The 115343-nt window shown below is 72.0% G+C and carries 93 protein-coding genes, 4 pseudogenes and 2 CRISPR repeat arrays (2 of these 99 running past the window's edge); of the genes and pseudogenes, 33 read left to right on the top strand and 64 right to left on the bottom strand.

Features of this window, described 5'->3' with window-relative positions:
* The 5 genes from B086_RS0138180 to pssA all read left to right on the top strand — a co-directional run.
* Positions 1 to 533: the 3' portion of an HpcH/HpaI aldolase/citrate lyase family protein gene (locus B086_RS0138180; RefSeq protein WP_018571715.1), read on the top strand. 442 nt of this gene lie to the left of the window's left edge; 533 of the gene's 975 nt are visible here — the last part of the coding sequence; its start codon lies beyond the left edge, outside the window; its stop codon occupies positions 531 to 533.
* Positions 534 to 538: 5 nt separating this feature from the next.
* Positions 539 to 1051: a MaoC family dehydratase gene (locus B086_RS0138175; protein ID WP_018571714.1), complete on the top strand. Its 513-nt coding sequence runs from the start codon at positions 539 to 541 to the stop codon at positions 1049 to 1051.
* A gap of 2 nt (positions 1052 to 1053) precedes the next feature.
* The gene (locus B086_RS0138170) at positions 1054 to 2259 is read left to right on the top strand and encodes an acyl-CoA dehydrogenase family protein (RefSeq protein ID WP_018571713.1); all 1206 of its coding nucleotides are present in this window, start codon (positions 1054 to 1056) and stop codon (positions 2257 to 2259) included.
* A gap of 170 nt (positions 2260 to 2429) precedes the next feature.
* Positions 2430 to 3086, top strand: coding sequence for a phosphatidylserine decarboxylase (locus B086_RS0138165; protein ID WP_026253206.1), 657 nt, complete (start codon positions 2430 to 2432; stop codon positions 3084 to 3086).
* A 22-nt stretch (positions 3087 to 3108) separates the two neighbouring features.
* Entirely contained in the window at positions 3109 to 3927 is an 819-nt protein-coding gene (pssA, locus tag B086_RS0138160; protein ID WP_018571711.1) for a CDP-diacylglycerol--serine O-phosphatidyltransferase, read from the top strand.
* A 76-nt stretch (positions 3928 to 4003) separates the two neighbouring features.
* On the opposite strand, the gene B086_RS0138155 is transcribed toward pssA, so the two are convergent.
* Positions 4004 to 5122: a glycerate kinase gene (locus B086_RS0138155; RefSeq protein WP_026253205.1), complete on the bottom strand. Its 1119-nt coding sequence runs from the start codon at positions 5120 to 5122 to the stop codon at positions 4004 to 4006.
* A gap of 218 nt (positions 5123 to 5340) precedes the next feature.
* Between B086_RS0138155 and B086_RS0138150 the strand changes: the two genes are divergently transcribed.
* Positions 5341 to 5841 carry an NUDIX domain-containing protein gene (locus B086_RS0138150; protein WP_018571709.1) on the top strand — a complete coding sequence of 167 codons (501 nt, stop codon included), beginning with the start codon at positions 5341 to 5343 and terminating at the stop codon, positions 5839 to 5841.
* Positions 5842 to 5914: 73 nt separating this feature from the next.
* Positions 5915 to 6658, top strand: coding sequence for an SIR2 family NAD-dependent protein deacylase (locus tag B086_RS0138145; protein WP_018571708.1), 744 nt, complete (start codon positions 5915 to 5917; stop codon positions 6656 to 6658).
* A 34-nt stretch (positions 6659 to 6692) separates the two neighbouring features.
* Here the strand turns inward: B086_RS0138145 and B086_RS0138140 are convergent, their stop codons facing one another.
* Together B086_RS0138140 and B086_RS0138135 are read right to left on the bottom strand one after the other, a co-directional pair.
* Positions 6693 to 7181, bottom strand: a complete 489-nt coding sequence (locus tag B086_RS0138140; protein WP_018571707.1) for a methylated-DNA--[protein]-cysteine S-methyltransferase — start codon at positions 7179 to 7181, stop codon at positions 6693 to 6695.
* A gap of 114 nt (positions 7182 to 7295) precedes the next feature.
* Entirely contained in the window at positions 7296 to 8792 is a 1497-nt protein-coding gene (locus B086_RS0138135; protein WP_018571706.1) for an AlkA N-terminal domain-containing protein, read from the bottom strand.
* A 253-nt stretch (positions 8793 to 9045) separates the two neighbouring features.
* Here B086_RS0138135 and B086_RS0138130 point away from each other — a divergent pair, with 253 nt between their 5' ends.
* Positions 9046 to 10107 (top strand): alpha/beta hydrolase, encoded by a 1062-nt coding sequence (locus tag B086_RS0138130; RefSeq protein ID WP_018571705.1) that lies wholly within the window; start codon positions 9046 to 9048, stop codon positions 10105 to 10107.
* A gap of 245 nt (positions 10108 to 10352) precedes the next feature.
* On the opposite strand, the gene B086_RS0138125 is transcribed toward B086_RS0138130, so the two are convergent.
* The 8 genes from B086_RS0138125 to B086_RS0138090 form a co-directional block, all read right to left on the bottom strand.
* Complete coding sequence (locus tag B086_RS0138125) at positions 10353 to 10895, bottom strand: O-acetyl-ADP-ribose deacetylase (protein WP_018571704.1); 543 nt, start codon at positions 10893 to 10895, stop codon at positions 10353 to 10355.
* A complete protein-coding gene (locus B086_RS0138120; RefSeq protein WP_018571703.1) occupies positions 10892 to 12301 on the bottom strand; it encodes a phytoene desaturase family protein in 1410 nt (469 codons plus the stop codon). Before B086_RS0138120 ends, B086_RS0138125 begins: the two co-directional genes overlap by 4 nt.
* A gap of 233 nt (positions 12302 to 12534) precedes the next feature.
* Positions 12535 to 13377, bottom strand: a complete 843-nt coding sequence (locus B086_RS0138115; RefSeq protein ID WP_018571702.1) for an inositol monophosphatase family protein — start codon at positions 13375 to 13377, stop codon at positions 12535 to 12537.
* Positions 13378 to 13526: 149 nt separating this feature from the next.
* Positions 13527 to 15356 (bottom strand): gamma-glutamyltransferase, encoded by a 1830-nt coding sequence (locus B086_RS0138110; RefSeq protein ID WP_018571701.1) that lies wholly within the window; start codon positions 15354 to 15356, stop codon positions 13527 to 13529.
* A gap of 66 nt (positions 15357 to 15422) precedes the next feature.
* A complete protein-coding gene (locus tag B086_RS0138105) occupies positions 15423 to 15983 on the bottom strand; it encodes a helix-turn-helix transcriptional regulator (RefSeq protein WP_018571700.1) in 561 nt (186 codons plus the stop codon).
* A gap of 28 nt (positions 15984 to 16011) precedes the next feature.
* The gene (locus B086_RS0138100) at positions 16012 to 16422 is read right to left on the bottom strand and encodes a VOC family protein (RefSeq protein ID WP_018571699.1); all 411 of its coding nucleotides are present in this window, start codon (positions 16420 to 16422) and stop codon (positions 16012 to 16014) included.
* A gap of 47 nt (positions 16423 to 16469) precedes the next feature.
* Positions 16470 to 18740 (bottom strand): ATP-binding protein, encoded by a 2271-nt coding sequence (locus B086_RS41745; RefSeq protein ID WP_051115995.1) that lies wholly within the window; start codon positions 18738 to 18740, stop codon positions 16470 to 16472.
* Between the two features lie 95 nt (positions 18741 to 18835).
* Entirely contained in the window at positions 18836 to 19801 is a 966-nt protein-coding gene (locus tag B086_RS0138090) for a DUF2477 domain-containing protein (RefSeq protein ID WP_018571698.1), read from the bottom strand.
* Between the two features lie 170 nt (positions 19802 to 19971).
* Between B086_RS0138090 and B086_RS44410 the strand changes: the two are divergent.
* Positions 19972 to 20150 (top strand): annotated as a pseudogene (locus B086_RS44410) (lipoate--protein ligase family protein); the annotation flags it as partial.
* A 156-nt stretch (positions 20151 to 20306) separates the two neighbouring features.
* A CRISPR array of direct repeats spans positions 20307 to 21256; the repeat unit is 30 nt; unit sequence GTTCCGAACCCTCCAGGGTTGATCACCGAC.
* 89 nt (positions 21257 to 21345) lie between these two features.
* Here the strand turns inward: B086_RS44410 and B086_RS0138080 are convergent.
* From B086_RS0138080 to B086_RS0138045, 9 genes are all read right to left on the bottom strand, one after another.
* Positions 21346 to 21594 (bottom strand): CRISPR-associated endonuclease Cas2, encoded by a 249-nt coding sequence (locus B086_RS0138080; RefSeq protein WP_234029448.1) that lies wholly within the window; start codon positions 21592 to 21594, stop codon positions 21346 to 21348.
* Between the two features lie 21 nt (positions 21595 to 21615).
* Positions 21616 to 21765: a hypothetical protein gene (locus tag B086_RS45855; protein WP_018571695.1), complete on the bottom strand. Its 150-nt coding sequence runs from the start codon at positions 21763 to 21765 to the stop codon at positions 21616 to 21618.
* Between the two features lie 81 nt (positions 21766 to 21846).
* Complete coding sequence (gene cas1, locus B086_RS41740; protein ID WP_018571694.1) at positions 21847 to 22596, bottom strand: CRISPR-associated endonuclease Cas1; 750 nt, start codon at positions 22594 to 22596, stop codon at positions 21847 to 21849.
* Positions 22597 to 23172, bottom strand: coding sequence for a CRISPR-associated protein Cas4 (locus B086_RS0138070; protein ID WP_018571693.1), 576 nt, complete (start codon positions 23170 to 23172; stop codon positions 22597 to 22599).
* Positions 23169 to 25604 carry a CRISPR-associated helicase Cas3' gene (gene cas3, locus B086_RS0138065; protein WP_267880904.1) on the bottom strand — a complete coding sequence of 812 codons (2436 nt, stop codon included), beginning with the start codon at positions 25602 to 25604 and terminating at the stop codon, positions 23169 to 23171. Before cas3 ends, B086_RS0138070 begins: the two co-directional genes overlap by 4 nt.
* Before the next feature lie 194 nt (positions 25605 to 25798).
* Positions 25799 to 26500 carry a CRISPR-associated protein Cas5 gene (gene cas5 / locus B086_RS41735; protein WP_199790815.1) on the bottom strand — a complete coding sequence of 234 codons (702 nt, stop codon included), beginning with the start codon at positions 26498 to 26500 and terminating at the stop codon, positions 25799 to 25801.
* A gap of 5 nt (positions 26501 to 26505) precedes the next feature.
* Positions 26506 to 27564, bottom strand: a complete 1059-nt coding sequence (gene cas7i, locus B086_RS0138055; RefSeq protein ID WP_018571690.1) for a type I-B CRISPR-associated protein Cas7/Cst2/DevR — start codon at positions 27562 to 27564, stop codon at positions 26506 to 26508.
* Positions 27564 to 29003: a hypothetical protein gene (locus tag B086_RS0138050; protein ID WP_420712619.1), complete on the bottom strand. Its 1440-nt coding sequence runs from the start codon at positions 29001 to 29003 to the stop codon at positions 27564 to 27566. Before B086_RS0138050 ends, cas7i begins: the two co-directional genes overlap by 1 nt.
* The gene (locus B086_RS0138045) at positions 29000 to 29686 is read right to left on the bottom strand and encodes a CRISPR-associated endoribonuclease Cas6 (RefSeq protein WP_234029439.1); all 687 of its coding nucleotides are present in this window, start codon (positions 29684 to 29686) and stop codon (positions 29000 to 29002) included. The genes B086_RS0138050 and B086_RS0138045 overlap by 4 nt, the downstream gene beginning before the upstream one ends.
* A gap of 274 nt (positions 29687 to 29960) precedes the next feature.
* A CRISPR array of direct repeats spans positions 29961 to 30915; the repeat unit is 30 nt; unit sequence GTTCCGAACCCTCCAGGGTTGATCAGCGAC.
* A gap of 271 nt (positions 30916 to 31186) precedes the next feature.
* On the opposite strand from B086_RS0138045, the pseudogene B086_RS41730 reads away from it, so the two are divergent.
* A pseudogene (locus tag B086_RS41730) lies at positions 31187 to 31717 on the top strand (lipoate--protein ligase family protein); the annotation flags it as partial.
* Between the two features lie 205 nt (positions 31718 to 31922).
* Complete coding sequence (locus tag B086_RS0138035; RefSeq protein WP_018571686.1) at positions 31923 to 32636, top strand: hypothetical protein; 714 nt, start codon at positions 31923 to 31925, stop codon at positions 32634 to 32636.
* Between the two features lie 29 nt (positions 32637 to 32665).
* On the opposite strand, the gene B086_RS41725 is transcribed toward B086_RS0138035, so the two are convergent.
* The 7 genes from B086_RS41725 to B086_RS0138000 all read right to left on the bottom strand — a co-directional run bounded on the left by B086_RS41725 (position 32666) and on the right by B086_RS0138000 (position 41414).
* Positions 32666 to 34231, bottom strand: coding sequence for an NCS1 family nucleobase:cation symporter-1 (locus B086_RS41725; protein ID WP_018571685.1), 1566 nt, complete (start codon positions 34229 to 34231; stop codon positions 32666 to 32668).
* A gap of 29 nt (positions 34232 to 34260) precedes the next feature.
* Positions 34261 to 35283, bottom strand: a complete 1023-nt coding sequence (locus B086_RS0138025; protein ID WP_018571684.1) for a TIGR03842 family LLM class F420-dependent oxidoreductase — start codon at positions 35281 to 35283, stop codon at positions 34261 to 34263.
* 11 nt (positions 35284 to 35294) lie between these two features.
* Entirely contained in the window at positions 35295 to 36695 is a 1401-nt protein-coding gene (hydA, locus tag B086_RS0138020; RefSeq protein WP_018571683.1) for a dihydropyrimidinase, read from the bottom strand.
* Between the two features lie 48 nt (positions 36696 to 36743).
* Positions 36744 to 37586, bottom strand: a complete 843-nt coding sequence (locus B086_RS0138015) for a nitrilase-related carbon-nitrogen hydrolase (protein ID WP_026253201.1) — start codon at positions 37584 to 37586, stop codon at positions 36744 to 36746.
* Between the two features lie 169 nt (positions 37587 to 37755).
* Positions 37756 to 39570 carry a PucR family transcriptional regulator gene (locus B086_RS0138010; protein WP_018571681.1) on the bottom strand — a complete coding sequence of 605 codons (1815 nt, stop codon included), beginning with the start codon at positions 39568 to 39570 and terminating at the stop codon, positions 37756 to 37758.
* 79 nt (positions 39571 to 39649) lie between these two features.
* Positions 39650 to 40933, bottom strand: a complete 1284-nt coding sequence (locus tag B086_RS0138005; RefSeq protein WP_018571680.1) for an aspartate aminotransferase family protein — start codon at positions 40931 to 40933, stop codon at positions 39650 to 39652.
* A gap of 229 nt (positions 40934 to 41162) precedes the next feature.
* Complete coding sequence (locus B086_RS0138000) at positions 41163 to 41414, bottom strand: helix-turn-helix domain-containing protein (RefSeq protein ID WP_018571679.1); 252 nt, start codon at positions 41412 to 41414, stop codon at positions 41163 to 41165.
* Positions 41415 to 41466: 52 nt separating this feature from the next.
* Between B086_RS0138000 and map the strand changes: the two genes are divergently transcribed.
* Together map and B086_RS0137990 are read left to right on the top strand one after the other, a co-directional pair.
* Positions 41467 to 42234, top strand: coding sequence for a type I methionyl aminopeptidase (gene map, locus B086_RS0137995; RefSeq protein ID WP_018571678.1), 768 nt, complete (start codon positions 41467 to 41469; stop codon positions 42232 to 42234).
* A 153-nt stretch (positions 42235 to 42387) separates the two neighbouring features.
* A complete protein-coding gene (locus tag B086_RS0137990; RefSeq protein ID WP_018571677.1) occupies positions 42388 to 44955 on the top strand; it encodes an ATP-dependent Clp protease ATP-binding subunit in 2568 nt (855 codons plus the stop codon).
* A gap of 108 nt (positions 44956 to 45063) precedes the next feature.
* Here the strand turns inward: B086_RS0137990 and ggt are convergent, their stop codons facing one another.
* Positions 45064 to 46878, bottom strand: a complete 1815-nt coding sequence (gene ggt / locus B086_RS0137985) for a gamma-glutamyltransferase (RefSeq protein ID WP_026253200.1) — start codon at positions 46876 to 46878, stop codon at positions 45064 to 45066.
* Between the two features lie 104 nt (positions 46879 to 46982).
* Between ggt and B086_RS0137980 the strand changes: the two genes are divergently transcribed.
* On the top strand, positions 46983 to 47750 hold the full coding sequence (locus tag B086_RS0137980) for a hypothetical protein (RefSeq protein WP_018571675.1): 768 nt from the start codon (positions 46983 to 46985) through the stop codon (positions 47748 to 47750).
* A 272-nt stretch (positions 47751 to 48022) separates the two neighbouring features.
* On the opposite strand, the gene B086_RS0137975 is transcribed toward B086_RS0137980, so the two are convergent.
* From B086_RS0137975 to B086_RS0137960, 4 genes are all read right to left on the bottom strand, one after another.
* Complete coding sequence (locus tag B086_RS0137975) at positions 48023 to 48469, bottom strand: DUF6278 family protein (RefSeq protein ID WP_018571674.1); 447 nt, start codon at positions 48467 to 48469, stop codon at positions 48023 to 48025.
* 134 nt (positions 48470 to 48603) lie between these two features.
* Positions 48604 to 49383, bottom strand: a complete 780-nt coding sequence (locus B086_RS0137970) for an exodeoxyribonuclease III (protein WP_018571673.1) — start codon at positions 49381 to 49383, stop codon at positions 48604 to 48606.
* Between the two features lie 46 nt (positions 49384 to 49429).
* Positions 49430 to 50065 (bottom strand): MBL fold metallo-hydrolase, encoded by a 636-nt coding sequence (locus B086_RS0137965; protein WP_018571672.1) that lies wholly within the window; start codon positions 50063 to 50065, stop codon positions 49430 to 49432.
* Positions 50066 to 50172: 107 nt separating this feature from the next.
* Positions 50173 to 51477: an alpha/beta fold hydrolase gene (locus B086_RS0137960; protein WP_026253199.1), complete on the bottom strand. Its 1305-nt coding sequence runs from the start codon at positions 51475 to 51477 to the stop codon at positions 50173 to 50175.
* A 188-nt stretch (positions 51478 to 51665) separates the two neighbouring features.
* Here B086_RS0137960 and B086_RS43505 point away from each other — a divergent pair.
* Together B086_RS43505 and B086_RS0137945 are read left to right on the top strand one after the other, a co-directional pair.
* A protein-coding gene (locus B086_RS43505; protein ID WP_234029447.1) for an IS5 family transposase occupies positions 51666 to 52573 on the top strand; the annotation gives its coding sequence in 2 pieces (ribosomal slippage) (positions 51666 to 51975 and positions 51975 to 52573; 909 coding nt in all).
* Between the two features lie 19 nt (positions 52574 to 52592).
* Positions 52593 to 52964 carry a hypothetical protein gene (locus tag B086_RS0137945; RefSeq protein WP_018571668.1) on the top strand — a complete coding sequence of 124 codons (372 nt, stop codon included), beginning with the start codon at positions 52593 to 52595 and terminating at the stop codon, positions 52962 to 52964.
* On the opposite strand, the pseudogene B086_RS46320 reads toward B086_RS0137945, so the two are convergent.
* The 14 genes and pseudogenes from B086_RS46320 to B086_RS0137870 form a co-directional block, all read right to left on the bottom strand.
* A pseudogene (locus tag B086_RS46320) lies at positions 52951 to 54058 on the bottom strand (IS630 family transposase). The gene B086_RS0137945 and the pseudogene B086_RS46320 overlap by 14 nt on opposite strands.
* Positions 54059 to 54122: 64 nt before the next feature.
* Positions 54123 to 54368, bottom strand: a pseudogene (locus B086_RS0137930) (helix-turn-helix domain-containing protein); the annotation flags it as partial.
* A gap of 60 nt (positions 54369 to 54428) precedes the next feature.
* A complete protein-coding gene (locus tag B086_RS0137925; protein WP_018571666.1) occupies positions 54429 to 54803 on the bottom strand; it encodes a hypothetical protein in 375 nt (124 codons plus the stop codon).
* Positions 54800 to 61813, bottom strand: coding sequence for a polymorphic toxin-type HINT domain-containing protein (locus B086_RS41705; RefSeq protein WP_078531325.1), 7014 nt, complete (start codon positions 61811 to 61813; stop codon positions 54800 to 54802). The genes B086_RS0137925 and B086_RS41705 overlap by 4 nt, the downstream gene beginning before the upstream one ends.
* Before the next feature lie 119 nt (positions 61814 to 61932).
* Entirely contained in the window at positions 61933 to 65556 is a 3624-nt protein-coding gene (locus tag B086_RS0137915) for a LamG domain-containing protein (protein ID WP_199790814.1), read from the bottom strand.
* A gap of 1132 nt (positions 65557 to 66688) precedes the next feature.
* Positions 66689 to 69655, bottom strand: coding sequence for an AfsR/SARP family transcriptional regulator (locus B086_RS41695; protein ID WP_063746850.1), 2967 nt, complete (start codon positions 69653 to 69655; stop codon positions 66689 to 66691).
* 178 nt (positions 69656 to 69833) lie between these two features.
* The gene (locus B086_RS41690) at positions 69834 to 71750 is read right to left on the bottom strand and encodes an SWIM zinc finger family protein (RefSeq protein ID WP_018571661.1); all 1917 of its coding nucleotides are present in this window, start codon (positions 71748 to 71750) and stop codon (positions 69834 to 69836) included.
* Between the two features lie 512 nt (positions 71751 to 72262).
* Positions 72263 to 75154, bottom strand: coding sequence for a DEAD/DEAH box helicase (locus B086_RS0137900; protein WP_037874675.1), 2892 nt, complete (start codon positions 75152 to 75154; stop codon positions 72263 to 72265).
* A gap of 239 nt (positions 75155 to 75393) precedes the next feature.
* Positions 75394 to 75978, bottom strand: coding sequence for a hypothetical protein (locus B086_RS0137895; RefSeq protein WP_018571659.1), 585 nt, complete (start codon positions 75976 to 75978; stop codon positions 75394 to 75396).
* A complete protein-coding gene (locus B086_RS0137890) occupies positions 75975 to 77123 on the bottom strand; it encodes an ROK family glucokinase (RefSeq protein ID WP_018571658.1) in 1149 nt (382 codons plus the stop codon). The genes B086_RS0137895 and B086_RS0137890 overlap by 4 nt, the downstream gene beginning before the upstream one ends.
* 116 nt (positions 77124 to 77239) lie before the next feature.
* Positions 77240 to 78037, bottom strand: coding sequence for an ATP-binding cassette domain-containing protein (locus B086_RS0137885; RefSeq protein WP_018571657.1), 798 nt, complete (start codon positions 78035 to 78037; stop codon positions 77240 to 77242).
* Positions 78034 to 79083 (bottom strand): ABC transporter permease, encoded by a 1050-nt coding sequence (locus B086_RS0137880; protein WP_018571656.1) that lies wholly within the window; start codon positions 79081 to 79083, stop codon positions 78034 to 78036. The genes B086_RS0137885 and B086_RS0137880 overlap by 4 nt, the downstream gene beginning before the upstream one ends.
* Positions 79080 to 80084 carry a sugar ABC transporter substrate-binding protein gene (locus B086_RS0137875; protein ID WP_026253195.1) on the bottom strand — a complete coding sequence of 335 codons (1005 nt, stop codon included), beginning with the start codon at positions 80082 to 80084 and terminating at the stop codon, positions 79080 to 79082. Before B086_RS0137875 ends, B086_RS0137880 begins: the two co-directional genes overlap by 4 nt.
* A 164-nt stretch (positions 80085 to 80248) precedes the next feature.
* On the bottom strand, positions 80249 to 80986 hold the full coding sequence (locus tag B086_RS0137870) for a GntR family transcriptional regulator (RefSeq protein ID WP_086024387.1): 738 nt from the start codon (positions 80984 to 80986) through the stop codon (positions 80249 to 80251).
* 129 nt (positions 80987 to 81115) lie between these two features.
* Here B086_RS0137870 and B086_RS0137865 point away from each other — a divergent pair, with 129 nt between their 5' ends.
* A complete protein-coding gene (locus tag B086_RS0137865) occupies positions 81116 to 82132 on the top strand; it encodes a Gfo/Idh/MocA family oxidoreductase (protein ID WP_018571653.1) in 1017 nt (338 codons plus the stop codon).
* Positions 82133 to 82204: 72 nt separating this feature from the next.
* Here B086_RS0137865 and B086_RS0137860 read toward each other — a convergent pair whose 3' ends face one another.
* The 3 genes from B086_RS0137860 to B086_RS0137850 form a co-directional block, all read right to left on the bottom strand.
* Positions 82205 to 83386, bottom strand: a complete 1182-nt coding sequence (locus tag B086_RS0137860; RefSeq protein WP_018571652.1) for a cytochrome P450 family protein — start codon at positions 83384 to 83386, stop codon at positions 82205 to 82207.
* A 109-nt stretch (positions 83387 to 83495) separates the two neighbouring features.
* Positions 83496 to 84167, bottom strand: a complete 672-nt coding sequence (locus B086_RS0137855; protein WP_026253194.1) for a response regulator — start codon at positions 84165 to 84167, stop codon at positions 83496 to 83498.
* A 115-nt stretch (positions 84168 to 84282) separates the two neighbouring features.
* Complete coding sequence (locus tag B086_RS0137850) at positions 84283 to 85539, bottom strand: sensor histidine kinase (RefSeq protein ID WP_078531324.1); 1257 nt, start codon at positions 85537 to 85539, stop codon at positions 84283 to 84285.
* A 171-nt stretch (positions 85540 to 85710) separates the two neighbouring features.
* On the opposite strand from B086_RS0137850, the gene B086_RS0137845 reads away from it, so the two are divergent.
* The gene (locus B086_RS0137845; protein ID WP_018571649.1) at positions 85711 to 85908 is read left to right on the top strand and encodes a hypothetical protein; all 198 of its coding nucleotides are present in this window, start codon (positions 85711 to 85713) and stop codon (positions 85906 to 85908) included.
* A 39-nt stretch (positions 85909 to 85947) separates the two neighbouring features.
* On the opposite strand, the gene B086_RS0137840 is transcribed toward B086_RS0137845, so the two are convergent.
* Positions 85948 to 86346, bottom strand: coding sequence for a ribonuclease domain-containing protein (locus B086_RS0137840; protein WP_026253193.1), 399 nt, complete (start codon positions 86344 to 86346; stop codon positions 85948 to 85950).
* Between the two features lie 362 nt (positions 86347 to 86708).
* Here B086_RS0137840 and B086_RS0137835 point away from each other — a divergent pair, with 362 nt between their 5' ends.
* Entirely contained in the window at positions 86709 to 87428 is a 720-nt protein-coding gene (locus tag B086_RS0137835; protein ID WP_018571647.1) for an SDR family oxidoreductase, read from the top strand.
* Between the two features lie 82 nt (positions 87429 to 87510).
* Here B086_RS0137835 and alc read toward each other — a convergent pair whose 3' ends face one another.
* Positions 87511 to 88626: an allantoicase gene (gene alc, locus B086_RS0137830; RefSeq protein WP_018571646.1), complete on the bottom strand. Its 1116-nt coding sequence runs from the start codon at positions 88624 to 88626 to the stop codon at positions 87511 to 87513.
* Positions 88627 to 88711: 85 nt separating this feature from the next.
* Positions 88712 to 90049 carry an allantoinase AllB gene (allB, locus tag B086_RS0137825; protein WP_018571645.1) on the bottom strand — a complete coding sequence of 446 codons (1338 nt, stop codon included), beginning with the start codon at positions 90047 to 90049 and terminating at the stop codon, positions 88712 to 88714.
* A 424-nt stretch (positions 90050 to 90473) separates the two neighbouring features.
* Here allB and B086_RS0137820 point away from each other — a divergent pair, with 424 nt between their 5' ends.
* On the top strand, positions 90474 to 91274 hold the full coding sequence (locus tag B086_RS0137820; RefSeq protein WP_018571644.1) for an IclR family transcriptional regulator: 801 nt from the start codon (positions 90474 to 90476) through the stop codon (positions 91272 to 91274).
* Positions 91275 to 91319: 45 nt separating this feature from the next.
* Here B086_RS0137820 and B086_RS0137815 read toward each other — a convergent pair whose 3' ends face one another.
* On the bottom strand, positions 91320 to 92000 hold the full coding sequence (locus B086_RS0137815; RefSeq protein WP_018571643.1) for an ABC transporter ATP-binding protein: 681 nt from the start codon (positions 91998 to 92000) through the stop codon (positions 91320 to 91322).
* Positions 91997 to 93067, bottom strand: a complete 1071-nt coding sequence (locus B086_RS0137810; RefSeq protein ID WP_018571642.1) for an ABC transporter permease — start codon at positions 93065 to 93067, stop codon at positions 91997 to 91999. The genes B086_RS0137815 and B086_RS0137810 overlap by 4 nt, the downstream gene beginning before the upstream one ends.
* A gap of 135 nt (positions 93068 to 93202) precedes the next feature.
* Between B086_RS0137810 and B086_RS0137805 the strand changes: the two genes are divergently transcribed.
* Complete coding sequence (locus tag B086_RS0137805; protein ID WP_018571641.1) at positions 93203 to 94453, top strand: sensor histidine kinase; 1251 nt, start codon at positions 93203 to 93205, stop codon at positions 94451 to 94453.
* Positions 94450 to 95088, top strand: coding sequence for a response regulator (locus B086_RS0137800; protein WP_018571640.1), 639 nt, complete (start codon positions 94450 to 94452; stop codon positions 95086 to 95088). The genes B086_RS0137805 and B086_RS0137800 overlap by 4 nt, the downstream gene beginning before the upstream one ends.
* A 159-nt stretch (positions 95089 to 95247) precedes the next feature.
* Here B086_RS0137800 and B086_RS0137795 read toward each other — a convergent pair whose 3' ends face one another.
* Complete coding sequence (locus B086_RS0137795) at positions 95248 to 95574, bottom strand: DUF5955 family protein (protein ID WP_037874622.1); 327 nt, start codon at positions 95572 to 95574, stop codon at positions 95248 to 95250.
* Positions 95575 to 95717: 143 nt separating this feature from the next.
* Between B086_RS0137795 and B086_RS0137790 the strand changes: the two genes are divergently transcribed.
* Together B086_RS0137790 and aceB are read left to right on the top strand one after the other, a co-directional pair.
* Positions 95718 to 96317, top strand: coding sequence for a nucleotidyltransferase family protein (locus B086_RS0137790; RefSeq protein ID WP_026253191.1), 600 nt, complete (start codon positions 95718 to 95720; stop codon positions 96315 to 96317).
* 184 nt (positions 96318 to 96501) lie between these two features.
* Entirely contained in the window at positions 96502 to 98127 is a 1626-nt protein-coding gene (gene aceB / locus B086_RS0137785) for a malate synthase A (RefSeq protein WP_018571637.1), read from the top strand.
* A gap of 82 nt (positions 98128 to 98209) precedes the next feature.
* Here aceB and B086_RS0137780 read toward each other — a convergent pair whose 3' ends face one another.
* Positions 98210 to 99133: a HipA family kinase gene (locus B086_RS0137780; protein ID WP_018571636.1), complete on the bottom strand. Its 924-nt coding sequence runs from the start codon at positions 99131 to 99133 to the stop codon at positions 98210 to 98212.
* A gap of 139 nt (positions 99134 to 99272) precedes the next feature.
* On the opposite strand from B086_RS0137780, the gene B086_RS0137775 reads away from it, so the two are divergent.
* Positions 99273 to 100232, top strand: coding sequence for a MerR family DNA-binding transcriptional regulator (locus tag B086_RS0137775; RefSeq protein ID WP_018571635.1), 960 nt, complete (start codon positions 99273 to 99275; stop codon positions 100230 to 100232).
* A gap of 110 nt (positions 100233 to 100342) precedes the next feature.
* Here B086_RS0137775 and B086_RS41685 read toward each other — a convergent pair whose 3' ends face one another.
* The 5 genes from B086_RS41685 to B086_RS0137750 form a co-directional block, all read right to left on the bottom strand.
* Positions 100343 to 100885 (bottom strand): signal peptidase II, encoded by a 543-nt coding sequence (locus B086_RS41685; protein ID WP_018571634.1) that lies wholly within the window; start codon positions 100883 to 100885, stop codon positions 100343 to 100345.
* A 62-nt stretch (positions 100886 to 100947) separates the two neighbouring features.
* Positions 100948 to 101850 (bottom strand): prolipoprotein diacylglyceryl transferase, encoded by a 903-nt coding sequence (gene lgt / locus B086_RS41680; RefSeq protein WP_051115991.1) that lies wholly within the window; start codon positions 101848 to 101850, stop codon positions 100948 to 100950.
* A 75-nt stretch (positions 101851 to 101925) separates the two neighbouring features.
* Positions 101926 to 102612: a hypothetical protein gene (locus B086_RS0137760; protein WP_018571632.1), complete on the bottom strand. Its 687-nt coding sequence runs from the start codon at positions 102610 to 102612 to the stop codon at positions 101926 to 101928.
* Positions 102609 to 103157, bottom strand: coding sequence for a TetR family transcriptional regulator (locus tag B086_RS0137755; protein ID WP_018571631.1), 549 nt, complete (start codon positions 103155 to 103157; stop codon positions 102609 to 102611). The genes B086_RS0137760 and B086_RS0137755 overlap by 4 nt, the downstream gene beginning before the upstream one ends.
* 171 nt (positions 103158 to 103328) lie before the next feature.
* Positions 103329 to 103952 carry a histidine phosphatase family protein gene (locus B086_RS0137750; protein ID WP_018571630.1) on the bottom strand — a complete coding sequence of 208 codons (624 nt, stop codon included), beginning with the start codon at positions 103950 to 103952 and terminating at the stop codon, positions 103329 to 103331.
* 160 nt (positions 103953 to 104112) lie between these two features.
* Between B086_RS0137750 and B086_RS0137745 the strand changes: the two genes are divergently transcribed.
* Together B086_RS0137745 and B086_RS41675 are read left to right on the top strand one after the other, a co-directional pair.
* The gene (locus tag B086_RS0137745; RefSeq protein WP_018571629.1) at positions 104113 to 104502 is read left to right on the top strand and encodes an antibiotic biosynthesis monooxygenase family protein; all 390 of its coding nucleotides are present in this window, start codon (positions 104113 to 104115) and stop codon (positions 104500 to 104502) included.
* A complete protein-coding gene (locus tag B086_RS41675; RefSeq protein ID WP_018571628.1) occupies positions 104499 to 104933 on the top strand; it encodes a hypothetical protein in 435 nt (144 codons plus the stop codon). The genes B086_RS0137745 and B086_RS41675 overlap by 4 nt, the downstream gene beginning before the upstream one ends.
* A gap of 33 nt (positions 104934 to 104966) precedes the next feature.
* Here B086_RS41675 and B086_RS0137735 read toward each other — a convergent pair whose 3' ends face one another.
* Positions 104967 to 106541, bottom strand: a complete 1575-nt coding sequence (locus B086_RS0137735; RefSeq protein WP_018571627.1) for an IucA/IucC family protein — start codon at positions 106539 to 106541, stop codon at positions 104967 to 104969.
* A 98-nt stretch (positions 106542 to 106639) separates the two neighbouring features.
* On the opposite strand from B086_RS0137735, the gene B086_RS0137730 reads away from it, so the two are divergent.
* The 5 genes from B086_RS0137730 to B086_RS0137710 all read left to right on the top strand — a co-directional run bounded on the left by B086_RS0137730 (position 106640) and on the right by B086_RS0137710 (position 112738).
* Entirely contained in the window at positions 106640 to 108163 is a 1524-nt protein-coding gene (locus tag B086_RS0137730; RefSeq protein WP_018571626.1) for an IucA/IucC family protein, read from the top strand.
* 118 nt (positions 108164 to 108281) lie between these two features.
* Entirely contained in the window at positions 108282 to 109820 is a 1539-nt protein-coding gene (locus B086_RS0137725) for a hypothetical protein (protein WP_018571625.1), read from the top strand.
* A gap of 41 nt (positions 109821 to 109861) precedes the next feature.
* On the top strand, positions 109862 to 110605 hold the full coding sequence (locus B086_RS0137720; protein ID WP_018571624.1) for an NUDIX hydrolase: 744 nt from the start codon (positions 109862 to 109864) through the stop codon (positions 110603 to 110605).
* A gap of 52 nt (positions 110606 to 110657) precedes the next feature.
* Complete coding sequence (locus B086_RS0137715) at positions 110658 to 111923, top strand: VWA domain-containing protein (RefSeq protein WP_018571623.1); 1266 nt, start codon at positions 110658 to 110660, stop codon at positions 111921 to 111923.
* On the top strand, positions 111923 to 112738 hold the full coding sequence (locus B086_RS0137710; RefSeq protein WP_018571622.1) for a hypothetical protein: 816 nt from the start codon (positions 111923 to 111925) through the stop codon (positions 112736 to 112738). Before B086_RS0137715 ends, B086_RS0137710 begins: the two co-directional genes overlap by 1 nt.
* A 100-nt stretch (positions 112739 to 112838) precedes the next feature.
* Here the strand turns inward: B086_RS0137710 and B086_RS0137705 are convergent, their stop codons facing one another.
* Positions 112839 to 113465 (bottom strand): winged helix-turn-helix transcriptional regulator, encoded by a 627-nt coding sequence (locus B086_RS0137705; RefSeq protein WP_018571621.1) that lies wholly within the window; start codon positions 113463 to 113465, stop codon positions 112839 to 112841.
* Positions 113466 to 113546: 81 nt separating this feature from the next.
* On the opposite strand from B086_RS0137705, the gene B086_RS0137700 reads away from it, so the two are divergent.
* Complete coding sequence (locus tag B086_RS0137700) at positions 113547 to 114755, top strand: pyridoxal phosphate-dependent aminotransferase (protein WP_018571620.1); 1209 nt, start codon at positions 113547 to 113549, stop codon at positions 114753 to 114755.
* Here B086_RS0137700 and B086_RS0137695 read toward each other — a convergent pair.
* Positions 114743 to 115343: the 3' portion of an AraC family transcriptional regulator gene (locus B086_RS0137695; protein WP_018571619.1), read on the bottom strand. It continues 398 nt past the right edge of the window; the window shows 601 of its 999 coding nt (coding positions 399-999); its start codon lies off the right edge, out of view — the gene reads right to left on this strand; its stop codon occupies positions 114743 to 114745. The two genes, B086_RS0137700 and B086_RS0137695, sit on opposite strands and share 13 nt — an antisense overlap.

Below are 115343 nucleotides of genomic sequence, written 5' to 3'. Positions count from 1 at the left end.
ACCACGTCAACGAGATCGCCGCGGCCTCCCCGCGCCTGGAGACGATCGTCTTCGGCCCGGCCGACTTCATGGCCTCCATCAACATGAAGACGCTGGTCGTGGGCGAGCAGCCGCCGGGCTACCCGGCGGACGCCTACCACTACATCCTGATGAAGATCCTGATGGCCGCCCGCGCCCACGACCTCCAGGCGATCGACGGCCCCTACCTCCAGATCCGCGACGTCGACGGCTTCCGCACGGTCGCGGGACGCGCCGCCGCGCTCGGCTTCGACGGCAAGTGGGTGCTGCACCCCGGCCAGGTCGAGGCCGCCAACGAGGTCTTCTCGCCCTCGCAGGAGGACTACGACCACGCCGAGCTGATCCTGGACGCGTACGCGTACTGCACGTCCGAGGCGGGCGGCAGGAAGGGCTCGGCGATGCTCGGCGACGAGATGATCGACGAGGCCAGCCGCAAGATGGCCCTGGTCGTGGCGGGCAAGGGCCGGGCGGCCGGGATGCGGCGCACGTCGAAGTTCGAGATCCCGGAGGGCTGAGCGCGATGCAGTTCGGACGCACCTACGAGGAGTTCGAGGTCGGCGCGGTCTACAAGCACTGGCCCGGCAAGACGGTCACCGAGTACGACGACCATCTGTTCTGTCTGCTCACCATGAACCACCACCCGCTCCACCTGGACGCGCACTACGCCGAGTCGACGACGGACTTCGGCAGGAACGTCGTCGTGGGCAACTACATCTACTCGCTGCTGCTCGGCATGTCCGTGCCGGACGTCTCGGGCAAGGCGATCGCCAACCTGGAGATCGAGTCGCTCCGGCACGTGGCGCCGACCTTCCACGGCGACACGCTCTACGGCGAGACGACGGTGCTGGACAAGTGGCCGTCGAAGTCGAAGGACGACCGCGGCATCGTGCACGTCGAGACCAGGGGCCACAAGCAGGACGGCACCCTCGTGTGCGTCTTCCGCCGCAAGGTGATGGTGCCGACCGAGACGTACATCAAGGAGCGGGGCGGCGAGCAGCCGGGCCGCCCGGAGCCGAAGGCACAGGAGAAGTAGAGATGAGCCGTCTCGCCCAGACCCACGGGCTCACCGACGTCCAGCAGGAGATCGTCTCCACCGTGCGGGACTTCGTCGACAAGGAGATCATCCCGGTCGCGACCGAGCTGGAGCACCGCGACGAGTACCCGCAGCAGATCGTGGACGGCCTCAAGGAGCTGGGGCTGTTCGGTCTGATGATCCCCGAGGAGTACGGGGGCCTGGGCGAGTCGCTGCTGACGTACGCGCTGTGCGTGGAGGAGATCGCGCGCGGCTGGATGTCGGTGTCCGGCATCATCAACACCCACTTCATCGTCGCGTACATGCTCAAGCAGCACGGCACGCGGGAGCAGAAGGACCACTTCCTGCCGAGGATGGCCCTCGGGGACGTCCGGGGCGCCTTCTCGATGTCGGAGCCGGCGCTCGGCTCGGACGTGTCGGCCATCACGTCCAAGGCGGTGCGCGACGGCGACGAGTACGTCCTGACCGGGCAGAAGATGTGGCTGACCAACGGCGGCACGTCCTCGCTGGTCGCGGTGCTGGTGCGCAGTGACGAGGGTCACCCCGAGGGGACGGCCCCGCACAGGTCGATGACGACCTTCCTGGTGGAGAAGGAGCCCGGCTTCGGCGAGGTCCGGCCCGGTCTGACCATCCCCGGGAAGATCGACAAGATGGGGTACAAGGGCGTCGACACCACCGAGCTGATCATGGACGGGCTGCGGGTCCCGGCCGACCGGGTGCTCGGCGGCACCACGGGCCGGGGCTTCTACCAGATGATGGACGGGGTCGAGGTCGGCCGGGTGAACGTGGCGGCCCGCGGCTGCGGGGTCGCCCGGCGCGCCTTCGAGCTGGGCGTGGGCTACGCCCAGCAGCGGCACACCTTCGGCAAGCCGATCGCCCGGCACCAGGCCATCCAGTTCAAGCTGGCGGAGATGGCCACCAAGGTCGAGGCGGCCCATGCGATGATGGTGAACGCGGCCCGGAAGAAGGATTCCGGACAGCGCAACGACCTGGAGGCGGGCATGGCGAAATACCTGGCCTCCGAGTACTGCAAGGAGGTCGTCGAGGACGCCTTCCGGATCCACGGCGGCTACGGCTTCTCCAAGGAGTACGAGATCGAGCGCCTGTACCGCGAGGCGCCGATGCTGCTCATCGGTGAAGGTACCGCCGAGATCCAGAAAATGATCATCGGCCGGCGACTGCTCGAAGAGTATCGAATCCAAGGCTGAATGTCCGCATATGGGGTGTTTTCACCGAGAAGAAGATCACACCCCGTCAGCGGTCTTCGGCCGCCGACTCGGCTTCCCGGCTTACCCAGTTGTGGCCCTTAACCGCTACGATCGCGGAAAGCCGCCGTCCCCCGTCGAGAGCGCGGCATCATCCGCTACGAAGGTCATCCATGCCCCACAGCCAAACCTCTGCACCTCGCGACAGCCTCGCCGGCGTACGCCTCGCGCGCGGAGCATCGCCGTGGCTTCTGCCGACCGTCGCCACCGCAGCCGTCAGCCTGGTCCGCGCCCGCCGCTCGGGCGTGGCCAAGGCCGTGGCCGTCCCCGCCACCGCGCTCGCGGCGGGGATGCTGTGGTTCTTCCGCGACCCCGAGCGCGAGATCGCCCAGGGCCGGGTCATCTCGCCCGCCGACGGTGTGGTGCAGAGCATCATGCCGTGGAAGGACGGCCGTACCCGCGTCGCCATCTTCATGAGCCCGCTGAACGTCCATGTGAACCGCGCCCCGCTCTCCGGCACGGTCACCTCGGTCGAACACGTCCCCGGCGGGTTCGTTCCGGCGTTCAACAAGGAGAGCGAGAACAACGAGCGGGTCGTCTGGCACTTCGACACCGAGCTCGGCGACATCGAGATGATCCAGATCGCCGGCGCGGTGGCCCGCCGCATCGTCCCCTACATCCCGTCCGGCACCAAGGTCGAGCAGGGCGAGCGGATCGGTCTGATCCGCTTCGGCTCCCGCGTCGACCTGTACCTGCCCGAGGGTGTGGAGGTCGCGGTCGAGGTCGGCCAGAAGACCGTGGCTGGGGTGACTCGCATTGACCGTGATTGATCCAGAGACCCAGGCCGGCTGGGTGCCCGAGGCCGATGAGCTGGACGACGAGGAGGAGATGCCTCTCTCGCTCCGCCTCTCGATAGCGGACACCCTCACCCTGGGCAACGCCACATGCGGCTTCATGGCCGTCTACTTCACCACCACCGGCATCCTGATCCCGCACCTCACCGGGAGCCAGGAGAACGGCATGGCCCGGCACAGCGCCGCCACGGCGGTCATCCTGATGCTGTGCGCGGCGGTCTTCGACCTGTTCGACGGCCTGGTGGCGCGCAAGCTGCGCTCCTCCCCCATGGGAGCGGAGCTGGACAACCTCTCCGACCTGATCAGCTTCGGCCTGGCCCCGGCGTACTTCGTCCTGGTCTACGGCATGGTCGCCGACGACGCCCACCAGCGGATGGCGGCGCTCGGCGCGATCGTGGTGCTTCTCGCGGTCGTCCTGCGCCTGGCCAGATTCTCCTGCGTGACCATGAAGGACGGCGTCTTCCAGGGCATGCCCTCGCCGTTCGGCGCGCTGACGGTGGTCTCCGTCGTCCTGCTGGAGCTGCCCTTCGTGGCGACGCTGCTGGCGATCGTGGGTACCGCGTGGCTGATGGTGAGCCGCGTGGAGTACCCGAAGCCGCGGGGCCGCCTCGCCGTGGCGATGCTCTCCTGGATCGTGCTGTCCATGGGCCTGCTGGCCGCCTGGGCCTTCGACGCCCCGAGCGGTCAGCTGCTGCTCCAGACCGGCTGTGCGCTCCAGCTGGTGATGGGCGCGGTCATCCCGCTGTTCGCCACGGCCCGCCGGGTGAACAACTTCCGCGACAACCGGCGCGAGGCACGCGCGGCCCAGCTGCCGTAGCCGCCGCGACACGCAGGGGAAGGGCCCCGGAACCGCACGGTTCCGGGGCCCTTCCCTCTGTCCGCGGCCGGTCAGGTCAGTTCAGGAAGTCCGCGCCGATGCGCTCGGCGACCTGCTCCAGGATGGGTCCGGCCTCCGCGATGCACCGGGCCACGTCCGGCTCGACGTCCGTCAGCGCGTACGCCCGGCGGATCCCCGCCCGGCCCAGCGCCTCCGGTGCCAGCGCCAGCCGCCCGCACACCGCGACGACCTCCTTGCCGGCCGCGCGCGCGGCCGCGGCGACCCCGGCCGGCGCCTTGCCGTGCAGGGTCTGCTCGTCCAGCGAACCCTCGCCGGTGATCACCAGGGACGCCCGCTCCAGCGCGGGCGCGAAGCCGAGCACATCGAGCATGACCTCGATCCCGGCGCGGAACCGGGCCCCGACGATCAGCGCGCCGTAGCCGATGCCGCCGGCCGCCCCGGCGCCGGGCGAGGCCGCGTACGCGGCGGCCCGGGGCCCGATCGCCTCCTCCAGCACCTTCGCGTAGTGCGCGAGGGCCGCGTCCAGGGCCGCCACGTCCTCGGGCGAGGCGCCCTTCTGCGGCCCGTAGACCGCCGGGGCGCCCTTCGGGCCGGTCAGCGGATTGTCGACGTCGCTGGCGAGCACGAACTCGGTCTCGGCGAGCCGCGGGTCCAGGTCCGACAGATCCGCGTGCGCGAGATCGGCGAGACCGCCGCCGCCGGGCGCGAGCGGCGAACCGTCGGCGCGCCGGAACCGGGCGCCCAGCGCGGACAGCATGCCCGCGCCGCCGTCCGTGGTCGCGCTGCCGCCGACACCGAAGACGAGGGTGCGCGCCCCCGCGTCGAGCGCGGCCCGCAGCAGTTCGCCCGAGCCGTACGTGGACGCGGTCAGCGGCGCGAACACTCCCTCCGGGAGCCGCTGCAACCCGCTGGCCTCGGCCATCTCCACGACGGCGGTGTCGCCGCGCAGCGCGAACGCCGCCGTCACCTCGTCGCCGAGGGGACCGGTGACCCGTACCTCACGGCGCTCGAAACCGGCCGCGACCGCCGCGTCCACGGTGCCGTCCCCGCCGTCGGCCACGGGCAGCGCCTCGACCTCCAGGTCCGGCACGACCCTGCGCAACCCGGCCGTCACCCGCTCGGCGACCTGTACGGCCGTCAGCGAGCCCTTGAACTTGTCCGCGGCAACCAGCACCCTGCGGGTGCCGTGCACTGGAGCGTCCGCCACCTTGCATTCCCCTTGCTCTCCGGGCCCCGCACGTCAGGGGGCCAGTCGCGCCGCTGCGACCATAACCGGCGACGCCCCCCGCCGTCATGCCCCGCCCGCCGACTGAGAACGGGCGGCGGTCCGGGAGCGGATCCGTCCGTGACCTCGGCGGCCCCGGCGGTGCCACCCCCGCTACCCTTCGTCGGATGACGACTCCTGACCTCCCCGACTACGCCACCTACATCGCCGGTCTCCCCCGCGTCCTGGCCGGTGCCGCCACCCTCTTCCGCGACGAGCGGGGCCGGGTGCTGCTCGTCGAGCCCAACTACCGCGACGGGTGGACGCTGCCGGGCGGCACCATCGAGTCGGACACCGGCGAGAGCCCCCGCCAGGGAGCCCGCCGCGAGACGCTGGAGGAGATCGGCCTGGACCGCGAACCGGGCCGGCTCCTCGCGGTCGACTGGGTGCCCGGCACCGCCCGCCCGCCGCTGGTCGCCTACGTCTACGACGGCGGGGTCCTGGCCGCGGAGGACCTGAAGGCGATCCGGCTCCAGGAGGAGGAACTGCTCTCCTGGCGCCTGGTGGCACGCGACGACCTCGCCGCCCATCTGCCGGGCTCCCTGGGCCGCCGTGTCCTGACCGCCCTCGACGTGCTCACCCGCGGCGGCGACACGGCGGAACTGGAGAACGGCCACCGCGTCGGCTGACCCGGCCCCGGCCGCCGGACCGCCCCCGGATATCCGTTCGCCCGGCCGCCCGGCCCGCCCTACCCTCGGTCGCATGACCAAGCCGCTCGTCGCCCTGCTCAGCGGGGCCGGGATCTCCACCGACTCCGGCATCCCGGACTACCGCGGCCCGAACGGCGTCTGGCGCAAGGATCCCGAGGCCGAGAAGCTCGTGACGTACGCGTACTACATGGGCGATCCCGAGATCCGGCGGCGGTCCTGGCGGCTGCGGCGCAAGAACCGCGCGCTGACGGCCGAGCCGAACGCGGCGCACCGGGCCGTGGCCGAGCTGGAGCGGGCCGGGGTACCGGTCCGGGTGATCACGCAGAACGTGGACGGGCTGCACCAGCTCGCCGGGATGCCCGCGCGCAAGGTGCTGGAACTGCACGGCAGCGTGCGCTCCGTCGTCTGCACACGGTGTCATGCGCGCGGCTCCATGGCGGACGCCCTCGCCCGGGTCGAGGCCGGCGAGGACGACCCGCCGTGCCGGGAGTGCGGGGGGATCCTGAAGTCGGCCACGGTGATGTTCGGCGAACGGCTCGATCCCCTCGTGCTGGGCGAGGCCGTCGCGATCACCAAGGCGTGCCAGGTGTTCATCGCCGTCGGCACCAGCCTCCAGGTGCAGCCGGCCGCCGGGCTGGCCGCGCTCGCCGCCGAGCACGGCGCCCGGCTCGTCATCGTCAACGCCGAGCCGACGCCGTACGACGGCATCGCCGACGAGGTGATCCGCGAGCCCATCGGGACGGCCCTGCCCGCGCTGCTGGCCGCTCTGCGCGACGGCGGCGCTCAAGGCGCCTGAGGGCGGGGCGGGGGCCGGCCGGGGCGGCGGGCCCTCAGAAGAGACCGGCGCCCTGTTCGAAGTCGAGCAGGCGGCGCTTGCGGGCCAGGCCGCCGCCGTAGCCGGTGAGGCTGCCGTTGGCACCGATGACGCGATGGCAGGGGACGATGATGCCGACGGGGTTCTTGCCGTTGGCGAGGCCGACCGCGCGGGAGGCCCCGGGGGCGCCGAGGACATGGGCGAGTTCGCCGTAGGTGCGGGTCTCGCCGTACGGGATCCGGCACAGCTGCTCCCAGACCCGGCGCTGGAAGGGCGTGCCGGCCAGCCGCAGGGGGAGGGTGAACTCCCGCAGGTGGCCGGAGAAGTAGGCGTCGAGCTGTTCCGCCGCGGCACCGAAGGGGCCGGTGCCGTCACCGGGTTCGCCGAAGGACTCCTGGGGCGGACGGTGGCGCTGGTCGGTCATGTACAGACCGCACAGGACCCCGTCGTCGGCGACGAGGGTGAGCGGGCCGTAGGGGCTGTCGATGACGGTGTGCTGCTTCATGGCGGTGCGTCCTCGCACGGGCGGATCGGACGGGCAAGTGGGACAGGCGGGTCGGACGGGCAGGTTCGGACCGGCGGTTCGGACCTGCGGGTTCGGACAGGCGGGACGGGCGGGTCAGACGGGCAGGAAGTTGATCGGGTGGTTGTCGGTGGCCCACAGGTACTGCACGGCGTAGGCCCGCCAGGGGCGCCAGGCGGCGGCGCGCGCGGTGAGGGCGGCCGGGGTGGAGGGCAGGCCCAGCTCCCGGGCGGCGCGGCGGATGCCGAGGTCGGTGGGGAGGAAGGCGTCCGGGTCGCCGAGGGCGCGCATGGCGATGACGTCGGCCGTCCAGGGGCCGAAGCCGGGCAGGGCCAGGAGCTGGGCGCGGGTCTCGGGCCAGTCGCTCTCCACGCCCAGGCGCAGGGTGCCGTCCGCGAGCCGGCCGACCAGGGTGGTGAAGGTGGTGCGCCGGGTGCGGGGCATGGCCAGTGACTCCGGGTCGAGGGCGGCCAGTGCCCCGGGGGCGGGGAAGAGATGGGTGAGGCCGCCCTCGGGGTCGTCGACGGGCTCGCCGTGCGCGGTGACCAGGCGGGCCGCGTGGGTGCGGGCGGCGGCCGTGGAGACCTGCTGGCCGAGCACGGCCCGGACGGCGAACTCGGCCTCGTCGACCGTGCGCGGCACGCGGCGGCCGGGAGCCTTGTCGACCAGGGGCGCGAGCACGGGGTCGGCGCGCAGTTGGTCGTCGACGGCGACCGGGTCGGCGTCGAGGTCCAGCATCCGGCGGCAGCGGCTGATGGCGACGGGCAGGTCCCGCAGATCGCTGAGGGTGAGCCGGCAGGCGATGTGGTCCGGGCGCGGGGTGAGCGCGGCGATGCCGTGGCCGTAGGGCAGGCGCAGCGTCCGGCGGAAGGCGCCGTCGCGCCACTCCTCGACACCGGGGACGGCGGTGGCCGCGAGATGGCCGAAGAGGTTGTCCGGGTTGAGCGGGGCGCGGAAGGGGAGGCGCAGGGTGAGCGCCCCCGGAGCGGCGGGCTGCGCCGCCCGGTCGGCGGGTGCCTTCGGTGCCCGCGCGCGCAGGTCGCTCGGGGTGAGCGCGAAGACCTCCCGCACGGTGTCGTTGAAGGAGCGGATCGAGGAGAAACCGGCGGCGAAGGCGATGTCCGCCATCGGCAGCGCGGTGGTCTCGATCAGCAGCCGGGCCGTCTGGGCGCGCTGGGCGCGGGCGAGCGCGAGCGGTCCCGCGCCGAGTTCGGCCAGGAGCTGGCGTTCGATCTGGCGGGTGCTGTAGCCGAGGCGGGTGGCGAGGCCCGGTACGCCGTCGCGGTCCACGACGCCGTCGGCGATGAGCCGCATGGCGCGCGCCACCAGGTCCGCGCGCCGGTTCCACTCCGGTGAGCCGGGGCTCGTGTCGGGGCGGCAGCGTTTGCAGGCGCGGAACCCGGCCTGCTGGCAGGAGGCCGCGCTCGGCAGGAAGGTCATGTTCTCCGGCTTGGGCGGCACGGCGGGACAGCTGGGCCGGCAGTAGATGCGGGTGGTCAGGACGGCGGTGAAGAACCAGCCGTCGAAGCGTGCGTCCTTGGACTGGACGGCGCGTACACAGCGCGTCCGGTCGGTGTGCATCCCCTTCTGCATGGCTCCAGGAAACAGCATCGGCACCTCGGGAGGCTGGCGAGAATCCGACATGGACCTTGCGTGCCCAGGACGGCTCCGGATCGCCTTGGTGAATCTTTCACCTTATTTCGGTGTGCGCATCAGCAACCCGCCTGTCCCTTTTTACATCCTGGTTGATGCCGGGTGTTCGCAGGGCCTGCCCGCCGACACACCGGCTCCTTGGTTTTCAGGACGGCGGCCGCGACGCGGCACGCCGCTACGGGAAGGTGGCCGCGTGGCGCTGACTGGTGCGACGTTCTTCTTCGTTCTCGCCGTCGCGACGGTCCTCGCGATGATCGGCACGGTCGCGATATGGGCCAAAGTACGCGGGCCGAGACCGGTGCGCTGGCTGGTGCACGGCGCGATGATCGCCGTGTGCCAGCTCACCGCGATCTCGGTGGTGGCGACCTGGATAAACAACAGCTACGGCCTGTACGCCTCGTGGGCGGACCTGCTGGGCACGACCAGCACCGCGAACGCCGACGCGATGCCCGGCCCGCCGGCGAACCGTGCCAAGTTCAACCACGGGACACGTGACGGCGTGCTCGACACGTACTTCCGCGGCAGCCGTTCCACGCTGTCGGGCCAGGTGCTGGTGTGGACGCCACCGCAGTACAAGGAGCCCGCGTACAGCAAGAAGCGGTTCCCGGTGCTGATCATGATGCACGGCGTCCCGGGCTCGCCGCAGTCCTGGCTGGAGCACGGCGGGATGCCCGGGGACTTCGAGAAGCTGATGAAACAGCGCAAGACCCACCCGTTCATCCTGGTGATGCCCGTGATCGACCCGGGCAGCGTGGACACCGACTGCAGCGACCTGCCCGACCGCAAGGTCGCGTCCTGGCTGGCGTACGACGTCCCCGAGCTGGTCCGGCACAAGTTCCGCACGATCAAGGGGCGCTCCGGCTGGGGTGTCATGGGGTACTCGACCGGCGGCTACTGCGCCGCGAAGCTGCCGCTCCAGTATCCGAAGATCTTCGGGGCGGGCGCCGCGATCGACCCCGATCCGCTGACCGGCGACACCTCGGTCATCCCGGACGCCGCCCTGCGCCGCGCCAACACCCCGACCGACCTCGTCGTCGGGTCCACGGCCCGGGTCAGCCTGTTCCTCGCCACCTCCCGCCAGGACCGGGTCAGCCCGCCCGCCTCCATCGAGAAGTTCCTCGCGGCGTCGGCGGCCTCCTCGGTACAGGTGCGCACGCAGTTGCTGGACAGCGGCGGGCACAACTACCACACGTTCGCGGCGTCGTACCCGCTCGCCTTCCACTGGCTGAGCGCCTGGCTCTCCGCGCCCAAGTAGCACAGCGCGGAGCGCCCTTCGGCCACCGGAGCCGCCGTCCGGACTCGGGCGGGCGCCTGGCCGCTGTCCTTCGGCTCGGTGCGGCGGGCGGGCGGCCCGGCGGCTGCCCCTGCCGCGCGCCCGGGTGGGTCCGGACGGATGTGGACGGGTGTGGACGGGTGAGGAGGGGCCGGAAGGTCAGGGAGTCCGAGGGGTCGGGGAGTCCGAGGCGTCGGGGCCCGGGTCCGTGTGCCCGGCCGGGCCGCTCAGTCGAGCTGGGCCGCGAACGCCTGGTACGCCGGTTCGTCGAAGAGGACGAACCTGACCTCCGCCACCGCGGTCCGCGCTCCGCGCACCGCCTCGACGGCGACGCGGGCGGCGTCGTCGAGCGGCCAGCGGTAGACGCCGGTGGAGATCGCGGGGAAGGCGACCGTACGGGCGCCCAGTTCGTCGGCGACGCGCAGGGACTCGCGGTAGCAGGAGGCGAGGAGCGCCGGATCGGTGCCCGGCCCCTGGTACACCGGGCCGACGGTGTGGATCACCCAGCGGGCGTCCAGCGCGCCCGCCGTGGTGGCGACGGCCTGTCCCGTGGGCAGCCCCCGGCCGTACCGGGAGGCTCGCAGGGCGCGGCACTCCTCCAGGACGGCGGGTCCGCCGCGGCGGTGGATGGCGCCGTCGACCCCGCCGCCGCCGAGCAGGGAGGAGTTGGCGGCGTTGACGAGGGCGTCGGCGCTCTGCCGGGTGATGTCGCCGAGGACGAGGACGAGGGCGGGAGCGGACGGGGGCACGGGCGTGGGGCCGGGGGTCATGTCTGGCGCAGCCTCCTCCACACGGCCTTGGCCGCGTTGTGCCCGGACATGCCGTGCACACCCGGACCCGGCGGGGTGGCCGAGGAGCAGATGAAGACGGCCGGGTGCGGGGTGTGGTACGGGAACAGGGTGAGCTTGGGCCGCAGCAGGATCTGGAGCCCGGAGACCGCGCCGGTGGCGATGTCGCCGCCGACGTAGTTGGCGTTGCGGATGGCGAGCTGGGCCGGGCCCGCGGTGGCGCGGGCGAGGACGCGGTCGCGGAAACCGGGGGCGAAGCGCTCCAGTTGGCGTTCGATGGCGTCGGTGAGGTCGCCGTCCCAGCCGGCCGGCACATGTCCGTACGCCCAGAAGACGTGTTTGCCCTCGGGGGCGCGGGTGGGGTCCACGACCGTGGGCTGGACGGTGATGAGGAAGGGTCTCTCGGGTGCGCGGCCCTCGCGCGAGGCGGCGCGCAGGGCGTTGCCGATCTCCTTGGTGTCCGCCCCGATCTGCACGGTCCCGGCGGTGCGGGCCTCCTCGGCGGTCCACGGGACGGGCCCGTCCAGCGCGTAGTCGATCTTGAAGACGCCGGGTCCGTACCGGTAGGAGTCGTAGTAGCGGCCGAGTCCGGCGATCCGGGCCAGCGCGGTGGGCGAGGTGTCGAAGACGTACGCGCGGGCGGGCGGCAGGTCGTCCAGGCGCTTGACCTCGTAGTCGGTGTGCACGGCGCCGCCGAGGTCCTTGAGGTACGCGGCGAGGGCGTCGGAGATCGACTGGGAGCCGCCGCGGGCCAGCGGCCAGCCGCGGGCGTGCGCGGCCAGGCAGAAGACCAGGCCGACGGCGCCGGTGGCGAACCCGCCGAGGGGGGCCATGACATGGGCGACGAGTCCGGCGAAGAGGGTCCTGGCCCGCTCGTCGCGGAAGCGGCGGCTCAGCCAGGTTGAGGGGGGCAGTCCGGCGAGTCCGAAGCGGGCGAGGGTGACCGGGTCGCGGGGCAGCGCGGTCAGCGGCAGGGACATGAAGTCCCGGGCCAGGGTGTCCCAGTGCGGCAGGAACGGCTGGACGAGCCTGCGGTACGCGCCCGCGTCGCGCGCGCCGAAGGAGGCCGCGGTCTCGGCGACGGAGCGGGCCAGGACGGCAGCGGTGCCGTCCGGGAAGGGGTGGGCCATGGGCAGCTCGGGGTGGAGCCACTCCAGCCCGTACCGCTCCAGGGGAAGGGCGCGGAACGCCGGTGAGTTGACGGCGAGCGGGTGGGCGGCCGAGCACGGGTCGTGCCGGAAGCCGGGAAGGGTCAGCTCCTCGGTGCGGGCGCCGCCGCCGACCGTGCCGCGGGCCTCGAACACAGCTGTGGAGAAGCCGCGGCGGGCCAGCTCCACGGCGGCGGTCAGGCCGTTCGGCCCCGCGCCCACCACCACGACATCGAGCATCGACGGCACCTTCGGACCCCTTCGTCAGCCGATGGCCACGCGGACCTGTCGTCGGGGCCAGGATATGCCGCCGCACCGACACACCCGACCTCAGGGCGTCGCCCCGGCCGGGGCGGCGGACCCGGGCGAGGCGGCGCTCGGGCGGAACCGGCCGATCCCTCCCGTCACGCGGCGGTGCGCGCCCGCCTCACCCACCGGTCCGCATCCTGCTCAGCCACCGGCCCGCGCCTGGCTCACCCGGCGGCCAGCGCCTCGATCACCCGGCGGGCGGTGGCGGCGTCCCGCGCGGCGGTGAACGGCAGGGCATTGCCCCCGGTGAGGCGGAACGGCTCGCCGGTGCGGGTCAGCTGGGTGCCGCCCGCCTCTTCGACCAGCAGCAGACCGGCCGCGTGGTCCCAGGCCGCCTCCCAGGTGAACGCGGTGGCGTCCAACGCGCCGCTCGCGACGGCGAGATACTCCAGCCCGGCCGAGCCGCAGGGGCGCGGCGCCAGGCCGTCGGTGTGCAGGCCGCGCAGGGCGCGCTTCTGCTCGTCGGTGGTGTAGTCCGGGTGCGAGTGCGCCACTTCGAGGGCGCGGCCGGGCTCGGGGCTGCCGGAGCGCAGCGGCCGGCCGTCGAGGCGGGCGCCCCGCCCGCGGACGGCGGTGGCGAGCCGGTCCTGGGCCGGGGCGTAGGTCCAGGAGGCCAGGACCGCGCCGCGCAGGGTGAGGGCGACCAGCGTGCAGAAGCCGGGGTCGCCGTGCACGAACTGCCGGGTGCCGTCGACCGGGTCCACGATCCAGACCGGGACGTCGGCGCCTATCGCGTCGTAGACCGCCGGGTCGGCGTGCACCGCTTCCTCGCCGACGACCAGGGAGCCGGGCAGCAGGTCGGCGAGTGTGTCGGTGAGATAGCGCTCGGCGAGCCGGTCGGCGTCCGTGACCAGGTCGTGCGGTCCGGACTTCTGGTCGACCTCGTGCTCGGCGAGCCGTCGGAAGCGGGGCATGATCTCGGCCGCGGCGGCCTTGCGGACCGCCTCCTCGACGTCGGACGAGCGCTCCGCGAGAAACTCTTCGATGGTTTCCGTCTCTTCGATCATGCCTCCATGAGAGCACAGCCCACTGACAACGCCCCCCGCACCGGTGTATTACAGGTGGAATCACCGTGAACTCCCGGCGCCGGCCACCCGAAGCCCGCTGCCCCACTTGCCCCACTCCGCCCCATTGCTCCCACTGCGTGTGACCCTCCTCAGCGGCCGACCGCGTAGCCCTGCATCCCTCGCGGGTTGGCCGCCGCCGACAGGATGCCGGTGCGCGGGTCCCGGGCGACCGCGCACAGCCGCCCCTCCGACCAGGCGCCGCCGACCGTGACGTCGTGGCCGCGACGGCGCAGCCCGGCGACGACCTCCGGGTCCGTACGGGACTCCACGGTGACGGAGCCGGGGCGCATGCCGCGCGGGTAGAAGGATCCGGGGAAGGAGTCGTTGTGCCAGTTCGGGGCGTCGACGGCGCCTTGCAGGTCGAGGCCGCCGCGGACGGCGGGGCGCAGCGCGAGGGACAGGAAGAAGTGCAGCTGCCACTGGTCCTGCTGGTCGCCGCCGGGCGTGCCGAAGGCCAGGACGGGCTCGCCGTCGCGCAGGGCGAGCGAGGGCGTGAGGGTGGTGCGCGGCCGGCGGCCGGGTGTCAGCGTGTTCGGCAGGCCCTCCTCCAGCCAGGTCATCTGGAGCCGGGTGCCGAGCGGGAAGCCGAGTTCGGGGACGACGGGGTTCGACTGGAGCCAGCCGCCGCTGGGCGTGGCGGCGACCATGTTGCCCCAGCGGTCGACGACGTCGAGGTGGCAGGTGTCGCCGCGGGTCGCGCCGTCCGCGCCGACCTCGGGTTCCCCGGGCACGGGCGAGGTGGAGGGCTTGGCGACGGTGGGCTCGCCCACCCCCAGGGCGTCGAACTCGCCGGGCTCGGCGGCGGCCCGGCAGGCGTGCGCGCTCAGCCGCGCCTCGCGCCCGTCCGGGCTGCCGGGGCGCAGCTCGTAGGAGGCCCGCTCCCCGACCAGGGCGCGCCGTCCGGCGTTGTACGCGGCGCCGAGCAGCGTGCCCAACGGCACGTCGGCGGCGTCCCCGTACCAGGCCTCCCGGTCGGCCATCGCGAGTTTGCAGTTCTCGATGAGCAGATGGACGTAGTCGGCCGAACCGTGCACCGGCGGTTCGGGCGGCAGCAGGGCGAGCTGCTGGAGGAAGGCGGGCCCCTGGCTCCAGGGTCCGGCCTTGCACAGGGTCCAGCCGTTCCAGTCGTACGTCACCGGGTCCTCGTACGTGGCGGACCAGCCCGCGAGGTCGGCGGCCGTGAGGGTGCCGGTGTGATGGGCGCCGCTGGTGTCCAGCGTGGGGCGGCGGGCCTGGCGGACCAGCGCCTCGGCGACGAAGCCGGAGCGCCACACCTCGCGCGCGGCGTCGATCCGCGCCTCCCGGTCCCCGGCTCCCGCCGTCTCGGCCAGCAGCCGCTTCCAGGTGGCGGCGAGGGCGGGGTTGCGCAGCGGTTCGCCGGGGCGGGGCGCCCGGCCGCCGGGCAGATAGACCTCGGCCGAGGACGTCCACTCGGCCTCGAACAGCTCCCGCACGGTCTCGACGGTCTCCCCCACGCGCTCCACCGGCGGGTGCCCGTGCTCGGCGTATCCGATGGCGTACGCCAGGACGTCGTCGAGCGGCTTGGTGCCGTGGTCGCGCAGGAGCAGCAGCCACGCGTCGAAGGCGCCCGGGACGGCGGCGGCGAGCGGCCCCGTGCCCGGCACCAGATCGAGTCCGAGCCCCCGGTAGTGCGCGGCGCTCGCCCCCGCCGGGGCGACCCCCTGCCCGCACAGCACCCGCACCGCACCGCCCGCCGGGGCGAGCAGGATCGGCACCTCCCCGGCCGGCCCGTTGAGATGCGGCTCCACCACATGCAGCACGAACGCCCCGGCCACGGCCGCGTCGAACGCGTTCCCACCGCCCTCCAGCACGGCCATCGCCGACTGCGAGGCCAGCCAGTGCGTGGAGGACACCATGCCGAAGGTGCCCTGGAGGGTGGGACGGGTGGTGAAGCGCACGCGGTTCGCCGCCTTCCGGCTGTGGGTGGACCTGCTACGGGGGGGGTGTCAGCTCATGCCGGTGTGTCAGCTCATGCCGGTGGCCGACCCGGGACCCTGGCCGGAGCCGTGGTCGGGACCATGCTCGGGGCCCGGGGCCGTCGTCGGGGTCTCGCGGTTGCGGAGCGGGCGCGTGACCTGTTTGGCGACGCAGGCCGGCATGCCCTCCACGGTGAGGGCGGGACGCGGTCCGGTGGACGCGGGGTCGGCCGGTGGGCGGGCCGCCAGGCGGCGGAAGGCGCCGGGCGGCATGCCGACCAGTTCGGTGAAACGGGTGGTGAAGGTGCCGAGCGAGGCGCAGCCGACGGTGAAGCACACCTCGGTGACGCTGAGTTCGCCGCGGCGCAGCAGGGCCGCCGCGCGCTCGATGCGGCGCGTCATCAGGTACGCGTACGGCGACTCGCCGTAGGCCGCCCGGAACTGCCGGCTGAGGTGTCCGGCCGAGATGTTCTCGCCGCGGGCGAGCGCCTCCACGTTAAGCGGCTGGGCGTACTCGCGGTCGATCCGGTCGCGGATGCGGCGCAGCCGGGCGAGGTCGGTCAGGCGCTGCGCCTCGACGCGGGCGCCGCGCCAGTCGGGCCGGCACATGGGCAACTCCCCTCTCGCCTGGGGCGGTTCAGCGCAGTTCCTGGATGCGGATCAGATTGCCCGCGGGGTCGCGGAAGGCGCAGTCGCGGATGCCGTACGGCTGCTCGGTCGGCTCCTGGACGACCTCGGTGTCACCGGCCTGCACCCTCTCGAAGGTACCGTCGAGGTCGGGGGTGGCCAGCAGGATCCAGCCGTAGGTGCCCTTGGCCATCATCTCGGCGATGGTGCGCCGTTCGTCCTCGGTGATGCCGGGGTCGGCGGCGGGCGGCGCCAGGAGGAGGGACGTGCCGGGCTGACCGGCCGGGCCGACCGTGATCCAGCGCATCCGGCCCTGCCCGACATCGCTGCGCACCTCGAAGCCGAGGACGTCACGGTAGAAGACGAGCGACGCGTCCGGGTCGTCGTGCGGCAGAACGGTCGTGTGAATGGTGATGTCCATGACGGCAGGCTAGGCGGCCGTCCCGCCCCGCGCTTCTCGATTCCTGATCACCGGCGGCCGTCGAGGGTCGCGCCGGTCCCGCGCAGCGGCAGTGTCTCGGCCTTGGCCCGCATCTCGGCGGCGCGGCGCACCCGCAGGGCGTCGAGGAGGTCCGCCGCCAGGGACCAGTTGGCCCGCGCCTGCTCGCGCCTGCCCTGCTCCAGCTGGGCGGAGGCGAGGTGGTCCAGGACGTCGGCGCGGTTGTAGTCGTCGTGCAGTTCCTCCCACAGGCGCAGCGACCTCTCGTACCCGGCGATCGCGGCGTCGAGGTCTCCCAGACCCTGCTGGGCGTAGCCGATGGCGTCCCAGGCGCCGGCCTGGAACTGGAGGTCGCCCACCGCACGCAGCAGGGGCAGCGCCTCCTCGCAGGTGGCGATGGCCTCCTCGTAGGCGCCGGTGTGGGCGAGGACCCAGCCGATGTTGCTGAGGGTGGACGCCACCCCTTCGCGGTTGCGCGCCACGCGGTACAGCTCCAGCGCCCGGCGCGGATGCTCCAGCGCCTCGGTGAAGCGGCCCTGGCGGATGCGGAAGAAGCCGATCTCGCACACGATGCGGGCGCGCAGCTCCAGCGGCACCCGGGGCAGTTCCCCGAGGATCACCTCGATCTGTTCGTCGACCTCGTCGGTGTGCCCGGTCTCCAGGAGCGCACGGGTCAGGTTGGAGCGGCTGCGCACGGTGGCGACCGGGTCGCCGAGCGCGAGTCCGGCCTCCAGGCCGATCCGTGCGGCGGGCATCTCCTCGGCCCAGCGGCCCACGATCACGTTGTAGGCGATCCACTCGCGCGCGCAGGCGCCGCGCGGGCGCAGCAGCCGCGGGTCCTCCAGGGACTGGAGGGCGGGCCCCACGGCCGGCTCCTCCTGGCGGAACCAGTCCAGTGCCTCTTCGCGGCTGTCGATCGCGACGTGGACGATGCCCTCCAGTGGCTCCTCGGCGGGCTCGGGCCCCAGCCAGGAGGAGTGGCGGTTGGCCAGGTGCGCGTTGTGCCGCAGATAGTCCAGCAGGCGTGCCTGGGCGCCGACGCGGTCGTCCTGCTCCGCGGCCGCGAGTTCGCTGCCGTAGTCCCGTACGAGGTCGTGCAGGACGTAGCGGCCGTCGGCGTCGCGGGCGAGCAGGCTCGCCGAGGTCAGCTCCCGCAGGCAGCGGCGGGCCGCCGGCATCTCCCTGCCCGCGAGCGAGGCGGCGGCCTCGGCGGTGGCGCTGGGGCCGGGGTGCAGGCACAGGTGACGGAAGAAGCGGGCCGTCTCGTCGGTGAGCGCCCGGTAGGACCAGGAGAAGACCGCGCGGACGTCGGCGCGCTGGTCGTCGGCGGCGAAGGCGTCCAGCCGGGGCCTGGACTCCTTCAGCTCGCGCGCCGCCAGCCTGAGCCGCATCCGGGGCGCGGCGCTGAGCTGGGCGCCGACCACGGCGACCGCGAGCGGCAGGAACCCGCACAGCTCGACCAGCTCGGCCGCCGCGGCGGGTTCCGCCCGGCAGCGCTCCTCGCCGATCCGGGCCGCGAGCGCCTCCAGCGCCTCCTGCGGCGTCCAGACGTCGAGGCTGATGACGAAGGCGCCCTCGGCGGCGACCAGGCCGGCCAGCCGGTTGCGCGAGGTGACGATGGTCAGGCAGCCCGCGGAAGCGGGCAGCAGCGGCCTCACCTGCTCGGCGTCGGCCGCGTTGTCCAGGACGGCGATCAGCTGCCGGGAGGCGGTCTTCTCCTTGAAGAGGTCGCTGCGCCGCTCGGTGCTCGCGGGGATGTCGCCGCTGGGCACGCCGAGGGCGCGCAGGAACCCGCCGAGGGCCTCGCCGGGGTCGAGGGGGCGTTCGGAGGCCTCGAAGCCGCGCAGGTTCACGTACAGCTGGCCGTCCGGGAAGCGGTCGGCGACCTGGTGCGCCCAGTGCACCGCGAGGGCCGTCTTGCCGACGCCGGCCATGCCGCCGATGGCGGAGACGACGAGGTGCCTGCCGTGGGGTGTGGCGGCGCCGGTGATGCCGCGGGCGGCCGCGACGGCGGACTCGCGGCTGCGGAACACCGCGAGGTCGGGCGGCAGTTGCCGGGGCACCGTGGCGTGGGCGGCGGGGCGGGTGACGGACTGGAGCAGCCGGCGCCGCTCGTCCTCGTCCAGTTCGAGGGCGTCCATCAGTTCGGTCAGCGTCGACTGGCGGGGCAGGCTGTGGCCGCGTTCGATGTCGCTGATGGCCCGCACGCTCACGCCGGACGCCTCGGCGAGGCCCTCCAGGGTCAGCAGGGAACGCCGCCGCGCCTCGCGCAGCAGCCCGCCGAACGCCTTCTTGTCCATCCTCACCCCACCGGATACCGCGCCGACGGACCGGCCGGGGCCGTGCCGGAGCTATAGGGAAGAGGAGGAACCTAACACAGTTGTGGATTGAACGTTCAGGGTGTTCCGCCGGCCAGGACGCGCCCGGCGGTGCGGACGGCGGCCCGCTCGCTGGCATGGTGCCGGTCCAGTTCGGCGCGGTGGCCGGCGATCAGGCGTTCCTGGGCGCGTGCGTCCAGGGCGCGCACCGTGCGGAGGTAGCCGGTGCGCTGTTTGCAGCGGGCGTCGGCGACGGCCGTGCGCTTCTCGGCCCCGGTGGGCAGGTCCGGGTCGCCGCGCTCGCCGGAGAGCCGCAGCCGCAGGTCCTCCTCCCGGCGGTCGTCGCCGCGCTGGGCGTCGGCGGGGGTGGCGTAGTGGTACCCGGCGCCGCGCATGCAGGCCGACCAGGTCCGGTCGGCCCGCTGCCAGGCCGGGTTCTGCTCGGCGCGGCGACGGCTCTCGCCCCGCAGGGCCGACACCGGGTCGGGTCCGGTGCGGGAGCCGGTGCCACGGATCCGCCGCTCGGCCTCGCCCAGGCAGCCCCCGTCCGGGACCGGCCGGCCGTGCGCGCGGGCGGGCCCGCCGTCCGCCGGACTGCCCGTGAGCGCCACGTACTCGGGCATCGTCCAGGTCTTCTCGCGGGCGTGGGCGCGGTACGCGGCGAGGGCGCCCCGGTAGCCGTGGGCGGCGGCGTCGGCGGGGTCCTGGACGCCGTAGCGGTGGGCGTCGTCGCTGACGGCCACCAGGGTGAGGACCGTCCGGAAGGCGTCGGCGGGGCGCTGCGGCGGGCCGGGCGGGTGGCGCGGGTCCACGTCGGCGAGGCTGTCGAAGCCGAGGCGGCGCATGCACTGCGCGGCGAGCGTCCAGCGGGCGGCGGTGACCGTGTCCTGCTCGGCGTCCGTCAGCTCGAAGGCGTCCAGCGGCTGGGTGTCCCGGCCGCCTGCCGTGGAGCCGCCCGGGGGCCAGGTCCCGGCCCGGTCGCCGCACAGGGTGAGGCCGAGGCCCGCGGCGAGGAGCAGGACGAGAGGGAGGGCTCTGCGCATCCGCCCAGCCGATCAGGGCGGCACGGCAGGGTGCTGTGACGGAAGCCATAGTTCCGGGTCACAGGGGCATCACAGCGGGCGGGAACACCGCGGCCGTGCCGGGCGTTGCTCCCTGCGGCAGCAAGGGAGGCCCGGGAAGTGCACGGTGAGTAGTGAGTACCAGGTGCCCGACCGCCGAGGTCGCGACCGGGCAGCGGCCCCCGACGCCGCGGGTGCGGGAATCGGGGCCCCTGCGGTGATCATCGGCAGCCTCCAGTCGCTGCGCAACGAGGGGGACGCCGGCGGCGCCGCGCGGCACGGCATCGAGGCGGTGCGACGGCGGACCTCCGGCGGCGGCGCGACGCTCGTCGCAACGCGAGGGCACTGCTGCCTCACGTATCAGTGACCCGAGTCGGAGATTCTCTTGCAGCGGGCGTCGACTCTGTCGAGGATCTCGTCGGCGGTTTTCGTTCAGATGAAGGGTCCAGGTCGTCGATCCAGTCGGCGCCCCATGCCCGATATCGCGTTCACGAACCCTCCAGGGTTGATCACCGACGTCACACCAGGGGCGTTGATCGCACCTCTATGTGGTTCCGAACCCTCCAGGGTTGATCACCGACCCAGGACGGTGGAGACCATGGTGACGTCGGGGTTGCGTTCCGAACCCTCCAGGGTTGATCACCGACTCGACCCGCTCCCTGTACCTCCTGACCGCCTGTTCGTGTTCCGAACCCTCCAGGGTTGATCACCGACACGATCACCGTGTCTACCGCGCAGGTCTACGCGGGCCCGTTCCGAACCCTCCAGGGTTGATCACCGACGTCTCCTCAGTCGTAGTGCGCGGGTCGCTCCGTAAGTGTTCCGAACCCTCCAGGGTTGATCACCGACGGGCATCGAGGGCGAGGCGCCTGCGGTGGACCGTGGTTCCGAACCCTCCAGGGTTGATCACCGACTGCCCAAGCTCGACGTCAAGATGGGGGACACAGGCGTGTTCCGAACCCTCCAGGGTTGATCACCGACCCGTCCGGCAGGGGCAGCAGCATGACCGCCGCGTTCCGAACCCTCCAGGGTTGATCACCGACGGTAGACCCTCTCGGCCCACTCCCGCCAGGCCGCGTTCCGAACCCTCCAGGGTTGATCACCGACTCGGCCGCGTCCTCGCCGCCCTGACGCACGCCATCCGGTTCCGAACCCTCCAGGGTTGATCACCGACAGGAAGACCACGACCGCGAGGTCGGCGACGGTGGCGCGTTCCGAACCCTCCAGGGTTGATCACCGACGAGCATCCGGAAGTTGCCGCCCGAGGCGCCGACCGCGTTCCGAACCCTCCAGGGTTGATCACCGACGCCCGCGATCCACATGCCGTCCTTGTCCCATGCTGTTCCGAACCCTCCAGGGTTGATCACCGACGGTGGCGTAGCCGTACTGCGCCCAGCCGTCAGCCATGTTCCGAACCCTCCAGGGTTGATCACCGACCCGACGGTAAAGCCACAGCTCACAGCAGCAAGACGGCAAGCTCTCGTCTTCCATTCTGCAGCGGTCCGACGGTAGTGCATGTGACCAGGTCAGAGGATGTCTCCTGGGCCTCCGAGATCGACGCCGAGCGTGTGGGAGTCGATCAGTTCCGGGGATCTCGCGGTGTACGTGACGATGCTGTCGTAGTCGGTGTCGATGACGGCGGTGAGAGCTGCCATGAGGGAGCGGTACTGGGCTGCGGAGAGTTGGCCCTGGAAGACGCTGCGTTGGGTCCAGTGAAGGTACTTGCGGCAGGTTTTGAGGACTTTCGGGTTCCGCTCAGCAGCGGTGTCGTACACAAGGATGACGAACACGGACGTTCACCACCACGGCCGGAAGGGCTTGTACGGCTTGTCTTCCAGGCACAGGCGGACGAGTTTGAGTGCTTCCAGATGGATGAGTTCCTCGTAGGAGACTTTCCGTTTGAGGGAGCGGTGGTGGACGCTGGCGGCGAGTTCTTCCTTGACCATGCCTGCCACCTTCTTGCGGCCGTCCCTGCTGAGGGAGGCACGGCCCACATCGGTCTCGAAATCACTGGGTTTGAGTGTCTTCTATGCCGCTGCGCGGCGCAGCAGGCGTTCGGTGAAAAGGGGTTTGAAAGGTTCGGCAAGGTCGAGGGCGAGGGTGTTGCGTCGCCGGTCGGTGTCGGCGTGGAGGAAGCCGATGGCAGGGTGGAGGGGGGTGCTGCGCAGCGCGGTGAGAACCCGTGCGTAGACAATGCTGTTGAGGTAGCTGACAAACGCGTTGCCTGCATTGGTGGGAGGACGCCGGGTACGCCCGTTGAGTCGGAGCCAAGCGGGAAGCTGTGTGTCGAGGACTGCCCAGGCAGTCCGGCGGAAGTTGCCTTCCTGCCCCATGACGGCGTCCGGATCGTCGCAGTCGGGCAGTTTGGTGCTCAGACTCTCCAAGGCCGGGTTCAGGAGATCGGTGTCGAGGGCCCAGCGGAGGTTTTGTGCCGTGGCGTGGACGAGGGCTCGTGCGATGGTCATGCGCCGGGTGTGATCAGCGGTGATCTCGACCTGTCGGCGGACGACCGCGGCGGAGGCCATGGATTCGGCCGGAGCGAAGTGTCCGGCGTGGTTGCCGTAATGGTCGAGAACATGAAGGGTGATGCCGCTGCGGCTGAGGAGGGACATGACCGAGGTGTTGATGTCCACGTGGTCGAAAATGACGAGGTCCTGGATGTCGGTCACCGGGATGCGGACCGGTGCTCCGTCGACTCGTTCGATGCGAATGCTGTTGTCTTCTCTGCGGATGCGGCAGGGTTCGGTGAGCCAGTAGGTGCGGGTGGCGGCGGGCACTCAGTCTCCCCAGCAGTAGTCGCGGTATGAACACCCCCGGCAGGCTGAGCGCGCGAGGCGATCCGGTGCCTCGCCGGCGGCGATGACGTGCCGGGCTCGGCCTTCTGAGGCGAGGGCCTCGGAGCGGGCTTCGGCATCCCAGGGGACGTCCGTGGTCCGTCGGATCAGGGGGTAATGGACGACTCCGCCGCGTACACCGATCCCTCGTCGTTCCAGGAGCAGGCAGTAGTGGCGGACCTGTGCGGCGTGCGCAGGAGAGCGGGTGCGGGAGGACTTCGTCTCATGGACGACGGCACCAGCGGTGACCCAGTCGATCTTGGCTTCGCCGAGGTCCACGTCCCGACGGCGGGTGAACGTCGTCGCGTCGACCGTCTCTCCGAAGGCGACCAGGTCACTGCGCTGTTCGGGCCGATAGCCGCGGGCGTAGAGCCAGAGTTGCCGGGGGCAGTGATGGAGGTACTTGATGTGGACTCCGCCGACGGGGCTGCTCTCTTCCGGGTTGTCGTTTCCGTGATCCGGACGAGCGCGTTCGGCGGTGGGAGTGCTGATCGATTCTTCGGGGTCGGCGTGAGTCACAGGACGGTCTCCGGAGCGGTAGGTCGGCGGAGGCCGAGGACACAGTCGTATTCGCCGTCGGTGATGTACAGGCTGAGGTCACGGTCGAAGGCGGCTTCGAATGGCTTGAGCTGGCGGTAGCGCAGAGGGACAAGGAGCCGCGCGGCGAGAAGCGGGTCTCCCTGGGGCCCTTTGATGAGGCGGCGATAGGTGTCTTCGTCGGGCCGCCACAGGACTTCGACCCCGTCGAACTGCTCGCTGAGCGCCTCTTCGTAGTCACTGCGGTCGTGGAAGGGGTCCTCGAAGGTGAGGAAGGACTGGGCAAAGGAGTCACGGCAGCGTCGTGCTTCGTCGGACCATGCAGCGCCCCACTCGGTGGCGTAGGCGAGTTGGAGGAGACGATCGATGTCCTGTTCACCGAAGGTGCTGGTGCCCTCCGTGACAAGGGTGGTCAGGGCGAGCCATGCGGCGTCGACCGCGCCTTGGTCGTAGGGCAGGTGGCTTTCAGTGCGGTGGACTCGGAACTCGACGGGTCCGTCCGGGTGGCGGCCTCGTCGGTTGACCCGTCCGGCGCGCTGGGCGACTGCTTCGATGGGCGCGTTCTCCACCGCACCGCGGTCGAAGTCGAGTTGGAGGGAAACCTCCACCGCCTGAGTGGCAACGACAAGTCCGCCGCGGCGGACGCTGTCGTCAGCCGTGCGTTCAGGATGACGTGCCAGCAACCGGTGTTCCAGTGTGTCGCGATCCTGGTGGCGGAAGCGGGAGTGGAGCAGCAGGGCGGCATCCGGGTCGCCCGGGCAGGCATCCCGTGCGTCGTCGGCGAGTTCTTCGAAGAGGGTGCGGGCTCGGTCGACGGTGTTGACGACGACGAGGACGCTGTGTCCTTCGTGCAGCCAGCTACGGATCCTGTCGAGAGAGGCGGGGGCGGAAAGAGGTTCGGGGTCCAGGGCCAGGCGGTGGCGGTCGGGGGCGGTACCGGGTGCGGCGCGTACGAGGGTCACGGGAGCGGTCAGGCTTTCCTGAACGAGGCGGAGCAAGGGTGGGGCGAGTGTGGCGGACAGGACGGCGATCCGGCTTCCCAGGGTTTCCCACAGGCGCATGGCGGCGCACACACGCCCGAAGGTCTGGGGATCGTAGGCGTGGAGTTCGTCCAGGACGAACAGGGAGTTCGCCTGTTCCAGCAGTACGGAGGAGTGGCTGGGGCCGGCGAGTGCGGCCGTGAGCAGCTGGTGGGGGGTGGCCACTCTCATGCGCTGTGTGAACAGGCGCATGGCGTTGACCCGTGCGCGGGCCTGTTTGGCCATAGTCCTGGTCGGGTCTGCCCGGCCCGACTGCTGTGTCCCCGGGGAGCCGACGTCGGAGGTTCCTGTGGGGCATTCGTCGTCGGTGGCTTCTCTCAGGAGGGTGTGGGCGGCGGTGCCGTGCAGGAGGCCGATGTCGGGCAGCTCCTCGCCAGGTGCGGCGGTCAGGTCACGGCGGAAGCGGTCGCGGGCAGCGTTCAGTGAGGCCCGGTAGGGCAGAGTCCACACGAGGCGTGGCAGGCCGGGCATGAAGCGGATCTGGTGTGCGGCCCAGCCCAGCGCGGCTTCGGTCTTGCCGCTTCCGGTGGGCGAGGTCAGTACGAGGTGCCCGTCGGCTTGGGCGGCGTACCTCTGGTGGGGGTACGGAGGACGGGGAGGGTGGGTGTCGTAATCGGCGGGCAACGGCAGGTGGGTCTGTAGGGCTACGTGGGCGGAGCCGGCGTGGTCGGCCAAGGTCAGGGCTCCCTGGCCGAGGGCCGCCAGCAGCCCGGTTCCGGTTCGGGCGGGACCGTGGTGCGCGCCTGTCACGTCGAGGAGCGGGGCTCCGTTCCAGTGGTCGAGAAGGTCCTTGAGGAGGCTTCTGGCCCGGTCGGCGAGAGTACGTCCGTCGGAGGGGGCGGGCGGGGGGTCGACGCCCAGCATGCCGGCGAGCCAGGCGACCAGTTCGTGGTGGACTCCAGAAGTGACCTGGGGGACGGTGGCGCCGTCCGGCGTCTGAATGCGGGTGAAGGCTTTCTCCCAGTCCGTGTGCTGACCGTAGTTCGAGGCCAGACCGGGGCGTCGGTTGTCGGTTCCGTGGAGCGGCCGGTGATGGGTGGCCACCAGCACAGCGATCATGAGCCGGTCGTCTGCGCTCCAGGAAGCGGCGCGTGCGAGGAGGTCCACGTAGGCGAGGGACAGCACTTCATGACGTTCGCCCCAGGGCGGACCGCCCGGGAGAACCTGCCGCTGGAATCCCTCCGCGATCTTTCCGGTGTCATGAAGCAGCGCGGCCGCGGATACCCGCGTCCAGAAGGCGGGCTCGCAGGCGATCACGCCGACGTCACCGATGCGGGCACGGATGTCGTGGACCGTCTCCATGACGGTACGGGAGTGAGCGGTCAGGCGTTCCGGATCGTGCGCCGGCTTCGACTTCGCCCGTACGTCCGTCAGGCGGCGTGCCTGCTTCCGGGCCCGCTGAGAGATACCACACCCGCCGTCAGGCCGCCTGCCCCCCGGAAGCGCCCTCTGCCTGTCCGTACCAGCACTTTCAGCAGCAGTGCCGGGCTGGGGTGCTACTTCTCCCGGTTCTTTTCTCGGTCCTTTTCTCGGTTCTATTCTCGGCTCTTCTCCGGAATCGCCGCCGTTCAGATGGTCAGCAACCATACGGCCTGTCCCTGATCGTCCGTCCAGGCGTTCCGGACGGCCCCTTCCCCGGTGGGCGCATCGCACCAGAGGTAGTCGTCCCATCGGGTGGTGAGACGGTCGAAGGAGATGTGCCTGGCGAGGCGGTGCACCGTGGCGAAGGGAATGGTGTGCCCGCCAGCCGGTGCGAGAGCGTGGTCGACGCTCGCCTTCCCAGCCGGTTCCAGCACGGTCCGCGTGCTCTCTTCGATGTGGACGAGGTCCTGTGAGCGGCCGAGCCGCAGTGGCCAGCGGGGCCTGCCCAAAGCCTCGGCGACCCGGCCTCCCGCCGCGCCGGGAAGCCAAAGGGTGAGGTGGAGGTGGGCGAGGAAGGGCCGGTCTCTGATGGTCATACCTCCCTTGACGGCCCGGACGCGTCCGGCGACAGCCGGGTTACGACCGTCCGCGGCGATCGGGTGGTAGGTCTCGGCATCCACACCACCGCCTTCGGCCCATGCCGCCATGCCGAAAGGCAGCGTCTCCTCACGCTCACCCGTGGCAGCCGCCAGCAGTCCGCGTACCGTGGACGGCGGCGGCAGAGGAAGCCCGTGTGCCATGCCGGGGAACAGCGGGTCCCGAAACGATGCCACTGGCGCCCAGAAGCGCACCCGGTGGGCAGTCACCGGTTCTTCGCGCTCACCGGACACCGACTCGGTCGTCGTCACGCCGCTCACCGTGCCGGGTCGTCGAACCAGCCGTCGTGCCGGCCTTCGCGTAGCTCGGTGGCCAACTCCAGCAGGAGCGTACGCGGATGATCGATCACGATCCGGCCGGCGGCGAGTTCCTCCGCGCATTCCTTCTCGAAAGCGAGTCGCTGCTCATCATGGAAGCCCGGCCGCCAGCCGATCCGCACCGGAGGCTCCCACTCCCCCTCCCACGCGCCCAGTTCCTGACGCAGCACATCACCACGTAGGCGCGCGCCGACCCCCGGCTCGCTGTCGATGCAGTGGGCGAACGGATTCACCCCTCCCTGGAAAGGCACCACGACGAGCAGCGCTGGAACCCGGTCGCCGTAATGCAGGGCCTGCTTGGCTCCTCCGCTGAGGTGCGCGAGGGCCTCCAGCAAGAGCGCAGCCCGGTCCCGGCGTTCTTCCAGCGGAAGCCGAACGGCCGGCTGGTGGCGGAAATTGACCGGCGCCGCTCCCGCGGCAACTGCCTCGGAGACAGCGAGCGCGGCTTCCTGGCTGAGGTAGTTCGGTCGGCCGACACCCTCGGTGTCGGGCACGGTGAACGTGCCGATCCTGGGGACGTCAAGAAGAAACGGTGCGGCCAGGTCCGCCGTATAGAACTCGTGGCCGTGCAGCACGGGTTCGACGACACCTCGGGACATCACCCCGAAGTCCTCGGTGACGCGAACCGGTTCCACCGACAGCAGGGTGCCCAGCATGAAGGGACTGTCGCGCAGGGTGGTGGCGGCGTCGTCCTTCTTCGCCCCGGCACGCATGTAGCCGAACAGGTCATCGTCCGCGTAACGGGTCGGATTCGCCGCGGTGTTCGCCTTCTGCGCCTTGCCCTGCGCCTTGCCCACCCGGGTCACGGGCGAAGGAACCGCTCCCAGCTCCACCATGCCGTCACGAATCCAGCGCCGTGCGGCTTGCGCGGACACGTACGGATAGGACTGGCCCCGGATGCGGGCGTACTTGACCCGGGCCTTGGTGTCCTCGCCCTTGCCGTTGTTGGGTGCTCCCGCCTCCACGGCGAGAACCATCTTCCCCGTGAGATACGCCATTACATCTCCCCCATCTCGTCGCCGAGATCCTCGTCGGCAGGCTCCAGAATGGGCTGCTCCACCAGGCGCTCGGTCTCGTCGTCGATGCTGCCCGCCGCGTCGCTCACCTTGACACCGCGCTCCTGGATGAGCTGGATGACCCGACTGGCCAGCAGCATGCGATGCTCCCAGGCACGCGGACGCCGCTCGATGAACTGTTGCCAGTCCTCCGGCCCGGTCGCCACCGGCCTTCCGTCGAGCGTGAGGCGGAACTGCGCTGTGCTCAGGAGTCTGCCGAGGTGATAGTCGTTCAACGCGGCCTGCCGGTACTCCGCCAGCCGACCCCGCGGGCTGCCGCTGCCGTGCTCGATCCAGTCCGCGACCAGCGTCGCCACCGCTTCCAGGCGCGATTTCATCCCCAGGGTCTCCTCGGCGTAAGTAAGGGCTAGCCGGGTCAGCGCGGTCCGGTCTCGTACGTTCCACGAGTCCCCTCGCGGATGGAGCAGTCGGTGGAGAGTCCAGAGGAGGGAACGGCTATGGCTGCCATCGGCTTCGAACAGCAGCCGTGCCGCTTCGTCCGGGCCGCTCGTCACCACCTTGCCGTCGGTTCCTCGCCTGGTCAGGGACAGTTCGAGCAGACGCCAACCGCGCCGTGGTTCGGCGTTGCTGTCCACGACTGCCAGGAAGTGCGCGAGGGACTGGCGTGTCCTGACCACCCGCAACCACGGTTCCTGGTTGTCGTTCTTGAACGTCCACAGCGTCGCGGCGGCCTGCACGTCGGAACGCAGCGCACGTAGCGCCCGCACAGCGTTCAGTTCCGGGCGGGCACCAACTCTGCGCGCACCGAACCCCAACTGCATGATCCGCCGAGCGTCACGAATGTTCCGGGCGGTGAACGCCCGCTCCACTCCCGCGGCTTCACAACCCAGCACCGTGACGGACCCCGCCGTCACCCACGCCCCGTACGGCAGTGACCACGCGGCGATGCGGCACCCCCGGCACACCGGCCAGCCCGGCACGTTGGGCGGCAACGTGTTCAACGCGGTGTTGGTGTCGAACATCGGCAGCGTCGACTTCGCCCACACCGCACCGGCTCGTGCACCGCAGAAAGTACATGGCCACTCGGCTGTCGACGGGCCCTCCGCATCAGCGGCAAAGAGGGGAGTCAGCGCTTCACGCAGCACGGCGGCATCGCGCGGCCGCTGGCTGTGGGTGGCTTTCGAATTCGGGTAGAGGGCGAAAAGGACCTTCCACCAGTCGTACTCAGCGGTGTTCTTCTCCGCCATCGCCGCTCGCACGGCATCTTCGACCACGACCGCGGCAACACGATCCAGATCGCCAGCAGTCACTTGCTCCGGATCGGCCCGCCGGGCAAGCACTGCCACCGCCCAGGCGCCCGCACGCTGTAGCGGATGCCCCGTCGCGGTCAGCACACCCGGCACGACCGCTGTGCCGCTCACCGAATCCATCCGAACCCCTGGACGGTATCCAGTCCCAGCCCCCACGACCTCAATGCGTCCAGAAACCGCGGATCTCCCACCAGACCGACCCGCACCTTCGCGCCGATTCGCGGCGCGCCTCGAACGGTGAACCGGCGCCGGGGCCCCGCCTCCAGTACTCGTACGTCCTGCGGCGCCGGCAGACGGAGCACATCCGCCTTGTGCACCAGGTTGTGCCGAAGACAGTCCAGGAACGGAGCGTCACTCGGCAGGACATACCGGTCCTCGTGCTTGAGCACCACCGGTGTACGGGTCTCCCACTCAACCGACGCGCCCGGACCCACCACTGCCGGTTCGGGAACATCCAGCGCAAAGCCCCGGACCCGCAGCCTCGCAGCCCCCCACACGAGGTCGGTCCGACCGGCCAGTGCCGCGATGAGTGCCGAGGCGATCTGCGGCACCGGCGACCCGAACCAGATCGCCCCGTCCCGCGACGTCGTATAGACGCCCTTCTTCCGCGGCGCTCCCCTGAATTGCGGACTCGTCATCCCCAACGGACGCAGCGAGTGTCCCTGCCACCCCTTGTCGTGCAAAGCACGAGCCAGTTGCGGATCCTGTTCTCCCAGCAACCCATACATGACAGCACGCGCCGGACCGTGCACATCCTTCCAGCCCAGAAAGGGCACGTCCGTCTCGACGTCCACCCTGATTCTCACGAGCTCTCCGCATCCATGCGTTCAACCCAAGGCCAGCTCCGCCGGGGAGCACCCGGCCTGCTGCCGCCATATCGCTTCGCACCGTACCGAGGGTTGTTTCTCAAACAGGAGGAGAACCTGATAATCCCAGTAATGAGCCAGGAAAGATGGTATAAGCGGCCCGATTGGGTTGGCCTCGAGTGAGCTCCATGAAGCCATGGCCAGACATTCCAGGGTTGCTCACCGACAGCATCGGAAGCTTCACCACCGGCACAAGGTGGCCGTTCCCAACCCTCCAGGGCTGATCAGCGACCCACGGCATCGTCGCGGTCTCCCGCACCGACATCACGTTCCGAACCCTCCAGGGTTAATCAGCGACGAGCTGGACGAGCTTGTTCGTCACTTGCTGCCCCCGCGTTCCGAACCCTCCAGGGTTGATCAGCGGCCAGACGAGCGTCGAGGACAGCGGCCTGGGCGCGGAGGGGTTCCGAACCCTCCAGGGTTGATCAGCGGCCGGGGGTGCTGCTCTCTGATCGTGATCTCCGCCGGGGTTCCGAACCCTCCAGGGTTGATCAGCGACCGGGGTCGGCGGTGACGTCGAGGGCGGCCCGATGGCGTTCCGAACCCTCCAGGGTTGATCAGCGACCGGCGCTGCTATCGTGGCTCGGCGCGGACTCGCTGTTCCGAACCCTCCAGGGTTGATCAGCGACCCGTCGTCATCACCCACCTCGCGGAGGTGCCGGAGGTGTTCCGAACCCTCCAGGGTTGATCAGCGACTCCCGACCGGCTTCCCGGTCTCCGTGGTGAGGAGCGGTTCCGAACCCTCCAGGGTTGATCAGCGACGCAAGAATCTGCGACGCTGCCGGATCGGTCTCGGGTTCCGAACCCTCCAGGGTTGATCAGCGACTCCGCGCGGATGGGCACAAGATCGTGTGGGCGTGCACGTTCCGAACCCTCCAGGGTTGATCAGCGACCTCCCGGTTCGACACCTTCGCCAGCGCGGCGACCATGTTCCGAACCCTCCAGGGTTGATCAGCGACGAGCCGTTCGCCCGGATCGTCACCGACGCGATCACGGTTCCGAACCCTCCAGGGTTGATCAGCGACCTCCGAGCATGTTGGAGATCCACGCGCGGGAGCGTCGTTCCGAACCCTCCAGGGTTGATCAGCGACGCGCCGTCTCGTCCGTGAGGCGACCACGTACACCGTGTTCCGAACCCTCCAGGGTTGATCAGCGACCCGAGGGTAAAGCCGCAGGTCGCGTCTGCTCTCGCAAAACTCTCGGCAAGGAAGACTGCAGCAACCGGCCGGTAGTGCAACTGTGCAGGTCGAAGCGCTCCCTCACTATATCGTCAGCCGGTTCCGCTTGAGTCTTCTCTTTCCTGGTTTCCTACCAGCAACCGCTACTGCTTGCTCGCCCCGGTGCAGGTCCCACATCAGCCGCGGAGGCGAAGAGCTCGCGGCCACTGTCGGCCCCGTTCAGGGATCGTAGTGTCCTCCCCGGCCGCCCTTCGTCGAGCCCGGCAACACCATCACCTACTCCCTCTCGGTGCCCGAGGCGCTGGTGCAGGGGCTGTCCTTCCAGGACAGCTATGCCTACCTGGACGACTGGGTGCTCGGCGCCCTCGGTGACATGGGCATCCGCGCCTGGTACCAGCCGTTGAACGACATCGCCACCGACCAGGGCAAGATCGCGGGGGCGGCGCAGAAGCGGGTCGTCGGGCCGGACGGCGGCCCCGGTGCCGTGCTGCACCACGTGACCATGTCGTACGACATCGACGCCGACAAGATGCTCGAAGTGCTGCGCATCGGGCGGGAGAAGCTGTCCGACAAGGGCACGCGGAGCGCGAAGAAGCGGGTGGATCCGCTGCGTCGGCAGACCGGTCTGGCGCGCGAGGCCGTCATCCGGCGGATGATCGAGTCCTTCGACGGCCGGTACGGCCTGACGGCGGGCAAGGTGACCGGCGAGGAGCTGGCCCGCGCCCAGGAGCTGGCGCGCACGAAGTTCGGCGGGCCCGAGTGGACGGCGCGCGTGCCGTGACACGCACGGCGCGCGTGCCGTGACACGCTGACCGGAGGGCCCGTCCCGGTTGCCCTCCGGGAGGCCGCCGGTGCCGGGCTCCGTGACCGGGCGGGCACGGAGCGAGTTGGCACTTCCGCCGCACAGGCGGGCGTGTGACACTGTCGTCCCGTCCACCATCCGGACGGCCCCCGCATCGTCCGTCCCCCCACACGAGAAGTGTGCCGTGCGTGAACTCCCCCTGCCGCTCGCGCTGTCCGCGCGACTGGCCCCGGTCGTCGTCCTCGCCTGTGCCGGCTGGGCGCTGACGTCCGGCCCGCTGGCTTCCCCGTCCGACGACGGGCCCGAGGCGGGCGGAGCGGGGGCCGGCGCGACCGGCACCCGGTCGGCCTCCTCGTCCGGTGCGCCCGGACCCTCCTCCGCGCCGTCCTCGTCCGCCGGTGCCGCCGTCTACACGACGGCTCCCGCGCCGTGCACCGCCGTCTCGGCGAAGACCGTCGGGGCCCTGGTGCCGGGGGCGAAGACGGCGGGCAAGGAGATCGCCTCGACAGACAGGAACGTCCGCCGCACCTGCTCCTGGAACGCGCTCAAGGGCTACGACTACCGCTGGCTGGACGTGTCCTTCGAGGTGATGCGGTCCCAGGAGGCGGCGACCACCGCCTATCAGCAGCGGACCGGTGAGAAGAGCGGCGGCGGCGCGGTGCCCGGTCTCGGCGACGCCGCGTACTCCGTCGTGAACCTCACCACCGAGGACAAGCAGCAGACCCGGGAGGGCGTGGTCCTGGTGCGGGCCGCCAACGCGCTGGTGGTCGTGACGTACAACGGCAGCGACTTCGAGTCGAAGAAGGCCCCCGACACCGACGTGATCAACAAGGGCGCCATCAAGGCGGCCAAGGAGGCGGTGGCCGCACTGCTGGGCAGCCGGTCCCAGGGGAACTGAGGACCGACCGCCCGGCCGCACGCCGTCTCTCACCCGGCCTCCCGCGCCTCCCGCACCTCCTGCGCCTCCTGTCCCGCGGTCCGGCGGCGCAGTCCGGGCAGGGTCAGCAGCAGGTACAGCGCGGCCGAGGTGCCCAGGCCCACCGCCCAGCCGTAGTCGGCCAGCGGCCGCAGCGCCGGGACCGGCCGCCCGTCGACGAGCGGATGGAAGTCGGCGCCGCCGACGGCCAGCACCCCGCCCACCGCGAAGGCGGTGACCGCCCGCCAGTTCCAGCCGCCCGCGTACCAGTAGCGCCCGCCCGCGCGGTACAGGTCGGCCAGCGCCAGGCGGCAGCGGCGCACCACCCAGTAGTCGGCGACGAGGATGCCCGCCACCGTGCCGAGCAGCCCGCCCACCAGACCCAGCCAGGTGAAGATGTAGCCCTGCGGGTCGGCGTACAGCTTCCACGGGCAGATCACCACCGCGAGCACCGCCGTGATCAGGGCGCCGGTACGGAAACTCACCTTGCGCGGCGCCACGTTGGAGAAGTCGAACGCCGGGGAGACCAGGTTGGCGGCGATGTTCACCGAGAGCGTCGCCACCAGCACGGTCACCAGCGCGTACAGCAGTCCGGCCACGTTGTCCGTCTTCGCCGCCAACTGCACCGGGTCCCAGACCGGTTCGCCGTACACCGCCTGCGAACCGGAGGTGACCAGCACCGACAGGAACGCGAACAGCGTCATGGTGGTGGGCAGTCCGAGGGCCTGTCCCCAGGTCTGCGCCCGCTGGCTCCTGCCGTAGCGGGTGAAGTCCGGGATGTTCAGGGACAGCGTCGACCAGAAGCCGATCATGCCCATCAGGGAGGGGGCGAACAGCTTCCAGAAGTCCGCTCCCCAGCCCAGCTTGGAGGGCTGGTCGAAGAGCGGGCCGAAGCCGCCGGCCTCGACGCTCATCCACCACAGCATCACGAACGCGCCGACCAGGACGAACGGCGCAGCCCAGTTCTCGAACCGGCGGATGGTGTCCATACCCCGGTGGATGATCGCCACCTGGATCGCCCAGAACACCGCGAACGACAGCCACATCGTCCAGGCGTACCCGCCCACGCGGGAGGCGTCCGTCCAGCCGTCGCCGATCAGCTTCCCGGCCAGCAGATAGATCGCCTCGCCGCCGATCCAGGTCTGGATGCCGAACCAGCCGCACGCCACCAACGCCCGTACCACGGCGGGCAGGTTGGCGCCGCGCACACCGAAGGAGGCACGCGCGAACACCGGGAACGGGATGCCGTAGCGCGGTCCGGCGTGGCCGGTGAGCAGCATCGGCACCAGCACGATCAGATTGGCCGCGGCGATGGTGAACACCGCCTGCTTCCAGTCCATGCCGACGGCGATCAGCCCGGAGGCGAGGGTCCAGGAGGCCGTGTTGTGGGCCATGCCGACCCACAGGGCGGAGAAGTTGTAGGTGGTCCAGGTGCGCCCCGCCACCGGGACCGGGAGCAGGTCGGCGTTGGCGTAACGGCCGGTGGGCGGCGCGGTGCCGGGGGCGAGTTCCACCCGCCCGTCGGGCAGGGTGACCTGGGTGGACGGCGGTATGCCCGGGGATGCGGTGTCGGTCATGGGGTGCTCCCGGTCGGCAGGAGTGCGGGCTATCTGGGGTCGACGGCGGGGATGACCTCGCGGCCGTACGCGTCGATCACGGCTTCGCGCGCGTCGTGCATGGCGTACAGGGCGAACTGGTCGACGCCCAGGTCGCGCAGTGCGTTCAGCTTCTCGATGTGCCGTTCGGCCGGGCCGATGACGCAGAACCGGTCGACGATCTCGTCGGGCACGAACTCGGTGTCCGGGTTGCCGCTGCGCCCGTGGTGGGCGTAGTCGTAGCCCTGGCGGGCCTTGATGTAGTCGGTGAGCGCCGCGGGCACGGCGGCGGAGTGCTCGCCGTAGCGGGAGACCAGGTCGGCGACGTGGTTGCCGACCATCCCGCCGAACCACCGGCACTGGTCGCGGGCGTGGGCGAGCGCGGCGGGCGAGTCGTCGTCGGTGACGTAGGCGGGGGCGGCCACGCAGATCCGCACCTCGGCCGGGTCGCGTCCGGCGGCGGCCGCGGCGTCCTTGACCGCCTTGACCATGTACTCGGTGAGATAGAGGTCGGAGAGCTGGAGGATGAAGCCGTCGGCCTCCTCACCGGTCATCTTCAGGGCCTTGGGCCCGTACGCCGCCATCCAGACGGGCACCTCGGCGCCCGGACGGATCCAGGGGAACCGGACGACCGTGCCGCCGAGGTCGGCCTCCTCTCCCCTGCCGAGCGCCCGGATGACCTTCATGGCCTCGCTGATCCGGGCCAGGGTGTTGGGCTTGCGGCCGGCCACGCGCATCGCGGAGTCGCCGCGTCCGATGCCGCAGACCGTGCGGTTGCCGAACATGTCGTTGAGGGTGGCGAAGGTGGAGGCGGTCACCTCCCAGGTGCGGGTGGAGGGGTTGGTGACCATCGGGCCGACGGTCAGGTGCCGGGTCCGCGCCAGGATCTGGCTGTAGATGACGAACGGTTCCTGCCAGAGCACGGCGGAGTCGAAGGTCCAGCCGTAGCGGAAACCGTTCTCCTCGGCGCGCCGCATCAGGTCGATGACACGGGAGGCCGGCGGGTCGGTCTGGAGGACGAGTCCGAAGTCCATGGGCACCGCTCCTAGTCGAGGTACTGGCAGGTGGAGCGCGGGGTGTAGACGCCGTGTCCGGCGTGTCCGGTGTACGCGCGCTCGGTGATGACGGGCTCGCCGCGCGACAGGACGGTCTCCACCCGGCCGGTGACGCGCCGGCCCTCGTACGCCGAGTAGTCGACGTTCATGTGGTGGGTGCGCGCGGAGATGACCTGTTCGGCGTGCGGGTCGTAGATGACGACGTCGGCGTCGGCGCCGGGCGCGAGGGTGCCCTTCTTCGGGTACAGGCCGAACATCCGGGCCGGGGCGGCGCAGGCGATGTCGATCCAGCGGCGGCGCGTGAGATGGCCGTCGACGACGGCCTGGTGGAGCAGGTCCATGCGGTTCTCCACGCCCGGCAGCCCGTTGGGGATCCTGGAGAAGTCGCCGCGGCCCAGCTCCTTCTGGCCGCTGAAGCAGAACGGGCAGTGGTCGGTGGAGACCACCTGGAGGTCGTCGGAGCGCAGCCCGCGCCACAGGGCGGCCTGGTGGTCCCGGGGCCGCAGCGGGGTGCTGCACACGTACTTGGCGCCCTCGAAGTCCGGCTCGGCGAGGTTGTCGGTGGACAGGAACAGGTACTGCGGGCAGGTCTCTCCGAAGACGGGCAGCCCCTCGTCGCGGGCCCGGGTCAGCTCGGCGACCGCCTCGCGCGCCGAGACGTGCACGACGTACAGCGGCGCGCCCGCCACCTGCGCCAGCCGGATCGCGCGGTGGGTGGCCTCGGCCTCCAGCAGGGCCTTGCGGACCTCGCCGTGGAAGCGCGGGTCGCTCTCGCCACGGGCGAGGGCCTGTTCGACCAGGACGTCGATGGCGATGCCGTTCTCGGCGTGCATCATGATCAGCCCGCCGTTGTCGGCGGCCCGCTGCATGGCGCGCAGGATCTGCCCGTCGTCGCTGTAGAAGACGCCGGGGTAGGCCATGAACTGCTTGAAGGAGGTCACCCCCTCCTCCACCAGCAGGTCCATCTCCTTGAGCGTCTCCTCGCGCACATCGGAGACGATCATGTGGAAGCCGTAGTCGATGGCGCAGTTGCCCTCGGCCTTGGCGTGCCAGGCGTCCAGTCCCTCGCGCAGGGTGCCGCCCTTGGTCTGGATCGCGAAGTCCACGACGGTGGTCGTGCCGCCCCAGGCGGCGGCGCGGGTGCCGGTCTCGAAGGTGTCGGAGGCGTAGGTGCCGCCGAAGGGCATCTCCATGTGGGTGTGGCCGTCGACGCCGCCCGGGATGACGTACTTGCCGGTGGCGTCGAGGGTCCGTTCGGCGGTGAACGCCTCGGCGGCCGGGGTGCCGGTGGCGGCGAGCGCGGCGATGCGGCCGTCCTCGATCAGGACGTCGGCGTGGATCTCGTCGGCGGCGGTGACGACGAGGCCGCCGCGGATGACGGTACGGCTCATGCTCCCTCTCCTTCCGGTCGTGCGGGCACGGCGGGTCCGGGGCGCCGGTCAGGGCGCGGTCAGCGGCGTGTACGCGCCCGGCGCCCGGTCGCGGTAGAACTGCCAGCGGTCGCGGACCTCGCGCAGCTTGGCCAGGTCCAGGTCGCGCACGAGGAGTTCGGACTCCTTGTCGCTCGCCACCTCGCCGACGAACTGGGCCTCGGGGTCGACGAAGTAGGAGGTGCCGTAGAAGTCGTCGTCGCCCAGTTCCTCGATGCCGACCCTGTTGATCGCGCCGACGAAGTACTCGTTGGCGACGGCGGCGGCGGGCTGCTCCAGCTGCCACAGGTAGCCGGACAGGCCGCGGGAGGTGGCCGAGGGGTTGAAGACGATCTCGGCGCCGGACAGGCCCAGCGCCCGCCAGCCCTCGGGGAAGTGCCGGTCGTAGCAGATGTAGACGCCGACCTTGCCGACGGCGGTGTCGAAGACGGGCCAGCCGCTGTTGCCGGGGCGGAAGTAGAACTTCTCCCAGAAGCCGTGCACCTGCGGGATGTGGGTCTTGCGGTACTTGCCGAGGTAGCTGCCGTCGGCGTCGAGCACGGCCGCGGTGTTGTAGAGGACGCCGGGCTGCTCCTCCTCGTACATCGGCAGGACGAGGACCAGGTTCAGTTCGCGGGCGAGTTCCTGGAAGCGCCGGACGGTGGGGCCGTCGGGGATCCGCTCGGCGTACTCGTAGAACGCGGGATCCTGCACCTGGCAGAAGTACGGGCCGTAGAACAGCTCCTGGAAGCACAGGATCTGGGCGCCCTGGGCGGCCGCGTCGCGGGCCGCCTGTTCGTGCGCCCTGATCATGGACTCCTTGTCGCCGGTCCAGGCGGCCTGGAAGAGGGCGGCACGGATCACTCGGCTCATCGGGACCTCCGCTGCTCGGTCGGTGTGGGGTGAGCGTAGGGAGGCGGCGGGCCCGGTTTTGAGGTGCACGGTGTCACGTCCGCGCGGGCGGGGCGTGCCACGGTGTCACCCCGGCGCCGTCCCATGTCCCACCGCCGTTTCCCCTGGTCGTCACGGGATGCGCTGCCGTTCAGCGCTGCTGCGCATCATGCGCGAGGAGCGCGATGTGCACGGACGCGGCCTGCTCGAAGTCGTCGAGGTCCACCCCGAGGCGGGCCTGTATGGCTTCCAGACGGCGGTACAGGGCGGGCCGCGAGACGTGGTGCAGGCGGGCGGTGCGGGACTTGTTGCGGCCGGTGGCGAGGTAGGTGCGCAGGACGTCCAGCAGGTCGTGGGCGGTGCCTGTGGCGGTGGCCGCGCACAGGAGTCCGTCCAGTTCCCGTTCGGCGAAGGACTGGACCCGCGGGTCGTCGCGCAGCAGCCGCATCAGGCCGCGCAGATGGACGTCGCCGAGCCGGACGACGGGCGGCAGGTCGCGCGCCGTGGCGGAGTCCGCCACCGCGTCCGCCACGTGCCGGGCTTCGCGCAGTCCGGCGGGCACCTCGTCCCAGTCGGTCCGGGCGTCCGCCGCGGCGACCACGGCCCGCACCCGGCCCGACGCCCCGCCCGCCCGCGGCGCCCGCGCCGCGCCGGGATCCGGCTCGTGGCCCGGCGGCAGCGGTGCGCCGCCGTCCGGTCCGGCCACCGGTCCCGGCCCGGCCGCCTCCCGGTGCAGACGGGCCGCGAAGTGGGCGGTGAGGGCGTCGGCGTCCTGGTCGCGGGGCAGGCTGAGGAGGATCGCGGTGAGGCCGTCGGACAGCTCGGCGACGAGTCCGGGCAGGCCCAGCAGGCGCAGCAGCCGGTCGAGGCCGGCCGGTTCGGCGCCGCGCGCCACCAGGGGCACGAAGGTGCGCCGGTTGACGGGCAGTCCGGCCGCCCGCGCCCGGGGCAGCAGCTGCCGTGCCGGTACGGCCTCGCCGACCAGGTCGGTCAGCAGGCTCTGCGCGGACTGCTCCTCCCAGGTGCCGCCGCCGTGGCCGCCGAGCATGCGGTGCAGGACCAGGGCCTCGGCCGCGCGGTCGGCCAGCAGCCGCCCGGTGGCGGCCTCGCCGCGGTGGCCGCAGAGCACCAGCCGGCCCCAGATCTCCCCGCGCCCGCCGAGCCCGGCGCGGATCCAGCCGTCGCCCTCGCTGCCGCCGGCCTGCCGGGCGATCCGCTCCCAGTCGCGCAGCACATCGTCGACCGCCGAGCGCTCCCCGGCCGTGGCGAGCACCCGGTGGGCGAGGTTGGTGACGACGACGGGGCAGGCGCTGTGCTGGGCGATCTCGTCGAGCAGCGCCTGGAGCGGGGCGCCCGCGGTGATCAGCGCGGTGAGCGCGGTGCGCACCGCCTCCGAGAGGCTGACCGAGGCGAACTTCTGCCGCACCAGCCGGGACTGCACCTCCTCGGTCAGCTCGGCGAACGGGAAGGGCCGGTGCAGGACGACCAGCGGCAGCCCGCACCGCTCGGCGGCGCGGCGCATCACGTCGGGCGGCGCGGGGAAGGCCCGGCCGAGGCCGAGGACCACGGCGGCGGCGTCCGCCCGGTGCAGCGAGCGGATGTACTCGGCCTGCTTCTCCTCGTCCCCGGCGAGCAGCACCCCGGTGGTGAGGACCATCTCGCCGCCGCTGAGCATCACGCCGACGTCCGCCGCCTCGGCGACATGCACCCAGCGCACCGGCCGGTCGAGCCGGTCCGCGCCCGCCACCACCTCCGGCTCCCCGGCGAGGACCCGTTCCAGGGTGAGCACCTGGCGCACGGACAGGGCGGCCTCCGGCGCCGTCCGGGGGGCCGGGCCGGGGCGGTCGGGGGCCGTCGGGGAGCGATCGGGGGCGGTCGGGGATCGGCCGGGGGCGGCCAAGGGCCCGCCGGGGGCGGCCAAGGATCCGCCGGGGGCGGTCAGGGGTCCGTCGGGGGCGGTGGTCATGGGCGACACTCCCCTCTTTCTCGTCCTTCCCGCGGCGCTCCTCCCCCGGCCGGGTCCCGGCCGGAGGCCGCGGGTGCGTTCAGTACGCCGCGCGCAGCGCGTCCTCCAGCAGGGCGGCGCCCTCCTCGGCCTCCGCGACGGTCAGCGACAGCGGCGGGGCGATGCGCAGGGCGCTGGTGGCGTGGCCGCCGCCCTTGCCGATGAGCAGGCCGCGTTCGCGGGCCGCCTCCAGCACGGCGGCGGCCGCCCGCGGGTCGGCCTCGTCGGTGCCGGGTCTGACCAGTTCGACGCCGATCATGAGTCCCCGGCCGCGCACCTCGCGTACGCCGGGCAGCCGGGCGGCGACGGCCCGCAGCCGTTCGATGAGCAGGCCGCCGACCCGGCGCGCGTTGCCCTGGAGGTCGTGATCGAGCAGGTGGTCGAGGTTGGCGAGGCCCGCGGCCATGGTGATCTGGGTGCCGCCGAAGGTGGAGATGCTGTGGGCGTCCAGGCAGTTCATGATCTCGGCGCGGGCGATCACCCCGCCGATGGACATGCCGTTGCCGATGCCCTTGGCGAAGGTGACGATGTCCGGCGGTCCGCTGCGGCCGTGCGCCTGCCAGCCCCAGAAGTGGTCGCCGGTGCGGCCCCAGCCGGTCTGCACCTCGTCGGCGATCCACAGGACGCCGTGCTCCGCGAGGACCTCGCGGAAGGCCGCGTACAGGCCGTCGGGCGGGGAGGTGAAGCCGCCGACACCCTGGATCGGTTCGGCGATCAGCACGGCGGGCGGCCGGGTGTGGCCGAGGAGGTCCCTGAGGTCCTCGACGCAGGCCGCGACGAACCCGGCGTCGTCCAGGTGGGCGAAGGGGCCGCGGGTGCGGACGCCGCCGTGGACGTAGAGCGTCTGGAGCGGGGAGAGGGAGCTGGGCGACCAGGAGCGGTTGCCGGTGATGCCGATCGCGCTGAAGGAGCGGCCGTGGTAGCTGTTGCGCATGGCCAGGACCGTGTTGCTGCGCCGGTGGGCGGTGGCCAGCAGCAGCGCGGTGTCGTTGGCCTCGGTGCCGGAGGTGGTGAAGAACACCCGGGCGTCCGGGATGCCGCTCAACTGGGCGATGCGTTCGGCCAGTTCGACCATGGGCCGGTTGAGGTAGAGGGTCGAGGAGTGCACGATCCTGGCGGCCTGCTCACTCACCGCCTTGGTGACCTCGGGCAGCGCGTGGGCGGTCATGGTGGTCAGGATCCCGCCGAAGAAGTCCAGGTAGCGGCGGCCCGCCGCGTCCCAGACGTACCGGCCCTCGCCGTGGGTGATCTCCAGCGGGTCCTCGTAGTAGAGGGAGAGCCAGTCGGGCAGGACGGCCCGGTGACGGTCGTAGAGGTCGTTCACGGCGTCCCTCCTCGTACGCCCGGCCCGCGGGGCCGGGGAGGCGATCGGGTCACTGCGCGGCGGACGTGGCGCGGGAGAGTCCTCTACGCCCGTAGAACAGGCCCGGGGGCACGAACGTAAGCCTCCTGGCGCCCCTTGCCAAGACCATCGCCGTGAACCGGCGGAGTCGATCGTGTTTCACACTCCGCCGGGTGAGTCCGCGGCGCCCGCCGGGCCCGGCGGGGTGCGCTCACACCTGGGCGGGCACGCACCGGCCCACCAGTTCGTCCATGGACAGGCCCAGGGCGTGCGCCAGGGCGGCGACCGTGAAGAACGCCGGGGTCGGCGCCCGGCCGGTCTCGATCTTGCGCAGGGTCTCGGCCGAGATGCCCGCGCTCGCCGCGACCTCGGCCATGCTGCGGCTGCCGCGCGCCTCGCGCAGCAGCCGCCCGAGACGCTCGCCGCGCTCGTGCTCTTCCGGAGTGAGAGGGGTGCGCACCATGACGCCATCCTAGCGCGTCGACCGGTATTGAAATACCGGTATAGTAATTGGCATGGTGGAACTGAAGACAGACACATCGATCGACGCCATGCACGAGACCGGCCAGGTCGTCGCGCGCGGACTCACCGCCGCCCGCCAGGCAGCCGCGGTGGGGGTCTCCCTGCTGGAGCTGAACGAGGTCGCGCACGACGTGCTGCGCGAGGCCGGGGCGGCCTCGCCCTTCCTCGGCTACCGGCCCTCCTTCGCCCCGACCCCCTTCCCCGCGGTCCTCTGCGTCTCGGTGAACGACGCGATCGTGCACGGCGTCCCGACCCGCTACCGGCTGCGCGACGGCGACCTGGTCTCCCTGGACTTCGGCGCCCACCTGGGCGGCTGGGCGGGCGACTCCGCGCTCAGCTTCACCGTCGGCCGGGCGCGTCCCGCCGACACCCGGCTGATCGAGACCGCCGAGCGGGCCCTGGCCGCCGGTATCGGCGCGGCCGTCGTCGGCAACCGCATCGGCGACATCGCCCACGCCATCGGCACCGTGTGCCGTGCGGCGGGCTACGGCATCCCGCAGGACTTCGGCGGCCACGGCGTGGGCCGCCACATGCACGAGGACCCCGGCGTCCCCAACGAGGGCCGCCCCGGACGCGGCATGCCGCTGCGCCACGGCATGGTCCTCGCCATCGAGCCCATGCTGATCGGCGGCGGCACCGACGGCTACCACCCGGCCCCCGACGGCTGGACCCTGTGCACGGACGACGGCTCCCGCGCTGCCCACGTCGAGCACACGGTCGCGATCACCGGCAGCGGCCCGCGCGTCCTCACCCAGCGGTAGCCCGGCGCCCCGGGAGCCGCGCCCGCCACGCGCCCGCCACGCGCCCGCTCCGCGCTCGACGTGCCCGGACAAATGGGACGTGTCATCGTGGCATGACCGCATCCCATCCGGTTACCCGGCGAAAGCCACCCGTCAGCGAAGGAACGGAAAGCGATGACCAGCGGCTTCGTCGGCCCGGAGGGCGAGGACGACCCCTTCGGCGAATTCTTCGCCCGGTTCTTCGGCGGCACCCGCCCCGGGCCCCGGCACGTCGACATCGGCAGGCTCCTCAGCCGGCCGGCCCGGGAACTCGTCAAGGGCGCGGCCCAGTACGCCGCCGACCACGGCAGCCGGGACCTGGACACCGAGCACCTGCTGCGCGCGGCGCTCGCCACCGAACCCACCCGCTCCCTGCTCAGCAGGTCGGGCGCGGACCCGGACTCGCTCGCCACCCAGATCGACGAGCGGTCCGGGCCCGTGCAGAACCCACCGGGCGACGCCTCCCCGCCCCCCGCGCTGTCCCTCACCCCGGCCGTCAAACGGGCCCTGCTGGACGCCCACGACATGGCACGGGCCGGCGGCGCGGGCTACATCGGCCCGGAGCACGTGCTCAGCGCGCTGGCCGCCAATCCCGACTCGGCGGCCGGGCACATCCTGAACGCGGCCCGCTTCGCCGCCTCGGGCCTGCCGCCCGAGCAGCCGGACACCGCGGCGGCGCCGGGAGCGGAACGGCAGCGGCCCACCGGCACGCCCACCCTGGACAAGTACGGCCGCGACCTCACCGAGCTGGCCCGGCAGGGCCGGGTCGACCCGGTGATCGGACGGGACCAGGAGATCGAGCAGACCGTCGAGGTGCTGTCCCGGCGCGGGAAGAACAACCCCGTGCTGATCGGGGACGCGGGCGTCGGCAAGACGGCCATCGTCGAGGGGCTCGCCCAGCGCATCGCCGACGGCGACGTGCCCGACATCCTGCTCGGCCGCCGGGTGGTGGCCCTGGACCTGACGGGCGTGGTAGCCGGCACCCGCTACCGCGGCGACTTCGAGGAGCGTCTGAACACCATCGTCACCGAGATCCGCACCCACTCCGACCAGCTGATCGTCTTCATCGACGAACTGCACACCGTGGTCGGCGCGGGCGGCGGCGGCGAGGGCGGCTCGCTGGACGCGGGCAACATCCTCAAGCCCGCCCTGGCCCGCGGCGAGCTGCACATCGTGGGCGCCACCACCCTGGAGGAGTACCGGCGCATCGAGAAGGACGCGGCGCTGGCCCGCCGCTTCCAGCCCATCCTGGTCCCCGAGCCGACCCCGGCGGACGCCATCGAGATCCTGCGCGGGCTCCGCGACCGCTACGAGGCCCACCACCAGGTCCGCTACACCGACGAGGCCCTGGTGGCGGCCGTGGAGCTGTCCGACCGCTATCTGACCGACCGGCGGCTGCCGGACAAGGCCATCGACCTGATCGACCAGGCGGGCGCGCGGGTACGGCTGCGGGCCCGCACCAAGGGCACGGACGTACGGGCCCTGGAGCGCGAGGCGGAACAGCTCGCCTGCGACAAGGACCAGGCCGTCGCGGACGAGCAGTACGAGCGGGCCACCGAGCTGCGCGACCGCATCGGGGAGCTGAAGCGGCGCATCGCCGAGGCGGGCGGCGGCGAGGAGGCCGACGAGGGCCAGCACCTGGAGGTGACCGCCGAGGCCGTCGCCGAGGTGGTGTCCCGGCAGACCGGCATCCCGGTCAGCAGCCTCACCCAGGAGGAGAAGGAGCGCCTGCTCGGCCTGGAGGAGCATCTGCACCGGCGGGTGGTCGGCCAGGACGAGGCGGTCGCCGTGGTCTCCGAGGCCGTACTGCGCTCCCGTGCCGGGCTCGCCAGCCCCGACCGGCCGATCGGCAGCTTCCTGTTCCTCGGCCCGACCGGAGTCGGCAAGACCGAGCTGGCCCGCGCGCTGGCCGAGGCGCTGTTCGGCAGCGAGGACCGCATGGTCCGCCTCGACATGAGCGAGTACCAGGAACGGCACGCCGTCAGCCGCCTGGTGGGCGCCCCGCCCGGCTACGTCGGCCACGAGGAGGCCGGGCAGCTCACCGAGGTGGTGCGCCGTCACCCGTACTCGCTGCTGCTGCTCGACGAGGTGGAGAAGGCGCACCCGGACGTCTTCAACATCCTGCTCCAGGTGCTCGACGACGGGCGGCTGACCGACTCCCAGGGCCGCACGGTGGACTTCACCAACACCGTCATCGTGATGACCAGCAACCTCGGTTCGGAGGCCATCACCCGGCGCGGTGCGGGGATCGGGTTCGGCGCGGGCGGGGCGGAGGCCGACGAGGAGGCGCGGCGCGAGCAGATCCTGCGCCCGCTGCGCGAGCACTTCCGGCCCGAGTTCCTGAACCGCATCGACGAGATCGTCGTCTTCCGGCAGCTCAGCGCCGAGCAGTTGCGGCAGATCACCGATCTGCTGCTGGAGCGCACCCGGCGGCTGCTGCACGCCCAGGGCGTGGCCGTGGAGTTCACGGACGGGGCCGTCGAGTGGCTGGCGCGGCGCGGCCATCAGCCGGAGTACGGGGCGCGACCGCTGCGCCGGACCATCCAGCGCGAGGTCGACAACCGGCTGTCCCGGCTGCTGCTGGACGGGCGGCTCGGCGAGGGCGGCCGGGTCACGGTGGACGTCGAGGACGACCGCCTCGCCTTCCGCACCGAGAACGGGGAAGCCGGGGACCGGGAAGCGGCCCCCGCCCCCGCCGAGTGACGGAGCCGGCACGCACGCAGGGGCCCCGGACGGTGAACCGCCGTCCGGGGCCCCTGCGTCGGGTGTGTTCCGGTGGCCTGCCGGTCCGGGTGGTCGGCGGCCTCCGGCCTACCGGTCCGGGTGGACGACCATCGCCGAGCCGCCGCCCCTGCGCACCTTCTCCGCCGCCGCCAGCCATCTGCCGTCCGGCAGGCGCTGCACCCCGGTGGCCGCGCCGATCTCCGGGTTGAGCTTGAAGGAGTGGCCGATCGCCTCCAACTGCTTCCTCAACGGGCTGTCGTAGAGGGCGGGTTCGAGTTCGGTCTGCGCCGCGTTGCGCTGGCTGGCGCGGGGCGCGGCGATCGCGTCGACCAGCGGCAGATGCCGGTCGAGGAACCCGGTGAGGGTCTGGAGCACGGTGGTGATGATGGTCGCGCCGCCGGGCGAACCCACCGCCGCCACCGGTCGGTTGGCGCCGTCGAGCACGATCGTCGGCGCGATGGAGGAGCGCGGCCGCTTGCCGGGGCCGGGCAGGTTCGGGTCGTGCACCGCCGGATTGGCGGGCGCGAAGGAGAAGTCGGTCAGCTCGTTGTTGAGCAGGAAGCCGCGGCCGGGGACGGTGATGCCGCTGCCGCCGGTCTGCTCGATGGTGAGGGTGTAGGAGACCACGTTGCCCCACCGGTCGGCGGTGGTCAGATGGGTGGTGTTCTCGCCCTCGTAGGTGGTGGGCGCGGCGGTGCCGCCGGTGCCGCAGGCGGCGGGCCGGCTCGGGTCGCCGGGCGCGAGCGGGCTGGTGAGGACGGCGTCGTCCTTGATCAGGCAGGCCCGGGAGTCGGCGAACCGCTGGGAGAGCAGCCCGGCGGTGGGGACCTTCTCGAAGGAAGGGTCGCCGACCCAGCGTCCACGGTCGGCGAAGGCGATCCGGCTCGCCTCGATGAAGTGGTGCAGGTACTGGACCTCGCTCGCCCGGGACAGCTTCGTGTTCTCCAGGATGTTCAGCGCCTCGCCGACGGTGGTGCCGCCGGAGGAGGAGGGCGCGATGGAGTACACGTTCAGGCCGCGGTAGGACGTACGCGTCGGGGCCTGGAGCTTGGCGCGGTAGACCGCGAGGTCCTTCTCGGTGAGCTTGCCGGGCCGCGCGTTCCAGCCCGAGGCGGGGTCGACGGGCGGGTGCTCGACCGTGTCGACGATCTCGTCGGCGAGGGCGCCGTGGTAGAGCGCGCCGACGCCCTTGCGGGCCAGTTCCGCGTAGGTGCGGGCGAGGTCGGGATTCTTCAGGACCGAGCCGACGGCCGGGAGTTCGCCCTTCGGCAGGAACAGCTTCGCGGTGTCCGGGAAGGCCCGGAAACGGGTCTCGTTGGCGGCCGTCTGCGAGCGGAAGGTGTCGTCGACGGTGAAGCCGTCGCGGGCCAGCCGCTCGGCGGGCCCGAGCACCGTACCGAGCCGCTTGCTGCCCCACTCGTCCAGGGCCTTCTGCCAGGTGGCGGCCGTGCCGGGGGTGCCGACACTCAGCCCGCTGGTGACGGCGTCGTCGAAGGAGAGCGGCTTGCCGTTCTCCTTGAACAGGTCCTCGTCGGCGCTGAGCGGCGCGGTCTCGCGGCCGTCGATCGTGTGCACCGTGCGGGTCCTGGCGTCGTAGTAGACGAAGTAGCCGCCTCCGCCGATGCCGGACGAGTAGGGCTCGGTGACGCCGAGGGCGGCGGCGGTCGCCACGGCCGCGTCGACCGCGTTGCCGCCCTTCTTCAGCACCTCGATGCCGGCCGCGGTGGCGTCGGCGTCGACGCTGGCCACGGCGCCGCCGCGGCCGACGGCGACGGGCACCTTCTTCCCGGCCGGTGCCGGGCCCGAGTCCGGGTGCGCGGCGGGCGGCGCCGCCGCCCCCACCGACACCACGGCCGCACAGACCGCGAGAACCGACAGCTTCCGTGTTCCTGGGCGACGCATCCGCACCTCCAGTCAGAGACCGTCCGTGCAGCCTATGGCATTGCCATGATCGCGTCAGGACCGTCTCGAACACAGTACCGTCCGAGCCGCTAGCATGCGCGGCCATGAACGACGACGTGCGCAACATCGTCCTGGGCGTGGTCGCGGCGGGCGTCAGCGCCGCGCTCGGCTGGCTGGCCCGTACGTTCCTGTGGCGGCGCGGGCTCCGCCGCAAGCAGGCGTTCTTCGGGCTGCCCGACAACTCCGAGTCGCTGCTGGTCGTCAACCGCGACCCGGCCGCCGGCGAACCGGCCGTCCACCGCTTCGACGTCTTCGCGCTGCTCGAACTCTCCGCGCTGATCAAGGAGTGCGGCGCGCACCTCCAGGTGGTCACCCAGGACGCGGTCCATCAGGGGGTGGGCGAGCGCACGGAGTTCTGCGTGGGCGGGCCCGCCTCCAATCGCCGGATGCTGGCTCACATGGCGGCCATGCTCCCCGGGGTCCGGGTCAACATCGACCCGGAACCGGGCCCGGACCGGGGCGCCTTCCAGATCGGCACCGAGCGCTACCGGATGGATCCGGGCGTCACGGAGCATGTGCTGCTGGCCAGGCTCGTCCCGGGCGAGCGCCGCGAGGCACGGCCCGTGTTCCTCTTCTGCGGCCAGCGCGCCATCGACAACCAGGCCGCGACCCGCTACCTGGCCCGCCACCACGAACGGCTCGCCCGCAAGTACGGCACGCGCCCCTTCGTGCTGCTGCTGAAGGTGGTCAGCTCCCAGTCCTACGGCCCCGATGTGGTCGAGCTCGTCGCGGACGTGACCCGCGCGGCCCAGGCGCCGCTGCCGGCCCCGGCCGATCCCGCCGCGAGCACAACCCGCCCGGCGGCCAGCTGACCTTCTTCTCGCCTGCGGACGGTGCGGAGTGGCTGTCCGTACCGCCGCGCGAGCAGTGATCTCCGGCTGCCGCCGGCCGGGTATGGCTCTGTGGACCGCTGCCCCCTGAGACGGTCGCGAACGCCATATCGTAGTCGAGGTTCGGCGCGATGGGCCCGCCGACGTGGAGGAAGGGCCCCGGGCGGCGGCGCCGGGGCGGCCCGGATCCGGCTTTGCGACGGTTGCAGCAATCGCCGTCCGGCGCCCGGTTCCGCCCGCTCGGCTGCCCGGTCTCAGCCCTCCGCCACCTCCGCGTACAGCTGGGACAGTTCCGGTACGCCCTCCTCGGCCCAGGTGTGCCCGGCCTCCACCACGACGATCTCCCGGCCGGAGGCCAGCCGTACGACGGGGTGGCCGCTCGGCCACAACTCCCAGACGGCGCCGGGCACGGTGCGCACGATGACCGTGCCCAGATAGAGCCCGGCGTCGATGCCCAGCCACGACACCGTCTCGGCGTCGTCCCGCCAGCGCGGCAGCAGCTGGTCCAGCGCCTCCAGGGAGGCGGGCGACTCGTCGAGCCGGACACCGGACGCGGCCACCAGGGCGCGCAACTGTTCGCAGGTGGAAAAGAGAGCGGCGAGATCCTCCGGGGCCGGGGGTCCCTCCCCGGCCGTGACCACCGTGACGCCGACGGCCGGCGCGTGCCGCTTGTGCCAGTTGCCCGTGAAGCGGAAACCCATGCACCCAGCGTGGCACCGCGGCCACCGTCCGCGCCACAGGCCGGCACGGACGGCGCGTCCCGGGTGCCGCCGGTCCGCTGCGGCGCCGGGTCCGCGGCCGTGCCTCCGCCCCCGCGCGACGCCTCGGTCCGGGGCTACACGTCCAGGTCGACCACCACGGGCGCGTGGTCCGAGGCACCCTTGCCCTTGCGCTCCTCACGGTCGACGTAGGAGTCGGTGACCGCCTTGGCGAAGGGCTCGTTGCCGTAGACCAGGTCGATGCGCATGCCGCGGTTCTTCGGGAAGCAGAGCTGGCGGTAGTCCCAGTACGTGTACGGGTGGTCGTACTTCAGGGGCCGGGGCACCACGTCGGACAGGCCCGCCTCGCGCAGGGAGGCGAGGGCGGCCCGCTCGGCGGGGGTGACGTGGGTGGCGCCCTCGAAGGCCGCGCGGTCGTAGACGTCGTCGTCGGTGGGCGCGACGTTGTAGTCGCCGAGGACGGCGAAGGGGCGGCTGCCGGCGGCGTCGCCCGCGACGGCCGCCCGCAGCGCCTCGAACCACTGGAGCTTGTAGGCGTAGTGCGGGTGGTCCACCTCGCGGCCGTTGGGCACATACACCGACCAGACGCGCAGCGGGCCGCAGGTCGCGGAGACGGCGCGGGGCTCCTGGACACCGTCGTAGCCCGGGTCTCCGGGCAGGCCCTTGACCACGTCGTCGAGGCCGACGCGGGAGAGCACCGCCACGCCGTTCCACCGGCCGGTGGCGTGGACCGCCGCCTCGTAGCCCAGCTCGCGCAGGGGGCCGAACGGGAACTGGTCCTCGGCGATCTTGGCCTCCTGGAGGCAGAGCACGTCGGTGCCGCTGCTCTCCAGCCAGGCGAGCAGCCTGGGGAGGCGGGCGGTGATCGAGTTCACGTTCCAGGTCGCGATGCGCATGCCTCACAACCTACCCGCCACCACTGACAAGCCCGCCCGCGTCCGCTCACACGTCGGCGGAGTCCCCCGGCGTCAGCCGCAGGTGCTCGGCGCCGCCCAGGCTGCCGATCTGGTGGTCGTAGATCGGGCGGGCCAGGTCGGTCAGGAGGGCGTCGTGGATGTCGTAGGCCCGCCGCGGCTTGACCTCGCGGACGTACTCGATCACCTCGGCGATCTTGTTCCAGGGGGCCATCACGGGCAGCATCAGGGTCTCGACCGGCTGGTCGGGCACGGTCAGCGCGTCGCCCGGGTGGAAGACCTTGCCGCCGTCGATCAGATAGCCGACGTTGGTGATGCGCGGGATGTCCGGGTGGATCACGGCGTGCAGCTCGCCGTGCACCTGCACGTCGAACCCGGCCGCGGTGAAGGTGTCCCCGTGGCCCACGGTGTGCACCCGGCCCGGGAAGGCCGCCGAGATCTGCTCCGCCACCGACCGCAGCGTCCAGATCTCGGCGCCCGGGTTCGCCTCCAGACCGGCCCGCAGCCGGTCCTCGTCGAAGTGGTCCAGGTGCTCGTGCGTGACCAGGATCGCGTCGGCGCCGACCGCGGCGTCCTCCTCGCTGAAGGTGCCCGGGTCGATGACGAGCGTCCGCCCGTCCTTCTCCAGGCGGACACAGGCGTGCGACTTCTTCGTGAGCTTCATGGCTCCCATCCTGCCGCGCGGGCGGGACGGACGGCACGTGCAAGCTGGTGCTCCTGGTGCCCGGCTGGACGATCACCGTGCTCCCCCGCCTGCCCGAGGGTCCGGGGTCACTCCGTGGGGGTGGTCTCCTCCTGTATGACCTGCTGGGCCACCCGGAAGGCGCTGCCCGCGGCGGGCATCCCGCAGTAGACCGCCGTCTGGAGCAGCACCTCCTTGATCTCGTCGGGGGTGAGGCCGTTGCGCAGCGCGGCCCGGGTGTGGGCGGCCAGGTCGTCGAGATGGCCGCCGGCGACCAGGGCGGTGAGCGCGACACAGCTGCGGGTGCGCCGGTCGAGCCCCGGGCGGTCCCAGACACCGCCCCAGGTACTGCGGGTCAGGAACTCCTGGAAGTCCCCGCCGAACTCGTCGGCCCGCGCCAGCTCCCGGTCGACGTGCGCGTCGCCCAGCACCTCGCGCCGGATCTTGAGCCCGGTGTCGTACGCGTCCGGCCCGCCGGCGGGCTGCGGCGGCACCGCCGCCGGGGCGATCTCGGCGATCGGCGCGCTCTGCGGGGCCTGCGCGGGGGCGGCCAGTACGGGCCTCGGCGGGGCCGCGACGATCGCCATCTGGCCGGTGCTCGACTCGAAGGCGGGCTGCCACGCCGTGGAGAAGTGCCGTACCAGCAGGTCGGTCACGGCGGCGGGCTGCTCGACCGGCACCAGATGGGAGGCGCCCGGTACGACGGCGAGCCGCGCGTCCCTGATCCCGGCGACCAGCGTGCGGGCCTCGGCGGGACCGGTCACCTGGTCCTCGGAGCCGACCAGCACCAGCGTCGGCACGCCCACCCGGCCGAGTTCGGCGCGGACGTCGAAGGAGGCCAGCGCCTCGCAGGCGGCGATGTAGCAGCCGGGGTCGGTGGTGCGCACCATCTGCACGGCCCAGTCGGTGATCGCGGGCTGGGCGGCGGCGAACCCGGTGGTGAACCAGCGGTCCGGGGAACTGCGGGCGATGGGGTCGAGCCCGTTGGTCCGGACGATCACCCCGCGCTGGCGGAACTCGTCCGCCGTGCCGAACCGGGGCGAGGCCGCGATCAGGGCGAGCGAGGCGAGCCGCTCCGGGTGCCGCAGCGCCAGCTCCACGCCGACCGCGCCGCCGAGGGCGCAGCCGGCGTAGCCGAAGCGCTGCACCCCGAGCCCTTCGAGGGTCGCCAGCAGCCGGTCGGTCAGATCCCCCACCGACCCGGCCGGATGCGCGGGCGCGCCCCCGTGCCCCGGCAGATCGAACCGGAAGACCCGCCACTGCTGCGTCAGCTCGGGCACCTGCCGGTCCCACATGTGCCAGGTGGTACCCAGTGAGGGACCGAGGATCAGGACGGGAGCCTCTTCCGGCCCGTCAAAGCGGTATTGCAGGGTGTTCGACGGTGTCTCACTCACGCCGTAGACCCTCTCATGTCTTGCGAGATCTCACTCGGGCGGGGGAAGCCGGCTGGCTCGATGCATGTGCGGCTCGACTTGTCGAGCACTGCCCGACAGCCTCACCGATCGAGACTGAGCCTCTCAGCGTGTACACACGCCCCTGCCACAGCGTGTCCTGCTTGGCCGTGTTTTGAAAGTCGGCTCTGATCCTCGTCCCGCACCGTGATGATCTCGGTGCGGGACGGGGGGATCTTTCTGATGAGCAGTGGGCTGTGCTGGAGCCGTTGTTGCCGGTTGCAGTGCTGGGCCGGCCGTCGTCAGGTCGGCGGAGGCTGATCGACGGGATCCGGAGGCGGGTGCGGACCGGTGCTCCGTGGCGGGATCTGCCGCAGGAGTGCGGGCCGCGGCAGACGGTCTACGGACTCTTCCGCCGCCGGCAGCGTGACGGCACCTGGCCCGAACTGCTGACCCAACTGCTGGCCCGGGCGGACGCGGACGGGCTGATCACGTCGGAGGCAACGTCGACTCCATGATCTGCCGGGCCCATCAGCATGCCGCAGGTGCCCGCCGCGACGGCCAGGCTCAGAAAGAACCGCCGGGCGGGGCCCGCGCCGAGCCCGAGGATCACGGCCTGGGTCGGTCCCGGGGAGGCTTCACCACCAAGATCCATCTGGCCTGCGAGCAAGGCCAGCGGCTGCTGTCTTTACTGGTCACCGCAGGTCAGCGCGGTGACAGCCCGCAGTTCACTGCCGTCCTGGAAGGCATTCGGGTGCCCCGCACCGGACCTGGTCGTCCCCGTGTCCGGCCGCTGCGGGTGCGCGGCGACAAGGCGTATTCGTCCCGGGCCAACCGGGCCTACCTGCGAAGGCACGGGATCCGGTGCACGATCCCGGAGCCTGCTGACCCGGCCGCACACCGCAAACGGCGGGGGAAGGCCGGCGGGCGGCCTCCTGTCTTCGGTCGCGAGGACTACAAGGCCCGGCACGCGGTCGAGTGCGGGATCAACCGGCTCAAGCCCAACCGGGCGGTCGCCACCCGCTTAGACAAACTCGCCCTCCGCTTCGAAGCGACCGTCCTGATCGCCGCGATCGGCGAATGGCTGTGCCCGGCCTGAGCTGTCGGATCCGCATGCCATGCTGAGCGCGATCAGGGTCGACAGCGAGGAGAAGGCAGCGATGGGGGCTCAGTACTACGGCGCCGACAGCGAGAACGGCGACCGCATCGACGACCCCTCCGAGGACGCGCTGTTCATGATGATCAGCGACCTCAACGACACCGACAACACCTTCGTGGTCCTCCAGCCCGACGAGGACAACCCCGCCTGGTTCGCCTCCGTGGCCGTCCTGGACGAAGGCGGCTACGAGATCGTCCGCCGCGACACCACCCGCAACGAGAACGACGTCACTACAGCGACCAGCATCAACGACATCGCCCGCGACCTCACCATCTGGATGGCCGCCCGAAACTTCCCCGGTCCGCCCACCAGGCAAGTCAGCGACTTCTAAAACACGGCCTACTGACCTTGAATGCGTGATGTCGTGATGGTGGCTGGTGCCGGAGGCCGGTGCCGGTGAGGCAGCCGTCGAGAACGTCCTGGCGGTACTGGAGCCGGCGTAGGCCGCGCCGGACGGCGGTGATCAGGTCGTCGGGGTCAGCGAAGGCACGGTTGGCTGTGGTGGTGCGTCGCAGAACGGACCAGATACCGTCGACCGGGTTGAGGCCGGGCACGTAGGGCGGGAGTTGGTAGACGGTGAGCCAGTCGCGGTCGGTGATGCAGCGGCGCATGCCGGCCGTCGGATGGGTGTTCACATTGTCCCGAACCAGCACCATCGGGCCGCCGAGCTGCTGGTGGGCGGTCTGGATCAGGTCTCGGTAGTCCTTCCAGGAGAAGCTCTTGCGTCCGTCGAGGCGGCCGTCCGGGCAGGGCCGGTGGATCAGCCACGGGGGTTCGCTGGCCTTGTAGCAGGTCAGGGCGGCCACCGACAGGCGGCGGGAACGGCCCCGGACGCGGATCACGGGGGTGCGGCCGCGGCGGGACCAGGTGCGTGCGGTCGGCGGCGGCGGCGGGAATCCGGCTTCGTCCTCGAGGACGAGCCAGGCGTCGAGCGCCGCCACGGTTCTTCCACGCTTGGCCAGGTCTCCTTCACCCAGCCGGCCACCGCGGTCCCGTCCTTCTCGGTCGCCCGCCGGGCGGGGACCTGGCAGCTCCAGCCGTCCCGCTTGAGCAGGACGGCCACCCCTTGCACGGTGTAGCTCTCGTGGAAGCGGCGCCCCGTCAGCGTCTTGATCCGCGGCAGCGTCCAGGTCTGGCCCGGCCAGCCGTGTGCCACCGGCCCCTTGGCCAGCTCCCCCTCGAGCACGGCGAACAGTTCGTCACTGAGCAGCGGCAGTGATGCCGGGCCCTTGGAGGCCAGGGCCCGGGGCCCGTTCTGCGACCAGCCGCTGCGCCAGCGCTGAACCGATCGGACGCTGACCCGCAGGTCGTGCGCGATGGCCGGGTTCTCGTCGCCTTGGGCAAACCGCTCGGCCGCCTCCATCCTCAACTTCTCGCGGAAGGTACGCCGTTCACCGGTCAGTCCGCTCCTTGCGCATACCTCATACGGTCGGCATACCGCAGGGATCGTGAGGCGTCAGCCCCTACGACACCACGCTTTGAATGTCAGTAACTGCGCGAACTGCTTGTCACTCAGGCGCGGCAGCGACGCAGGTCCCTGCGACCGCAGAGCCCGCGGACCGCCCTCGTCCCACATCCGCCGCCATCGCTGCACGGAGCGGACGCTGACCCGCAGGTCCTTGGCGATCACCGAGCTCGCCTCGCCCTGGGCGAACCTCTCGGCCGCCTTCAGCCGTAACTCCTCGCGGAACTGCTGCCGTTCGGCGGTCAGCCCGCCCCCCTGTGGATACCGCATGCCTCGGTGATACCGCACGAGCGACGAGCCGTCAGCCCCCATGACTCCACGAGTTCAACCTCAGTAATCGCCGGCTTCCTGGCTCCAGGACTGATCCAGACCCGACTTTGCCACCCTCGACGCCGCCCGCACCTCTTCCCATTCAGCGGCCTCTTTAAGTGCGCCTTCGGTCCAAATCTCCTCAGGGCCCGCGCTTACAGAATTGACACTTTCATTGACCGACTGAAGCAAGAGATAATCTTCGTCATTCAACGAACCGTCAGCTACTCTGGCGCGAGCCACGTGCAGCACGTCATCGAATTGAAGCAATACTTCATCTGGCCCCACGCCCGACGCCCGCAAGTACTCCACTTGCCTTTCAGGCCCCGCGCTGAGCAGGCCCAGCACGGCGAGGGTCCACCGCCGAAAGTCCGTCAACTTCCGATCGCCGGTCATCGAATGATTCCTCCCAGATCCCCTTCAGGACCCACGACTCTCCAGTAAGCGCCCTCACCATGATGGCCGCCTCCAGGATTCCACCTGAGCATCCTACCGGTCGGGTCTCCGCGACCCGTATATTCACGAATTACCCAACCGCCGCCAGCGTTTTTCCCTCTGCCTAGGCCCTCTTCGACCCATCCCTTCCGGCCTGCAAAGAATGGGCGAACCTGGTCCGGTGTGACACCACCACTAAGGGCAGAGGGGGTGTCGAAGATGTCATCCGCCGAACGAATCCCTGGAAGCTGGCCAGCCTCCCCGGCAAGCTGCCTGCGCAAACGTTCACCATCAGCGGCACTTGTGGGGCAACTGGAATTGTGTACGAGAACCGGCGTCTCCCCCGCCAGCACATAGTACGTGTGAAGGTCTGCGACAGTGAAGTTGTAAGTGCGGGCATGCTGGGTGAAGGCCGTGTTCGCAGTGACCGTTACGGTAGTACCGTCTTCGGTGAGCAGGTCCATGCCGGCGACGAGCGACCCCGCGGTGACCCAGTCACGCCTGGACGGGGACCAGAAAGGGTGTTCATGTGTCGCCGTGAGATGCCGGATTCCACCCTTAGTGGCGATAGAGAGCCTATTGAAGTACTTGTCCCCGTCGGTGACGATGACACGCGTCACCTTCTTGGGGTTGGTTCTTCCGGTCTCCGGGTCAGTGGCCAACACGCTGTCACCGATTTTGACTTTCTCGACACTCTTCGCTGTTCGATCAGCCATGAGCACGGGGGTGCCAGCCGGGAAACATTTACAATTCTTCCCTCCCTTCATTCCCGGCCATGCCTCGAATACTCTTTCGGCAAGTTTGAGCTTGGTCTGAAATGCTACGTCTTTCGCAAGGTCCAGGCAAGCGATATAGTCGCCATTTTTACAGTCCTCAAAACTACTTATCCCGAGGACATCTTTCGCAAATCCCTGAATCTGTCCCACGGCCTGACCCACGGCCGGGGTCGTCGTGGCGATTTTGCACAGCACCATTTCGTGCTGACACCACTGTCCGGGATTGTCACGTATTTCGCAGCCCGCAAGAAAATTGCACCGATACTGTTCTGCAGCGGTGGGCGTTGTAGATTTCGTACTGCCGCCACTCGACCCAGAATTACTGCCGCCGTTACCATGCGTCCCACCACCGCTTGGGGGACAGCTGTAGTAACAACCGCCGGTGTGGACGCCTCCCCGGGGCTTCCCTGCCTTGTCGGGGTTCCGCGTCCCCCCGGCTCCGCCATCTTGGCGGGGTTCGCTGTGGCCGGTGCCGTCGTCGAGCCAGGCTCCGGTGGGGTCGCTGTGGGTGACGGGGCTGTTGTCGGCGTAGCTGTAGCCGTTGAGGGACTGGGCGTCGGTGGTGTCGAGGATGGGGTCGACGCTGAGGAACTGGCCGATGGACGGGTCGTATTCGCGGGCGCCTATGTGAGTGAGGCCGGTGTTGGTGTCGCGGGTTTTGCCGAGGAAGCCCTTGTCGTCGGGCCAGGGGCCGTACTGGGGTTTGCCGCGGTCTTCGCCGAACGGGGTGGTGTAGCGCTTGGTGAAGGCTTGGGTGTCCCAGGTGATGGAGAGGGTGGAGGTGCCTTGGTGGTCGCCGGTGAGGTAGGTGAGCTTGCTGGTACCTGATTCGTTGGTGCGGAGGGCTGCTGTGATGCCGCCGGCGGAGTAGTAGCGCTGGGCCCAGGTGGTGCCGTTGGCGCGGAGGTGGAGTTCGGTGGTGCCGGCGTAGAGGATACGTTCGCCGTTGTCCGCGGAGCGGATCAGGAGGTTGCCGTCGGCGTCGTAGAGGTAGTTCGTGGAGGTGCCGGCTTCGGTCAGCTTGGCGAGTTTGCCCTCCGGGGACCAGAGGAGATCCTGCGTGCCCGAGGTGCCGGGGCGCTTGATGGTGTTGCCCGTCGCGTCGTAGGTGTAGGAGCGCTCGGGGGTTGTGCAGTCGGTCTTGGTGGTGGTTCCGGTCAGGGTGTGGGGCTGGTTCTGCTTGGTGTAGCAGTAGGTGGTCTTCACGTCACCGGCGGTCTTGTGGTCCGTGGCGGTGAGGCGCTGGCCTGCGGCGTTGTAGGTGTAGCTGTTCCAGTACGGGGCCGGACCGGACAGCGCGGACGCACTGCGGGTGTCCGCGCACTTCTGCGACGCGGGCGTCCACGCTTCGGTCAGTCTTTGGTGGCCGTCATAGGCGAAGCACTGGGTTTCGGCGGAGCTTGTTTTGCCGAGGTCTGTCGGGTCGCTGATCGCGGTGATGTTGCCGGCTTCGTCATAGCTGTAGTCGAGCGCCTGCAGCATGTACGGGTGTGTCTGGTCGGTGACGTGGCTGTACGTCAGGCGCCCGGTGCCGGCTTCGTACTTGCTGGTGACGTAGATGTTCTTGTTGCCGGTGCCGCCGGTGCCCAGGGTGAGCTGTTCCGGCTGGGTGAGGGCTGAGTAGGAGACGTCGCGCAGGTATCCGGTGGCGCCGCCGAAGCTCTTCAGGTTGCCGAGCGGGTCGTATCCGTAGTCCGTGCCTTCGGAGGGCAGCCCACCGAGGGCCGGCTCGGTGGTCACGTTCACTGTGCCGTCGATGTTGTAGTACGTCTCGAACGGCAGGGTGGACGGCTGGCCCGCCTTGACGAACGGGTCACCAGCGGGCAGCTCCAGTTGGGACGCTTTCGCCCGGCCGAGGTCGTCGAAGGCGGTGACCCTCTTGGTGTAGGCCAGTCCTGTCTTGCCACCCACATAGCGGGTGGAGGACGTGGGAAGGCCCTTGAGGACGCTGTCGTAGGTGTAGCCGGTGAGCTGGTTGGCGTCCGTCTTGGAGTCAGCCCAGGTACCGGTCACCCGGCCGAGCACGTCGTAGTCGGTCACCACCGTGTGGAGCGGGTCCGTCGTCTTGACGACCTGGTCGAGCGCGTCGTAAGCGCTGGTCGTCGTACCGCGGTCGGGGTCCGTGGCGCTGGTCTGGCGGCCGAAGAGGTCGTAGCGGTAGGTCCACGTGGACTTGTCCGGGCCGGTGACGTTGTTCTGCTTGCCGTCCAGCGCGTACGTGAACTTCGTGGACGTATAGGAGGCGCCAGGACCGGTGCCGAAGTCGCTGTCGGCCGGGCTCTTGTCCGCGTATTCGCGTGTTTCGGTGGTCTGGCCGCGGGCGTCGGTGATGGTGCGCTGGGCCGATCCGCCCTGGAGTGCGGTCGACGCTACTGAGTCACCTGTGTAGCTGGCGCTGGTGGTCCACTTCTTGACCCCGAAGACGGACAGGGTGCTGGTAGTGGGGCGGCCGGCGCCGTCGAAGACGGTTTCGGTCTGGTTGGGGGCCTGTCCGTATTCAGCGCGGGTGTACGTGCTGTTGGGGGTGCTGTCCTTGTCGAAGATGTTCGCGTACGTCTGGTACGCCAGCCCGCGGGTGTCGTAGCGGGTGTCGGTCAGCAGGCGTCCGCCCTGCGGGGTGGGCGACTGGGTCTGCAGCGGGCGCAGCAGGGCGTCGTAGAGCGTGTAGGTGGTGTTGTAGGTCTGGCCGTCCTTCTTGAGAGTCGAGGTCGAGACCCAGGACGGTTTGGTGGGGTCGAGGTGGTATTCGTAGGTGGTGTTGGCCGCTTGGCTGCCGCGGATTCGGTTCGGCAGCCATACGTCGGTCAGCCGGCCGAGCGCGTCGTAGTTCAGCTCGGTCTTTTTCAGGTTGGCGTCATAGGTGCGCAGCGCCTGGCCGCGCCGGGGGTCGAGGAAGCTGACCGTCTTGTACTTCACGGGGTCGGTGATGACGGTTTTGGTCAGGGGTCCGGCGTCTGCCGGGGTGTATTCGGTGCTGGTGGTGTTCTTGGCCGCGTCTGTGACGCTCGAGGGGCGGCCGAGGGTGTCGTATGTGGTGGTCCAGACGGTCTGCCAGCCGGTGGCCGGGCGGTCGCCGCTGGTGTCGGCAGTGGCCGCGTAGCCGGTGGCGCGGCCGGTCCATGTGGCGTCGCCCTGCGTGGGCTTCTGGGTCGGCGACCAGGAGGTGGCGGCGGGGGTGTCGTAGACGATCGCGGTGTCGGCCAGTACGTCGCCGCGGGTGGTGGTGTTTGCCGGGAGGGAGAGGTCGTCGTCCTTGGTGGAGCAGCTGCGGCCGACGGTGCGGGTGCGGGAGGCGAGGCTGGTGAGGCCGGTTGCGTCGTTGCGGGCGTACCAGGTGCGGGTGCAGGTTTCGTCGCCGCTGACGGCTGCGTCGCCGGAGTCGGTGGTGGTGACCGGCATGCCGTAGCTGTCGTAGCTGGTACTGGTCTGGCGGGCGCGCCAGGCCTTGGGGACGGTCAGGTAGGTGTAGGACTTGCTGGTGGCGGTGCGTACGTAACGTGCGATCAGGTCGCCGGCGTCGGGCTGGCTCTGCCGTGCGGTCTCCTTGGACCAGGGGTCGTTGGAGGTCGCCGTGATCGGGGTGGAGCCGTTGTAGGTGACCTGTTCGCGCAGTTGTCCGGCGTACTGGTTGCTGTCGGTGAAGGCGGGCAGGGCGAGGTCGGGCGTGGTGAGGGGCGGGACGGAGACGGACTTGGTGGTGGTGCCCTTGGTCTTGTCGCCGTCCATGCCCTGCAGGTAGAGCGAGACGGTGCGGGAGCGGGTCACGCTTGTCGCGCCGGTCCATGCGGTGACCTGGCGGTAGCCGCGCCAGTCCGACCAGGTGCGCTCGTCCTTCGGTGTGAAGGGGTCGTCGCTGTAGTGCCAGGCGGGACCGCTGTAGTCGTAGGCGTACTCGATGTCCTGGTTACCCGAGGCAGGGTCGGAGACGTCCACGGCCAGGACCCGGTATTTGTGGAACCAGTCGACGGCCGCGTTCTCGGCGCCGTTGATGTGCCAGTACTGCGGGTAGCAGGAGCGGGTGTTGGTGTCCTGCGGGGCGCTCAGTACCTCGCTGCGTTTGCACTCGGGCCCGGACAGGGTGACGGTGGTGATCGCTCCGGTCTCGGCGGTGATCGTGGAGATGCGCGGGCGGGTCATCGGAAGGATGTCGTCCGTCGCGTCGACCCGGTTGGGCCGCATCTGGTAGGTGAATGTGATCGGGTCGAGGTGGAGGTACGTGTCGGCGGTCTTGCCCCAGCGGACGATGGACTTGAGGGTCAGGACCTGGTCGCTGCTGTCGCCGATGTCTCCGCCGTCCAGGTAGCCCTGCTGGAGCACCCAGGCGTCGACCTTGTCGTAGGCGCTGGTGGTGGCGTTGTAGGAGTAGGTGTAGATGTCGGTGAGGCGTTTGCGGGTGAAGAAGGAAGGGCCGGCCGCGTTGCAGTCGGAGTCGTCCTTGGAGCAGATCGCGTCGAAGGGGACGTCGGGCCAGTTGTCGGCCGTGTCCTTGGTCAGGCTGCCGCAGTCCGATACGGTGCAGCGCTCGGCGTAGCCGAAGGTGACCTTCGCGTCGGCCGGGTCGGTGAACAGGGCATCCTTGCGCAGGCCGTACTCGATCCGATTGAGATAGCCGCCCCGGATGTAGGAGGTGTCGGCCGTCTTCGCCTTGTTCTTCTTGTAGTAGTTCGACTCCGTCGTGTACCAGAAGGTGGAGGCGTTGCCGTGGGTGTCCTCGACATAGTCCAGGTTCCAGCGCCAGGCCTGGTTCAGGGAGCGGTCGGCGAAAGTGTCCCCGCCGGTGTAGCCGGGTTCACCGGAGTCGTCGCCGAATACCGGAACGGTCCATACGGAGTTGGTGCGCTGGGTGCCGGCGCCGTCCAGCTTGTCCTTGCCGAAGACGTACTTGGTACCGTCGCCCGTGGTGACGGTCCAGTACTCGCCGTCGTTGTCGCCATTGTCGGCGCCGGTGGACCGCGTCACCTTGGACGCGTCGTCGTTCTCCAGCCGCCAGTCGCCAGTGTCCTTGTCCTTGACCAGGCTGCTGGACCTGCCGTTCAGGACGAGGCGAGCGTTGTCGTGCTTCCAGCACTGGTCGAAGACATCGTCGTGGCCGTCGTCGTCACACGAGTTGTAGATGCGCTCAACGTAGGACTCGGTGAGGGTGAATCCCTCGCCGACCAGTGTGCCCTGGTTGTTGGTGGTCGCGGTGCGCCCGTCGATGCTGCCGGAGTCGTAGGACAGCCCGAGAGGCGGGACCGGTCCGGCTGCCGCCGGTGGCAGCGTGAAGTCGTAGGACCAGGTGAAGGAGCCGGAGCTGCCGCCTGCCTGCCAGGACGAGGACGGGGCCAGCGGCGTGGCCGCGTAATTGCCCGTGCTGGAGGATGTCTGGGCCGAGCCGGTGGCAACGGCTGTGACGGCGAGGAGCGTCGCCGGTGGGTTTGCGCCGCCGGCCGCTGCTGGGGGTGCAGCTGGCGCCAGGTCCACGGTCGCGGAGACGCTCCGGTGGGCGACGTCATTGTGCGAGGGCAACGGCTGCTGTGTGCGGCACTGCTGCCGTTGCGGAGTCGTCAGCGCGCAGGCGGGGAGCTCGACGAGGCGAAGCCGCTGGGCCCAGCCGCCACCGATCGCCGAGGCGAAACCGCCGTAGTCGACACTGACTTGCGCACTGCCAGCACTGTCCGCCTGTGCTGTCAGCAGGACTCCGGTGACGCCCGCCTTCTGTGCCGCTTTCTGGTCGAGCACGGTGATGCGGGCCTTGCCCGCCGCCTCGTGCTTCGCGGCGGCGACTGAGCGGCCGTGTCCGTTCTTGGCGGGCGAGGTGCTGGTATGCGGGCTCACTGTGACCGCGAGGCCGCCTGTCTCTGCGGTGGTCTTGTGGCCGCGGGTGAGCGGCAGTGTGGCTTGGCCGTGCGTGGGCCAGCTTGCTTTGCGGTCGGTGCCCGCTCGCTGGGCCTGCGCCGCGTTGGCCTGTTTGTCGCGGGCGACCTTCTGGCGTGCCTTCTTGGCGCCGGGACTATGAAACTCCTGGACCTTGCTGGCCCTGGTGAGGGGCACGTCGGGCCGCCCCAGGCCGCCTGGCTCTGCCGCTTGGGCGACCTGTGCCAGGCCCATGGGGACGATGAGTGCCAGAGCCAGCGACTGTCCGAGCAGTCGGCCGCCGCGGCGGCGAGCCGCGGAACGGCGCCGCCATTTTGAGGTGCCTATGCCAAAGGCCATCGGTTTTGCTCCACCCGGTGCGTAAGGAGAAGTTTCAGCAGGACGCCCGCAGACCGCTGTGTGGGCGGGGCGCGTAGGTGAGGACGGCAGCATCGATGGCCGTCCTCACCCTGGGTCCGTCAGTCGCCCACGGTCTCGCCGACCTGTTCGTAGCCGACCATCGCGCCTGCCCACAGGCGTACCTCGGAGACCTGGCCGGGCAGGTAGTGCTGCCAGGCCCCGCCCGTGAAGCCCTTGCCAACAGCGAAGTCGCCCGAGCCCGCCTTCGCGGTGAACGCCAACGCGTCACCGTTCGCGACAGCGCCCAAATAGAGGCTGAGCGTGCCGTCCTGTGCATCGAAGACGCCGGTCAGTCGGGTCGCGCCGTCGACCAGGGCTTCTTCGTCCGAGGAGACTGCGGTGAACGTACCGTCGGCATTGAAGCGACCGAACCGCCAGAAGCCGACAGGAACGGTTTTCTCCTCAAGGGTGTCTTCGTCCAGGACCGTCTTCTTGTCTGTCAGCTCGTACCAGAGCCCCCACGATGATCCGTCTGCCGTACGTTGCCCCAGGATTTGCGCCTTGTAGCCGACATTCTTGGAGACGAGCTTGTCACCGTCCAGGGAGGCCAACGTGGTTAGCGTGAAGGACCCGGTGTCGTCCAGTACCGGTCCCGCCGTGGTGGCCGCGTCATCCACGCCGTCCAGCGTGATCGACTGGCCGTCCAGTGTTGCCCCTCCGGTCAGGGCCAGGGACCTGCCGTAGCCGGAGGTGGTGTCCTGGATGCTGCTGCCGCTGCCCTGGTCGGCCGACCATGCGGCGACCAGTTCCACACCGGTGTGCTGGTCAGAGGTCATCAGCCGTGCGTCGTCGGTGACCTGCTCTGGTGTCAGGGCGTTCTGCCACACCGAGACCTCGTCCACGGAGCCCTGCAGGTAGTCGGTGAAGGCATCGGCCCAGATCGCCCGGCCGATCTGCAACGGCCCGTTCGCTGCCCATGGTGTCCCGGCGTCGGCCGTGCTCTGCAGCCGTCCGTTGACGTAAAGGCGCAGCTTCTTGGCAGCGGCGTCGAACACCCCCGTCACATGGGTCCACGCCCCGCGGGGTGTGGCCTGCTGCGCGGCGGCGGTGTGGACGGTGCCGTCGCTGGCCCGCATGCTCAGGCTCCAGGTGTCGCCTCCTGCGGCCGCGTAGGACAGTCCGAAGGGCGTGTACTTCTTCGGGAATGGGCCGGCGTTGTCGGGTGCCTGGCCCACGGCGGTCATCACGTGCGACGCCTTCGCGTCCACGCGTACCCACGCGGCCACGGTGAAGGAGGCCCGGGTGTCGAGCACTGTTGTCGAGGTGGCCGCGTAGCCGGTGCTGCCGTTCAAGCTCAGTCCCTTGTCGGTGACTGGCTCCGGCAGCTGTGTGCCGGAGGCGTCATGGGTCAGCAGGCCGCGCCGCCCGCGGTCATCGCGTGTGGCGCCGCTGGACAAGGTGGCGTCGTGATGTGCTGCCTGCGGCACGGTGGTGGAGTCCAGGGCGGGACCGCTTGCCTCGTTGAAGTGCCAGCGTCCGATCGGGTCGTCACCGACTGTGGAGACGACGAAGTCGATCTGCGCGATGTCGCCTGCCCTGCCGGTGCCGACGTTGTCGCGTCCCCGGACCTGCAAGGTGTAGGTGCCTGATCGCGGTGGAATGAACGTGGCCGTGGCGTTCTTCGTCGAGGACCAGGCACTCGCGGAGGACAGTTTGTACTCGTACGACACGACGTTCGTGTCGGCCGCGTCGGGCTTGAAAGCGAAGGTGGCGGGCACGCCCGCGCCGCCCTTGGGCACACAGTCATTGGGCACGCACTCGCTGTACGGGGCCTTGAGGGTGATCGTCGGTGCGCGGGGCGCTGTCGCATCGACCCGGAAGTAGCAGTCGGGGGCTGACATCCGGCTGCTCAGATGGGCAGAGCCATTGTTGTAGTAGGACCAGGTCCAGGCGTGATACCGGTACAGCTTGCCGTCTGTCAGTTTGGACCACTTCAGCGTCACAGCCGCGTTGTCACCGTAGTATCCCGTCGAGGGACGGAGTTCGCCGTTGCCCGGTGTGACGTCCGACCAGCCGGTGCCGTTTTGGACATCGAGGTCGAAAAAGACACGCAGTTGAGCGTTCTTCTCACCGCCGCCCTCGGTCTGCGCCGTCGCTTTGAGGGTCGGCTCCGGGTCGGAGACGATCGCCGGGTCACTCGAGCTGTGCTCACACACAGGCGTTGCGCTGCTCCCCCCGCCTACCAGGCCGACCGAGGTGGGCCGGGCCGGCAGCCCGACGAAGTCGACCGCCAGGACCGCGTCGTTCCTGAACCGCTTCCAGGCCGATGCGTCCGACTCGTCATGCGCCCGGATCTCCAGGGTGAGCCGTGAGAACTTGCCCGCCGCGAAGTCGCGGACCGTCGGGGTCAGGTTCTCGTTCGGTTCATCCGGGTTGTCATGGAACTCGATCGGTGCCTTCGGCGAATCCGGGTCACACAGTGATCCGCGGCCGGCCGAGACATTGCGGTCGCCCATCCAGTCCAGTTCCCTGGGCCGCGACGACCAGGTCGTGGACGAGGAGATGTTGTTCGTGCGCACCAGGTCGACCCAGCGCGGTGAACACTGAAACGCCCACGGCTCGGTCACCCGGAACGTGGCGTCCAGGACCTTCTTTCCCTTGAGGTCGGCCGGCGAGAACTCGAAATACAGCTTCTGCACGTATCCCGGACCGCAGTAGTAGCCGCTCCAGGTACCGCACTTGCCCGCACCCTTGCCCTGGTCGTCGTCGCCGTTGCCCCAGGCGTAGGACTCGTAGCCGTCACTGCGCAGAAGGGTTCGCTCGGACTCGCCCCAGGTGATGGTGGGGTCGATGAAGACGGGGAACGCCGATGCGGGGGTCTGGTTCAGCATGTCCGCGTCCGGCACGACCGACAGCGAGGTCGCGGTGACGTCGACATCCATGTGAGCGACCGTGTCGCCCTGGCCCGGCTCCAGACCGGTACCCGACGGTGCGGCCTCGGCCGGGTCCGACGGCTTCACCTCGCCCGCAGCCGCGATCCTGGCCGACTTGAGTGACGTCTGCGTCGCCGTGCCTCCGGCCGAGTCCCACATCCGGGCAGGGGGCGCCTTGAAAACAGTGCGGCCGTCGGCATCCACTGCCGCCAGGTTGCCGCCCGCACCCTCCCGGACGTCCAGCCCATGGGACTTCAGGCTGAAGGTGAGCTTCTTCAGCTCATCACTCGCCGCAGCCTCAGGCGTCTTGACGACGAACACCGGCTGGAAACTCTCCGACGTCGCCGTCACCTTCAAGTCGACGCCGGGCAGAACATCCGCGTACAGGGCACTGGGACCCTCCAGACGCGGCACCGGCAGCTTGCCCGGCCAACCGAGTTCCAGAGACTTCCCCGGCTCAGCCACCCGAGCAAGCGGTGTCGAGTCACCGCCTCCCGAGAAGGACATCCGCACGGAAGCGGCCTTCGGCCCCACCGAACCATCGGACCGCTTCTCCAGCGTCGCGTCCGGCGCCTGCCAGCCACCACCCGGCTTCTCCACACGCACCGGAACAGCCGACTCCTCCAGCGTGAACGTCGACCCGTCAGGGTTGGCATAAACGGTGGACCGCTCGGTGCGCTCCCCCGTCACCTCCACCCGCTCACCGGACTGCTGCGCCTGGGCCAGCGCCTGTTGGCCTTCAGAAACAGACGCCGGATCCGTCTCCGCTCCCGCGGCCGCCCGCGCCGCCGAGCCCGGCAGGACCACCACGGCTGCCAACGTTGCCACAGCCGCAGCGGCCGCGCCGGCTCTCCCTCGCCGACTGCGCCCACGGCGCGCCGCGGCACCCCGTCCGCCCCACCCCACTCGCACGAAACCCCGCCCCCACCATCACAAGATCTTCAAAGGTAAGCGGGATTTAAAGCCCAGCCTTACTTTCTGTCAAGATCTGAACACAGGGAGCAAAGCACCCACCATGCACCCCAATCACACCAAAAGGGAATGCTTCTTTTCAGTCAACAGCGCACTTCCTAAGCGCCATCAGCATCTACTATGCCCAGGCTCTCCCACTCGCCAGATGCAGAACCGGCCGAACCACGCACGAACGAACCACCAACTCCTCGTACAGATAAACCCATTCAGTGCGACCCCTGCCCCCTGCGGCCTTGCCGGCTACCCCACCTCGGCCTGGCCGCCCGCACAGACTGCCGACGCGAGGAGCAGTTGCACCATCCTGAACACCTACTTGAACCAGCCAAAACCGAAGCTGCCATGTACTTCTCCCACATGACAGGACCGGCAACCCCCTGGACCAGCCCCACCAGCCCTCCATCCCGCCTCTTCCGGAAACACAGGCCCGCAGGCGTTGAGCCGCCAGCAGGAGTGACAGGTCACCAGCGCCAGCACCTCCGGCAATACCCCGGCACCACGGGACGCGGATTTTCATCCCGCCCACTCGATGACCCAAGAGAGACGGCCGAGTTGCCTTGTCTGCTCCTTCCAGAGCTTCGCCGGGTCGCTGGCCAACTTGCTCCCCTCGCACGGTGGGATTGGCATGGCCGGGCTGGGCCTCGGCGTTTCACTCGCCCATCACAGACGCTCTCGCACCTCTGTCACCAACTACGCAGACTCCCCCGAACCGCGATGCCCTGACCTGCTATTCCGCACCCGCCCTGGACTGACGTGGACGCCAAAGACGGTCTCTACAACCTGTGCCACGTGGTACCCAGTGAGGGACCGAGGATCAGGACGGGAGCCTCTTCCGGCCCGTCAAAGCGGTATTGCAGGGTGTTCGACGATGTCTCACTCACGCCGTAGGCCCTCTCACGGCTCACGGGCGTCTCTCCAAGGGGGGCAGACGCGGTCGGTGGGAGGGGGCGGTCCGGTGGGGGGTGTGGGCGGCTTACGGTGACGACGGGCGGGGCGGGGTGTTCGTCTCGTTGATGTCGCCGATCGTCTGCCACAGGCGCAGGGCGCGGCCTCGGTGCCGGTGGGCCAGGTGGGGGGCGCCGGCGAGGGCGTCCAGGTCGCCGATCAGCTGCCAGCAGGCGGCCTCGTCCTGGCGGTCGCCGTGGCGGTGGAAGAGGGCCGCCGCGCGTTCCAGTGCGGGGGCCGCGTGGGCGCGGTCGTGTCGGCCGGCGTGGACGCGGCCGACCTCCAGCAGGGTGTACGCGGCGCAGCGTTCGTCGGCCAGGTTCTCGAAGGTGGCCAGCGCCTGTCCCAGGCAGCGCAGTGCCTCGTCGGGGTCGCCGCGCCGGTCGTGCAGGCGGCTGAAGCGCCGTAGCACCACGGCCACACGATGCGCGTCGCCCAGTGTGCGGGCCTGGCGCAAGGCGGTGGCGAACCATGGCTCCGCCTCGTCGAGCTTGTCCTGCATGAGCTTCATCACGGCCACGGAGCAGGAGAGCTGCGCTTCCAGGTGAAGGTCGCCCTCGCCGACCGCGATGGCCAGCGCGTGCTCGACCCGTTCGAGGGCTTCGTCGTCTCGGCCCTGCACCCGGCTGACCGTGCCCAGCATGGCGATGGTCAGGGCCTCCCCGCGTCGGTCACCGGCCTTCCTGCACAGCGTGAGGGAGGATTCCAGGGACCGGGTGGCCCGGTCGAACTCATCCTGGTAGATGTGGAGTTGGCCCAGGCCGCGCAGCAGGACCGACGCGCCGCGCGCGTTGCCCGCGGCCTCGGCCGCGTCCAGCGCGAGGCGGTGCCCGTGCTGCCAGTCCTGGTAGAGGCACCGGTGGTCGTAATAGGTCGACGCACCGGCCGCCAGTTCCCAGGCCAGCTCGTCCAGGCCCCGGTCGGCGGCCAGCTTCACCGCGCCGAGCAGGTTGTCGCGTTCCGCGTCGAACCAGCCGACCGGGTCGGACATCAACCGGTCCACGACCGCGCGGGGCAGCGCGCGGCGCGGTGCGGAACCGGGCGCGGCCGTCAGCAGCCCGGCCGCCGGGAGCAGATCGGTGCCGCGCCCGATCAGCTCCAGCCAGACGGACAGCACCCGGACGACCGCGTCCCGCTTCTCCTTTGCGGACAGGGAGGCGGCCAGCTCCACGGCGCAGGTCCTGATCAGGTCGTGCAGCCGGTAACGCGGCTCGCCGAGGGCGTCGGTGGCGACCAGCCGCACCAGGCTGGCGTCGACGAGGATGTCCAGCACCTCTTCGCCGTCCGGGCGGTCCAGCAGCGGGCCGACCACCCAGCCGGGCAGGGTGTGGGGGCCGAGCAGACCCAGCAGGCTCAGCGCGCGCACCGCGTCGTCCGGCAGCAGCCGCAGGCTCAGTTCGACGCTGGCCCGCACACTGAGGTCGCCGATCCTCAGCTCGGCCAGCCGCCGTGACTCGTCCTCGATGCGTTCCCGCAGCACCCGCAGCGACCAGGCCGGACGGCCCGTGAGCTTGCCGCTGGCGATCCGGATGGCCAGCGGCAGGTTTCCGCAGCAGTCGAGGATCGCGTCGGCCTCCCCCGGTTCCCCCTCGACCCGGCGCCGTCCGATGATTCCGGTGAACAACTCCCGCGCCTCCGCCGGGCTCAGCACGTCCAGGTCGATGTGCCGGGCGCCGGGAAGCTGCGTCAGCAGCGTGCGGCTGGTGATCAGCACGGCGCAGCCGTCGGCGCCGGGCAGCAGCGGCAGCACCTGATCCGCGTGACCGGCGTCGTCCAGCACCACCAGCATGCGCCGGTCCACCAGCAGCGACCGGTAGAGCGCGGCCCGCTCGGACAGGCTGTTCGGGATGGCGCTGCCCGCGACCGAGAGCGCGCGCAGCGCCTCGGCCAGCATCATCGCCGGGTCCCGTGGCTCGTCCGATGTCGCCGCGAGGTCGAGGTAGAGCTGACCGTCGGGGAAGCCGGCGCTCGCCCGTCGCGCGGCGTGCGTCACCAGGCAGGACTTGCCGACGCCGGGACCGCCCACGACGACGGCGACCGGGGCCCGGTTCGGGGCCGACGCGTCGAGCAGCCCGGCGATCTCGGCCAGGGCGTCGGCCCGGCCCACGAAGTCGGGTACGTCGAGAGGGAGCTGACGCACCGGCATCGCCATGTCCGGCCCGGTGACCGCCGGGGCGGGGCTCTTCGGCGGCGTCACCGAGGGGCCAGCCGCCGAGGGGCCCGCCGCCGAGGGGCCCGCCGCCGAGGGCGTGGCTGTCAGGGCGGGGTCCGCGGTCAGGATGCGCTGATGCAGTTCCCGCAGTGGTGGGGCGGGGTCGACGCCGAGTTCGTCGGCCAGGGTGCGGCGCAGCCGCTCGTACACCCGCAGTGCCTCGCCCTGGCGTCGGCACCGGTAGAGGGCGAGCATCAGGTGTTCGGCGACCTGTTCGTCGAAGGGATGTGTGTGCAGCAGGGCGGTCAGTTCATCGATGACCTCCCGGTGGCGCCCCAGGCCGAGTTCGATGGCGAGGCACTCCTTGTGCGTCGCCGCGCGGCGCTCGTTCAGCCGTGCCGCGTCGATCTCCAGGGCTCGGCCGGGGACGTCGGCCAGGGCGTTCCCGCGCCAGCGGGCGAGCGCCCGCCGCAGCGCGGCCGCCGTCTCGGACGGGGTCGTGTGCTGTTCGGCGAGGTGCCGCTCGTGGTCGAACTCCAGGAGGTCGAGCCGGTCTTGGGCCAGGTGGATCTCGTAGCCGCCGCGCCGCGTGCCGATCAGGGAGCCGGGCGCTCCGCGGGCGACGAGGTTGCGGCGCAGTCCGGAGACGGCGTCCTGGATCTGGCGGACCGCGGTGGCGGGCGGCCGCGCGTCCCACATCACGGCGACGAGCCGTTCCATGGGGACGGTGGTGTTGGCGTCGAGCAGGAGTGCCGCCAGCATCTTGGCCTGCCGCGGGCCGTTCAACGGGACCGCACGTCCGGCGATCCGGGCTTGCAACGGCCCCAGTAAGCCGAATTCCATGCTCCCCCTGGTACCTCACGGTCAGCGCCGGTCCCCCTGGCCGACCGTGCGCTGAGACGAATTTACGGCGGTCGGCGGAGCGGTGTCCATAGCGTCTCCAGCAGCGCTTTCGGCGTCTTCGCGGCAGCCGTCGCGCCCTCCTTGAGAGCGAAGGTTTCTTCACGTCGGCCGTTCCCGGTCACGCCTCCGGGACGGCCTCCAGGCCGCTCAGCGCGTCGACCGGGTCCGGGGCCGGGGTGCCGCGCGGCCACCAGTCGTCGCGGTCGGGTTCGGACTCGTACGCGTACCAGAGGTGGTCCCGGCCCAGGCGGAGCTGGAGTCGGCCGACCGGGTGGGTGAGGCGGTTGCGGTGGGGGCGGAAAGGCGGCAGGCCGGCGGCGAGGAGCAGGGGGCGGGCCCGGTCGAAGCGGCCGGCCGGGGGGTCCCACGGGTCCTCCAGGACAGCGAGCCCCTCGGCGGCGCCCTGGCGCCAGGCGGCCACCGCGCGGGCCAGCTCCGCCGTGGTGCGGCCGGTGGCCGAGGCGAGCGAGGCGTAGAGGGAGCGGGTGGCGGCGGTCAGTCCGGAGCCGGGCCGGGCCGCGGCCAGGCGCACCGCGTCCTGCCAGAGCGTCAGCCCGCCGACCGGATCGCGGCCGGTGGTGAGCAGGGCGTGGGCGCGGGCCGCCGCGTCGGTCGCCAACTGGTCGAGGGCGAACGGGTCCGGGCCGCCCGGTGCCGACGCATACGCCGGGGGCTGCCCGGGGTGCGGCGGGGGCGGCAGCGGGGCGGGCAGCGGCAGCGGGCGGCGCGCGAGGGCCTCGGTGGCCCGCTCCCCCGGCAGCGGCTCCGGATCCCGGTCCTGCGCGTCGCGTGCGGCGCGGGCCGCGCTGCGCCGGGACAGGGCGTCCAGCAGCTCCCGCTCGCCCCGGCCGCGGAGCAGCAGCAGGACGAAGGGGTCGGCGTCCAGCAGCCGCGCCGTCTGGTAGCACAGGGCCGCCGCGTGCTTGCAGGGGTGGCCGCGGTCGGGGCAGGAGCAGTGCGGTTCGAGGTCGTACGGGCCGGGGAGCAGCGGGACACCGCAGTCGGCCAGAGACTGCGGCATCTCCTTGTCCAGGAGTGCGGCGATATGACCGGGCCGCTCGGCGGCGGCGTCCAGGAACCGGTCCCACTCGACGTCGTCCAGGGTGCGCATCCGCACCTGGACGCGGTACGGACGCGGACGGCTGCCCTGTACGTACGCGAGGACCAGGCCGGGGGTCACGGTGATGGCGTCCACATGGCCGGTGCGTGCGTAGTCACGGCCCCGGGCCAGCCGGGCCGTGTCCAGCGCGCCGTCCTCCAGGGCGGTCGTCCATGCCTCGCCCCACCAGGTCTGTGCGAAGCCGGGTTCCGTCCGGCCTTCCGGGGCGGTGGCGGGCGGCGCGGGGAGCGCCGGGAAGGTGCGGCGGAGTTCGCCGTCGCGGCGGGGGGAGGCCATGCCACCGGGGGCGCGCACAGCGGGGTGGGACGCGGTGGGCTGGGGACTCGTGGGCCGGGGCGGGGCGGGGTCGCCTTCGGGGGCGGCCGTCGTGGTGCCGGTCCCCGTGCCAGGGGGTGCGTCCTCGGTGCTGTCGTCCGGTTCGTGGTCCGTCTCCGCTGCCGGGGGCATCCGGAAGGCGTGCGCGAGGAGTTCCGTCACGGCGCGGACGGGGGCGGAGGTGCCGGGGCCGGGGCCGGGGCCAGTGCCCGGGGTCCCGTCGCCCGATCCGGCGTCGCCCTCTGTTCGGCCACCGGTTCGAGGCAGGCGGGCGCGGGCCGGGCCGGACTGTGCGGCCGTACGGCGGGACGGGCGGCCCTCGCGGGCGGTACGCGCGCGAGGGGCGGTGGCCGACCGGGGCCGCGCCCCTCCCTCGTCCGGCGCGGACGGCTGCTCCTCCTCCGGTCCGCCACGGGCGCGCGCCGCGCGCAGGGCCTCGCGTGCGATGTCGGCGGGGCGGGCGGCGGTGGTCTTCGCCGGTGCGGGGCGATCCGGTACGGGGGTGTCCGGCGCGGTGGGCGTGGCCGGTTCGGCGTGCTGCGGGGTCGGGGACTGTGCCGAGGACGGGGCCGGGGGCAGGGACGGGGACGGCTGTGCCATCCGTCGCAGGGCCGCGCGCGCCGCGTCGCCCGGCCGCGACGGCTGCTGCGACGGGCGTGGCTGCGGCGACGGCTGTTCCGGGGAGGGCTCGGTGGTCGATTCCGGTCGCCCCTCGGGCCTCGGCTCCTCGGTCTCGTCCGGTGTGAAAGCGGTGGGGCTGACCGGCGGCGGCGTCGGTGTGCCGGGCGGCTGCGGCCGGTGCCGTCGCGCCGCTCTCAGCGCCTCACGCGCCACGTCGGCGGGGCGTGGCGGCTGAGGCTCCGCGGGCGTGCGCAACCCAGGGGCGTCGGAGGTGCCGGAGTCAGCAGAGCCTTCGGCCCGCGCGGGCTCGGGTCCGCCGACCGCGTCCGGCCGCCCGGCACGCCCGCTCTGTTCGGCCGGTTCGGCCCGTTCGGTCTGTTCAGCCTGTTCGGCCCGTTCAGTCTGTTCGGCCCGTTCAGTCTGTTCGGCCCGTTCAGTCTGTTCGGCCCGTTCAGTCTGTTCAGCCTGTTCGGCCCGTTCAGTCGTGTGCATCAGGCCCCCCTCCGCAGCGACACCAGGTCGGACAGCTCCCGGTCGGACAGCTCGGTGAGGGCGGACTCGCCGGTGCCGAGGACGGCCTCGGCCAGGGCGCGCTTCGCGGCGAGCATCTCGGCGATGCGGTCCTCGACGGTGCCCTCGGTGATGAGGCGGTGGACCTGGACGGGCTGGGTCTGGCCGATGCGGTAGGCGCGGTCGGTGGCCTGCTCCTCGACGGCCGGGTTCCACCAGCGGTCGAAGTGGACCACATGGCCCGCGCGGGTGAGGTTCAGGCCGGTGCCGGCCGCCTTCAGGGAGAGCACGAGGACGGGGGTGGCGCCCTCCTGGAAGCGGTCCACCATGCGTTCGCGCTCGGGGACCGGGGTGCCGCCGTGGAGCAGGTCGACGGGGACCGCGCGGGCGGCGAGATGGGAGGTGATCAGCCGGGCCATGCCCACGTACTGGGTGAAGACGAGGGCGGAGCCGTCCTCGGCGAGCAGGGTGTCCAGCAGTTCGTCGAGCAGGGCGAGCTTGCCCGAGCGGGCCGCCGCCCGGTCGGCGCCGGGCATGTCCCCGTCCTTCAGATAGAGGGCCGGGTGGTCGCAGATCTGCTTGAGCGAGGTGAGCAGCTTGAGGACCAGGCCGCGGCGGGCCATGCCCTGCGCGGTCTCGATGGCCAGCATCGATTCCCGTACCACCGCCTCGTACAGCGCGGCCTGTTCGCGGGTGAGCGGGACCGGATGGTCGGTCTCGGTCTTGGGCGGCAGCTCGGGGACGATGCCCGGGTCGGACTTCCTGCGGCGCAGCAGGAAGGGCCGCACCAGCCGGGCCAGCCGCCGGGCGGCCTCCTCGTCCTCGCCGTTCTCCACGGCGCGCGCGTGGCGGGCGCGGAAGGAGGTGAGGGGGCCGAGGAGGCCGGGGGTGGTCCAGTCGAGGAGGGCCCACAGTTCGGAGAGGTTGTTCTCCACGGGGGTGCCGGTCAGGGCGACGCGGGCGGGCGACGGGATCGTGCGCAGGGCCTTCGCGGTCGCCGAGTGGGGGTTCTTGACGTGCTGTGCCTCGTCCGCGACGACCAGGCCCCAGGGCTGCTCGGCGAGCAGGGGCGCGGTCGAGCGCATGGTGCCGTACGTGGTGAGGACGAAGCCGCCGTCGAGGCCGTCCAGGGTGCGGTCCGGGCCGTGGAAGCGGCGGACGGGGACGCCGGGCGCGAACCGGGTGATCTCCCGCTGCCAGTTGCCCAGCAGGGAGGCCGGGCAGACCACCAGGGTGGGTTCGCTGCGGGCCCGCTTCAGATGCAGGGCGATGAGGGTGACGGTCTTGCCGAGGCCCATGTCGTCGGCGAGGCAGCCGCCGAGGCCGAGGGAGGTCATGAGGTCGAGCCAGCCGAGTCCGCGCAGCTGGTAGTCGCGCAGGGTGGCGCGCAGGCCGGGGGGCGGTTCGGCCGGGTGTACGCCCGCGGTGATGCGGTCGCGCAGGGCGGCGAGGGCACCGACCGGCACGGCCTCGACCGTCTCGCCGTCGACCTCGGTGGTGCCGGTGAGGGCGGCGGAGAGCGCGTCGACCGGGTCGAGCAGGCCCAGGTCGCGGCGGCGGGCCTTGCGGACCAGGGCGGGATCGACCAGGACCCAGCGGTCCCGGAGCCGGACGACCGGGCGGTGGGCCTCGGCGAGGGCGTCCATCTCGGCTTCGGTGAGCGGGTCGCCGCCGAGCGCCAGCTGCCAGGAGAAGCGCAGCAGTTCCTCGCTCTCGAAGAAGCCGGTGCCGTCGGTCGCGGAGCCGGGAGCGGACCGCACCACCGCGGCCGCGGCGAGGTCGTCGGCCAGGTCGCGCGGCCAGTGCACGGCGACGCCGGCCGCCGCGAGCCGGGTCGCGGCCACGCCGAGCAGTTCGCCCGCCTCCTCCTCGGACAGGGCGAGCACGTCGGGCACGTCCTGCTCGGCGAGCCGGTCCAGCGGCGGCCAGATCCGGGCCGCGCGGCGTACGGCCAGGGCGGCGTCCACGCGCGCGCGGGGGCCGAACGCCGCGTCGGCCTCGCCCGCCCACAGGGACGTCGCGTCGGCGACGAGGGTGGGGTCGGCGAGGCTGTGCACCTGGACGATCGCGGTGCCCGACCTGCGCGTCGGCCGCCCGCCGACGCCGCCCGCCGGGTCCGCGTCGAAGAGGTCGTACGCCGACAGGTCCAGGCGCAGGGAGATCCGGACTCCGGCGTCCGTGCCCGCGGCGACCTGGGCCGCCCAGTCCTGGGCGGCCGGGAGGTGCTGGGGTGCGCGGTGGGCGAAGGGGCGGCCCGCGGTGTGGGGGGCGGCGGGGGTGCGGGGCAGGGTGTCGGCGACGGCGTCGAGGAAGGCGCGCAGCAGTGCTTCCGGTTCCGGCAGCCGGAGCGGGCCGGTGCCGGGCAGTGGCACGGCGTGTCCTTCGGGGGGCAGGGCCGCGGCGACGGCCCGCAGATGGGCGATGTCGTCGGGGTCGAGCGGCCCGGCCCGCCAGGCGTCGTGTCCGGTGGCGGTCAGGCCCGGCAGGAGGCGGCCCCGCGCGCTCAGCCGCAGCGCGTGCAGGGCGGCGGCGCCCCAGCAGGCCGTGGCGGGGTGGGCTGCGGGGTCGTGGCGGGCGCGCACCAGGTGGGGCAGGGCCGCGTCGATCGGCAGGGACAGGGCGGCGACGGTCCTGCGGCGGAGGACCGCGCCGTGCGGCCGCACCACCGTGAGGGTCGTGGGGACGGGCGGGGCGCCGGCGGCGGGGCGGGCGGGGGCGGACAGCGCGTCGGAGGCCGGCGCGTCCGGGTCCCACAGGACGATGCGGCCCTCGCGCGGCAGCGGCGCGGGCACGAAGACGGCGGGGAGGCGGACGGACACGGCGGGTCCGGCCGCGGGCAGTGCCGGACCGGGGCTTCTGGCCGCGCCGGGCATCCCCTGCGAGACCGGCATCCCGTGCGAGACCGGCGTCCCCGGCGAGACCGGCATCCCCGGGGAGCCGGGTGTCCCGGCCGCCCCGGGCTGTTCCGCCCCGGGCACGCCCGGCCCGGGGACGGTCCCGGTCGTCTCCGTCACGGCCATGTCGCTCATACGTCCTGTCACCTCCCGCTCGCCGGTCGAGTCAGTCGTCTTTGACTCTACGGGCGGGGTCTGACAATCGGCTCCGGGCCGGGTCAGGGGACCGTCTGGGAGACCACGTAGACCATGGGCAGCGCCGGGTCGGAGAAGTTCACCATGATGTCCTGGCTGGGCGCGGGGTTCTCCTGGTCGTGGCTGAGGCCGTACCAGGATCCGGGGCCCTTGAAGTTCCAGCCGGTGATGTCGCGGTCCCGGTGGCCGAAGCTGATCTCGCCCTTCCTGAGATCGCCGCGGTTGACGCCCATGGCCTCCAGGAAGGTGTCGAGTCCGGGCTGGGTGGTGCGGAACCGGACGTAGAGGCGGCTGGTCTTCCAGTTGTTCGTCTCGTAGGAGGCGACCTGGTCGGCGGGGTGCGGGATGGGGACCTCGTAGAGCCGGCGCTGCACCTTGGCCGGGTAGGTGGGGGTGAGGCCGGTCGCCGCGTACTTGGCCTCCTTGTCCTTGCCGCTGTCGCGGCTCTGGGCGGCGGAGAGCACCAGATAACCGGCCGGGACGCCGATGAGCAGCACGATGATCAGCAGGGTGAGGGCCCGGCGGCGGTTGCGGTGGCGGCGGTCCTCGGCGGGCCGGGACGGCGGTTCGTCGGGCGGCGCGGCCTGGCGGGGCACGGACATCGTCACAGTGCCTCCCGGGCGTCGCGGCGGAACTGCGTGTAGCGCTCGTAGCGCTCGTGGCGCTCCACCCGGCGGCGCTTGGCGCGGCGGAAGCGGCGGGCGACCAGCCGGGCGAGGTCGGCGGCGCCGACCATGCCGGCCTCGGGTCCGAGCTGGGCGCGCACGATGCGGGCCTCGGGGCGGTAGCCGCGGCCGGTGAGGTGGCGTTTGAAGGCGTCCCGGGCGGGGCCGATGAGCAGGTCGTCGGCCGCGGAGACACCGCCGCCGACGACGAAGCAGGACGGGTCGAGGGCGGCGGCGAGGTTGGCGATGCCGACGCCGAGCCACTGGCCGATGTCCTGGAGGAGCTCGACGCACATGGCGTCGCCCTCCCGGGCCAGCTCGGTGATCATCGGGCCGGTGATGTCGGGGATGCTGCCCTTGACGTGCTCGATGAGGCCGTAGGCGACCGGGGAGTCGGCCGCGGCCAGCTCACGGGCCTCGCGCACCAGGGCGTTGCCGGAGCTGTACTGCTCCCAGCAGCCGCGGTTGCCGCACGGGCAGCGGTGGCCGCCGGGCACCACCTGCATGTGCCCGAACTCGCCGGCCACGCCGTACTTGCCCCGCTTGACCTGGCCGTCCTCCAGGATCGCGCCGCCGATGCCGGTGCCCAGCGTGATCATGACGAGGTGGTCCTCGCCGCGGCCGGCGCCGAAGCGCCACTCGGCCCAGGCGGCTGCGTTGGCGTCGTTGTCGACCAGGACCGGCACCGACAGGCGCTCGGAGAGGCGGTCGCGCAGCGGTTCGTTGCGCCAGGACAGGTGGGGGGCGAAGAGCACGCGGTTGCGGTCGGCGTCGACCCAGCCGGCCGCGCCGATGCCGACGGCGTGCACGTCGTGCCGATCGGAGAGGTCCAGGACCAGTTCGGCGATGGTGTCCTCGACGACCTTCGGGCTCTTGGACTTGTCGGGGGTCTCCGTGCGCAGCCGCTCCAGGATGTTGCCGTCGGCGTCGACGACGCCCGCCATCACCTTGGTGCCGCCGATGTCGATGCCGACCGTGGGGACCCGGGGCGCCGTCAGGTGGGAACGGCGCTCCCTGGTGCCCACGGTGCGCAGGACCGTGGCCCGGCGGGAGCCGATGGGGGCGGTGAGGTCGCGGTAGGTGCTCATCGGCCCCGATTCTGCCGCACGCGCGGTAAGCGTGTCGTACGGGGCGCCGGGGGCCGGTGCCCCGGGCGGGCTCCACGCGCGCGCGTGGAGACGTGGCCGCCGCTCGCCCGCTCCCCTCAGGGAGTGCTTTTCTCCAGCTCGTGCCGGAGGTCGTCGAGTTCGCTGCCGCCCGCCATCTGCCGGGTCAGTTCGTCGAGGGTGATCTCGTCCCGTGTGTGATGGCCCACCATGGTGCCCCGCTTCAGCAGGACGAAGCGGTCGCCCACGAGGTACGCGTGATGCGGGTTGTGGGTGATGAGTACGACACCCAGTCCCTGGTCGCGTGCCGCGGCCACATACTTCAGGACGACGCCGGACTGCTTCACACCGAGCGCGGCGGTGGGCTCGTCGAGGACGAGCACCTTCGCGCCGAAGTGGACCGCCCGCGCGATGGCCACGCACTGGCGTTCGCCGCCCGAAAGGGTGCCGATGGGCTGGTCGACGTCCCTGAGGTCGATGCCCATGCGCAGCAGTTCGGCGTGCGTGGTGCGGCGCATGAGGTCGACGTCCATGCGCTTGAAGGGACCGGTGCCCCGGGTGGGTTCCGAGCCGAGGAAGAAGTTGCGCCACACCGGCATCAGGCCGACGACGGCCAGGTCCTGGTAGACGGTCGCGATGCCCCGGTCCAGGGCCTCGCGCGGGGAGGACAGGGTGGTCTCCTCCCCCTCCACGCGCAGGACGCCGTCGTCGTGCCGGTGCAGTCCCGCGATCATCTTGATCAGCGTGGACTTGCCCGCGCCGTTGTCGCCGAGGACGCAGGTGATCTCCCCGGCGTGCACCTGGAGGGAGACGCCTTCGAGGGCGCGGACGGTGCCGTAGTGCTTGCTGACGCCGGACAGCTCCACCAGGGGCGTGCGGGTGTCGGTCTGCGTCATGCGGTGGCCTCCGCCCGCTTGCGGACCCAGGCGTTGAGCAGGGTCGCCAGGAGCAGCATCGCTCCGAGGAAGAACTTGAACCAGTCGGGGTTCCACTCGGCGAAGACGATGCCCTTGCTGGTCATGCCGAACAGCAGCGCGCCGACCGCCGAGCCGATGGCGCTGCCGTAGCCGCCGGTGATCAGGCAGCCGCCGATGACGGCGGCGATGATGTAGATCAGTTCGTTGCCGACGCCCTCGCCGGACTGCACGGCGTCGAAGGAGAACAGCAGGTGCTGGCCGGAGATCCAGGCGCCGAGGGCCACGCCCATGTAGAGGCCGATCTTGGTCCTGGTGACCGGGACGCCGACCGCGCGGGCGGCGTCCTGGTTGCCGCCGACGGCGAAGATCCAGTTGCCGGTGCGGGTGCGCAGCAGGATCCAGGAGGCGACGGCCACCAGGGCGAGCCACCACAGGATGGTGATCTTGAAGTCGACGCCGCCGACGCTGAGCGTGGAGGCGAAGACGGCGTGGGCGGCCGGGAAGCCCTCCATGTCGCCGATGGTCTTGGTGGAGACCGTGCCGTCGATCAGTTTGGTGAAGCCGAGGTTCATGCCGGTCAGCATCAGGAAGGTGCCCAGCGTGATGATGAAGCTGGGCAGCCTGGTGCGGGTGAGCATGAAGCCGTTGAACGCGCCGATGGCGAGGGTGACCAGCAGGGAGACGCCGACGCCGACCCATACGTTGGCGGTCAGCTGGTAGCTGAACATCGACGACAGGAGCGCCGAGGAGGTCACCATGACGCCCGCGGACAGGTCGAACTCGCCGCCGATCATCAGCAGCGCGACCGGTACGGCCATGATGCCGATGGTGGAGGACGCGTACAGCACGGTGCTGAGGCTGGAGGCGCGGACGAATCCGTCGGCGATGACGGCGAAGAAGACGAAGACGGCGACGGCGCCGACGACCGAGCCCAGCTCGGGCCGGGCGAGCAGCTTGCGCAGCGGGGAGGTGCGCAGCAGCCGTTCGTCGGCGACCGCCTCGGCCCGGTTCGCGGTCGCGCTCATCGGGTGCCCCGCTGCGCGTACTGCTCCAGGGCGCCGGCCTGGTCCTTGGTGACGATCTGCGGGCCGGTGAGCACCGGCTTGCCGCCGCCGAGGACGTCGGCGTTGTACTTGTAGAGCCAGAGCAGGTCGACGGCCTGGTAGCCCTGGAGGTAGGGCTGCTGGTCGACGGCGAAGCCGAGGGTGCCGTCCTTCAGCTCGGCGGCGACCTTGGCGTTGAGGTCGAAGGTGTCGATCTCGGCCTTGCTGCCCGCGTCCTGCTTCGCCTTCACGGCGGTGTCCGCGTAGGGCGCGCCGAGGGTGACGACGGCGTCGACGGAGTGGTCGGCCTGGAGCTTGGCGCCGACCGCGGACTGCACGTCGGGCATGTTGGTGCCGTTGACGTAGAGGTTGTCGACCTTGCCGGAGAAGGTCTTGGCGACTCCGGCGCAGCGCTGCTCGTGGCCGACGTTGCCCTGCTCGTGCAGGACGCACAGGACCTTCTTCTTCCCGCGCTTGTTCAGCTCCTCGCCGACGGCCTCCCCGGCGACGGTCTCGTCCTGGCCGACGTGGGTGAGCGCGCCGAACGCCTTGGACTCGGCGGAGCCGGAGTTCACGGTGATCACCGGGATGCCGGCCTTCTCGGCGCGGGCCACGGCGGCCTTCATGGCGTCGGGCTTGGCGAGCGTGACGATGATGCCGTCGACCTTCTTGTCCACCGCGGCGTCCACGAGCTGCGCCTGCTGCTGCGCCTCGTCGTCGTGGGAGTACAGGAAGTTGATGTTGTCCTTGACCGCGGCCTGCTTGGCACCGTTCTGCACGATGTCCCAGAAGGTGTCGCCGTCCCCGGAGTGGGTGATCATCGCGAAGGTCCAGCGGGGGGTGTTCACCGCCGCCCGGCCCTGGGCCGCCGCGGCCTTGCGGGCGTCCTCCGCCCGCTTGCCGCCGGTGCTGCTGCATCCCGCGAGGGACAGCGACAGCGCCCCTGCGAGCGCCATGCCTACCCAGGTTGGAAACCGTGCCACGAGGCCGTGCCCTTCTCGCCGTGTTCGAACGTACGCGCGGGGCCGATGAGCGTTCCATCAGCCCCGAACATCGCATTATCTGACACGAGCGTACGAGGGTGAGAGGCCGGGCCGTGTGCCCTGGCTCACTTGTCCGGACATTGTGACGACGCGGGGGCCTGTGTTCAAGACCGTACGAGCAGCTGGAATTCGAAGGAATAGCGGGACGGCCGGTAGGTGTGGGTGCCGAACTCCACCGCGCGGCCGGTGTCGTCGAACGTGACGCGTTCCATGGTGAGCAGCGGGGAGCCCTCGCTCTCGCCGAGCCGCTCGGCCTCGGGCGCAGAGGCGGCGCGGGCGCCGATGGACTGCCGGGCACTGTGCAGGGTGATCCCGGCCGAGCGCAGCAGGCGGTACAGGCCGGTGGCCTCCAGCCGCCCGGTGTCCAGGTCGAGCAGCCCGGCGGGCAACTGGTTGACCAGGTACGCCATCGGCTCGCCGTGGGTGAGGCGCAGCCGCTCCACCCGGTGCACCTCGTCCCCCTCGGCCACCCCCAGCGCGGCGGCGGCCTCGGCGGACGCGGGCACGACGGTGTTGACCAGCACGCTGCTGCTCGGGCGCTGCCCGGCCGCCTCCAGGTCGTCGTAGAGGCTGCTCAGCTCCAGCGGGCGTCTGACCTGGCTGTGCACGACCTGGGTGCCGACACCGCGGCGGCGCACCAGCAGGCCCTTGTCGACGAGCGACTGGATGGCCTGGCGCACAGTGGGCCGGGACAGGCCGAGCCGCGCGGCCAGCTCGATCTCGTTGCCCAGCAGGCTGCCCGGTGTCAGGGCGCCCCGCTCGATCGCCGCCTCCAGTTGCTGCGCCAGCTGGTAGTACAGCGGCACGGGGGAACTCCGGTCGACGCCGAGCGCGAGCGACACGGTGGGGTCCACATCTGGTTTGGGCACCCGCCGAGCGTAGCCGGGCGGCCGGTTGACGGGAAGTCGTGAAGTCAGATTGTCCTGACATACAGATTGACAGGGTCAGGGGTGGGCCCCCACTTTGTTCCCATGCGCATCGGGATCATCGGAACGGGCCGGATCGGCACCGTTCACGCGAACACGCTCAGCCGCCACCGAGAGGTCGGCTCACTGATCCTCACGGACGCCGATCCGGCGCGGGCCCAGGCTCTGGCCCACCGGCTGGGCGAGACGGCCGCGCCCGGCGTGGACGAGATCTTCACCTGGGGCGTCGACGCGGTGGTGATCAGCACGACGACCCAGGCGCACGCCGACCTGATCGGCCGGGCGGCGCGCTCCGGGCTCCCGGTGTTCTGCGAGAAGCCGATCGCCCTGGACCTGCCGGGCACCCTGCGGGCGCTGGCCGAGGTGGCGGCGGCCGGGACGGTCCTCCAGATGGGCTTCCAGCGCCGCTTCGACCCGGGGTACGCCGGTGCGCGCGCGGCGGTGCGCTCGGGACGGCTCGGGCGCCTGCACACCGTGCGCGCGCTGACCTCGGACCGCACACCGCCGCCCGCCGACTGGCTGCCGCTGTCCGGCGGCCTGTTCCGGGACACACTGATCCACGACTTCGACGCGCTGCGCTGGGTGACCGGGCACGAGATCACCGAGGTGTACGCCCGGGGCTCCGACGCCGGTCCCGCCATGTTCCGGGAGGCCGGCGACATCGACACCGGCGCGGCGGTGCTCACCCTGGACGACGGCACCCTCGCCACGGCGACGGCGACCCGGCTGAACGGCGCGGGCTACGACGTCCGCATGGAGCTGGCCGGGGAACGCGACCAGATCACCGTCGGCCTCGACGACCGTACGCCGATCGCGTCCACCGAACCGACCGGGCCACCGGCCGCGGACAAGCCGTGGACCGGGTTCCTGGAGCGCTTCGGCCCCGCCTACGAGGCCGAGCTGAACGCCTTCGTCGACGTCCTGCTCGGCCAGCGCCCCAACCCGTGCGACGGCCACGAGGCCCTCCAGGCGCTCCGGATCGCCGAGGCGTGCGAGCAGTCCCGCCGCGAACACCGGCCGGTGCGGCTGGCCGAGATCCCGGACGGCACGGCGGCCGACTGAGCGGGGGCGGCAGGCGGCGGCCGGCTGAGCAGGCGGCGGCAGGCGGCGGGCCGGTGACCCGGCCCGCCGTGGCTACCAGCGGACCGGCAGGCTCCTGGTGCCGCGGATCAGCATGCCCGGGAGCCATGCGCCCGGCGGGCCGTCGAGGGCGAGGGCGGGGGCGCGGCGCAGGAGTGTGTGCAGGGCGGTACGGGCCTCCAGACGGGCCAGCGGGGCGCCCAGGCAGTAGTGGATGCCGTGACCGAAGGCGAGGTGACCGCGGGTGTCGCGGTGCGGGTCGAAGCGGTCCGGCGCCGGATAGCGGGCGCCGTCCCGGCCGGCCGCCGCGAGCCCGATCAGCACCGGCTCGCCCTGCGCGATGGCGGTGCCGCCGATCTCCAGTGGCCGGGCCGCGTAGCGGAAGGTGGCGTTCTCCACCGGGCCCTCGTAGCGCAGGGTCTCCTCCACGGCGGCGTCCACGAGCGCGGGGTCGGCGCGCACCTCGGCGAGCTGCGCGGGGTGCCTGAGCAGGGTGTGCACGGTGTTGGTGATGAGGTTGACCGTGGTCTCGTGGCCCGCGATGAGCAGCAGGAAGGCCATGCCGCGCAGCTCCCCGGAGGAGAGCCGGTCGCCGTCCTCCGCCGTGGTGCGGATCAGCGCGCTCAGCAGGTCGTCGGCGGGGCCCGCGACCCGCTTGTCCTCGATCAGCTCGGTGAGATAGGCGCCGAGCCGCTCCACGGAGCCGAGGAAGCCCTCCTCGCTGGTGGGCGCCACGAACTCGTTCGACATGTCCCGGAACGCGGTCCGGTCCATCTCCGGCACCCCGAGCAGCTCGCAGATCACCGTGATCGGCAGCGGATAGGAGAACGCCTCCACCAGATCCGCCCGCCCCAGCGGCAGCATCGCGTCCAGCAGCTCGTCGGTGATCGCCTGGATCCGGGGCCGCATCGCCTCGATGCGCCGTGCGGTGAACGCGCGGGTGACCAGGGACCGCAGCCGGGTGTGGTGCGGCGGGTCGGCGATCAGCAGATGCCGGCCGATCGCCTCCTCCTCGACGGGCCGGATGTCGAGTCCGGCGACGTCCTTGGCGAGCCGCGGGTCGGCGAGGGCGGCGCGGGCCTCCTCGTGGCCGACGACGAGCCAGGTGTCGTAGCTCTCCGGTGGTGGCAGCCGCACCCGGTGGACCGGGCCGAGTGCGCGCAGTTCGGCGTAGACGGTGTGGGGGTCCGTGCGGAACCCCTCGCCGTACTCCGCCAGATCGATCACGTCCGCCATGCTCGCTCCCCTCCGGGGCGCGCGCACCGTCCGGCACCGCCCCGTGTCCCGTACAACGCGGGGCGGCGGGGCGAAGTGCCCCCGCCGCGCGCCCTCTTCGGGACGCCCCTCAGCCCGCTTCCTCGTCGAGCAGTCCCGCGTCATGGGCCAGCAGGGCGATCTGCACCCGGTTGTTGAGGGAGAGCTTGGCGAGGATGCGGGAGACGTGTGTCTTGACGGTGGCGACGCTCATGTAGAGCTCGCCCGCTATCTGGGCGTTGGCCAGGCCCTGCCCGACCCGGACGGCCACCTCGCGCTCGCGCGCGTTGAGCGCGGTGAGGCGCTCACGCGCGCGGGTGCGCCGGTCCTCGCCCGCACCGCCCGCGGCGTGCCGGATGAGCTGGCGGGTGACCGTGGGCGAGAGCACCGGGTCACCGGCGGCCACCCGGCGCACCGCGGCGACGATCTCGGCCGGCGGGGTGTCCTTGAGGACGAACCCGGCGGCGCCCGCGCGCAGCGCGCGCAGCACCTGGTCGTCGGCGTGGAAGGTGGTCAGGACCACGACCTGCGGGGCCTTCGGACGGGCGCGCAGGCGCTCCGTCGCGGTCAGCCCGTCCATGCCCGGCATGCGGACGTCCATCAGGACGACGTCCGGCCGGGCGCGCTCGACCAGGGCCTCCACCTCGTGCCCGTCGGCCGCCTCACCGACGATCTCGATGTCGTCCGCGCCTCCCATCATGAAGGACAGACCGGCTCTCACCAGCGGGTCGTCGTCGACGAGGAGCACTCGGATCGCGGTCATGGGCCAAGCCAATCAAAACGCCCGCGCGGTGACCACACCGGCTCGCCGCCCCGCACCGGACGGCCGCCGGTGGCCCGTCCGGTCCGTCGCCGCCCCGGCCACCGGTCGGGCGCCGTCACGCCGGCCACGGCAGGAGCGCCCTGACCTCGAACCCGCCCTCCGGGGTCGGCCCGTGGCGCAGGCTGCCGCCCGCCAGCGCGGCCCGCTCGGTCAGGCCGATGAGCCCCTGGCCCGAGCCAGGGACGTGCGGGACCTCCCCCTCGGGCGGCGGATTGCGCACGTGCACGGCGAGGTCCCGGCCGGGTGCGCCGGTGACGGTCACCGCGACCTCCGCGCCGGGGGCGTGCTTGCGGGCGTTGGTCAGTGCCTCCTGCGCGATGCGGTAGGCGGTGCGGCCCACGGAGGCGGGTACGGCGGCCGGGTCGGTGACCTGTCCGGTCAGCACCACCGTCATACCGGCCTCCCGCGACTCGGCCACCAGCGCGTCCAGCGCCGCGAGGGTGGGCTGCGGGCGGCCCGCGTCGTCGGAGTCGCCCGCGCGCAGTACGCCGATGATCTCCCGCAGGTCCTGGAGGGCCTCGTGCGCGCTCTCCCGGATGACCCCGGCGGCCCGCGCGACCTCCGCGCGGGGCGCGTCGGGCCGGAACTCCAGGGCGCCCGCGTGCACGCTCAGCAGCGTCAGCCGGTGCGCGAGGACGTCGTGCATCTCCCGGGCGATGGCCTCACGGGCGAGCCGCTGCGCCTGCTCGGCGCGCAGCCGCGCCTCCGTCTCCGCGCGCCGCGCCCGGTCCCGCAGGCTCAGCATGAGCTGCCGCTTGGACCGCACGAACATGCCCCAGCCCATGACCGACATGGTCAGCAGCACGGCGAAGGCGAGGACGGCCGGGTAGGACAGGTCGGGGTCGGGGCGCAGCCAGTAGTAGAGCGGGAGCAGCGCGAGCTGGGCGCCGCCGACCCAGGCCCCGTACCGGAGGGGGCGGTGCACGGTGAGCGTGAACAGGGCGAGCACACCGGCGCCGCCCGCGGTGTTCGAGACCAGGCCGACGGGCACCATGGCGACGGCCAGCGCGAGGGGCCACCGGCGGCGCAGCCAGAGCGCGGCGCAGGCCAGCGCCCCGATCACCTGGTCGACGAGGGAGAAGGCGTGCGGCAGGTGCTCCGCGTCGAGCGAGCCGGCGGCGGCGAGCCCGAGGAGGACGGCCAGGAGGAAGCAGAGGAAGTCGACGATCCAGTCGCGCGCGGTGCGCCGGGGCCGGCCGCCGCCGCTGGTGTCGGGGTCGAGTTCGTCGGCCACGGCGGACGGCAGCCACCACCGCCGTCCGGCGAACGCCACCGGCTCCTGGAGCGTCGTGTCAGTCTTCACAGTCGACAAATCTACGCAACGCGGGTGGCCCGCTTCACGGGTCCGGAGCGGTTGTGCGACCAAAGTCGCGACACGGGAGACTTCCGGCTCACCGGCCCGGCGGGAACGTAGACCTCCGGCGGCCGGACCGCGCCCCGCGGCCGATGCGCGCGGAGGTCCGGCGGGGCGAGGCTCGCTTCCATGAAGAAGGTTCTGGAGGTCGCCGGGTTCATCGCCCTGGCGCAGGGCGTGCTGGGTTTCGTGCAGGACTTCACCCACTGGCGCGTGGGCATGGTGCAGCGCCTGGCTTTTCTCCATGGCTACGAGGTGTTCGCGAGCTTCGTGCTGATCGTGCTGGGCTGCGCCCTGTTCGCCGCCGCCGAGGGCCGCGGGCGGTGAGGCTCCGCGGTTCCTCGGCGGCGGCCGCGCGGGCCGGGCTCAGCAGCCGAAGTCGACCAGGTCGAACGTCGCGTAGTGGTCCGCGGTGTAGTAGTCCTCCTGGTTCTTCTCACCGGTGACGATCCGTCGCGCGCCCCGGGTGGGGGAACCGGGGGTGACGACCGTGTACTCGTGGTAGTAGCCGCTGGACCGGCTGGGCAGGACGCCTTCGCGGTTCTGGAAGACGACGCCGTCCTGGTCGTACGGGAAGGGCCCGCCCTGGTCGATCAGGTCGAGCGTGTGGTGCGCCTGGGAGGGCAGGTCGCCGTAGCAGATGCTGCCGACCGAGGCCGTGGCGGCGCCGGCCGGGGCGGCGGCGGAGACGGTGCCGCCCACGAGGAGGGCGGACAGGAGGGCGCCCGCGGCGCCGATGCGGGTCATGCGTGGGGGGAATCTCATGCCTCATGATGACGCGCGTAGACAGTGGCATGTCAATGACAAGACTGTGGAGCTTCCCGGCATGTCCGGTGAATTCACCGGCCGTTGACCGAAGGCGGTCAGGTGTTCCCGGGACGTTCATGCGAGCCGCTCTTCCGGGGGCGTTCCCGGGCGTTTTCCCGGCCCACGTCGGCGTCCGGAGGCCGCCAGCGCCGGGGCGGCCCGGCCGCTGGGATGGGGGCATGACTTCGACAGCTTCTGCTTCTGCTTCTGGTCCTGCTTCTGGTTCTGCGGCCACGCCCGCTGCTTCCGCGGCCGCGGCGGCTTCCCCGGCCGTCGGGGCTTCTGCTTCCGGGGCCTCGCGGTGGCCCCTGGACGGCAGGGTGGCGCTCGTGACCGGCGGCAGCCGCGGCATCGGCGCGGCGACGGCGGTGCGACTGGCCCGCGCGGGCGCCGATGTGGCGCTCACCTATGTGAACGGCAAGGACGCGGCGGACGAGGTGGTCCGGACCGTACGGGGACTCGGACGGCGGGCGGTGGCCCTGCGCGCGGACGCGGCCGACCCGGCGCAGGCGTCGGCCGTCGTCGACCGCGCGGCCGACGCGCTGGGCACCCTCGACGTGCTGGTGAACAACGCGGGCGTGGGCGTGCTGGGCCCGGTGGAGAGCCTCTCGCTCGCCGATGTGGACCGGGTGCTCGCGGTGAACGTGCGCGCCGTCTTCCTGGCCTGCCGCGCCGCCGCCGTACGGATGGCGGACGGCGGCCGGATCATCACCATCGGCACCTGCATGACCCAGCGCGTGCCGGGGCCCGGCGGCACCCTCTACGCGACCGGCAAGTCCGCCCTGACCGGACTGACCAAGGCGTTCGCCCGGGAGCTGGGAGCGCGCGCGATCACCGCGAACCTCGTCCACCCGGGTCCGATCGACACCGACATGAACCCGGCCGACGGGCCGCTCGCCCCCGGCCAGGCGGCCATGACTGCGCTGGGCCGCTTCGGCACCGCCGACGAGGTGGCGTCCATGGTGGCGTTCCTCGCGGGGGCCGACGCGGCCTATGTCACCGGCGCGGAGTTCGCGGTGGACGGCGGGCACGCCGCGTGAGCCGAGGCCCCCTCGGGCGGCGGGGCGCACCGGTGCTGTCGGGCCGGTGCGCCCCGCCGCCGGGGGCCGGGAGCGGAGCGGGTCAGCCGCCCAGTTCCTGGTGGCGGGCGGCCAGGCCCGCGGCGCCGTCCTCGGTCAGCGCACCGAACAGGCGCAGCCGGGAGATGCCGCCGTCCGGGAAGATGTCCACGCGCGCGTGCGTGCCGACGACGGGTTCGGGCAGGACGAAGCGGTGGTTGGTGTCGGGCTGGCAGCGGGTGCGCGGCAGCACCTCGCGCCACTCGCCGTCCTCGCCGTCCTTGACGGACACCGAGGCCCAGCCCGCGCTGTTGCCCTTGAGGTAGGCGGTGTCGATCTCCAGGGCCCGGATCTCGGACCGGGCGACCAGCCGGTAGCGGATCCAGTCGTTGCCCTGGTCGCGGCGGCGCCGGGTCTCCCAGCCGTCGTCCATCTTGCGGGAGCGGCCCGGCTGGATGGTGTTGGTGGCGGGCGAGTAGAAGAGGTTGGAGGCGTCCTCGACCCGGCCGCCGTTCTCCAGGGCGACCACGTCGAGGGTGCCGAGCGCCGCCAGCCACGCCGGGTCGGGCACGACCTCGCCGTACACGCGCAGCCGCGCGATGCCGCCGTCCGGGTGCTGGTTGACGCGCAGGTGCGTGAAGCGCTGTTCGACGCCGACCTCGAAGCCGTTGGCCGCGTGGCCGCCGATCGGGGTGCGCGGGACGAGGGTCGTCCACTTGACGTCGTCGGCGAGGAGCTCCGCCGGGGAGGGCGAGCCCGCCACGCAGGTGCCCTCGACCGACACGGCCTGCGGGTAGTTGCCGCGGAAGTGGGCGGTGTCGACGACGACCCCGCGCACGACGCCGGGCGCGCCGAGGCGGATCAGCGCCCAGTCGTGGTCGTCCTCGGTGGGCCAGGGGTGCTCGGCGGACACACCGCGGCGGCGGCGGGTCTCCCAGCCGTCCATGACCTTGCCCTTGTGCCCGAAGTGCTCCGGGTCGAACTCGGCGCGCTCGGGCACCAGCAGGTTCTCGCGCTGGGCGAAGAACTCGTCGTTGGCGGCGACGACACCGGCGCCGAGGCGGCGGTCGGCGAGGTTGGCGTACTGGGTGAAGGGGAAGTCGGCGGTGCGGTAGTCCGCGTACGGGTCACCGCCTCCGTAGGGGTTCGCGTCGCCGGTGAAACGAGGAGTCGCCGTCACGGTGATCAGTGCTTCCTTTCGGGAGTCGGCCGGTGGGGGCGCGGGCGCGGGAACGGGTCACGCGGCCGCGCGTACGGGAGGTGGCTCAGTGGGGCCTGGTCAGCAGCCGGCCCTTCGGTGCGGTGAACTCGCCGTCCGCGACGATGCGTTCGCCGCGCAGCCAGGTGGACCTGACCACGCCGTGCAGCGTGCGGCCCGCGTAGGCGGTGACGCGGTTGCGGTGCTGGAGCTCGGCCGGGTCGACGGTGAAGGTCTCCTCGGGGGCGAGGACCGCGAAGTCGGCGTCCCGGCCGGGCTCGATGGCGCCCTTGCGGTCGAGGCCGACGAGGGCGGCGGTGCGGGCGGACATCCAGCGCACGACGTCCTCCAGGCCGTACCCGCGCTCGCGCGCCTCGGTCCAGACGGCGGCCAGGCTGAGCTGGAGGGAGGAGATGCCGCCCCAGGCGGTCGCGAAGTCGCCGGTCTTCAGGTCGGCGGTGGAGGGCGAGTGGTCGGTGACGACGCAGTCGATGGTGCCGTCGGCCAGCGCCTGCCAGAGCAGGTCCTGGTTGGCGGCCTCGCGGATCGGCGGGCAGCACTTGAACTCGCTGGCGCCGTCCGGTACTTCCTCGGCGGTCAGGGTCAGGTAGTGCGGGCAGGTCTCGACGGTGATCCGTACGCCCTCGGCCCTGGCCTCGGCGATCAGCGGCAGCGCGTCGCTGGAGGAGAGGTGCAGCACATGCACGCGCGCGTCCAGCCGCTTCGCCTCGGCGATCAGGGTGGCGATGGCGGTGTCCTCGGCGTCGCGCGGCCGGGAGGCGAGGAAGTCGGTGTACCGGGGGCCGCCGTGCTGCGGGGCGGCGTCCAGGTGGTGCGGGTCCTCGGCGTGCACGATCAGCAGACCGCCGAAGCCGGCCGTCTCGGCGAGCGAGGTGGCCAGCGCCTCCCGGGTCAGGTGCGGGAACTCGTCCACACCGGAGGGCGAGAGGAACGCCTTGAAGCCGAAGACCCCCGCGTCGTGCAGCGGGCGCAGGTCCTTGACGTTGCCGGGCAGGGCGCCGCCCCAGAAGCCGACGTCGATGTGCGCCTTGTCCCGGGCCACGTCCTGCTTGATCCGCAGGTTGTCCACGGTGGTGGTGGGCGGCAGGGAGTTGAGGGGCATGTCGATCAGGGTGGTGATGCCGCCGGCCGCCGCGGCGCGGGTGGCGGTCCAGAAGCCCTCCCACTCGGTGCGGCCGGGGTCGTTCACATGGACGTGGGTGTCGACCAGTCCGGGCAGCAGCACGTCGTCGCCGAGGTCCTCCAGGCGGGCACCGGCGGGGACCTCGGCGTCGTGGGGCAGGACGGCCGTGATCGTGCCGCCGGTGACCGCGACGGACGCGGCACGCGTCCCCTCGGGCGTGATGACTCGTGTCGAGCGCAGCACCAGTTCGGCGTCGGACACCGGGACCCCTCTCTTCGCCATCTCTTCGTCGCTTCGTCTCTTCGTCGCTTCGTCGGCTCTTCGCCGCCGCCGCGGGCCCGGGAGGCGGGTCGCGCGGCCCCGCCGGTCCGCGGCGGCGCGGCGCCGTGGACACGGGAGAACACAGACGTGACAACAGACGTACGGGTACAGGGATGGGCAGGTGGAATACACCCATTTACACCCATGTAACGGACTTCAACGTTCTGTTGAAGGAGTCTTCACTCCCACCCTCACCTCGTCAAGAGGCACACTGCCGGACAGCCGGTCGGCGCGTGCACTCTGGACGTTTCCACAAAGCGGAATTAGAATTCCAACAGACAGAACGTAGTTCCGTACAGGCAGGGAGTCAACCGGCCCCCGGGTAGGCTTTGGCCCTTCCTGCCCGCCCCGAAAGGAACGCGCCGTGCCGACGTCCAGCGCCAGCACCACCGACTCCGCCAAGTCCTCCGCGAGCGGTGGGGTCCAGTCCCTCGAGCGCGCCTTCGATCTGCTCGAGCGGATGGCGGACGCGGGCGGCGAGGTGGGCCTCAGTGAGCTGTCCGCGGCCAGCGGCCTGCCCCTGCCGACCATCCACCGCCTGATGCGCACGCTCGTGGCCTGCGGCTACGTCCGCCAGCAGCCGAACCGGCGGTACGCGCTCGGCCCCCGGCTGATCCGCCTGGGCGAGTCGGCCTCGCGGCTGCTGGGCACCTGGGCCCGCCCCTACCTCGCCCGGCTGGTCGACGAGACCGGCGAGACGGCGAACATGGCGCTGCTCGACGGCGACGAGATCGTGTACGTGGCGCAGGTGCCCTCCAAGCACTCGATGCGGATGTTCACCGAGGTGGGCCGGCGGGTGCTGCCGCACTCGACGGGCGTGGGCAAGGCGCTGCTGGCGCACACCCCGGACCACGAGGTGCGCGCCCTGCTCGCCCGGACCGGCATGCCCGCCACCACCGAGAAGACGATCACCACCCCCGAGGGCTTCCTCGCGGCCCTGGCGGACGTGCGCGAGCTGGGGTACGCCATGGACGACAACGAGCAGGAGATAGGAGTCCGCTGCCTCGCGGTCACCGTGCCCGACTCCCCCACCGCCGCCGCGATCTCCATCTCGGGTCCGGCCGGCCGGGTCACGGAGGCCGCGACCGAGCGCATCGTCCCGGTGCTCCAGCAGGTGGCGGCGGAGCTGTCCCAGGCGCTGACCAGCGCCGGTCCGGCGGTCTGAGCCGCCCGGCCGGGGCCACCGCACCCGTACCGGGTGCGGGCGCCCTCAGGTGGTGGCCGCCGCCGTCGCGGTGAGCCGTCCGTCCCGCATCTCCCGTACCGCGTCCACGGCGTCGAGGTGGGCCCGGTCGTGGGTGACCAGGACCGTGGCGGTGCCCCGGTCGCGGGTGAGGCGGATCAGCAGGCCGAGGACGGCCGCGCCGCGTTCCTGGTCCAGGGCGCTGGTGGGTTCGTCGACGAGCAGCACCGAGGGCTCGTTCATCAGCGCGCGGGCGATGTTCACCCGCTGCCGCTGGCCGCCGGAGAGCTGGTGCGGGCGGCGGTGCGCCTGATCGGCGAGGCCGACCGCGGCCAGCAGGTCCCGGGCGCGGGAGCCCGCCGCGCGGCGGCCGTCCAGGCGGGCCATCAGCTCCAGTTGCTCCAGCGCCGTCAGCGACGGCAGCAGGTTCGGCTGCTGGAAGACGATCCCGATGGCGCGGCGGCGCAGCACGGCCCGCTCGGCGGCGCTCAGCCGCCCGGTGGGCACGCCCGCCACCCGTACGCTCCCGCTGTCCGGGGTGATCAGCGTGGCCGCGACCGCGAGCAGGCTCGACTTGCCCGATCCGGAGGGCCCGGCCACGGCCGTGACGGTGCCCGCGGGCACCTCCAGGCTCACCCGGTCCAGCGCGGTCAGCCGGCCGTCGCCGTCCGGGTAGGTCAGGGTCACGTCGTCCAGCAGCAGGCTCATCGCACGCCTCCCAGCGCGGTCAGCGGATCGACGGCGGTGATCCGCCGCACGGACAGTCCGGCGCCGAGCGCACCGAGGGCGGTCATCACCGCGGCGGGCACCAGGACGGTGGGCGGGTCGAGCACGAAGGGCACCGTCCCGCCGCGTACCAGCACACCCGCCAGGCAGGCCAGCCCGGTGCCCAGCGCGGTGCCCGCCGCCAGCAGGACCACCGCCTGCCCCAGGGCGTCGGCCAGCAGATGGCGGGTGGAGGCGCCGAGTGCCTTGAGCACGGCGATGTCGGGCGAGCGTTGGATCGTCCACACCGTGAAGAAGGCTCCGACGACCAGCGCGGAGATGACGAAGAGGAAGCCGCGCATCAGTTGCAGGGAGCCGTTCTCCGCCTGGTAGGAGCCGATGGCCGTCAGGGCGTCGTCCCTGGTGAGCGTGCGGGTGCCGGCGGCGCGGTCCCCGGCGGCCAGGTCGGCGCCGTGCGCGCGCAGCGCGATCACGGTCGCCCGGCCGCCGTCCCACGCCGTCCACACCACGGGCACATGGCTGTAGGAGGCGCGCCCGGAGACCGCCGCCACCGTCCAGGACCGTTCGCCGAGCCGGATCCGGTCCCCGGCACCGGCGCCCAGCGCGGCGGCCGCGCCGGTCGACAGCACCGCGTGTCCGGGCGCGACACCGGACGGGGCGAGCCCGGAGGCGGGCCGTACGGCGAACACCGCCAGCGCCGCCCTGCGCCCGCCCGATGCGGTGCCCGCACCCGTGCCCGTGCCCGCCTCAGCGGTGGCGTCGACGGTGCGGATCGCGACCGGTTCGGCGTACGGCACCCACCGGGACCACCGGTCCACGGCCTCGGGGGCGAGCGACGAGCCGGTGAACGACACCGACTGCCCGGCCGGCGGCGCGGCGAAGGCGAGATGGTCGGCGGGCAGCCCCTTCACCGCCGAGGTGTTCTCCCCGGCGAGCCCGGCGGTCAGCCCGGACAGCAGCCCCACGAGCAGGGTGATCAGTGCGACCACGGCTCCCATCAGGGCGAACCGCCCCTTGGCGAACCGGAGGTCTCTCCATGCGACGAACATGTGCCCAAGCCTCGGCCGCGCACCCCTCGCCGGGCATCGCCCCGGGGCACGCTCGTGCCGGGCCGAAGGGAGCAGCCGTCTTTCCACCTTTCGGTTGACCGGTGCGGCGCCCGGCCCGCTTACGCTGGACGGGCCATGGACCTCCGCCCCCGCTCCCCCGTCGCCGTCATCCTGCGCCTGTGCCTGTACGCCCTGTTCGCGGGGCTGCTCGGGCTCGCCGCGGCCCATGCGACGGGACCCGGCACGGTGGCGGCGGCGCTCGGCACGGGCGCGGTGTTCGCCTTCGGTGTGCTCCGGCCCGCGGTGCTGCGCTCCCGGCGCCGCTCGGCGGTGTGGCTCGCGGCGCTCGGCGCGGCCTGGCTGGTCCTGCTGGCGTACTCCCCCCAGGCCGTGTGGGCGGCGTTCCCGCTGTACTTCCTGCTGCTGCATCTGCTGCCGGTGCGCTGGGGCCTGCCCGCGGTCGCGGCGACCGCGGCGGCGGCCATCGCCGGGTTCGCCGGACACGCGGAGCGGATCAACGCGGGGGTGTTCATCGGCCCGCTGCTCGGCGCGGCGGTCGCCGTGGCCACGGTCCTCGGCTACGAGGCCCTGTACCGGGAGAGCGAGCGGCGCCGCGAGCTGATCGAGGAGCTGGTGGCCACCCGCGCGGACCTGGCCGCCGCCGAACGGGCCGCGGGCACCCTCGCCGAGCGGGAGCGGCTGGCCCGGGAGATCCACGACACGCTCGCCCAGGGCCTGTCCAGCATCCAGTTGCTGCTGCGCGCCGCCCAGCGCGAGGTGCCCGCCGGTTCACCGGCCGCCGCGCACATCGAGCAGGCCCGCGCCGCCGCGCAGGACAATCTCGCCGAGGCCCGCCGTTTCGTCCGCGCCCTGACCCCGCCCGACCTGGAGCACGGCTCGCTCACCGGCGCGCTGGAACGGCTCTGCTCGCGCGCGGTGGGCCCGCCCGCGGTCCGCTTCTCGGTGAGCGGCAGCCCGGCGGCGCTGCCCACTCCGTACGAGGTGGCGCTGCTGCGGATCGCGCAGTCGGCGCTCGGCAACACCCTGCGGCACGCCCGCGCCGCCCGTGCGGAGGTCACGCTGAGCTTCATGGACACGGCGGTGGCGCTGGACGTCGTCGACGACGGGGCGGGTTTCGTGCCGGACGCGGTGCCGACGGCCGTGGGTGCGGGCGCGGGGGGCGCGGGGTGCGCGGGGGCCGCGGGCGGGCGCCGGGCGGTGTCCCCGCGCGCCGGGGTGGACGGCGGTTTCGGGCTGCCCGCGATGCGCTCGCGCGCCGAGGCGCTGGGCGGCACCTTCGCGGTGGAGTCCGCGCCGGGCCAGGGCACGGCGGTGGCGGTCACCCTGCCCTGGCCGGTGGCCCGGGACACGGGAGGCGGCGCGTGAGCGTGCGGCTGCTGCTCGCGGACGACCACCCCGTGGTCCGCGCCGGTCTCAAGGCGGTGCTGTCCGCCGAGCCCGACTTCGAGATCGTCGCGGAGGCGCCGACGGCGGAGCGCGCGGTGGAGCTGGCCGCCGCGGGCGGGATCGACGTGGTGCTGATGGATCTCCAGTTCGGCCCGCACGGGATGCACGGCGCGGAGGCCACGGCGGCGATCACCGCCCGGCCCGGCGCCCCGCGCGTCCTGGTGCTCACCACGTACGACACCGACGCGGACATCCTGGCCGCGGTGGAGGCCGGGGCGGCGGGCTATCTGCTGAAGGACGCGCCGCCGCAGGAGCTGGCCGCGGCGGTGCGCACCGCCGCCTCCGGCCGTTCGGCGCTGGCCCCGGCGGTCGCCCACCGGCTGATGGACCGGATGCGCACACCGGCCGCCGCGCTCAGCCGCCGTGAGCTGGAGGTCCTGGAGCTGGTCCGCGACGGCCTGTCCAACCTGGAGATCAGCAAGCGCCTGTTCCTGAGCCAGGCCACGGTGAAGTCCCACCTGGTGCACGTCTACGCCAAGCTGGGCGTCGACTCCCGTACGGCGGCGGTGGCGGCGGCCACCGAGCAGGGGCTCGTACGGCGGCGCAGGCCCTGAGGCACGGGTTCCGAGGGGAACCCGGGCGGCGGGAGGGGTACGACGGCGCCCCTGGCGCACACGCCCGGGAGGCGTACGTGCTCGGGAGGCGCACGCGCCCCGGAGGCGTACGCGGCGCGCGAGCCCTCGATATGCGGCGTGCGCCCCCGAGCGCGGACCTCAGCGCAGGGGCGGCGGCGGTCCGAACAGGTCCACCGCGTCGCGCACCTCGGCCAGGCCGGGGCGCAGGGCGCTGACGGAGCCGATCGAGCCGGCGATCAGCAGCAGGGAGCGGCGCAGCCGGGGGATCTCGGGGCTGCCCGGAGCGGTCGCCGCCGAGAGCGCGGCGAGTGCGGCGAGCTCGTCCTCGGCTATCGCACGGTCGGGGAACTCCCCCGGATGCGTGGCCAGTTCACGACGCAGACGGGATACGGCGGCGCGCAGCCCCGCCACCCGCGGATCCTCTTTGCCGCCGGTCACCGGCCGCTGTCCCAAGCTCCGCAACACAGCCCTCCCCCTCGCACGTCGCCGCGCGCAGTCCCCGGACCCGGGTCAGTAAACGCCACCGGAACGGGGTGCGCCAGCGTGCGGACCGAAATTCAGCCTCGCCCGATCGGCGCGGTCGACGGGCCGTCAGGTATGCAGGACGTATGACACATACGGATGACGAGGTGGCCGGTCTCGTGCTCGCGGCCGGTGGCGGGCGACGGCTCGGCGGCCGGCCCAAGGCACTGCTCACCCACCGGGGCCGGCCGCTGGTGGAGCACGCGGTCGGGGTGTTGCGCGCGGCGGGCTGCGCCGAGGTGCACGTGGTGCTGGGCGCGCGGGCGGACGAGGTGCGGCGGCGGGCCCGGCTGGAGGGCTGTGTGCTCGTGGACAACGCGGACTGGGAGCAGGGCATGGGCTCCTCGCTGCGGGCCGGGCTGGATTCGCTCGCGGATTCGGGGGCGCGGGCGGTGCTGGTCTCGCTCGTGGACCAGCCCGGGATCGGGGCCGTGGCGGCGGCCCGGGTGCGGGCGGCGTTCCGGGACGAGACGTCGCTGGTCTCGGCGGCGTACGACGGGGTGCGCGGGCATCCGGTCCTGTTCGGCGCCGCGCACTGGGCGGGGATCGCGGCGAGTGCCGCCGGCGACCGGGGGGCACGCGGCTATCTGAAGGAGCACGCCGGGCGGATCGTCCTGATCGAGTGCGCGGACGTGGCGCAGCCCTACGACATCGACACGGAAGCGGACCTGGCGCACCTGGAGTGAACGGGCTGGCACCGAGCGCCAGCTTCCCTCGACTCAGAGAATCTCGACATCAACAAACCATTGAAGTTCCACGATAAGGAAACTACTATCCACTGATCAGAAGCACCCGACCGCACAGCGGGTGCGAATCGCCCCATTCGTACTCCTTGGCACCCGGTGCCACCGCTGAAGGAAGTGACAGCTCATGTCCGCACCAGCGCCGTCCCCGCTGGCCATCGTCGACGCCGAGCCCCTGCCCCGGCAGGAGGAGGTCCTCTCCGACGCGGCGCTCGCCTTCGTGGCGGAGCTGCACCGGCGGTTCACGCCGCGCCGCGACGAACTGCTCGCCCGCCGCGCCGAGCGCCGCGCCGAGATCGCCCGTACCTCCACCCTCGACTTCCTCCCGGGGACGGCCGCGATCCGCGCGGACGACTCCTGGAAGGTCGCCCCCGCCCCCGCGGCCCTGGACGACCGCCGGGTCGAGATCACCGGTCCCACCGACCGGAAGATGACCATCAACGCCCTCAACTCGGGCGCCAGGGTCTGGCTCGCCGACTTCGAGGACGCCTCCGCCCCCACCTGGGAGAACGTCGTCCTCGGCCAGCTCAATCTGATCGACGCCTACACCCGCAGCATCGACTTCACCGACCCGCGGTCCGGCAAGTCGTACGCGCTGCGCCCGGCCGCCGAACTCGCCACCGTCGTCACCCGCCCGCGCGGCTGGCACCTGGACGAGCGCCACCTCGTCGACGCCGACGGCAGGCCGGTCCCCGGCGCCCTCGTCGACTTCGGCCTGTACTTCTTCCACAACGCACAGCGCCTGATCGACCTCGGCAAGGGCCCGTACTTCTACCTGCCCAAGACGGAGTCGCACCTGGAGGCCCGCCTCTGGAACGAGATCTTCGTCTTCGCCCAGGACGCGCTCGGCATCCCGCAGGGCACCGTGCGCGCCACCGTGCTGATCGAGACGATCACGGCCGCGTACGAGATGGAGGAGATCCTCTACGAACTGCGCGACCACGCCTCCGGGTTGAACGCCGGCCGCTGGGACTACCTGTTCTCCATCGTCAAGAACTTCCGTGACGGCGGCGAGAAGTTCGTCCTGCCCGACCGCAACGCGGTGACGATGACGGCCCCGTTCATGCGCGCGTACACCGAACTGCTGGTGCGCACCTGCCACAAGCGCGGTGCGCACGCCATCGGCGGCATGGCGGCGTTCATCCCGTCCCGCAAGGACCCCGAGGTCAACAAGGTCGCCTTCGAGAAGGTCCGCGCCGACAAGGACCGCGAGGCCGGCGACGGCTTCGACGGCTCCTGGGTCGCCCACCCCGACCTGGTGCCGATCGCCATGGAGTCCTTCGACAAGGTGCTCGGCGACCGGCCGAACCAGAAGGACCGGCTGCGCGAGGACGTGCACGTCGAGGCGGCCGACCTGATCGCGGTCGACTCCCTCGACGCCAAGCCGACCTACCCGGGCCTGGTCAACGCCGTGCAGGTGGGCATCCGTTACATCGAGGCATGGTTGCGCGGCCTCGGCGCGGTGGCCATCTTCAACCTGATGGAGGACGCGGCCACCGCCGAGATCTCCCGCTCGCAGATCTGGCAGTGGATCAACGCGGGCGTCGAGTTCGAGAACGGCGAGAAGGCCACGCCCGAACTGGCCCGCAAGGTCGCCGCCGAGGAGCTGGAGAACATCCGCGCCGAGATCGGCGACGACGCCTTCGCCGCCGGTCACTGGAAGCAGGCCCACGACCTGCTGCTCCAGGTCTCCCTCGACGAGGACTACGCGGACTTCCTGACCCTGCCCGCCTACCAGCAGCTCAAGGGCTGACCGGCGGCGGCGTCACGGCCGGACGGCCCGGGGCATCACCTCCGGACCGTCCGGCCGTTCGCCTCTCCTCGCGCCCCTCTCCTCAGTCCTCGCGCCCCAGGTGCACGGACCAGTCCTGCTCCGCGGCCGGCTTGCCGTGCAGATCCGGGACCCGCTTGAGCCAGTCCGGCCGCCCCCGCTGCGCACGCGCCGCGCGCCGCGCCTCCTCGGCGGCCAGCTCGTCGTGCCCGGGGAAGTCCGTGGGCAGCCAGGAAGCGGAGGCCCGCACGCGCGCGTGCAGATGCCGGACGTAGGTCTCGCGCACCTCCTCGGGCGTGTGGAACCCCGGCTCGTCGCGCAGCCAGCCGTCCGGCACCTGGGCGACGACCTCGCGCAGCAGCGCCTCGGTCACCCGCGGGGCCAGCTCGGCGTCGGCCGCGCGCACATCGGGCGCGTACCGGCCGAGCGCGTGGTGCCGGAAGTCGTACGCCTTGCCCGGTGCCGTCAGGTCCCAGCGGTGGTGGAAGACCAGCGCGGCGCCGTGGTCGATGAGCCACAGGCGCGGCGGCGCGACCCCGAGGGTCGGCCAGACCATCAGATTGGAGCTGTGGACCGTCCGGTCGACGTTCGCGGTCAGCGCGTCCAGCCAGACGATCCGCCCCGCCTCCAGGGGATCCACCCGGAACGTCCGCGCCACCTCCGGGGTGAAGTCCCGCGCCCCCGGCAGATAGTCCATCCCCAGGTTGACCCCCGCGCTCGCCCCGTACAGCTCCCGCACCTCCTGGTACGGCTCGTGCGCGGCGATGGCCGGGTCGAAGTGCACCAGCACCAGCTCCGGGAACCGCAGCCCGAGCGCACGCGCCAGCTCCCCGACGATCACCTCGGCGACCAGCGCCTTGCGCCCCTGCGCGGAACCGGTGAACTTGACGACGTACGTCCCGAGGTCGTCGGCCTCGACGATCCCCGGCACCGACCCGCCCGAGCGCAGCGGTGCGAGATAGCGGGTGGCGGTGACCTCGGTCAGCACGGCGGTACACCCCTCGTCCCCGGTCTGCGGCGTGCAGTGCGCATAGTGACCGAGCGTAACAGCCGGGGAGGACACCTCGGGTACGGGCGCTTGACCTTACCCTCAAGGGCAAGGTCTAGCGTTCTTCGAGGTGAGAGGCATGCGGATCGGTGAGCTGGCCCGGCGAGCGGGTGTGACGACCAAGGCGGTGCGCTACTACGAATCGCTGGGGCTGCTCGCGCCGGTGCGGCTGGCCAACGGCTACCGGGACTACGACGAGCACGACGTACGGCTCACGCGGGAGATCCGGGCGCTGAGTCTCCTCGGCATCCCCGTCGAGGCGACACGGCCGTTCCTGGAATGCCTGGCCCTGGGGCACCGGCACGCGGACGACTGCCCGGCCGCGCTGGCCGGGTACCGGGACGCCATCGACGAGCTCACGCGGCGCATCGAGGGTCTCACTGCCCGCCGGGCGGCACTGGTGACGCACCTGCACCGGGCCGCCCAACGCAGCAGCCGCCTCTCACCGGCCGAAGGAGAGGAACCGATGACCGACCACACGAGCCTGCCTGCCGGACTGCCCGTTCCCGAGGACGACGGCGCTGCCGCCCATCTGCGCGGGGCGCGGATGCCCCGGCTGGAACTCCGTGCCACCGACGGCGCCACCGTCGGCCTCGACGCGCTGGGGGCGGGGCGCACGGTGCTCTACGTCTACCCGCTGACGGGCCGCCCCGGCACCGATCTGCCCGAGGGCTGGAACTCCATCCCCGGCGCCCGTGGCTGCACCGTCGAGGCATGCGGCTTCCGTGACCACCACCAGGACCTGCTCGCGGCGGGCGCGGCCCGGGTGTACGGCCTCTCCGGTCAGGACGGCGACTACCAGCGCGAGGTCACCGAGCGGCTCCGTCTGCCGTTCCGGATGCTGTCCGACCCCGCAGGGAGCCTGGGCCGGGCACTGAGTCTGCCCACCTTCACCACCGGCCGGCTGACGCTGTACAAGCGGCTCACCCTGATCGTCAAGGACAGCCTGATCGAGCACGTCTTCTACCCGATCTTCCCCCCGGACAGGCATGCCGCCCAGGTCCTGGCCTGGCTCAGCGACAACGCGCACCGGCCCTGACCCGCCGGGACAGCTGTCCCGGCGGGTCACCGCCGGACCCGGCCGACGTGTGAGCCTTCGGGGGGTGAGTGGCCGCCGTGCAGTCGGGCGGCCACTCACCTGATGTTCCGTCAATCCTTCGCTCGGGCTTGGCCGTTGTCTCTGTCGGCGGCCGCGTTCCCGCCTTCCGGGCCGCCGTGCGCTCCGGTCCCGGCCGCCTCCTCGGCCACAGGAGAACCGTCCAGACTGATCTTGCGCAGGACTGCCACCGCGGCCAGGGCCCCGCCGCAGACCACCGCCATGTCGGCGATGTTGAAGACCGGCCAGTGCGGCAGCTGGATCCAGTCGACGACCGCCCCCTGCAACGGGGCGGGCGGCCGGAAGACACGGTCCACGAGGTTGCCCGTCGCACCGCCGATCAGCAGACCGAAGACCACGCCCCACAGGGGGACGCGGACCCGGCGCGCTCCCCAGAGCATGACGGTGATCACGACGAGTTTGGCCGCGCTGAACAACCATGTCGCGCCCTCGCCGATGGAGAACGCGGCGCCGGAGTTCGTCACCAGGGTGAACTTCAGGAAACCGCCGAGCGTGCTCACCGGATCCGTCGGCGAGAACTCGGCCAGGGCGATCTGTTTGGTCGCCAGGTCCGCGGCCAGCGGCAGGGCGGCCATGGCAGCGATGAGGCCGAATCGTCGACGGCTCCTCGCTTCGTTCGACTCACTCACTGACTCACTCACCTGTTTCCCCCGCTCTCGACGTTCCCGCCGGTGAACCCACGAGCCTCGTCGTGGTGATGCGCGTCCCGATGCTCGGCCGGTGGCCGTGCCACGTCCTCGACGCCCGGGTGGCGGCGGGCCGACACGACGAGGCAGACGACGGCACCGAGGAAGACCAGGACGGAGGTCCAGTTGTTCAGACGCAGGCCGAGGAACGTGTGGGCCTCGTCGATACGCAGGTACTCGGTCCAGAACCGGCCGACCGTGTAGGCGGCGACGTAGAGGGCGAAGGCCCTGCCGTGACCGAGCCGGAACCGGGCCGCCGCCCAGAAGACCAGTGCGGCGACGCCGATGTTCCACAGGCACTCGTAGAGGAAGGTGGGGTGATAGGTCGCGATGCCGGGCATGCCGGGCGGACGGTGGGCGCGGTCGATCTCCAGGCCCCAGGGGAGTGTGGTGGGACGGCCGTAGAGTTCTTGGTTGAACCAGTTGCCCCAGCGGCCGATCGCCTGGGCCAGGGCGAGGCCCGGGGCGACCGCGTCCGCGTAGGCGGGGAACGGGATGCGGTGGCGGCGGCAGCCGATCCACGCGCCGACCCCGCCCAGGGCGACGGCGCCCCAGATGCCGAGGCCGCCCTCCCACACGTACAGGGCCCGTACGGGCTCGCCCTGGTCGCCGAAGTACGCGTCGGGGCTGGTGAGCACGTGGTACAGCCGCCCGCCGACGAGGCCGAACGGCACTGCCCAGACGGCGATGTCCGCGATGACACCCCGCTCGCCGCCCCGCGCCACCCAGCGCCGGTCGGCGAGCCAGACGGCCACGAAGACGCCCAGGATGATGCAGAAGGCGTACGCCCGCAACGGAAGGGGGCCGAGGTGGAGCACTCCCGTCGAAGGGCTGGGTAGGTAGGCGAGATCCATGGTCACTCCGTAGGGGGCACGGTCAGGCGGGCCGGTGGAACGGGCATGCGTCGTACGGCTTCCCGCGCTCCTCCATCAGCAGCCCGTCAGATCGGGCGAACGCCCGGACCGGCTTCCGAGGGCCGCGCCGAGCAGGGCGGTCCAGATCAGCAACAGGGGCAGCGAGATGAAGGCCGCCGGGGTCAGGGCGGTGTGCAGAAACAGGTAGCCGACACCGGAAGCGGTGATCGTGGCGGCGAGGAACCAGCCGATGACGACTTCCCGGCGCCGCAGCAGTGTGCCGTGCCGGTCGCGCGAGGCTACGCAGGTGGCGGCGGCGAGCACGGCGAGGGCGAGCATCTTGGCCCCGTCCGCACGCTGGACCACCTCGAACAGCGCACCGGTCCTGCCCGGTGACGCCGGATCAGCTCCGGACACCGCGATCAGTTCCAGGACGAGTTGCACACCTGCGAGCGCCCCCGCGGCCCTCGCGGCCCATCCCGCCGCACCGGCGGCGGTGCTGCCGGTGCGGCGGCCCCGGCCGACCAGTCCCGATCCGACGACCAGCAGGGCGACAGCCGCCACGCCGTGGACCGACAGCGCCTGGGCCACCGCCTGGACCGGCCGGTCGGCGTACGCGGCCGTGATCCCGGCATCCGTGTCGCCGACCTCGGGGGTGACTCCCCATCCGACGGCGAGCCCGAGGATCCAGACCGCGGCGTGTACGTATCCGGCGGCGCGGACGGCGGAACCGGGCGCGGGCCCCCTGGCCGAGATGGTCATACGGGCTCATTTCGGGGCTTGTTCCGGATCACCTGGGCGAATGCCTCGCAGCCGGTACGCCATGCGGCGTCCAGATCCGCGCCGGGCGGGAAGCGGCCGTCGAGTTCGAGCACGACCATGCCGTGGGCGAACGCCCAGAACGAACGCGCGATGTCGATGTCGCCGTGCACCGCACGGGCCAGCGGCATCGCCGCGCGGTCTTCGAGCCCTTCGGGCAGTGCGGAGCGGGCGAGCGGCCGGCTGTGGGTGATGCGGTAGAGGTGCGGGCTGGTGAGCGCATGCCGCCGGTAGGCGCGGGCGAGCACGAGCAGGGACACGTCGGCGCCGGTCCGGGCCTCGACGGCCTCCATGTCCTCTGCCAGGCGGGTCATCCCCTGCGCCTGGAGCCCGGCCTCGACAGCGGCCTTGTCGGGAAAGTGCTTGTACAGGGAAGGCGCCCGGATGCCGACGTGCTCGGCGATGCGCCGCATGGACAACGCGTCCGGCCCTTCGGCGTCGAGCAGTTCCCGGGCGGCGGCCATGATCTGCCGCGCGCGGTCAGCCACGGCGGGCCGAACGCGCGCTCACGACGCGGTACTCGCTTCGGCTCTCTCGCATGACGGCTCCCCTCTGCGGCTAACAGCGTTAGCCGCAGGCGCCAACATAGGGCCGCCGGTGTTGATCGTCAAGGAGAAGGCCGCCCAGGACAGGGGGCACCGTCGACCTCGGTCACAGCCTCAGACGCGGAGTTCCGGCGGGAAGCCGGTCCAGCGCAGCTCGGCGGGGAGATGGCCGGTGTCGTTGAAGAGAAGAACCGCCGGGGGCCGCTCGGGTGTGTAGCGGATGACGGTGAGGGCCGCGTTGGCGTGGTTGATGCCCAGCCAGCGCCACTTCGGCGCCTCGAAGGCGGCCCGGACGAGCCAGCCGACGAGGAAGTTGTGGGTGACGACGAGTTCGTGGCGCGGTTCGTCCCCGGCGACGGGCCCGGTGAACTCCGCGAGCGCCTGCGCCGCCAGCCCGGGACCCTCTTCGCGTTCCTCGGCCGTGAACTGGCCCAGGAACGCGACCCAGTCATCGGCGGCCTCCGGCGGCAGTTCCGCCCGCGTCGGCAGGTAGGGAACGTAGTCACCGGCCACTTCGGAACGGCGGCAGGGAACTGTGTCGAGCTGCTCACCGACCAGCCGGGCGGTCTGTTCGGCACGGGCGAGGGGCCCGTGGTGGATCGCCGCCAGCGGGATCCCGCGGAGCCGCTGCCCCAGCAGGGCGGCCTGGCGGCGGCCCGCGTCCGTCAGTTCGCTCTCGTCCGGCGACGCTTCGCCGTGACGCGCGAGATAGAGGTAGCGGGCGGCCGTACCGGTCATGGATGCGTCCTTCGGTGAAGTAGATCTTGCGGACCCACGCAAGGACGCCGCCCCGTGCGCGCCGGTTCCACGAAGGCCGGCGCCGCCTCCGGTCAGGTGTGTCCGCCCCCCGGGGGACGGACGCTGGATCTTCGGGCGCGTCGCGTCTTACGGTGGCGCCATGACCAGTGACCGGACAGCGTCCGCCGTGCCCGTCCCGGCTTTCGAACCCCCTTACTACGTCGCTGTCTTCACCACGGTGCGAACCCCGGAGCAGGACGGCTACCGGGAGACCGACGACCGTATGGAGGAGCTGGTGAAGGAGGTCCCCGGGTACCTGGGGATGGACCATGCGCAGACCCCCGGCGGACTGGGCATCACGGTCGGTTACTTCCGCGACGCCGAAGCCCTCGCGCGGTGGCGGGGCGACGCCGAGCACCGCGCGGCGCAGCAGCGCGGGCGGGCCCAGTGGTACGAGACCTACACGCTGCACGTGGCGAAGGTCGAGCGCAGCCACGGCTTCACGCGGGCCCAGGCGCCGGACGTGCGCGAGGACGGGGGGACCGCGTGACGGCGGACCGGTTCCCGGATCCCGGTGATCCGGAACGCGACCTCGACTGCGCGGTCTATGGGGCGGTGTCCTACCGGGAGGAGCTGTGGCAGCGGGTGGCCCGCGCGGTCCCGGGCGCGGTGTGCCGGGGCAGGACGCTGCATCTGCCGTCGCTGCGGGCCGACTGGGGGCACAACGACTGCGCGGGGGGCGGCCTGCCCGACGACGACTTCATCGGCTGGCCCTCCGTCCTGGTCTGCGAGCCGGTCGACGACCCACCGGCCGCCGAGGTGATCGACGCGGTCTCGCGGCTCCTGACCGCCTTCTGGACGCTGGAGGTGCGCGCCGTGGCCAGTTGCGACTACGAACGGGAGCTGCCGGCCGACGGCGGCGCGCGGTACTGCCGCCCGCCCTGGCCGCCGACGGCCCCGCCCGCCCCCGCGAGTCTCTGAGTCCCGCCGGGCGCCGCCCGCCTCTTTGCCCGCCTATCCGTCGGCCAGCGGGTTGGGCAGCGGGCGGTAGCGGGCGTCGGCGCCGTCCGCGCCCGTCCAGCGCAGCAGCAGATTGGTCTTGCCGGGCAGGGTCGGCGCGGCCAGCAGGGCGGGCACCTCGGGCAGGGCGTGCCGGGACAGTTCGTGCCGGACGGCGGGCCACGGGTCGAAGCCCGGACGGCGTTCGGCGAGGGCGGCGGCGATCTCGGCGAGGTGGTTGACGACCAGGCAGTACACCAGGCGTTCCCAGCCGGCCGCCCGGTCCACCTCGGACAGCAGCCTGACGCCCTCCGCGTCCCGGAACAGCGCCTGCACGGGCAGCCCGGCGCCGTCGAGGGCGACCAGCGAGTTCTGTAGATGCGCCTCCAGCACCACCCCGTGCCGTGCGAAGGCGGTGAGGACCGGGGGCACCATCCGGCGCAGATACGCCGCCCACCACACCGCCGGATCCAGCGGGCCGTCCAGCGGGTTGCCGGTGAACTCCTCGGTCAGGGCGGCGGCGAGCAGCGGGGTCGCGCCGGGCAGCAGATGCCGCCGCAGCCCGTCACGGACGACGACCGCGAGTTCCTCGAAGGCGAAGGCGGCGGTGCGGTGGCCGCGGTCGCTCAGCCAGGCGGCCGGTCCGCCGAGCCGGGCGAAGGCGGCCGTGACCGCCGTGTCGGTGCGGCGCAGCTTCAGCAGGTCGTGCCGCCACAGCCGCCGTACGTCGTTGGTGATGCGCACGTCCAGGCTGAACTTCAGGAACAGGTCGGCCTCCGGCGCGTGGACGGTGCGGATCGCGGCGGTGGGCCGCACGTCGAAGGCGGTCGTGCCCAGCCGCACCAGCCGTCCGTCGGCGAACGCCCCGGCCAGGGCCTCGCCCGCCAGGTCGAGCTGCCAGGGGTGGGCCGGCAGCAGCCGGTAGCCGGGCGGGGCCTGGCCGAGGGCGTCCAGCGCCGAGGTGTCGCCCTCCTCCACGACCTGGTCCTCGCGCAGCCCGAGCAGCACCAGCGGGAAGCGGGCGTACGCCTCGGGCGCGTACGGCAGCCAGGAGGCGACCGGGCCGCCGCCGCGCGCCTTGGGCGCCGGGTGGCAGGGGTGCCCGGTGACGAGGGACTGCTCGGAGCGCGTGTAGAGGTCGCCGGGCGGTGCGGTCCGCTCCCGGGCGGCGAGCAGTGCCGCCACCGCCTCCCGGCTGTCGATCATCTCGGCGGACAGTTCGTCGTTGGTGAGGCCGGTGTGGCGGCGCAGTTCGTCGGCGACCAGTTTGACCAGTTCGGTGTGGCCGAGGCGCTGCCAGCGGCCGTCCGCGGACACCTCGGGCGCGGCGGGCCGCCGCCCGGCGCGCACCCGCAGCAGCCGCCCGGTGCCCGGCAGCCGGTAGAGGGCGTGCCCGGCCGGGCCGCGCCGCCCGGCCTGCCCGGCCTGCCCGGCCTGCCCGTTCCCGGGCTCCGGGCAGGGGCGTGCCACCTCGCGGATCAGGCAGTTCAGCAGGGGCGCGACGGCGTAGGCGTCGGCGCGCGCGCCGGTGTCGGCGGCGGCGGACGCGCCGGTGCCGTCGGTGGGGGGCGTCAGCTCCATGCGTTCCATTCGTTCCATACGTCCACACGGTGCGAAGGTGATCAGTATGTCTGCCCGCGCGCTACCGTGGCGCCCGCGCGTCCGATCCGTACCCGAGGAGCCCGACCGTGCACCGTCTCCCGACCGCAGAGGCCGAGATCGGCGAGGAACTGGCCGTGGTGCGTCCCGGCCTCGTCCCACGGTACGCGCGCGAGCTGCCCGGGGCGCGAGCGGCCGTGCTCACCCGGCTGTGGCGGGCGCTGGCGCACGAGCCGCTGCCGTGGATCGGCGGCCGGGAGCGGCTACGGGACGCCCTGGTGCTGCGGCTGTCCGACGGCCGGGTGCTGGAGGGGCCGCCGGCCGACCCGTACGCGACGGACGCCTACGTCACCGCAGTGCGCCTCGACGGCGAGGTCCACGACGATGCGGCGCGGCTGACGGCCGCCCTCGCGGTGCCGCACGGCGGCGCGCTGGCCGTCGAACTCGCGCACAGCGCGGCGTCGTTGGCGCTGTCCCGGGCGGACCGGCCGTCGTCCGGCGGGGGGCCGGTCCCGCCGGAGGAGTGGCCCGGCCGGGACTGGGAGTGGGAGCAGCGGGTGATCGACGGGCATCCCTTCCACCCCAACTGCCGTTCCCGGCCCGGTTTCTCGGTGGCCGAGCAGTTGGCGTACGGCCCGGAGCACCGGCCCGTGGTGGAGCTGCGGCTGCTGCCGGTCGCGGCCCGGGAGTGCCTGGTGACCGGGGAGTGGCCGCGGGAACTGCGGGACGGTGAGCGCCTGTTGATGCCGGTGCACCCGTGGCAGGCGGAGCATGTGCTCAAGCGGCCCGGCGAGGGCGACCGGCTCGCCGCGCATCCGCTGATGTCGCTGCGCACCCTGGCCCTGCCGGACGGCCCGCACGTCAAGACGGCGCTGTCGGCGCGGCTGACGTCGTCGGTGCGGGACATCTCGGTCGGTTCGGTGGCCGCCTCGGCGGTCCTGTCGGCGTTCGCGCAGGACCTGGCGGCCCGCACCGGCGGTCTGCTGCACCTCACCCGCACCCTCGGCGCGGCCACCGCGCACTCCCCCGACCTGGCGGCCCTGTGGCGCGAGTCGCCGCAGGAGTACGTCCGCCCCGGCGAGCGCGTCCTGCCGGTGGCGGCCCTGCCGGGCACCGGGCTGCCGGACTCCCCCGCCTGGCTGGCCGGCTTCACCCGGCTCGCGCTCACCGCCGGTCTCGGCCTGCTGGAGCTGGGCGTGGCGCTGGAGGCGCACGGGCAGAACCTGCTGGTGGTGCTCTCCGCCGCCGGTGCGCCGGTGCGCCTGGTCTACCGCGACCTGGCCGACATCCGGGTCAGCCCCGCCCGGCTGGCCCGGCACGGCATCGCGGTCCCGGCGCTGCCCGAGCGCAACCTCACCGACGACCCGGCCGCACTGCGCCGCAAGCTGTTCGGCTCGCTGGTGGCGGGCGCGCTGGCCGGTGCGGCGGGCTCCGGTCCGGCGCTGGGCGCGGCCCTGGAGGCGGCCCTGCCGGATCTGCCGCGCACGGCGGACGTCCGCGCCCTGCGCGAGGAGCCGCTGCCCGTCAAGGCGTTGACGCTGATGCGGCTCTCCCCCGGCCGCAGCGGCGACATCTGGACCGAGCTGCCCCGGCCGGACGCGACCGGACTGTGACCTTCCGTCCGGCTATGAGACAACTTTCCGGCCAAACAACGGCGTTGTGGTCCTCATCACGCCGCGGCGGTGTAGCTGTGGGGCGTTCGTCGGACACCCACGGCCCCGAGAGCGGAAGATGACTGACGTCGACAGCAGTGACGGTCTGATGAAGCCGATCCGTCCCGAACAGCTCGACCCGGGTGCGGTGATCGCGCAGTCGCTGGACAACCAATGGGTCCCGGCGCAGCTCACACGGCAGATGATCGAGCGGGGCGAGTCCCTCGACCAGGTCGGCCTGCTGCGCCGCCAGGAGGTGCGGGCCGAGTACTTCCGCAGTCTGATCAACGCCGGCCAGGTCGTGATCAACCGCGCGTACTTCTACAACAACGACGCGATCAACTGCGACCTCGTGGAGCAGGGCGAGTCCCGCACGGCGCACCAGCGGCTGCTCGCCTCGGGGGCCATCGTGCCCTTCCTGCTCGGTGAGCGGCATCCGGCCGAGGAGCCGCCGGACCGTCTGCATGTGCGGCGCGACGGGTTCACGGCCTGGCAGGAGACCCTGGAGGGGCTGCCCGCCACGGACCGGGTGCGCTGTGTGCGCATGTCCTGGGACGACTCGGCGGACGACCACGAGAACCGCGAGAGCACCCGGCTGCGGCTGTTCCAGCCGTTCGCCGAGAAGGTGCAGGGCCTGACCGCCAAGGACATCGACGTCCTGGCCGCCCAGACAGGGGTGGCCCGCGAGGACGCGGACCGGTTCGGGCGGCGGCTCGGCGAGGTGGTCGCCTTCAGCAACGACCTCAGGGTCAGCCGGCGGCCCGTGGTGCGCAACGCCCTGTACGAGGAGTTCGTGACGGTCCCCGGGACCAATGTCGCCGAGGGCAGGTACGACCGGAGCAAGCCCTTCGCGGCGCAGATCAAGCAGCTCCTCGACCTCGTCTACAACGTCAACCTGGCGGACGCGCTGGGCCGTTATCCGCTCACGCCCGGCGACAGCCTGCGGCGGGTGGTGCTCCAGGAGGCCCGGGAGGCGCGGGCCGCCACCGGTTTCGTCGAGGACCCCGAGCATCTGCTGACGTTCCTGCGGCGGCATGCCTTCGCCGCGGTCCAGGACCGGCTGACGCCCGCCGCGGTCAACGCGCTCACCCTCCAGGACATCTGGCGGCTGCGGCAGACCTCCGTGTGGAACGAGTACGTGCGGGCCTTCGGCGCGCTCACCGCCGCTCCCGACACCTTCGACGAGCGGGTGGGGCAGGTCTTCGACCGCTACGTCGGGCTCAACTCGGAGATCCTCAGGCTGGCCAGGGAGCGCGAGCGGGCCAGACCCGCCCCGTGGCGGCCGGTCGTGGAGGTCGTCGTCACCGTGGGGGCGGCCGTGTTCACCGCCGTCAGCGGCAGCGACCTGTGGGAGGTGGCGGGTTCGGTCCTGCCGCTCACGGTCAGCGGATCGCTGACGGGTTCGGTGCAGCTGGTGCTGCGCAACCGGATCGCCGGGCGGCAGGAACAGAGGTTCGCCCGTGAGATCGCCTCCGTGCGGCTGGCGAGTGAACGAGAATGGGCCCAGTTCCACGATCTGGTGCGGCGCCTGCCCGGCTACCGGGACGCGTCGGGCCCCGCCCCGACCGGCACGGCGTCCGCCACCACCCAGGACAACGAAGACCTGCCCGAGTACTGAGAAGGCCGGAGTCAGCCCTTGCACTGCCCGCGGAGCATCCCATGAACCGGTACGAGGCCCTGCGGCGGGCCGTTCCGCGGTGGTTCCGCGACGAACCGGGGGGCATCGGCATCCTCACGGACCCCGCCCTGGTCCGCCGGGCCCGGCGCCAGGTCACGGCAGCCGCACGGCAGCCGACGAGCGGATTCCCGGGGTCCCTGCGGGCCCGGCTCGCGGTGCTGCTGCGGCCGGTTCCCGCGGGTGTGGTGTCGGCCAACCGCCATCTGTGGTACCTGCGCGACCCGGTGCGTTTCCCGGACGGGCGCCTGGGACTGTACGACCGTCTGCTGCCGCCGCCGGACGCCTCCCCGGGCGTGGTGGTCCTGCCGCTGCTCGGCCCGGAGAGCGATGTCGTGCTGATCGAGCACTTCCGGCACGCCACACGGACCCGGCACTGGGAGGTGGTGCGCGGCTTCGGGGACCCGGGGGCCACCGGCGAGGAGAACGTCGCGCGGGAGCTCCGGGAGGAGATCGCGGCGGTGCCCACGGCGGTGGTCCCGCTCGGCGAACTCCATCCGGACACCGGGCTGCTGGCCCACCGCGTCGAGCTGTACGCCGCCCGGGTGGACGGCTTCGGCGACCCGGAGCGCGGCGAGGCGATCGACCGGATCCGCGCGGTGCCGTGGGCCGAGGCCGAGGCGATGGTGGCGGACGGGCGGATCACCGACGGGTTCACGGTCGCGGTGCTCTACCGGGCGCGGCTGGCGGGCCTGTTCGGCAAGGAGCCGGGGCCGGGGGCGGGGTAGGCCGCCGCCGCTCGTTTTGGAGCAACCACCGTCGGGTCAATAGGATCCGCCGATGATCACAAGACAACGGCTGGCGGCAGGAGTCTGTGCTCTGCTCGCCGCCCTGACGGCCGGGATCGCCTTTCCCGCCGGCGCGGTCGCCGACGAACCGGACGGCCGGGCAGCGCCGAAGGTCGAACTCGTCCTGGACGTCAGCGGTTCCATGCGCGCACGGGACATCGACGGCGGGACGCGGATGGCCGCGGCCAAGCAGGCCTTCAACGAGGTGCTGGACGCGACCCCCGAGGAGGTCCAGCTCGGCATCCGCACCCTCGGCGCCAACTACCGCGGCGACGACCGCAAGACGGGCTGCAAGGACACCGCGCAGCTCTACCCGGTCGGCCCGCTGAACCGCACCGAGGCGAAGGCGGCGGTGGCCACCCTGGCGCCGACCGGCTGGACCCCGATCGGACCCGCGCTGCTGAAGGCGGCGACCGATCTGGAGGGCGGCGACGGCGCCCGCCGTATCGTGCTGATCAGCGACGGCGAGGACACCTGCCAGCCGCTGGACCCGTGCGAAGTGGCCCGCGAGATAGCCGCCAAGGGCATCGGCCTGACCATCGACACCCTGGGCCTGGTGCCGGACGCCAAGACCCGTGACCAGCTCAGCTGCATCGCCGACGCGACCGGCGGCACCTACACCTCCGTCCGGCACAAGGAGGAACTGTCCGACCGGGTCGGCCAGTTGGTGGACCGCGCCGCCGACCCGGTGGTGACCCCGGTGGCCGCCCAGGGCGCCGCCGACTGCACCCGGGCGCCCGCGCTCAAGTCGGGCCTGTACACCGACCGCGAGGAGTTCGGGCAGCAGCGCTGGTACCGGGTGGACGTCAGGCCCGGCCAGGAGCTGCGGGCCTCGGTCAGCATCGCCGACGACCGCGCCGTGCGCCCCGACCACGGGATGCTGCTGCGGGCGGTGACCGTGCACGGGCGGGAGATCGTGCGCGGGGAGGCGGCCGGCACCGGCCGCACCGACGTGGTCTCCACGGGCCTGCGCTATCCGAAGCCGAAGAGCGACGACGACAACGCCCCGGCGGAGACGGTGTGCCTCCAGGTCACCAACTCCTTCGCGCCGACCGCCGGGGTGAAGACCACGCCGGGTCTGCCGCTGGAGCTGACCGTGGACGTGGTGGGCGCCCCCGACCCGTCGGGCGACGTGGCGGCGTTCGGACTCGGCCGCGGCTGGTGGCTGCTCGGCCTCCTGGTGCTGACCGGCTTCCTCGCCGGAGTGATCTGGGGCTGGCTCTCGCGCTGGCGCGTGGCGATCTGGAGGACCAACTGATGCGTCTCACCCGTGCGTTCGGCGCCGCACTGCTCGCCCTGGGGCTTGCGGCGGCCCCCGCGGTGGCCGACTCCTCGCCCTCGGCGAGCCCGTCCGGCGACAGCAAGGCCCCCTCGCAGGCGGGCACCTCCTTCCGTACGGCGACGGAGATCGAGCAGGGGCAGCGGGCCACCGCGAGCGCCTCCACCGGCGACTACCTGTACTGGTCGTTCCCCGCGGACGCCGGTCAGCGTCCCACCGTGCACGCGACGGTGAAGCTGCCCGAGCAGCACACCACGCAGACCTGGCAGGTCGACGTCTACGACGGGCTGCGCCGCCGCCAGTCGTGCCAGTACGGCGCCCAGACCCGCACCGCCGCCGCGGGCACCGCCTCGGTGGAGCTGGCCTGCGTCCTGCGCACGGTCCGCGCCTGGTCGGAGCCGTGGGCCAACGACCCGCTGCCCGGCACGTACTACATCCGGCTCACCGCGGTCGGCCTCCAGGCTTCGGACCTGGGCCTGCCGGTGAGCACGGAGGTCCGGGCGGAGTCCAAGCACATCGGCGGCCCCGCGGCCGTGGACGGTTCGCTGTCCCAGCCGCTGGTCCCCGGGATCGCGGTCACCTCGCAGCACGACGGCGGTGACAGCGGCGACGGCAAGAAGAAGACGGCGGTGCTGTCGAGCATCGAGCCGGACGGCGGCTGGTCGTCGGGCTGGTGGTCCGACCGGTGGGTGTGGTCCGGGATCGGCGCCGTGCTGGCCGCGCTCGCGGGCATCGGCGGCTACGCGCTGACCCGGGGCTCCGGGCGGCCCTCGCGGGTACCGCCGGGTGCCTGACGCTACGTCATGTCACTGATGCGACAGGCCCGTTCCGCTCCGGCGGGGCGGGCCTTCGCCGTGCCTGCCGCAGGGACCGTCACTCCGCCCGCGGCGACCGTCATCCCTCCCGCAGGGACTTGGCGAGCGGGCCGTCCCCGGTGACGGTCACCCGGCCCTCGCGCACCGCGTCCGCGAGATCCAGCTCGCCGCGCGCGAGCTCCGCGCAGGTGGCGGAGTCGAGGGCCAGGCGGGCGTCGGGCTCCCGGGGGGCGGGCCCGTCGCCGTACACGGCACCTTCCTCGTCCCGCGGGTACAGATGGAAGACGCCTTTCTCCAGGCGTACTTCGACGAGGCCGTCGCCCGCCAGCGGGCCCAGCAGGGGCAGCGCGAACCAGTGCGCGCGCACCGCGTCGGTCGGGCGCGGCTCGCCCAGCTCCGCCCGCCCCCACTCCCCCAGCGTCCGCAGTACCGGCAGCAACGCGCGCCCGCGCGGGGTGAGTTCGTAGACATGGGCGGCCCCGGGCGGCGGCAGCCGGCGCCTGCTCGTCAGCCCGTCGCGCTCCATGTCCTTCAGCCGGGAGGCGAGGACGTCGGTGCTCACCCCGGGCAGATCGGCGTGCAGGTCCGTGTAGCGGCGGGGACCGGCGAGCAGTTCCCGGACGATCAGCAGGGTCCAGCGGTCGCCGACCGCGTCGAGCGCGCGGGCCGCTGAGCAGTACTGGTCGTAGCTTCGGCGAGGTGACATGCGACGCAGTCTAGACATGTTGTTGGACTTTCCAAGCTCGCACTTGGTAAAACCAAGCAACACCACGAACCGGAGGGGCGCATGGAGTTCCGGCAGTCGAGCAAGCTCAACGAGGTCTGTTACGAGATCCGCGGCCCGGTGATCGAGCACGCCAACGCGCTGGAGGAGGCGGGGCACAGCGTGCTGCGCCTGAACACCGGCAACCCGGCGCTCTTCGGCTTCGAGGCGCCCGAGGAGATCGTCCAGGACATGATCCGGATGCTCCCGCGGGCGCACGGCTACACCGACTCGCGCGGGGTCCTCTCCGCCCGCCGCGCGGTCGCCCAGCGCTACCAGGCACGCGGCCTGGAGGTCGGCGTCGACGACGTCTTCCTCGGCAACGGCGTCTCGGAGCTGGTCTCCATGGCCGTACAGGCGCTGCTGGAGGACGGCGACGAGGTCCTGGTCCCCGCCCCGGACTACCCGCTGTGGACTGCCGTGACCACCCTGGCCGGCGGCAAGGCGGTCCACTACCGGTGCGACGAGCAGGCCGACTGGTACCCGGACCTGGACGACATGGCGTCGAAGATCACCGACCGGACCAGGGCCGTCGTGATCATCAACCCCAACAACCCGACGGGCGCGGTCTATCCGAAGGAGATCCTGGAGGGCATCCTCGACCTCGCCCGCAGGCACGGCCTGATGGTGTTCGCCGACGAGATCTACGACCAGATCCTCTACGACGACGCCGTGCACCACTCGACGGCCGCGCTCGCGCCCGACCTGGTGGTCCTGACCTTCTGCGGCCTGTCCAAGACGTACCGCGTGGCCGGGTTCCGCTCCGGCTGGCTGGTCGTGACCGGACCCCGGCAGGACGCCAGGGACTATCTGGAGGGCCTGACCATGCTGGCCTCCATGCGCCTGTGCCCCAACGCGCCCGCGCAGTACGCCATCCAGGCCGCGCTCGGCGGCCGCCAGTCCATCGGCGAACTGACCGTGCCCGGCGGCAGGCTGTACGAGCAGCGGAACATCGCCTGGGAGAAGCTCAACGAGATCCCGGGCGTCTCCTGCGTCAAGCCCCGGGGCGCCCTGTACGCGTTCGCCCGGCTCGACCCCGCGGTCCACAAGATCCACGACGACGAGCGGTTCGTCCTGGACCTGCTGCTCCGCGAGAAGATCCAGATCGTGCAGGGCACCGGCTTCAACTGGCCCACGCCCGACCACTTCCGCATCCTGACGCTCCCGCACGCGGATGTGCTGGAGACGGCGATCAGCAGGATCGGGCGGTTCCTCGACGGCTACCGGCAGTAGTGCCGGTGATCGCTCGGCGAGATCCCGTAGGCCGCCTTGAACGCCCGGGTGAAGGCGGAGGGGCGGGGCATTCCGCACCGCGCGGCGACGGCGTGGATCGGCAGGGCGCTCAGGGCCGGGTCGACGAGATCGCGGTACGCCTTCGCCAGCCGCTGCCGGCGGATGTACGCGGCGAGGGTCGTGCCCTGCGAGCCGCGGGTGAAGAGCCGGTGCAGATAGCTGACGGAGACATGGTGCGCCGCGGCGACCTTCGCCGGGGTCAGGCCGGGGTCGTGCAGGTGCCGCCGGACGAAGGCGCGCACGTCGTGGAGCATGGCCCGGTGCCGCGTCTGTTCCGGCAGCGCGTCCTCGGCGTCCAGCTCCCGCGCCAGGCAGGCGGACAGCAGGTCGGCCGCCACGGCGCCGAGCCGGGTCGCCTCGGCGGGCCGGAGCGCGGGCAGCTGGCGGTCCAGGGTGAGCAGGAACGCCGCCAGCACCGCGCCCGTGCCCTGCTGTCCCGGCAGCACCCGGCCGAGCAGATGGCGGACCCGGTGCGCGGGGATGGGCAGGGCCGACGCCGGCAGGTCGATGCCGATGCCCTCGGCGCGC

Source organism: Streptomyces sp. PsTaAH-124 (genome assembly GCF_000373685.1).
Taxonomy (GTDB): Bacteria; Actinomycetota; Actinomycetes; order Streptomycetales; family Streptomycetaceae; genus Streptomyces; species Streptomyces andamanensis.
Note: the sequence above shows the minus strand (reverse complement) of the source record. Positions and strands in the feature narration are given on the sequence as shown.

What these genes read in the sequence shown, in the direction of transcription:
- B086_RS0138175 (WP_018571714.1), top strand. Translation starts at nt 539, where the DNA reads ATGCAGTTCGGACGCACCTACGAGGAGTTCGAGGTCGGCGCGGTCTAC.
- B086_RS0138170 (WP_018571713.1), top strand. Translation starts at nt 1,054, where the DNA reads ATGAGCCGTCTCGCCCAGACCCACGGGCTCACCGACGTCCAGCAGGAG.
- B086_RS0138165 (WP_026253206.1), top strand. Translation starts at nt 2,430, where the DNA reads ATGCCCCACAGCCAAACCTCTGCACCTCGCGACAGCCTCGCCGGCGTA.
- B086_RS0138150 (WP_018571709.1), top strand. Translation starts at nt 5,341, where the DNA reads ATGACGACTCCTGACCTCCCCGACTACGCCACCTACATCGCCGGTCTC.
- B086_RS0138145 (WP_018571708.1), top strand. Translation starts at nt 5,915, where the DNA reads ATGACCAAGCCGCTCGTCGCCCTGCTCAGCGGGGCCGGGATCTCCACC.
- B086_RS0138140 (WP_018571707.1), bottom strand. Translation starts at nt 7,181, where the DNA reads ATGAAGCAGCACACCGTCATCGACAGCCCCTACGGCCCGCTCACCCTC.
- B086_RS0138135 (WP_018571706.1), bottom strand. Translation starts at nt 8,792, where the DNA reads ATGCAGAAGGGGATGCACACCGACCGGACGCGCTGTGTACGCGCCGTC.
- B086_RS0138125 (WP_018571704.1), bottom strand. Translation starts at nt 10,895, where the DNA reads ATGACCCCCGGCCCCACGCCCGTGCCCCCGTCCGCTCCCGCCCTCGTC.
- B086_RS0138120 (WP_018571703.1), bottom strand. Translation starts at nt 12,301, where the DNA reads ATGCTCGATGTCGTGGTGGTGGGCGCGGGGCCGAACGGCCTGACCGCC.
- B086_RS0138115 (WP_018571702.1), bottom strand. Translation starts at nt 13,377, where the DNA reads ATGATCGAAGAGACGGAAACCATCGAAGAGTTTCTCGCGGAGCGCTCG.
- B086_RS0138105 (WP_018571700.1), bottom strand. Translation starts at nt 15,983, where the DNA reads ATGTGCCGGCCCGACTGGCGCGGCGCCCGCGTCGAGGCGCAGCGCCTG.
- B086_RS0138100 (WP_018571699.1), bottom strand. Translation starts at nt 16,422, where the DNA reads ATGGACATCACCATTCACACGACCGTTCTGCCGCACGACGACCCGGAC.
- B086_RS41745 (WP_051115995.1), bottom strand. Translation starts at nt 18,740, where the DNA reads ATGGACAAGAAGGCGTTCGGCGGGCTGCTGCGCGAGGCGCGGCGGCGT.
- B086_RS0138090 (WP_018571698.1), bottom strand. Translation starts at nt 19,801, where the DNA reads ATGCGCAGAGCCCTCCCTCTCGTCCTGCTCCTCGCCGCGGGCCTCGGC.
- B086_RS45855 (WP_018571695.1), bottom strand. Translation starts at nt 21,765, where the DNA reads ATGGTCAAGGAAGAACTCGCCGCCAGCGTCCACCACCGCTCCCTCAAA.
- cas7i (WP_018571690.1), bottom strand. Translation starts at nt 27,564, where the DNA reads ATGGCGTATCTCACGGGGAAGATGGTTCTCGCCGTGGAGGCGGGAGCA.
- B086_RS41725 (WP_018571685.1), bottom strand. Translation starts at nt 34,231, where the DNA reads ATGACCGACACCGCATCCCCGGGCATACCGCCGTCCACCCAGGTCACC.
- B086_RS0138025 (WP_018571684.1), bottom strand. Translation starts at nt 35,283, where the DNA reads ATGGACTTCGGACTCGTCCTCCAGACCGACCCGCCGGCCTCCCGTGTC.
- hydA (WP_018571683.1), bottom strand. Translation starts at nt 36,695, where the DNA reads ATGAGCCGTACCGTCATCCGCGGCGGCCTCGTCGTCACCGCCGCCGAC.
- B086_RS0138015 (WP_026253201.1), bottom strand. Translation starts at nt 37,586, where the DNA reads ATGAGCCGAGTGATCCGTGCCGCCCTCTTCCAGGCCGCCTGGACCGGC.
- B086_RS0138010 (WP_018571681.1), bottom strand. Translation starts at nt 39,570, where the DNA reads ATGACCACCGCCCCCGACGGACCCCTGACCGCCCCCGGCGGATCCTTG.
- B086_RS0138000 (WP_018571679.1), bottom strand. Translation starts at nt 41,414, where the DNA reads ATGGTGCGCACCCCTCTCACTCCGGAAGAGCACGAGCGCGGCGAGCGT.
- map (WP_018571678.1), top strand. Translation starts at nt 41,467, where the DNA reads ATGGTGGAACTGAAGACAGACACATCGATCGACGCCATGCACGAGACC.
- B086_RS0137990 (WP_018571677.1), top strand. Translation starts at nt 42,388, where the DNA reads ATGACCAGCGGCTTCGTCGGCCCGGAGGGCGAGGACGACCCCTTCGGC.
- ggt (WP_026253200.1), bottom strand. Translation starts at nt 46,878, where the DNA reads ATGCGTCGCCCAGGAACACGGAAGCTGTCGGTTCTCGCGGTCTGTGCG.
- B086_RS0137980 (WP_018571675.1), top strand. Translation starts at nt 46,983, where the DNA reads ATGAACGACGACGTGCGCAACATCGTCCTGGGCGTGGTCGCGGCGGGC.
- B086_RS0137975 (WP_018571674.1), bottom strand. Translation starts at nt 48,469, where the DNA reads ATGGGTTTCCGCTTCACGGGCAACTGGCACAAGCGGCACGCGCCGGCC.
- B086_RS0137970 (WP_018571673.1), bottom strand. Translation starts at nt 49,383, where the DNA reads ATGCGCATCGCGACCTGGAACGTGAACTCGATCACCGCCCGCCTCCCC.
- B086_RS0137965 (WP_018571672.1), bottom strand. Translation starts at nt 50,065, where the DNA reads ATGAAGCTCACGAAGAAGTCGCACGCCTGTGTCCGCCTGGAGAAGGAC.
- B086_RS0137945 (WP_018571668.1), top strand. Translation starts at nt 52,593, where the DNA reads ATGCTGAGCGCGATCAGGGTCGACAGCGAGGAGAAGGCAGCGATGGGG.
- B086_RS0137925 (WP_018571666.1), bottom strand. Translation starts at nt 54,803, where the DNA reads ATGACCGGCGATCGGAAGTTGACGGACTTTCGGCGGTGGACCCTCGCC.
- B086_RS41705 (WP_078531325.1), bottom strand. Translation starts at nt 61,813, where the DNA reads ATGGCCTTTGGCATAGGCACCTCAAAATGGCGGCGCCGTTCCGCGGCT.
- B086_RS41695 (WP_063746850.1), bottom strand. Translation starts at nt 69,655, where the DNA reads ATGGAATTCGGCTTACTGGGGCCGTTGCAAGCCCGGATCGCCGGACGT.
- B086_RS41690 (WP_018571661.1), bottom strand. Translation starts at nt 71,750, where the DNA reads ATGGCACAGCCGTCCCCGTCCCTGCCCCCGGCCCCGTCCTCGGCACAG.
- B086_RS0137900 (WP_037874675.1), bottom strand. Translation starts at nt 75,154, where the DNA reads ATGCCCGGCGCGGCCAGAAGCCCCGGTCCGGCACTGCCCGCGGCCGGA.
- B086_RS0137890 (WP_018571658.1), bottom strand. Translation starts at nt 77,123, where the DNA reads ATGAGCACCTACCGCGACCTCACCGCCCCCATCGGCTCCCGCCGGGCC.
- B086_RS0137885 (WP_018571657.1), bottom strand. Translation starts at nt 78,037, where the DNA reads ATGACGCAGACCGACACCCGCACGCCCCTGGTGGAGCTGTCCGGCGTC.
- B086_RS0137880 (WP_018571656.1), bottom strand. Translation starts at nt 79,083, where the DNA reads ATGAGCGCGACCGCGAACCGGGCCGAGGCGGTCGCCGACGAACGGCTG.
- B086_RS0137865 (WP_018571653.1), top strand. Translation starts at nt 81,116, where the DNA reads ATGCGCATCGGGATCATCGGAACGGGCCGGATCGGCACCGTTCACGCG.
- B086_RS0137860 (WP_018571652.1), bottom strand. Translation starts at nt 83,386, where the DNA reads ATGGCGGACGTGATCGATCTGGCGGAGTACGGCGAGGGGTTCCGCACG.
- B086_RS0137855 (WP_026253194.1), bottom strand. Translation starts at nt 84,167, where the DNA reads ATGACCGCGATCCGAGTGCTCCTCGTCGACGACGACCCGCTGGTGAGA.
- B086_RS0137845 (WP_018571649.1), top strand. Translation starts at nt 85,711, where the DNA reads ATGAAGAAGGTTCTGGAGGTCGCCGGGTTCATCGCCCTGGCGCAGGGC.
- B086_RS0137840 (WP_026253193.1), bottom strand. Translation starts at nt 86,346, where the DNA reads ATGAGATTCCCCCCACGCATGACCCGCATCGGCGCCGCGGGCGCCCTC.
- B086_RS0137815 (WP_018571643.1), bottom strand. Translation starts at nt 92,000, where the DNA reads ATGAGCCTGCTGCTGGACGACGTGACCCTGACCTACCCGGACGGCGAC.
- B086_RS0137810 (WP_018571642.1), bottom strand. Translation starts at nt 93,067, where the DNA reads ATGTTCGTCGCATGGAGAGACCTCCGGTTCGCCAAGGGGCGGTTCGCC.
- B086_RS0137805 (WP_018571641.1), top strand. Translation starts at nt 93,203, where the DNA reads ATGGACCTCCGCCCCCGCTCCCCCGTCGCCGTCATCCTGCGCCTGTGC.
- B086_RS0137790 (WP_026253191.1), top strand. Translation starts at nt 95,718, where the DNA reads ATGACACATACGGATGACGAGGTGGCCGGTCTCGTGCTCGCGGCCGGT.
- aceB (WP_018571637.1), top strand. Translation starts at nt 96,502, where the DNA reads ATGTCCGCACCAGCGCCGTCCCCGCTGGCCATCGTCGACGCCGAGCCC.
- B086_RS0137775 (WP_018571635.1), top strand. Translation starts at nt 99,273, where the DNA reads ATGCGGATCGGTGAGCTGGCCCGGCGAGCGGGTGTGACGACCAAGGCG.
- B086_RS41685 (WP_018571634.1), bottom strand. Translation starts at nt 100,885, where the DNA reads ATGGCCGCCCTGCCGCTGGCCGCGGACCTGGCGACCAAACAGATCGCC.
- lgt (WP_051115991.1), bottom strand. Translation starts at nt 101,850, where the DNA reads ATGGATCTCGCCTACCTACCCAGCCCTTCGACGGGAGTGCTCCACCTC.
- B086_RS0137760 (WP_018571632.1), bottom strand. Translation starts at nt 102,612, where the DNA reads ATGACCATCTCGGCCAGGGGGCCCGCGCCCGGTTCCGCCGTCCGCGCC.
- B086_RS0137750 (WP_018571630.1), bottom strand. Translation starts at nt 103,952, where the DNA reads ATGACCGGTACGGCCGCCCGCTACCTCTATCTCGCGCGTCACGGCGAA.
- B086_RS0137745 (WP_018571629.1), top strand. Translation starts at nt 104,113, where the DNA reads ATGACCAGTGACCGGACAGCGTCCGCCGTGCCCGTCCCGGCTTTCGAA.
- B086_RS0137735 (WP_018571627.1), bottom strand. Translation starts at nt 106,541, where the DNA reads ATGGAACGCATGGAGCTGACGCCCCCCACCGACGGCACCGGCGCGTCC.
- B086_RS0137725 (WP_018571625.1), top strand. Translation starts at nt 108,282, where the DNA reads ATGACTGACGTCGACAGCAGTGACGGTCTGATGAAGCCGATCCGTCCC.
- B086_RS0137720 (WP_018571624.1), top strand. Translation starts at nt 109,862, where the DNA reads ATGAACCGGTACGAGGCCCTGCGGCGGGCCGTTCCGCGGTGGTTCCGC.
- B086_RS0137715 (WP_018571623.1), top strand. Translation starts at nt 110,658, where the DNA reads ATGATCACAAGACAACGGCTGGCGGCAGGAGTCTGTGCTCTGCTCGCC.
- B086_RS0137710 (WP_018571622.1), top strand. Translation starts at nt 111,923, where the DNA reads ATGCGTCTCACCCGTGCGTTCGGCGCCGCACTGCTCGCCCTGGGGCTT.
- B086_RS0137705 (WP_018571621.1), bottom strand. Translation starts at nt 113,465, where the DNA reads ATGTCACCTCGCCGAAGCTACGACCAGTACTGCTCAGCGGCCCGCGCG.
- B086_RS0137700 (WP_018571620.1), top strand. Translation starts at nt 113,547, where the DNA reads ATGGAGTTCCGGCAGTCGAGCAAGCTCAACGAGGTCTGTTACGAGATC.